The sequence below is a fragment of the Leucobacter viscericola genome (genome assembly GCF_011299575.1).
Classification (GTDB): Bacteria; Actinomycetota; Actinomycetes; order Actinomycetales; family Microbacteriaceae; genus Leucobacter; species Leucobacter viscericola.
The window spans coordinates 2126807-2242149 of record NZ_CP049863.1 but is presented as its reverse complement, the minus strand read 5'-3'; the positions used below and the strand labels follow the sequence as shown (position 1 = coordinate 2242149).

The 115343-nt window shown below is 61.7% G+C and carries 99 protein-coding genes and 2 pseudogenes (2 of these 101 running past the window's edge); 41 read left to right on the top strand and 60 right to left on the bottom strand.

Annotated features, from left to right (window positions below; all coding sequences use genetic code 11):
- The 5 genes from G7068_RS09860 to G7068_RS16495 form a co-directional block, all read right to left on the bottom strand.
- Nucleotides 1-434: the beginning of an AI-2E family transporter gene (locus G7068_RS09860; RefSeq protein ID WP_166291612.1), read on the bottom strand. It extends 778 nt beyond the left edge of the window; only the first 434 of its 1212 coding nucleotides appear in the window; its start codon is at nucleotides 432-434; its stop codon lies off the left edge, out of view.
- Between the two features lie 343 nt (nucleotides 435-777).
- A complete protein-coding gene (locus G7068_RS09855; protein WP_166291610.1) occupies nucleotides 778-1554 on the bottom strand; it encodes a TIM barrel protein in 777 nt (258 codons plus the stop codon).
- Between the two features lies 1 nt (nucleotide 1555).
- Complete coding sequence (gene iolG, locus G7068_RS09850; RefSeq protein ID WP_166291608.1) at nucleotides 1556-2578, bottom strand: inositol 2-dehydrogenase; 1023 nt, start codon at nucleotides 2576-2578, stop codon at nucleotides 1556-1558.
- 205 nt (nucleotides 2579-2783) lie between these two features.
- Nucleotides 2784-3794, bottom strand: a complete 1011-nt coding sequence (locus tag G7068_RS09845) for a LacI family DNA-binding transcriptional regulator (protein ID WP_244304432.1) — start codon at nucleotides 3792-3794, stop codon at nucleotides 2784-2786.
- Nucleotides 3707-3988, bottom strand: a complete 282-nt coding sequence (locus G7068_RS16495; protein ID WP_244304430.1) for a LacI family DNA-binding transcriptional regulator — start codon at nucleotides 3986-3988, stop codon at nucleotides 3707-3709. Before G7068_RS16495 ends, G7068_RS09845 begins: the two co-directional genes overlap by 88 nt.
- A 672-nt stretch (nucleotides 3989-4660) precedes the next feature.
- On the opposite strand from G7068_RS16495, the gene G7068_RS09840 reads away from it, so the two are divergent.
- Together G7068_RS09840 and G7068_RS09835 are read left to right on the top strand one after the other, a co-directional pair.
- A complete protein-coding gene (locus tag G7068_RS09840) occupies nucleotides 4661-5851 on the top strand; it encodes a Gfo/Idh/MocA family protein (RefSeq protein WP_166291606.1) in 1191 nt (396 codons plus the stop codon).
- A gap of 31 nt (nucleotides 5852-5882) precedes the next feature.
- A complete protein-coding gene (locus G7068_RS09835) occupies nucleotides 5883-6878 on the top strand; it encodes a sugar phosphate isomerase/epimerase family protein (protein ID WP_166291604.1) in 996 nt (331 codons plus the stop codon).
- A 100-nt stretch (nucleotides 6879-6978) separates the two neighbouring features.
- On the opposite strand, the gene G7068_RS09830 is transcribed toward G7068_RS09835, so the two are convergent.
- Entirely contained in the window at nucleotides 6979-7380 is a 402-nt protein-coding gene (locus G7068_RS09830) for a nuclear transport factor 2 family protein (RefSeq protein ID WP_166291601.1), read from the bottom strand.
- Nucleotides 7381-7485: 105 nt separating this feature from the next.
- Between G7068_RS09830 and G7068_RS09825 the strand changes: the two genes are divergently transcribed.
- A complete protein-coding gene (locus G7068_RS09825) occupies nucleotides 7486-8085 on the top strand; it encodes a TetR family transcriptional regulator (RefSeq protein ID WP_166291599.1) in 600 nt (199 codons plus the stop codon).
- Nucleotides 8086-8232: 147 nt separating this feature from the next.
- Here the strand turns inward: G7068_RS09825 and G7068_RS09820 are convergent, their stop codons facing one another.
- Nucleotides 8233-9666 carry a sugar porter family MFS transporter gene (locus tag G7068_RS09820; RefSeq protein ID WP_166291596.1) on the bottom strand — a complete coding sequence of 478 codons (1434 nt, stop codon included), beginning with the start codon at nucleotides 9664-9666 and terminating at the stop codon, nucleotides 8233-8235.
- Nucleotides 9667-9888: 222 nt separating this feature from the next.
- Between G7068_RS09820 and G7068_RS09815 the strand changes: the two genes are divergently transcribed.
- Nucleotides 9889-10641, top strand: coding sequence for a sulfite exporter TauE/SafE family protein (locus G7068_RS09815; RefSeq protein WP_244304428.1), 753 nt, complete (start codon nucleotides 9889-9891; stop codon nucleotides 10639-10641).
- A gap of 57 nt (nucleotides 10642-10698) precedes the next feature.
- Here G7068_RS09815 and G7068_RS09810 read toward each other — a convergent pair whose 3' ends face one another.
- The 6 genes from G7068_RS09810 to G7068_RS09785 all read right to left on the bottom strand — a co-directional run bounded on the left by G7068_RS09810 (nucleotide 10699) and on the right by G7068_RS09785 (nucleotide 18233).
- Nucleotides 10699-14385: an ORC-CDC6 family AAA ATPase gene (locus G7068_RS09810; protein WP_166291594.1), complete on the bottom strand. Its 3687-nt coding sequence runs from the start codon at nucleotides 14383-14385 to the stop codon at nucleotides 10699-10701.
- Complete coding sequence (locus G7068_RS09805) at nucleotides 14352-15080, bottom strand: hypothetical protein (protein WP_166291592.1); 729 nt, start codon at nucleotides 15078-15080, stop codon at nucleotides 14352-14354. The genes G7068_RS09810 and G7068_RS09805 overlap by 34 nt, the downstream gene beginning before the upstream one ends.
- A 733-nt stretch (nucleotides 15081-15813) precedes the next feature.
- Entirely contained in the window at nucleotides 15814-16050 is a 237-nt protein-coding gene (locus tag G7068_RS09800; protein ID WP_166291590.1) for a hypothetical protein, read from the bottom strand.
- A 9-nt stretch (nucleotides 16051-16059) separates the two neighbouring features.
- The gene (locus G7068_RS09795) at nucleotides 16060-16236 is read right to left on the bottom strand and encodes a hypothetical protein (protein ID WP_166291588.1); all 177 of its coding nucleotides are present in this window, start codon (nucleotides 16234-16236) and stop codon (nucleotides 16060-16062) included.
- A 33-nt stretch (nucleotides 16237-16269) separates the two neighbouring features.
- Nucleotides 16270-16965: a response regulator transcription factor gene (locus G7068_RS09790; protein WP_166293102.1), complete on the bottom strand. Its 696-nt coding sequence runs from the start codon at nucleotides 16963-16965 to the stop codon at nucleotides 16270-16272.
- A gap of 5 nt (nucleotides 16966-16970) precedes the next feature.
- The gene (locus G7068_RS09785; protein ID WP_166291586.1) at nucleotides 16971-18233 is read right to left on the bottom strand and encodes a sensor histidine kinase; all 1263 of its coding nucleotides are present in this window, start codon (nucleotides 18231-18233) and stop codon (nucleotides 16971-16973) included.
- A gap of 113 nt (nucleotides 18234-18346) precedes the next feature.
- On the opposite strand from G7068_RS09785, the gene G7068_RS09780 reads away from it, so the two are divergent.
- The 7 genes from G7068_RS09780 to G7068_RS09750 all read left to right on the top strand — a co-directional run bounded on the left by G7068_RS09780 (nucleotide 18347) and on the right by G7068_RS09750 (nucleotide 27465).
- Nucleotides 18347-19096, top strand: a complete 750-nt coding sequence (locus G7068_RS09780) for an ABC transporter ATP-binding protein (protein WP_205881269.1) — start codon at nucleotides 18347-18349, stop codon at nucleotides 19094-19096.
- Nucleotides 19093-20487, top strand: a complete 1395-nt coding sequence (locus tag G7068_RS09775) for an ABC transporter permease (RefSeq protein WP_166291584.1) — start codon at nucleotides 19093-19095, stop codon at nucleotides 20485-20487. The genes G7068_RS09780 and G7068_RS09775 overlap by 4 nt, the downstream gene beginning before the upstream one ends.
- Nucleotides 20488-20512: 25 nt before the next feature.
- On the top strand, nucleotides 20513-22273 hold the full coding sequence (locus tag G7068_RS09770) for an ABC transporter ATP-binding protein (protein ID WP_166291581.1): 1761 nt from the start codon (nucleotides 20513-20515) through the stop codon (nucleotides 22271-22273).
- On the top strand, nucleotides 22270-24333 hold the full coding sequence (locus G7068_RS09765; protein WP_166291579.1) for a prolyl oligopeptidase family serine peptidase: 2064 nt from the start codon (nucleotides 22270-22272) through the stop codon (nucleotides 24331-24333). Before G7068_RS09770 ends, G7068_RS09765 begins: the two co-directional genes overlap by 4 nt.
- A complete protein-coding gene (gene lanKC / locus G7068_RS09760; RefSeq protein WP_166291577.1) occupies nucleotides 24326-27004 on the top strand; it encodes a class III lanthionine synthetase LanKC in 2679 nt (892 codons plus the stop codon). The genes G7068_RS09765 and lanKC overlap by 8 nt, the downstream gene beginning before the upstream one ends.
- A gap of 34 nt (nucleotides 27005-27038) precedes the next feature.
- On the top strand, nucleotides 27039-27185 hold the full coding sequence (locus tag G7068_RS09755; protein ID WP_166291575.1) for a SapB/AmfS family lanthipeptide: 147 nt from the start codon (nucleotides 27039-27041) through the stop codon (nucleotides 27183-27185).
- Between the two features lie 133 nt (nucleotides 27186-27318).
- A complete protein-coding gene (locus G7068_RS09750) occupies nucleotides 27319-27465 on the top strand; it encodes a SapB/AmfS family lanthipeptide (RefSeq protein ID WP_166291575.1) in 147 nt (48 codons plus the stop codon).
- Between the two features lie 184 nt (nucleotides 27466-27649).
- Here G7068_RS09750 and G7068_RS09745 read toward each other — a convergent pair whose 3' ends face one another.
- Nucleotides 27650-28018, bottom strand: coding sequence for a VOC family protein (locus G7068_RS09745; protein ID WP_166291573.1), 369 nt, complete (start codon nucleotides 28016-28018; stop codon nucleotides 27650-27652).
- A gap of 64 nt (nucleotides 28019-28082) precedes the next feature.
- On the opposite strand from G7068_RS09745, the gene G7068_RS09740 reads away from it, so the two are divergent.
- The 5 genes from G7068_RS09740 (at nucleotide 28083) to G7068_RS09720 (ending at nucleotide 36566) form a co-directional block, all read left to right on the top strand.
- A complete protein-coding gene (locus tag G7068_RS09740) occupies nucleotides 28083-28520 on the top strand; it encodes a MarR family winged helix-turn-helix transcriptional regulator (protein ID WP_166291571.1) in 438 nt (145 codons plus the stop codon).
- A 444-nt stretch (nucleotides 28521-28964) separates the two neighbouring features.
- Nucleotides 28965-30539: a SpaH/EbpB family LPXTG-anchored major pilin gene (locus tag G7068_RS09735; RefSeq protein WP_166291569.1), complete on the top strand. Its 1575-nt coding sequence runs from the start codon at nucleotides 28965-28967 to the stop codon at nucleotides 30537-30539.
- A 98-nt stretch (nucleotides 30540-30637) separates the two neighbouring features.
- A complete protein-coding gene (locus G7068_RS09730; RefSeq protein WP_166291567.1) occupies nucleotides 30638-31603 on the top strand; it encodes a class C sortase in 966 nt (321 codons plus the stop codon).
- Complete coding sequence (locus G7068_RS09725) at nucleotides 31600-32724, top strand: hypothetical protein (protein WP_166291565.1); 1125 nt, start codon at nucleotides 31600-31602, stop codon at nucleotides 32722-32724. Before G7068_RS09730 ends, G7068_RS09725 begins: the two co-directional genes overlap by 4 nt.
- Before the next feature lie 11 nt (nucleotides 32725-32735).
- On the top strand, nucleotides 32736-36566 hold the full coding sequence (locus tag G7068_RS09720) for a SpaA isopeptide-forming pilin-related protein (protein ID WP_166291563.1): 3831 nt from the start codon (nucleotides 32736-32738) through the stop codon (nucleotides 36564-36566).
- Between the two features lie 38 nt (nucleotides 36567-36604).
- On the opposite strand, the gene G7068_RS09715 is transcribed toward G7068_RS09720, so the two are convergent.
- From G7068_RS09715 to iolC, 11 genes and pseudogenes are all read right to left on the bottom strand, one after another.
- Nucleotides 36605-39127, bottom strand: a complete 2523-nt coding sequence (locus tag G7068_RS09715; RefSeq protein ID WP_166291561.1) for a helix-turn-helix transcriptional regulator — start codon at nucleotides 39125-39127, stop codon at nucleotides 36605-36607.
- Nucleotides 39128-39652: 525 nt separating this feature from the next.
- Nucleotides 39653-39982, bottom strand: coding sequence for a hypothetical protein (locus G7068_RS09710; protein WP_166291559.1), 330 nt, complete (start codon nucleotides 39980-39982; stop codon nucleotides 39653-39655).
- A 92-nt stretch (nucleotides 39983-40074) separates the two neighbouring features.
- Complete coding sequence (locus G7068_RS09705) at nucleotides 40075-40713, bottom strand: maleylpyruvate isomerase family mycothiol-dependent enzyme (RefSeq protein WP_166291557.1); 639 nt, start codon at nucleotides 40711-40713, stop codon at nucleotides 40075-40077.
- Nucleotides 40714-40791: 78 nt separating this feature from the next.
- Nucleotides 40792-41664: a sugar phosphate isomerase/epimerase family protein gene (locus G7068_RS09700; protein WP_166291555.1), complete on the bottom strand. Its 873-nt coding sequence runs from the start codon at nucleotides 41662-41664 to the stop codon at nucleotides 40792-40794.
- 60 nt (nucleotides 41665-41724) lie between these two features.
- On the bottom strand, nucleotides 41725-42741 hold the full coding sequence (locus tag G7068_RS09695) for a Gfo/Idh/MocA family protein (protein WP_166291553.1): 1017 nt from the start codon (nucleotides 42739-42741) through the stop codon (nucleotides 41725-41727).
- Nucleotides 42742-42876: 135 nt separating this feature from the next.
- Nucleotides 42877-43767 carry a sugar phosphate isomerase/epimerase family protein gene (locus G7068_RS09690; protein ID WP_205881387.1) on the bottom strand — a complete coding sequence of 297 codons (891 nt, stop codon included), beginning with the start codon at nucleotides 43765-43767 and terminating at the stop codon, nucleotides 42877-42879.
- Nucleotides 43768-44142: 375 nt separating this feature from the next.
- Nucleotides 44143-46067, bottom strand: a pseudogene (gene iolD, locus G7068_RS09685) (3D-(3,5/4)-trihydroxycyclohexane-1,2-dione acylhydrolase (decyclizing)).
- A 59-nt stretch (nucleotides 46068-46126) separates the two neighbouring features.
- The gene (gene iolB, locus G7068_RS09680; RefSeq protein WP_166291548.1) at nucleotides 46127-47059 is read right to left on the bottom strand and encodes a 5-deoxy-glucuronate isomerase; all 933 of its coding nucleotides are present in this window, start codon (nucleotides 47057-47059) and stop codon (nucleotides 46127-46129) included.
- A gap of 84 nt (nucleotides 47060-47143) precedes the next feature.
- A complete protein-coding gene (locus G7068_RS09675; protein ID WP_166291546.1) occupies nucleotides 47144-48652 on the bottom strand; it encodes a CoA-acylating methylmalonate-semialdehyde dehydrogenase in 1509 nt (502 codons plus the stop codon).
- A gap of 25 nt (nucleotides 48653-48677) precedes the next feature.
- Entirely contained in the window at nucleotides 48678-49586 is a 909-nt protein-coding gene (locus tag G7068_RS09670) for a Cgl0159 family (beta/alpha)8-fold protein (protein WP_166291544.1), read from the bottom strand.
- 1 nt (nucleotide 49587) lies between these two features.
- A complete protein-coding gene (gene iolC / locus G7068_RS09665) occupies nucleotides 49588-50541 on the bottom strand; it encodes a 5-dehydro-2-deoxygluconokinase (protein ID WP_166291542.1) in 954 nt (317 codons plus the stop codon).
- Between the two features lie 160 nt (nucleotides 50542-50701).
- On the opposite strand from iolC, the pseudogene G7068_RS09660 reads away from it, so the two are divergent.
- Nucleotides 50702-51459 (top strand): annotated as a pseudogene (locus G7068_RS09660) (GntR family transcriptional regulator).
- 124 nt (nucleotides 51460-51583) lie between these two features.
- Here the strand turns inward: G7068_RS09660 and G7068_RS09655 are convergent.
- On the bottom strand, nucleotides 51584-52813 hold the full coding sequence (locus G7068_RS09655; RefSeq protein WP_166291540.1) for a glycosyltransferase: 1230 nt from the start codon (nucleotides 52811-52813) through the stop codon (nucleotides 51584-51586).
- 72 nt (nucleotides 52814-52885) lie between these two features.
- Between G7068_RS09655 and G7068_RS09650 the strand changes: the two genes are divergently transcribed.
- Both G7068_RS09650 and G7068_RS09645 read left to right on the top strand, forming a co-directional pair.
- Nucleotides 52886-53197 carry a type II toxin-antitoxin system Phd/YefM family antitoxin gene (locus G7068_RS09650; protein WP_166291537.1) on the top strand — a complete coding sequence of 104 codons (312 nt, stop codon included), beginning with the start codon at nucleotides 52886-52888 and terminating at the stop codon, nucleotides 53195-53197.
- Nucleotides 53197-53592 (top strand): PIN domain-containing protein, encoded by a 396-nt coding sequence (locus G7068_RS09645; protein WP_166291535.1) that lies wholly within the window; start codon nucleotides 53197-53199, stop codon nucleotides 53590-53592. Before G7068_RS09650 ends, G7068_RS09645 begins: the two co-directional genes overlap by 1 nt.
- Before the next feature lie 126 nt (nucleotides 53593-53718).
- On the opposite strand, the gene G7068_RS09640 is transcribed toward G7068_RS09645, so the two are convergent.
- A complete protein-coding gene (locus G7068_RS09640; RefSeq protein ID WP_166291533.1) occupies nucleotides 53719-54348 on the bottom strand; it encodes a DUF3800 domain-containing protein in 630 nt (209 codons plus the stop codon).
- A gap of 153 nt (nucleotides 54349-54501) precedes the next feature.
- Here G7068_RS09640 and G7068_RS09635 point away from each other — a divergent pair, with 153 nt between their 5' ends.
- The 3 genes from G7068_RS09635 to G7068_RS09625 all read left to right on the top strand — a co-directional run bounded on the left by G7068_RS09635 (nucleotide 54502) and on the right by G7068_RS09625 (nucleotide 59033).
- Complete coding sequence (locus tag G7068_RS09635) at nucleotides 54502-55542, top strand: cation diffusion facilitator family transporter (protein ID WP_166291531.1); 1041 nt, start codon at nucleotides 54502-54504, stop codon at nucleotides 55540-55542.
- Nucleotides 55543-55709: 167 nt separating this feature from the next.
- Complete coding sequence (locus G7068_RS09630; RefSeq protein WP_166291529.1) at nucleotides 55710-57086, top strand: RNA polymerase sigma factor; 1377 nt, start codon at nucleotides 55710-55712, stop codon at nucleotides 57084-57086.
- A gap of 156 nt (nucleotides 57087-57242) precedes the next feature.
- Complete coding sequence (locus G7068_RS09625) at nucleotides 57243-59033, top strand: SpaA isopeptide-forming pilin-related protein (protein WP_166291527.1); 1791 nt, start codon at nucleotides 57243-57245, stop codon at nucleotides 59031-59033.
- Between the two features lie 37 nt (nucleotides 59034-59070).
- Here G7068_RS09625 and G7068_RS09620 read toward each other — a convergent pair whose 3' ends face one another.
- Nucleotides 59071-59844: a thioesterase family protein gene (locus G7068_RS09620; RefSeq protein ID WP_166291525.1), complete on the bottom strand. Its 774-nt coding sequence runs from the start codon at nucleotides 59842-59844 to the stop codon at nucleotides 59071-59073.
- Between the two features lie 46 nt (nucleotides 59845-59890).
- Nucleotides 59891-60658 carry an SDR family NAD(P)-dependent oxidoreductase gene (locus G7068_RS09615; RefSeq protein WP_166291523.1) on the bottom strand — a complete coding sequence of 256 codons (768 nt, stop codon included), beginning with the start codon at nucleotides 60656-60658 and terminating at the stop codon, nucleotides 59891-59893.
- 237 nt (nucleotides 60659-60895) lie between these two features.
- Between G7068_RS09615 and G7068_RS09610 the strand changes: the two genes are divergently transcribed.
- The 3 genes from G7068_RS09610 to G7068_RS09600 all read left to right on the top strand — a co-directional run bounded on the left by G7068_RS09610 (nucleotide 60896) and on the right by G7068_RS09600 (nucleotide 64853).
- Entirely contained in the window at nucleotides 60896-61345 is a 450-nt protein-coding gene (locus G7068_RS09610; protein ID WP_244304426.1) for a Fur family transcriptional regulator, read from the top strand.
- Between the two features lie 47 nt (nucleotides 61346-61392).
- Nucleotides 61393-63603 (top strand): catalase/peroxidase HPI, encoded by a 2211-nt coding sequence (gene katG, locus G7068_RS09605; RefSeq protein ID WP_166291521.1) that lies wholly within the window; start codon nucleotides 61393-61395, stop codon nucleotides 63601-63603.
- A gap of 314 nt (nucleotides 63604-63917) precedes the next feature.
- Nucleotides 63918-64853 (top strand): hypothetical protein, encoded by a 936-nt coding sequence (locus G7068_RS09600; protein WP_166291519.1) that lies wholly within the window; start codon nucleotides 63918-63920, stop codon nucleotides 64851-64853.
- A gap of 244 nt (nucleotides 64854-65097) precedes the next feature.
- Here G7068_RS09600 and G7068_RS09595 read toward each other — a convergent pair whose 3' ends face one another.
- From G7068_RS09595 to G7068_RS09580, 4 genes are all read right to left on the bottom strand, one after another.
- Nucleotides 65098-66450, bottom strand: coding sequence for a dihydrolipoamide acetyltransferase family protein (locus G7068_RS09595; RefSeq protein WP_166291517.1), 1353 nt, complete (start codon nucleotides 66448-66450; stop codon nucleotides 65098-65100).
- 32 nt (nucleotides 66451-66482) lie between these two features.
- Nucleotides 66483-67487 (bottom strand): alpha-ketoacid dehydrogenase subunit beta, encoded by a 1005-nt coding sequence (locus G7068_RS09590; RefSeq protein ID WP_205881268.1) that lies wholly within the window; start codon nucleotides 67485-67487, stop codon nucleotides 66483-66485.
- Nucleotides 67484-68686: a thiamine pyrophosphate-dependent enzyme gene (locus G7068_RS09585; protein WP_166291515.1), complete on the bottom strand. Its 1203-nt coding sequence runs from the start codon at nucleotides 68684-68686 to the stop codon at nucleotides 67484-67486. The genes G7068_RS09590 and G7068_RS09585 overlap by 4 nt, the downstream gene beginning before the upstream one ends.
- A 145-nt stretch (nucleotides 68687-68831) precedes the next feature.
- The gene (locus tag G7068_RS09580; RefSeq protein ID WP_166291513.1) at nucleotides 68832-69917 is read right to left on the bottom strand and encodes a histidinol-phosphate transaminase; all 1086 of its coding nucleotides are present in this window, start codon (nucleotides 69915-69917) and stop codon (nucleotides 68832-68834) included.
- Between the two features lie 190 nt (nucleotides 69918-70107).
- On the opposite strand from G7068_RS09580, the gene G7068_RS09575 reads away from it, so the two are divergent.
- The 4 genes from G7068_RS09575 (at nucleotide 70108) to purB (ending at nucleotide 72777) form a co-directional block, all read left to right on the top strand.
- Nucleotides 70108-70521 (top strand): phage holin family protein, encoded by a 414-nt coding sequence (locus G7068_RS09575; protein WP_166291510.1) that lies wholly within the window; start codon nucleotides 70108-70110, stop codon nucleotides 70519-70521.
- 19 nt (nucleotides 70522-70540) lie between these two features.
- On the top strand, nucleotides 70541-71023 hold the full coding sequence (locus tag G7068_RS09570) for a low molecular weight protein-tyrosine-phosphatase (RefSeq protein WP_166291508.1): 483 nt from the start codon (nucleotides 70541-70543) through the stop codon (nucleotides 71021-71023).
- Nucleotides 71023-71187, top strand: a complete 165-nt coding sequence (locus tag G7068_RS09565) for a hypothetical protein (protein WP_166291506.1) — start codon at nucleotides 71023-71025, stop codon at nucleotides 71185-71187. The genes G7068_RS09570 and G7068_RS09565 overlap by 1 nt, the downstream gene beginning before the upstream one ends.
- Before the next feature lie 204 nt (nucleotides 71188-71391).
- Nucleotides 71392-72777 (top strand): adenylosuccinate lyase, encoded by a 1386-nt coding sequence (purB, locus tag G7068_RS09560; protein ID WP_166291504.1) that lies wholly within the window; start codon nucleotides 71392-71394, stop codon nucleotides 72775-72777.
- Nucleotides 72778-72964: 187 nt separating this feature from the next.
- On the opposite strand, the gene G7068_RS09555 is transcribed toward purB, so the two are convergent.
- From G7068_RS09555 to hemE, 8 genes are all read right to left on the bottom strand, one after another.
- Nucleotides 72965-74278 carry a glutamate-1-semialdehyde 2,1-aminomutase gene (locus G7068_RS09555; RefSeq protein WP_166291502.1) on the bottom strand — a complete coding sequence of 438 codons (1314 nt, stop codon included), beginning with the start codon at nucleotides 74276-74278 and terminating at the stop codon, nucleotides 72965-72967.
- A gap of 80 nt (nucleotides 74279-74358) precedes the next feature.
- The gene (gene hemB / locus G7068_RS09550) at nucleotides 74359-75351 is read right to left on the bottom strand and encodes a porphobilinogen synthase (protein WP_166293098.1); all 993 of its coding nucleotides are present in this window, start codon (nucleotides 75349-75351) and stop codon (nucleotides 74359-74361) included.
- An 11-nt stretch (nucleotides 75352-75362) separates the two neighbouring features.
- Nucleotides 75363-76241, bottom strand: a complete 879-nt coding sequence (locus tag G7068_RS09545) for a uroporphyrinogen-III synthase (protein WP_166291500.1) — start codon at nucleotides 76239-76241, stop codon at nucleotides 75363-75365.
- A gap of 9 nt (nucleotides 76242-76250) precedes the next feature.
- Nucleotides 76251-77264 carry a hydroxymethylbilane synthase gene (hemC, locus tag G7068_RS09540; RefSeq protein ID WP_166293097.1) on the bottom strand — a complete coding sequence of 338 codons (1014 nt, stop codon included), beginning with the start codon at nucleotides 77262-77264 and terminating at the stop codon, nucleotides 76251-76253.
- A gap of 47 nt (nucleotides 77265-77311) precedes the next feature.
- Nucleotides 77312-78511, bottom strand: a complete 1200-nt coding sequence (locus tag G7068_RS09535) for a ferrochelatase (protein ID WP_166291498.1) — start codon at nucleotides 78509-78511, stop codon at nucleotides 77312-77314.
- Nucleotides 78508-79227 (bottom strand): hydrogen peroxide-dependent heme synthase, encoded by a 720-nt coding sequence (gene hemQ / locus G7068_RS09530; protein WP_166291496.1) that lies wholly within the window; start codon nucleotides 79225-79227, stop codon nucleotides 78508-78510. Before hemQ ends, G7068_RS09535 begins: the two co-directional genes overlap by 4 nt.
- A 39-nt stretch (nucleotides 79228-79266) precedes the next feature.
- Nucleotides 79267-80925, bottom strand: a complete 1659-nt coding sequence (locus tag G7068_RS09525; protein ID WP_166291494.1) for a protoporphyrinogen/coproporphyrinogen oxidase — start codon at nucleotides 80923-80925, stop codon at nucleotides 79267-79269.
- The gene (hemE, locus tag G7068_RS09520) at nucleotides 80915-82027 is read right to left on the bottom strand and encodes a uroporphyrinogen decarboxylase (RefSeq protein ID WP_166291492.1); all 1113 of its coding nucleotides are present in this window, start codon (nucleotides 82025-82027) and stop codon (nucleotides 80915-80917) included. The genes G7068_RS09525 and hemE overlap by 11 nt, the downstream gene beginning before the upstream one ends.
- A gap of 140 nt (nucleotides 82028-82167) precedes the next feature.
- Here hemE and G7068_RS09515 point away from each other — a divergent pair, with 140 nt between their 5' ends.
- Nucleotides 82168-83595: a glutamyl-tRNA reductase gene (locus G7068_RS09515; RefSeq protein WP_244304815.1), complete on the top strand. Its 1428-nt coding sequence runs from the start codon at nucleotides 82168-82170 to the stop codon at nucleotides 83593-83595.
- Nucleotides 83596-83644: 49 nt separating this feature from the next.
- Here the strand turns inward: G7068_RS09515 and G7068_RS09510 are convergent, their stop codons facing one another.
- From G7068_RS09510 to G7068_RS09475, 8 genes are all read right to left on the bottom strand, one after another.
- Nucleotides 83645-84454: an iron ABC transporter ATP-binding protein gene (locus G7068_RS09510; protein WP_425280478.1), complete on the bottom strand. Its 810-nt coding sequence runs from the start codon at nucleotides 84452-84454 to the stop codon at nucleotides 83645-83647.
- Nucleotides 84451-85479, bottom strand: a complete 1029-nt coding sequence (locus G7068_RS09505) for an iron chelate uptake ABC transporter family permease subunit (protein ID WP_166291488.1) — start codon at nucleotides 85477-85479, stop codon at nucleotides 84451-84453. Before G7068_RS09505 ends, G7068_RS09510 begins: the two co-directional genes overlap by 4 nt.
- Before the next feature lie 24 nt (nucleotides 85480-85503).
- Entirely contained in the window at nucleotides 85504-86478 is a 975-nt protein-coding gene (locus G7068_RS09500; protein ID WP_166291486.1) for an ABC transporter permease, read from the bottom strand.
- Nucleotides 86479-86486: 8 nt separating this feature from the next.
- Entirely contained in the window at nucleotides 86487-87506 is a 1020-nt protein-coding gene (locus G7068_RS09495) for a siderophore ABC transporter substrate-binding protein (RefSeq protein WP_244304422.1), read from the bottom strand.
- Nucleotides 87507-87640: 134 nt separating this feature from the next.
- A complete protein-coding gene (locus tag G7068_RS09490) occupies nucleotides 87641-88063 on the bottom strand; it encodes an ABC transporter permease (RefSeq protein ID WP_166291482.1) in 423 nt (140 codons plus the stop codon).
- Nucleotides 88000-89586, bottom strand: a complete 1587-nt coding sequence (locus G7068_RS09485; protein WP_166291480.1) for an ABC transporter ATP-binding protein — start codon at nucleotides 89584-89586, stop codon at nucleotides 88000-88002. The genes G7068_RS09490 and G7068_RS09485 overlap by 64 nt, the downstream gene beginning before the upstream one ends.
- A 104-nt stretch (nucleotides 89587-89690) precedes the next feature.
- On the bottom strand, nucleotides 89691-90911 hold the full coding sequence (locus G7068_RS09480; RefSeq protein WP_166291478.1) for a hypothetical protein: 1221 nt from the start codon (nucleotides 90909-90911) through the stop codon (nucleotides 89691-89693).
- A 117-nt stretch (nucleotides 90912-91028) separates the two neighbouring features.
- Nucleotides 91029-91931, bottom strand: coding sequence for a hypothetical protein (locus G7068_RS09475; protein ID WP_166291476.1), 903 nt, complete (start codon nucleotides 91929-91931; stop codon nucleotides 91029-91031).
- Nucleotides 91932-92559: 628 nt separating this feature from the next.
- Here G7068_RS09475 and G7068_RS16330 point away from each other — a divergent pair.
- From G7068_RS16330 to G7068_RS09450, 6 genes are all read left to right on the top strand, one after another.
- Nucleotides 92560-92736 carry a hypothetical protein gene (locus G7068_RS16330; protein WP_205881267.1) on the top strand — a complete coding sequence of 59 codons (177 nt, stop codon included), beginning with the start codon at nucleotides 92560-92562 and terminating at the stop codon, nucleotides 92734-92736.
- The gene (locus tag G7068_RS09470) at nucleotides 92733-93272 is read left to right on the top strand and encodes a hypothetical protein (protein ID WP_166291474.1); all 540 of its coding nucleotides are present in this window, start codon (nucleotides 92733-92735) and stop codon (nucleotides 93270-93272) included. Before G7068_RS16330 ends, G7068_RS09470 begins: the two co-directional genes overlap by 4 nt.
- A 122-nt stretch (nucleotides 93273-93394) precedes the next feature.
- Nucleotides 93395-93805 (top strand): hypothetical protein, encoded by a 411-nt coding sequence (locus G7068_RS09465; RefSeq protein ID WP_166291472.1) that lies wholly within the window; start codon nucleotides 93395-93397, stop codon nucleotides 93803-93805.
- A 552-nt stretch (nucleotides 93806-94357) separates the two neighbouring features.
- Complete coding sequence (locus tag G7068_RS09460) at nucleotides 94358-100261, top strand: DUF7927 domain-containing protein (RefSeq protein WP_166291470.1); 5904 nt, start codon at nucleotides 94358-94360, stop codon at nucleotides 100259-100261.
- A gap of 248 nt (nucleotides 100262-100509) precedes the next feature.
- Nucleotides 100510-101355, top strand: coding sequence for an LssY C-terminal domain-containing protein (locus tag G7068_RS09455; protein ID WP_166291468.1), 846 nt, complete (start codon nucleotides 100510-100512; stop codon nucleotides 101353-101355).
- A complete protein-coding gene (locus tag G7068_RS09450) occupies nucleotides 101348-101848 on the top strand; it encodes a hypothetical protein (protein WP_166291466.1) in 501 nt (166 codons plus the stop codon). Before G7068_RS09455 ends, G7068_RS09450 begins: the two co-directional genes overlap by 8 nt.
- Nucleotides 101849-101869: 21 nt before the next feature.
- Here the strand turns inward: G7068_RS09450 and G7068_RS09445 are convergent, their stop codons facing one another.
- The 8 genes from G7068_RS09445 to G7068_RS09410 all read right to left on the bottom strand — a co-directional run bounded on the left by G7068_RS09445 (nucleotide 101870) and on the right by G7068_RS09410 (nucleotide 107574).
- A complete protein-coding gene (locus tag G7068_RS09445; RefSeq protein WP_166291464.1) occupies nucleotides 101870-102160 on the bottom strand; it encodes an ABC transporter ATP-binding protein in 291 nt (96 codons plus the stop codon).
- A gap of 32 nt (nucleotides 102161-102192) precedes the next feature.
- A complete protein-coding gene (locus G7068_RS09440) occupies nucleotides 102193-102777 on the bottom strand; it encodes a hypothetical protein (protein ID WP_166291462.1) in 585 nt (194 codons plus the stop codon).
- Nucleotides 102778-102908: 131 nt separating this feature from the next.
- Nucleotides 102909-104285 carry a replicative DNA helicase gene (gene dnaB / locus G7068_RS09435; RefSeq protein ID WP_166291460.1) on the bottom strand — a complete coding sequence of 459 codons (1377 nt, stop codon included), beginning with the start codon at nucleotides 104283-104285 and terminating at the stop codon, nucleotides 102909-102911.
- A gap of 714 nt (nucleotides 104286-104999) precedes the next feature.
- Nucleotides 105000-105449 (bottom strand): 50S ribosomal protein L9, encoded by a 450-nt coding sequence (gene rplI, locus G7068_RS09430; RefSeq protein ID WP_166291457.1) that lies wholly within the window; start codon nucleotides 105447-105449, stop codon nucleotides 105000-105002.
- Between the two features lie 13 nt (nucleotides 105450-105462).
- Nucleotides 105463-105723, bottom strand: a complete 261-nt coding sequence (gene rpsR / locus G7068_RS09425) for a 30S ribosomal protein S18 (RefSeq protein WP_087015192.1) — start codon at nucleotides 105721-105723, stop codon at nucleotides 105463-105465.
- 53 nt (nucleotides 105724-105776) lie between these two features.
- Nucleotides 105777-106319, bottom strand: coding sequence for a single-stranded DNA-binding protein (gene ssb / locus G7068_RS09420; protein WP_166291455.1), 543 nt, complete (start codon nucleotides 106317-106319; stop codon nucleotides 105777-105779).
- Between the two features lie 3 nt (nucleotides 106320-106322).
- On the bottom strand, nucleotides 106323-106685 hold the full coding sequence (rpsF, locus tag G7068_RS09415) for a 30S ribosomal protein S6 (protein ID WP_166291453.1): 363 nt from the start codon (nucleotides 106683-106685) through the stop codon (nucleotides 106323-106325).
- A gap of 163 nt (nucleotides 106686-106848) precedes the next feature.
- Nucleotides 106849-107574: a DUF981 domain-containing protein gene (locus tag G7068_RS09410; protein WP_244304420.1), complete on the bottom strand. Its 726-nt coding sequence runs from the start codon at nucleotides 107572-107574 to the stop codon at nucleotides 106849-106851.
- A 124-nt stretch (nucleotides 107575-107698) separates the two neighbouring features.
- Between G7068_RS09410 and G7068_RS09405 the strand changes: the two genes are divergently transcribed.
- Nucleotides 107699-108367: a TetR/AcrR family transcriptional regulator gene (locus G7068_RS09405; protein ID WP_166291451.1), complete on the top strand. Its 669-nt coding sequence runs from the start codon at nucleotides 107699-107701 to the stop codon at nucleotides 108365-108367.
- 22 nt (nucleotides 108368-108389) lie between these two features.
- On the opposite strand, the gene G7068_RS09400 is transcribed toward G7068_RS09405, so the two are convergent.
- Together G7068_RS09400 and G7068_RS09395 are read right to left on the bottom strand one after the other, a co-directional pair.
- Nucleotides 108390-109190 carry a PIG-L family deacetylase gene (locus G7068_RS09400; RefSeq protein WP_166291448.1) on the bottom strand — a complete coding sequence of 267 codons (801 nt, stop codon included), beginning with the start codon at nucleotides 109188-109190 and terminating at the stop codon, nucleotides 108390-108392.
- A complete protein-coding gene (locus tag G7068_RS09395) occupies nucleotides 109190-110626 on the bottom strand; it encodes a CCA tRNA nucleotidyltransferase (protein ID WP_166291446.1) in 1437 nt (478 codons plus the stop codon). Before G7068_RS09395 ends, G7068_RS09400 begins: the two co-directional genes overlap by 1 nt.
- Nucleotides 110627-110678: 52 nt before the next feature.
- Here G7068_RS09395 and G7068_RS09390 point away from each other — a divergent pair, with 52 nt between their 5' ends.
- The 4 genes from G7068_RS09390 (at nucleotide 110679) to G7068_RS09375 (ending at nucleotide 114922) form a co-directional block, all read left to right on the top strand.
- Nucleotides 110679-112919, top strand: coding sequence for a DUF6049 family protein (locus tag G7068_RS09390; protein WP_166291443.1), 2241 nt, complete (start codon nucleotides 110679-110681; stop codon nucleotides 112917-112919).
- A gap of 74 nt (nucleotides 112920-112993) precedes the next feature.
- The gene (trxB, locus tag G7068_RS09385; RefSeq protein WP_166291441.1) at nucleotides 112994-113947 is read left to right on the top strand and encodes a thioredoxin-disulfide reductase; all 954 of its coding nucleotides are present in this window, start codon (nucleotides 112994-112996) and stop codon (nucleotides 113945-113947) included.
- A gap of 30 nt (nucleotides 113948-113977) precedes the next feature.
- A complete protein-coding gene (gene trxA / locus G7068_RS09380; RefSeq protein ID WP_166291438.1) occupies nucleotides 113978-114301 on the top strand; it encodes a thioredoxin in 324 nt (107 codons plus the stop codon).
- 285 nt (nucleotides 114302-114586) lie between these two features.
- Nucleotides 114587-114922, top strand: a complete 336-nt coding sequence (locus tag G7068_RS09375) for a GNAT family N-acetyltransferase (RefSeq protein ID WP_280116218.1) — start codon at nucleotides 114587-114589, stop codon at nucleotides 114920-114922.
- A 95-nt stretch (nucleotides 114923-115017) separates the two neighbouring features.
- Here the strand turns inward: G7068_RS09375 and G7068_RS09370 are convergent, their stop codons facing one another.
- Nucleotides 115018-115343: the 3' portion of an SRPBCC family protein gene (locus tag G7068_RS09370; RefSeq protein WP_166291434.1), read on the bottom strand. The gene runs 127 nt beyond the window's last position; the window shows 326 of its 453 coding nt (coding positions 128-453); its start codon lies beyond the right edge, outside the window — the gene reads right to left on this strand; the stop codon is at nucleotides 115018-115020.

Genomic DNA, 115343 nt, shown 5'->3' with positions numbered 1-115343 from the left:
TCAAAGCCGCTGGTGATTGAGCTCACCTGTTCCTGCGTGAGGCCAATCGATTTGAGCCAGTCCCCGATCTGCGTGCCAATGTCGATGATCTGCGGCCCAAACTGCGGCAACAGCGCGGCAAACTGCCCGAACGCGACCACCAGCGCGAACACAAACGCGGCCAGCATCAGGAACACCACGGTAATCACCGAGCCGGTCGCGAAACCGCGCGCAACACCCCAGCGCTCAAGGGCAACCCTGATCGGGTGCGCACAGATCGTCAGCACCAGCGCCAGAAAGAACGGCGCAAAAAACGACTGGATGGCCCACAGGCCCACGGCCGTGAGCGTCGCTCCGCCGAGGCCCGCGAGAATGAGGGCGCTTCGCGGGTAATTTGCGAATTTGGAGCCGTTCTCGGGCTGAGTTTCCGTCGTGCCTTTTGACGAGTCGGCCATGGCGGGACCCTGGGCAGCGGTACCTGCCGGTTGCGCCCCTCTTTGTGCACTTGCCGTCTTGCGCCTGCGAAACCAAGACACGGCTCCTCCTCGAGAACTCAGACGATTCGGGCAGGCTGCCCAGTCGTCTGTCTTCGAGTTCACACCCACGTGCCCTATCGCGCCTCACACAAAGAGGATGAGGTTGCCGCTTTCGAGGCGGGTTTCAGGGCGAGTTCCATGGCACCCCTGCGGTGAACGCAAATGGACCTTTTGGTCATGCATAAGGTCCATTTGCGCTCACCGCAGGGGGTGGCGATGCCGAAGTGAGTGCGAGCAGGATCCTGCGCTCCCGCACGCCAGCTCAGACCGCGAAGGCCGCCTCGAACGCATCGAGCGCGGCTTCAGGATCACCACTCGCCCAGGCTTCCATGCCGATCACGCCGGTGTAGCCGAGATCGCGCAGCGCACGCGCGACCGCCTCATAGCGAATCTCACCCGTGCCGGGTTCACAGCGTCCGGGCACATCGGCGACCTGGATCTCGCCGATCCACGGCAGCGCCTCGCGCACCAGCTCGATGAGGTTCCCCTCGCCGATCTGGGCGTGGTACAGGTCGAGGTTCAGCCGCAGATTCGGGTGGTCGACGCCGCGCACGAGCGCGAGTGTGTCGGCAGCCTTTGCGAAGGGAACGCCCGGGTGATCCACCGCGAGATTCAGGTTCTCAAGCACAAAGATGCGCCCGGCCTCGGCCCCCAACTCTGCGATCTCGCGCAGGGTGTCGGCGGCGTGCAGCCAGTCGGATCCGCTCACCGTTTCACGTGGCACAACCGGCAGTCCACCCTCACCGAGACCGGTGCCGTGCAGGTTCAGTCGAGGCGAATCGAGAACCTCGGCGGCACGCAGCGATTCGCGAGCAGTGGCGAGAAGCTCAGCGCGACCCTCGCTGCTGGTCAGGTCGCCGCGCAGGTAACCGGTCATCGACGAGAACTCGGCTCCCGTTGCGGCGAGTGCTGCGAGGTCCTTTGTGCTCCAGTCCCAGATCTCGACGAGCAAGCCGCGATCCCGAATCCTCTCGACGCGCTCCACAAAGGGCAGGTCGAGGAATATCATCTCGGCGCACGCCGCGAGACGGTAGCCCATGTTAGGCCCCGAGATCCACAGCGACGGCAACACCCTCGGTTGCCGAGCGCTGCGCGGCATCGGCGAGGATCAGTGCGGCCCGGCCGTCTTCGAAGGTGGGGCTGGTCGAAGCCTCGCCGCGCACGAGCTTGATGAACTCACCGAGCTCGGCGGAGTAGGCCTCAGCGTAGCGCTCCAGGAAGAACTCGCCGTAGGCGGGCTTCGCCTCGACGGCCTCAGCGGTCGAGAGGCTCACGAGGCTGGTCGGCGCGTTGGCGACCTGCAACATGCCGCGGCCGCCGAAGGCCTCGATGCGCTGGTCGTAGCCGATTGCGCTGTGGCGCGAGTTGATGATCGTGACTACTGCGCCTGATGACGCGCGCAGCGTGGTCACCGCCGTGTCGAAGTCACCGTGCTCGCGAGCGCCGGGATCGAAGGCGCGGGTGCCGGTCGCGTGCACCTCGACGATGTCGTCTACGAAGAAGCGGGCCATGTCGAAGTCGTGGATGGTCATGTCGCGGAAGATGCCGCCCGAGACCTTGATGTAGTCGGCCGGGGGTGCGGCCGGGTCGCGGCTGATGATGATGAGTTGCTCAGGATCGCCGATCTCACCGGCGGCGACGCGGGCGCGGGCGCTCTTGAAGTCGGGATCGAAGCGGCGGTTGAATCCGAGGGCGACCGGGATCCCCGACTCCGCGATGAGTGGACGCAGCGCGTCGACGCGGGCGATGGCGAGGTCGATCGGCTTCTCGCACAGCACCGGCAGGCCCGCGCGCACCGAGGCCTCGATGAGGTCGACGTGTGTGGGGGTGGGCGACGCGATCAGCACCGCGTCGATCTCGCCTTTCGCTCCAGCCGAGATGAGTTCTTCGGCCGATGCGGTGGCGGTGCCGCCGAACTTTGCGGCGACCGCGTTGGCTCCGTCGATAAAGGGATCCGCGACCCAGGCGAGGGTGGCGTCGGGTGCGGCAGCAATGCTGGCCGCGTGTACCTGGCCGATGCGGCCGGTTCCGATGAGTCCAAAGCGGACAGGTGTTTGCGTCATTGCGGTTCCCTTAGGGTGAGGATCTGGGGGTCTCGGTAGACCCATCGATCTAGTTTGATAGGACAATAGGTCTATTGTACGACGCTTGCCGCGGACTTCGGGGTGTTGCGGCCCTGAACTTCAAGGGCAGCTTCTCTGCAGTGGGCGATTTCGTACGTGGTGGACCCCGTGAGGTACGGCATCGCACATCGAAATGGGGTCTGGGCTATCCGATCCCGGGGACCGCCGCCGTTGAGGCGCGCTCGACCAATCGGGGCGCAAAGCTGCGGGATCGCGGGGGATCCGCGCCTTCGATCATGGCGACCAACGCTCTACCCGCGGCCTCACCCAGTTCACGCGAATCGCCGCTGATTGTGGTCAACGACACGAGTTCGTAGGCGGCCAGGGGCGAGTCGTCGTAGCCCACCACAGAGAGATCCGCCGGGCACACGACCCCGGCCGCACGCGCCGCTCCGATTACGCCGACGGCCATCGGATCATTGACCGCAAACACTGCGCTCGGCGCCGATCCCGAACCAAACAGCCCCGCCACTGCGACCCGGGCGGCCGCTTCGCTCGTTGCCTCGGCACGCAACACTCGTGACTCGAGGCCGAACTCGGACATGGCCTCGCGGTATCCGCGCTCGCGCTCGGCGGCGCTCGCTCCCGGTCCGGTGACGCAGAGAATCTCGCGGTGTCCGAGGCCGACTAGGTGCTGCACGGCCAGGCGGCCTCCCGCGGCTTCGTCGCTCGCAAAGACCGGGGGCAAGTGCGGCGCGGTTCCCTCACCGTGCGAGGATTCAGCCGGGGTGCCTGATTCGGGATCGCGAGCGTGATCCTCATTGGCCAGAGATTTGGTCAAAACTGCGGGTCCGTCGGCCTCAGCGTCCAAGCCATAGGCCTCGACTGGCGAGTTGGACCCGCCATCCCCCGCGCTCAGCGCCACGGGTTTGGGATCGCGCGCGTGATCCTGAGCTCCACCCGAATCCGCGAGCGCCCGCGTGCCGAGCACGACCGTCGGTACCCCGCTGCGGGCTGCGGCCTCGGCCGAGGCTTCACCGGCCAACACAATGCCGTCGACGCGCTGCGAGCGGAAGACCTCAACGGGGTCGAGCCCGAGGTGCGCGTTCAACCGGGTGTCGGCCACGCTCAGCGATGTGCCCGTTGCGGCGAGCGCGGCACGCAGGCCCGCGAGCGCCTCAACGAACCAGAGGTTGTCGAAGTCGTCGATGACCACTCCGACACTGCGGGTGCGGGTTGCCGCGAGGCCCGCGGCGAGGCGGCTCGGGGTGTAGTTGAGTTCGGCGACCGCGGCGAGAACCGCCTCGCGCTTTTCGGGGCTGACCTTGGGGAATCACGCAGCACAAGCGACACGAGCGACTTCGAGACGCCGGCGCGCTCGGCGACGTCGTAGATGGTGGGTCGTTTCATGCTGCGCCTTTCTGCTTGGCGGGTGTCGCGCTCTGTCTCATCGTATTGCGGGTCACTGTCTCTGCGTTGCAACTCACCAGAGCACCCGTTACCAACGAAAGGCCCGCTTAATGACCTGCGATTAAGGTGGCCTTTCGTTGTTAAGGTGGGCGCTCGTCGTTGTTGGTGGTGGCTTTCCGGGGCCAGGGGGCCAGAGGGCCGGGGGTCCGGAGGTCCGAGGGGACGGGACTCCGGGACCTAGCGCCCCAGCACCGAGCCCGAACCCCGCACCACGACTCCGACCCTGCATCCCACAACCTCAAACCCGCATCTCAGCCCCGAACTCGCATCCCAGCCTCGAACCCGCATCCCAGTGCCGAACCTGCATCCCAGTGCCGAACCCGCACTCCAGCCCCGAGCCTGCACCCCAGAACCGCAGGCTCGAGCCTGAAACGCAGGCTCGAGCTTGAAACGCAGGCTCGAGCTTGAAACGCGGGCTCGGCGACTGGGACCAGGCAGGCACACCGCATCCCACGACCTCGCATCGCGATAACCCTCCTCAGTGGCCCCATGCATATTGACAGGACAAAGGTGAAGGGGTTACGGTGATCCTTATTGGAGCGCTCCAATACTGTCACCGTAACACAGCGGCGCCTCGATCCCCACCGCAATGAAGCCCTCGAAAGGAACCCCGTGAACGCATCAATCGGTGTCGCCGTCATCGGCGCAGGCATGGCGGGTAAGGCGCACGCCGCCGCGTACCGCGCCGCCTCAACCGTCTACTCGCCCACGCTCCCCGAGATCCGGCTCGTTGCAATCGGCGATGTCTACGCCCCGCTCGGCGAGGAGACCGCGCGCCGCTTCGGCTTCGAACGTCACGTCAGCGACTGGCGTGAGATCGCGGCCGCCGACGACATCGACGTGGTGAGTGTCGTCGTCGCGAACTCGCTGCACCGCGAGATCGTCGAGGGACTGCTCGCCGCCGGCAAACACGTGCTCTGCGAGAAGCCACTCAGCGACACCATCGAGGATGCCCGCGCGATGGCCACCGCAGCCGAAACCGCCGTCGCAAACGGCATCGTCGCGCGCATCGGATTCAGCTATCTGCGCTCCCCCGGCATCGCGCTCATCCGCCAGCTGATCGACGACGGCCGCCTCGGCGAGGTGCTGCATTTCTCGGGCCGCTACTGGACCGACTACGGCTGCCAGCCCGACGCACCGATCAGCTGGCGCTACCAGGGGCCCGCGGGGTCCGGCGCGCTCGGCGACGTCGGCAGCCACCTCAGCTACATTGCCGAGTACCTGTGCGGGCCGGTGCGCGAAGTGTCTGGCGGGCGGTTCCACACGTCAATCACTGAAAGGCCGAAACCCCTCGGCCAGGTGGTCGGCCACACTCGCGGCAACGTCAGCGACGAGACCGCACCGGTCACCAACGACGACTACGCAACCTTCAACGCGAGCTTCGAGCGCTGCGTCGGCACCCTCGAGGTGTCGCGCGTCGCAGCCGGGCACCCGAACGATCTGTACCTTGAGGTCTTCGGATCCAAGGGCGCCGCGCGCTGGTCGCAGACCAACCCGGCGGTCGTCGAGGTGATGCTGCACGACGAGCAAGCTGACCTCGCCGGATACCGCACCGTGCCACTCGGACCCGCGCACCCGCACTACGCGGGCGGCTGGGCGATGGATGCGCCGGGCATTGGTATTGGCCAGAATGACCTGTTTGTGCACCAGGCCCGCGCTTTTCTCGAGGAGGTTGCCGGGATTCCCGCCGCGGAATCCCTGCCGCGCTGCCGCAGCTTCGCTGACGGCGTGCACAACATGGAGTTTCTCGCGGCGGTGGCCGAGTCCGCGGCCCTCGGCGGCGCGACGGTCGCGGTTCGGTAGCCCCAACTCACTGCTATAAGAAAGCTTCACCATGAAACTTGGCGTCTACAACGCAATCCTGCACGACCGTGACCTGCCCGCAGCAATCCAGGTCGTCAAAAGCCTCGGCCTGACCGGCATCGAGCTCAACTCGGGCGGCTTCCTGCCGTCAACACACATTCCAACGTACGGCGAGATCCTCAGTTCCGACACCGCCCGTGATGAGTTCCTCGGACTTTTCGAGGGCACCGGGGTCGGGATCGCCGGGCTCAACTGCAACGGAAACCCGCTGCACCCGAAGCCACTGATCGGCGACGCACACGCGAGCGATGTGCGGCGGTCGATCCAGCTGGCGCAGCGGCTGGGTCAGGATCGGGTGGTCACCATGTCGGGGTTGCCCGGTGGAGAACCCGGAGCGACCACCGTCAACTGGGTCGTCAACGCCTGGAACTCGGCGGCACTCGATGTGCTCGACTACCAGTGGGATATCGCGGCGAAGTTCTGGCGTGAGATCGACCGCTTCGCCGCCGACCACGGCGTCAAGGTCGCGCTCGAACTCCACCCTCAGAACCTCGTCTTCAACTCGGCCGACGTGCACAAGCTGATCGAACTAACAGGCGCGACCCACGTCGGAGTCGAACTCGACGCTTCGCACCTGTTCTGGCAGCAGATGGATCCGGTGGCGGTCGTACGACACCTCGGCGAACTCGTGTTCCACGCCGCCGCAAAAGACGTGCGTGTCAACACGGAAACCGCGGCGCTCAACGGGGTGCTCGACAACAGCTTCCGCAGGATCCCCGCCGACGAGCCCCGCACCAACCTCGGCGGCGACGAGTGGGCCAACGAGTGGCCAAAGCCGTCGGCCTGGGACTTCGTCGCGCTCGGCAAAGGCCACGACACCGCGTTCTGGACTGAATTCTTGCGGGCCCTGCGTGACGTCGACCCCAACATGTGGGTCAACATTGAACACGAGGACGTCTCGCTCGGCCGCATCGAGGGCCTTGAGGTCGCTTCAAAGGTGCTGCGCGAGGCGAACGCGGCGCTGTAGGTTCGGGCTCGCGGCTGTGTGATTCGGGCTCGCGCGCTGCGGGATTCTGCCGGCCCGGATCCTGAGCCTCGCACCGCGCGGGCCAAGCCCCCCCCCCCAATCAGGCAGCAAATGCCTCGCTGATCGCGTAGCTGTCTTCGTGCATGTAGTACCGGGTCAGCTGCCCGTCGCGCACGGTGAAGTGAATCGCAAACGGGTTCTCGAAGCTCTTGCCGGTGGCAACAACACGGAAGCGCGAGTGCCCTGTCACAACGGCCTGATCACCATCCACGATCGTGGCCTCAACAACGAACTCTTCCGGCTCGGTCAATCCACCCTGCATGAGAAGCGTGAAGAAATCCGCCACCTCGTCACGAGTATTGCGGGCACCGGTCCAAGGCACGTTGGGAGCACCTGCGACCAAAAAGTCGACGTTGTCGGCGAATGCGGCAACGACGCCCTCGAGATTTCCCGAGCCAAAGTGCGCAAAGAAGGTGTCTACCGTTTCGCGGGTATTAGTCATGATGACCTGTCCTATTCGTTTTCATTATCCAACTGAACAGTTGGAGTCTAGGGCGGGATAGAATAATTTGCAACTGCTCAGTTGGAGATTGTGAAAGAGGTCAGCATGGCGTGGGACACGGAACGCACTCGGCAACTCCTACTCGATGCAGCCGTCGAGGAGTACGCGGCACACGGACCCGAGGGAGCACGGATCGATCGTGTCGCGGCAGCGGCCGGAGTGAACAAGGAGCGGATCTACCAGTACTTCGGCAGCAAACAGAAGCTCTTCGTCGCCGTTCTTGAGGCGGAGCTCGCCAAACTCGCCAGCGCCATCCCGCTCACCGCAGAGCAAGCGATGGATCTGGGCGACTACGCCGGTCGAGTGTACGACTACCACCTCGAACACCCCCGCCTGCTCAGGCTCATGTCGTGGGAGGCGCTGCAGAATCTTGACGAGGGGATCGTCGCGGAGAGCGAGCGCGCGGCGCACTACGCGGATAAGGTCGCCGCGGTGTCAGCGGCCCAGAAGAGCGGTGCCGTGGCCGCCGAGCCGTCGGCCCCGTACGTTTTCTCCGCCGTCATGGCGATCACAACCTGGTGGTTCACATCGCCGCAGCTCGTCCGCATGATCATGGCGGGGGCCCCGGGCGGCACCGATAAGGACCGTCGCGCCGCCCTCATCCAGTTGGTTCGCCGGCTGGTCGGTGAGGCTGAGACGGCGTAGGTTCGGGATCGCCCGCGGATCCCGAACCACACTCCAGTACGGCACCGAAAACCGCACGGGCACCTACTTCTTGCGAATGTAGGTGCCCGTGCGGTTTTGGTGTTTTTGCGGCGAGAGGCCGAGCCGAGGAAGGCCCGGATCCCGAACCTACTTCTTCAGGTAGATCGCGCCAGTGGTGACGTCTTCTTCGAGGGCCTCGAGCGTGCGGCCGCGAGTCTCGGGCACGCAGCGCCAGACGAAGAAGAGCGCGAGTGCACCAACAGCAGCGAAGAGGAAGAAGGTTCCGGTGATCCCGACCGCGTCGACCAGCGAGAGGAAGTAGAGCGACAGGAAGCCGTTCGCGATCCAGAGCATGAAGACCGAAACGCCCATGCCGAAGCCGCGCATGTGCAGCGGGAAGATCTCGGAGAGGTACACCCAGACTGCGACGTTGAGGAAGGTCTGCATGGATCCCACGAAGATCACCACGAGCAGCAGGATGATGTATGGGCGAAGCGGGTTGCCGACAGGCAGCAGCATCGACGCGAGACCGATGAGCAGGTGGCTGACCGTGGTGAGCGAGAAGCCCAGGATGAAGGTTTTGCGGCGGTCGAAGCGGTCCATCATCGAGAGGGCGATCAGGGCGCCAACCACGGCGATGATGCCCGGGGCGATGTTCGCGATGAGGGCCGCACTCTCGTCGAAGCCCGACTCGATGAGCACGGTCTGACCGAAGTACATGATCGAGTTGATGCCGGTGAGCTGCTGGGCGATGCCGACCCCAATGCCGATGAGCAGGATCTTGAGCAGGTTTTTGTTCGTGAAGATGGCGCGCCAACTGATGGAGCGGTGCTCCTTCTCGGCGCTCGCGAGAGCCGTCAGGTCGCCTAGTTCCGCAACAGCGCGATCCTCGGAGCGCACCGACTTGAGTACAACGAGCGCTTCTTCGTTGCGACCGTGATCCACAAGCCAACGTGGTGATTCGGGCATGCGCAACATACCGAAGAAGAGGGCAATCGCGGGCAGCGCGCAGATCGCGAACATGATGCGCCAGACACCCTCGATGTGGCCGAAGACGTTGCCGATGAACGCGTTGATGACGAAAGCGGCGAGCTGGCCGACGACGATCATGAGTTCGTTGCGACCGGAGAGGGATCCGCGGATCTCGTAGGGAGCGAGCTCGGCGAGGAAGACCGGGACGACCGTCGAGGCGCCGCCGACCGCGAGGCCGAGCAGGATGCGACCGATGACCAAGATGTCGAGGCCGGGTGCGACAACTACAAAGACCGTGCCGGCGAAAAAGAGGACCGCCAGCAAGATGATGGTTTTGCGGCGGCCCCAGGCGTCAGAGAGTCGGCCGCTGAAGATGGCGCCGATCGCTGCCGCGAAGATGAGAGAGCTCGCTACGACGCCCTCGGTGAAGGGGGTGAGCCCGAGTTCTGCCGCCATGGGGCGGAGTGCGCCATTGATGACGCCGGTGTCGTAACCGAAGAGGAGACCGCCGAACGTGGCGATCAGAGCGACAACGCCGAGTCTGCGGCGGTGCGATCCGTCCGTGAGCGGAGGGAGCTTCGAAACGCCCTGATCTAAATGTACGGCCATGGTTTCCCCTGCCTGACACGGCGAATGCAACTACCGCGTCGTCATTTTACGAGCCCCGAGCGGTGTTGCGCGGAGGCGCTGTTCGCGAGCCTAACAATGTCCTATCAAAAGGACAAATTGACGGGCGGTGGGTGTTTGGTCTCGTATTTTTGGGGTTTGTATTCGGAGTAATTTTTGGTTTGTCTACACAATGCAACATGAATCCGGGCCTATGCTGGGCAGGTGAGTCTCCTTTTGCCCGAACTGCCTGTCTACGCCTGGGTTCTGCTTGGTGTGGCCGCGCTTATTGTGGGCTTCTCGAAGACCGCGCTGCCCGGGGTCAATACGGTTTCTATTGCGATCTTTGCGGCGCTGATGCCCGCGAAGCAGTCGACCGGCGTGCTGCTGGTGCTGCTGATTGTCGGCGACATCTTTGCCGTGTGGACGTATCGTCGGCACGCTAACTGGGCTGCTCTGCTGCGGCTGGCTCCTGCTGTTGTGGGTGGGCTTTTGCTCGGTGTGCTGTTTTTGGCTCTGGCCGATGACTCGTCGGTGCGACGGGTGATCGGGGTAATCCTGCTGCTGGTCGTTGCTGTGACCGTTTGGAGGCGGTGGATCTCGCAGGGCTCTGGATCTGTGGCTGGCAGCCGCTTGGCCAGTGTGGGGTATGGATCGCTGGGCGGATTCACGACGATGGTGGCCAATGCGGGTGGACCCGTCATGTCCATGTACTTTCTGGCCGCGCGCTTTCCCGTCAAGGAGTTTCTGGGCACCGCGGCGTGGTTCTTCGCCATGGTGAACGTGGCTAAGCTGCCTCTTTCGGTGGGGCTCGGGCTGGTGACTTGGGAGAGTTTGGTGCTTGATCTGGTTTTGATTCCCGGGGTGATTGCGGGAGCGTTCTTTGGGCGGTGGGTCGCTTCGCGAGTGCCGCAGCGGGTGTTTGAGGTTGGGGTTTTGGTGGTTACCGTGTTGGGTGCGGGGTGGTTGTTGGTTTAGGAGATGAGACGCCAGCTCCAAAAACAAATCACCAAAGCACAGGACAACCGGCCTGCCTCAACGACTCCGTTTAACCGTCAACTCAAATAGACGGGTCCGCCCGATGCCCTTCGTAAATCGAGTGGTGTCACGATTCGCAGGAGCCGAATAAAGCACACTCGCGATTTTGCCTACTGCCGAAAAAGCGCCGACTCCAACAGTCTGCATTTTCGTCCCAGTCAAAGCAACATCAATTCTATATGCATCATCAAGAACATATTCATCATAGTATTCCATGAGCAAGTCATAGGTAACTTTGGCATCCATCGCACCTGCAGACCTCAAAACACCGTTTTGCCCTGAAACCAGATAGTCACTAATCATGCCGATCGCACGACTTTCTGCTCCTTTCGGCGCTGTCGAGTGAGTCGTCCGCACCCCAATAATTTTATCCGCCGAGATACCTCCAAGGATCGCATCAAGTCGGCGATACTTCAGAGTTACGAATGCAATTAAGAGTGAGCGAAGCGATGCATCAATCCACGGCTCCCCAATTGTCACAGACTGAAACGAAGTGCCCTCCCCAGGCGTAATCGCATCGAGGCCCCTTAATCCCTCTGGGAACTTTCCTGAGTCAAGTAGCTTAAGCATTGGGCTGAGTTCTTCCGGTGCAGGGAAATACATTTTTGCCGCACTGTGCACAATAAAGAGCCGATGCCGGGACCTAAGAACCGTATTCGTGAAGCAATAAATTAGTGGCTTGGTTAACCCGGAGACATCGACAATTACTGGACCTTCCGGAAACGACTCGACAAGTTCTTCCACCATCTTGGAAGGATCCCGAGCGGTATCCACATCAAAGTGCTGGATGCGCGACGAGAGTTTAGAGCAAGCGGTCTCAATATCGACAGCATTTCCAGCCTCTGCATACCTCGCCAGCACCAACGATCCGACACTCGTCACTCCTTGCTTAGCAAGCATCTCAAGCGACTCAGACGCCCTGTCTTCAAATCCAACAGCAGCTACGAGAGTTGCGCTCGCCCAGTTGAGCGTGTCCGGCCCGATGGGCAGTTCATCAATTGCGACATTATTGGCCGTGCGCGGTGCGCCAGACTTAGCCTCGTCTCCTTTATCTTCAGCGAAACTCTTATCATCAAACAAGGTCGGGGCGGGGGCCGCTTCAAGTTCGAAAATTGACTGACCGGGCTGAACGTCTAGTAACTCCTCTTCGTCATCCAGAATCTGCGGCAACCAACCGTAGGCCCCACTGTCACTGGAACCGCCCAAAGACGTCAAGATCTCTGAAGTAGGTTCTTTAAGCCACTTCGGAACGTCTTCCCCGTTGAGCTCGAACCGGTCGCGATTACTGAGCGGCATGCCATGATATAGCCCAAATAGTTTTCGAAATCTCAGGGCAAACTGATAGATGGGGTCACCCTCAATCGTCTTAGAACGCTGCCTAAACCCGATGATTATGTAAACACCCTTGTCCACCAAAGCCATAAGTCTCTGGAAGGCCGATTTATCACTGCTATCAATTTCAATAAAGATGTCAGCATATTGGCGGATTCTTTCCCGCTGCACCAACTCCTGATAACTTGCGCTAGCAAACGCGACACTGTGATTGAAGTACCAGGCATCATCAACTTCAAGCTTCACTAGGGAAAGTAATCGCAGACGACCTTCGTCAACAAATACGCGATGCTGATGCTTCGGGCTAACTTTTTCAGTCGGAGAAACATCTGTGGTCATCTTGTGGAAGATCTGAAGGACATCACCTATGTCGCCCACACAGACTGCAGCCAGAGCCGAAAGCCCATGGTAATAACTCTTTCTACCCGGAGAATCCTCAGGCCCTGAAGTCCGAATTGCCTCAGCAAGAGCACGAAGACTCTGGTCGCCCAACTTGGCTTTTGCGGATATCGAGAGCTCTCCGCCCACCAGCCTTTGACGACGATCTAATATTTCCGCTAAGAATCGGCTGCCTTTTCTTCCAGACAGCGCCTGGAGCACTCTTTCACCAAGATCAAACACCTGATAGTCGCGACCTTCTAGCGCCCGTTCTCCACTTGGTGAATGCAAAACCTGCGTCTGCGTTTCAGTACTGATCTTGAACCCAAAAGTCTCGCTTTTCAAGCAAAATTGCGTAAGCAGGTCTGTAAGATCTTCTTCACTCACAAATCTCTTACTTACATCATCAAGAAGGAAAAGCACGGTTTTACTTTCCCAAATATCAACCAACGAGCGAATGCCCTTCGCAAGTTCAGTGAACGCCTCCAATGGCACGAATGCACGTCGGACGTGATCGGGCACATCTCTTTGTATGGCTTTGCTTAGTTCCAACTCAACTTGATGGAAAGAAGCAGCATCACCCTTAAGCTCGAAAGTCGGGACCGTCGCCTTAATCAACTCACATAATCTGTCCATGGCTTCGGGTTGGATTTCACCTAGATTGTGCACCTCACAGGTAAGTGCCGCCCTGACCGCTTCACGTGCGTATGCAAGGTAAAGCCTCTGCAGCGCACCTCGTCCGACCTGTTCACGTGGAGCACGGAGTAAATAGGCGCAGGAGACGAACAGGCCAAGATAACTCTGCTCTTCAAGTCTTACTCTCGCATCATTCTGGTTCTCACCCCGGTTGAGAACAGCATGTGCAGACCATTCAAGAGAACGAAGCAACATCGTTTTACCACATCCGCGCATTCCTACAACCAGCTGTGGTCCAGCAGAAGTCATTGCCTTCGTCCAAAGCCCGTCAGGGTCATGGATCAACGTTTTGGCATATGCAGGTGGCAGAGTCTGCGCGTTATAGTGGTCCTGGACTGACTGAAACTCAATAGGCCGATACTGTTCGGGGTTTACGGAGAGCGTGTAAGCTCGTCTAACCTCATGGAGCATATCTGAAGCCGTTGAACGGCGTGATTTCCAATCAACCTGGGCATAGGTTTGCGCCACTTTACGCAATTGCGCTGAAAGTCTCACATCGCTGGGGACAATCTCCGATGAGGAAACTGAGTCATCAAACCTATCTAAAAGACGATGAATTTGGCTAGAGATTTGTTCGAGGTCGCTAAATCGTTTGGGGGCAAAGTCGGCCCCATCCGTCTTTGCCGCGCTACCTATATCAAATACCTTCACGGCTATCGACGGGTCAATAGCTCTTCGCCTTTGATTCTCCGGAGCCAATTCGACAATTGCCGCGTTGCCACCGTGCAGATCATTATGATAAATTCCCTTAAGTTCGAGCTTTTCACTAAGAGTTAAAAGATCCTCTGCTACCTGGGCAATCGTTCTTGGCGACAAAATGTCACCTTTAGAGTAGTAATGATCGATGGTCTCACCTCGTACTAGCTCCATCTGGGTCCAGAAGACCTCGAGCGGTACACCACCAAACTCTTCAGTATCTCCACCCCACTCAATAATGTGAGCAATCTCAGAGATCTCTTGTAGAGCGACGTGGGTTTTTGACTCGTTCTCGAAATCGCGACGCTCACCGTAGCCACCTCGCGCTTCGCAATTTGGATCCGGTGGCTCGTAGACACCTTTGGGAGTGACCTTCATCACCGTGGCAACTCCGGTACGTGGGTTTCTGACACGATACGAAACCGCATAGAACCCTCGACCAAGTTCACTTTCTACGATTAGTCCATGAATAGTCTTCGGAGGATTCTGGCTCGGAAAATCAAAACGCCTCCCGCATTCCTTGCAAAGTTCCTCAGGAGAGAAACCCTTCAGGCGCGGGTGGAAGAAACAGATGTATTCCATGCAGCACCTCCTTTCGACTCGATCGATTGTTCTTCAGCCACTAGCCTGTAGCTCTGCGAGATACCTTGACACTCATCTTGGAGAAAACTAGAGTTTCTACTTCTTACAACTGCCAAGGGTTCTCCTTCAGCGACCAGAGTGCCACTCATTGCCAACAGTTCAATCCCACAATCATCCGAAAACCCAACGGAGACAGCACTTCTGTTCTGATAAGAAAGCAGAACTGTTCGGATTGCAATCAAATCCCATCGAACTACCCCGCCTGCAGACGCATGCACCACCGCAAACGAATGTGTGAGTTGCGTGTGCTTGAGATACGTTTCAAGCGTCGACAGGCCTTTCGCCCCTTGCGCCTTAAGATGCAAATCTAAGGTTCCCCTCAAGCTGCCACTTGTCGGTACCCTGTCGAGCCTGCCCCCGCTAGCCACATTTGCTAGTTGAAGACAGTGCGCAACGTGGGGAGCCAACAAAGTCTTTGGCTCGTCGTTCACAAATGCAAGGAGCCCTTGAAGTGCCTCCCGTCGTCCGATGAATGGTTGCGCAGGAAAGTCTTCGCCACTGATCACACACGTTATTTCAATATCCAGGTACTTTGCAGTGTCAATAAGTAGTTGAGAATTTTGCGAGGCCCTCAGCGCATCGGACCCGAAATTTCCACCCGGAAAGGTACGGATGTCAAAGACAACGCGGGTCAAACCAGCCGCTACCTTCTTTGCTAGAAGACTGGCGACAACCAAACCTGGGACAGCCTGAGCTCCCCGAATTTGACGGGCATCAAAAAGCAGGCTGTCCTCTGGGGCAAACTCACCAGTTGATCGCGTGTTTCCAAAGTTCGATTTTTTGACCGCATGTTCGAACTCTCGGCGAGAAAGCTCCGTTCGGTAGCCCGGAAGAACTCCGAGTGTATCTAGAACTCCCGCAGGTCGGCCGGGTACTCCGATTTTGGGAACGGGAATGCCCCATGCAGCAAGAATTAGGGTGGAAGAAATGTCGTTAGACTTGCGGGCCCGCCGGTCGAAGCAACATCGGTAGCACAAACATCTTTCTCTAGAACTACGCCGGAAGTAGCTAATCGCATTGCAAGCGAAGCAATCATTTCAATGGGTGGGGATTGCGAAGCAGAGAGCTTATCGATTGCTTCTATGCACCATTGGGGAATCGACGCCAAATGCGTATTCATGTGCACATCGTATCGGGAAAAATTGGCACCATTACTTCCCTTAGCTTCGAATCAAGCTGGCAGACATCGAAGTGCCAACCAACAGGCATAGGTACTAAGGGCCCATATTTCCCAATTCTGCAAATTGACACAAGGTACTTATCCTTCAATATCTATTGGGTCACGGCAACCAAACAACTGTCGATACGCAGTACCTCTGGAGTGACGCACAGCATAACGCAGCGCATTAGTAAGGAGTTCCTGAGCGATCAGATACACCGCCGTTTGTAGGTTGGGTGCGAGAGCCGAAGTGACACTCTCCCGTACAAGCACCACCGACAAGTGAGCGGCACAAAACCCTCGACGAGATTCTCGAGCAGAGGCACGTTGTAACCGGAGTCGTCGAGCGAACCGTCAAGCTTCTCGTCGCTCGTGCGGAGTACACCGATGATGATCCGCGTCTCAACGAGCGCACCCCTGCCCTTCATGGCGAGGTGTTCGAGCACCTCCGCTGACTACTCAGGGTTTGGGTACACGCTCCGCCAGAGCACCGTCAGCGAGAGCTGTGCGCCTTTCCTGACGTCCGACCAAGAATGATCATAACCTAGCACGATCGGATCAATCATCGGCCGCGCAAAGAGTGCTGCTGCGTCAAAGATGAGCGCTTCGCCCTCAATCGAAGCAGTAGCCATGAACACTCCCTGCAGCCTAATCTCGACAAAGCCTCAAAGGACTTCTGCCGAATTTCGATCCTGATTCCCCTCAAGGTAACGCAGAACCGCCAGCACTCGACGGTTTCCGTCGGCAGGCTGAAGTCCGAGCTTGGTGAAGATGTTTCCAATGTGCTTCACCACGGCCGTCGGAGTGACAAATAGCTCGCTCGCTATCTGTTCGTTCGTTCGTCCCGAAGCAAGTAACTCAATAACGTCACGTTCCCGAGAAGTCAGAGCGGTCAGCTCGCTCGCTCGCTGCTCCTTCAGCATTGCGCGAACAACCTTGGGGTCGATAACGACACCTCCATCCGCGACGACTTGCGCCGACCGCAGGAATTCATCAATACGCCCGATACGGTCTTTCAGCAAGTAGCCAGTTCCTCCCTGCTCCACCTGCTCAGAGTCTGTCAGCAACCGGATAGCGTATGCATCGCCGATGAACTGAGAGAGAACGAGGATCGGGAGTTCCGAGTACGACGCGCGTATTTTAAGAGCTGCGGCCAGTCCGTCATCCGTGTGAGTCGGCGGCATGCGCACGTCAGTAATAACAAGATCGACCTTGCCATCAGAATTCATCCACCTCTCAATCGAGCACTCCAAACTTGGCCGATCAGAGACGGCTTCCAAAACCTCGTGTCCGAACTGGGGCAGCAGCGCACAAAGCCCTTCCCGAAAGAGGACGTCGTCCTCGGCCAGTATGATCCTCATTGATGTCACGGACCCTTCGAGTCATTTGCTGCAGAGCTAGGAACACGTACTGTGAGCCTAGTTGGCCCTCCTGGAGGACTGGAGAGGCTGAAAGAGCCGTCGAGAAGTTGAGCTCGTTCTTGCATTCCGATAATTCCTGTACCCACGAAGGGATTGGCACCGCCTTTACCGTTGTCACTGATCACGAGTTCACTCTGGCTCGCGGTCACTGAAAATTCAATGTCGACCTCGCTAGCGTTGGCATGCTTGGCGATATTATTGAGCGCTTCTTTCGCTATTTGCAGTAGCGAGTACTCGGCTCCGACAGGGAGCCGCAGCCCCTCAGCTCCTTCAACCCGAATGCTCATCGGAAGGGTCCGGGACACTTCGCGAATTGCTGAGACCAACCCACTCTCCTGCAACGTACGTGGGCGGAGGCTTTTCATTGAGTCGCGGAGCGCATCCATCGACATCTCGTTCTCCGAGCGCACGGTTTCAAGGATCGCCAGGCACTCGTCGGCGTCATCCTGCGTTCCCCGCGCACTCTGAAGCCGGTGTTCGAGAAGCCCTAAGTGGAGCGCAGCAGTGGAAAGACGTATCTGTGCACCATCGTGGATCTGCCTTTCAAGATCACGCAGACGAGTATCGAACTCATCTTGAATGAGCGCATTGCTGCGCGCGAGTTGCGCGACTTGACGCTGCAAAGCTTCAGGCCGCGGGGAGAGCATCTTGGCAGCAATGGAGCTAAGCCCCAACGCAATGCCTGACGTGGCATACAGCACCAGTAGCAAACTGAGCAAAGCGAGTGGAATAGCCCAAACCAGACTGCCACTAGTCACCTCACCGAGTGGCGAAGGCGCGTCATTCACAGCATTGACGAACAAAATGACTGGGACCAGACCCCCTGTCGCGAAAAACGTCCATGCAAGACTCAAGAGGCCAAACGCTGCGATTGCAATGACGAGATGGATCAACTCATAACCACTCTCACGCCACGTTATCGGCTCCGCAAGCTGCGCTCGCACTCGATCACCGAAACGCTCAAATGGCGCCCGCACTCTCGCCTCTTGTATGCGCTCACGGCCCAGAAGTGTCACTGTTCGTCGGTCAATATGAGCCAACACCGCACCCCACAGAGGGATCAAAAAGACCGTTGATACGGCAGCAACACTTATCGGGGCGAGGAGGATGCACACACCAACATAAAGGGCGGCACTGTACGGCCATCGAGAAAGAAGGAATCGCCAGGGGGTCAGCCTAATTGCGCTCGCGAGGCTCATTCTGGTCATGCAACCACCTTATGATCCATTTCAGCCCGCCCACCGAAAGGTATGGTTTTCAATACCTTGCCAACTACTTTTCCATAGTGCCAGTTTGTCCCTACGGTGGTTGAATGACAAGCATGAATTCCAAATTTGCAACGGTGCAATCAGAGTCTCTCGTCAAAACGTTCGGGGGGCGTAATGGCATACCTGAGGTGCAGGCGCTACGCGGGATCTCCCTCACCATCGCGTCAGGCCAGATGGCGGCAATCGTCGGTCCAAGTGGGTGCGGAAAATCAACTCTCTTGTACGCCCTCTCCGGGCTTGAACGACCGACTGCAGGGGAAGTGCGTATCGAGGGTGAGGACATCACCTCCATGAACGATGAGCGGAAGGCCACCCTTTACCGCGAAGCAATGGGCTTCGTGTTTCAGTCCTTCAATCTGGTCCCGTCACTCAAAGCTCGCGAGAATATCGTCATCTCTGATCGTCTCGCTGGCCGTCGCGCTGATCTTGCACGAGCCGACTCGATTCTTGTATCTTTAGGCCTCGCTGAAAAGGGCCTGTCCGAAATATCAAGTCTCTCGAACGGACAGCAGCAGCGGGTTGCGTTGGCACGAGTCCTGTATGCACAGCCGCGTATTGTGTTCGCTGACGAACCTACTGGAGCCCTCGACTCGACGAATGCACGAACCGTGCTCGACCAGTTGCGCAGCTATGCAGACCTTGGTCACACCGTTGTCATGGTCACTCACGATCTGGAAGCCGCTTGCAGAGCAGACACCGTTTTCGTCATGCGCGATGGCCTAATCACCCACTCGCTGATGCGCCCTTCAGCAGAGCAACTGCTCGCTTTGGTGAGCGAACCCGAAGCGAGGAATGGCAAATGATTCGTGTAGCCTTCACAACTCTTCGCGCTGACTGGCGACTCTGGATCGGTCCAGTCATTGTCGTTGGTAGCACTGCGCTACTCCTAACACTCGTGGTGACATATTGGTGGTCACTCGGCACTCCTCAAGCGGAATCCACGCTAGCAACCCTCGGTCGCTCCTTAGATGAGGTCCGTGCGTCGTCATACATGCTCTATGTTGTCATTGCGCTCTCAGTTGTCATCGTGCTCGGCTCAAACACCGCCGTCACCATTCGTGCACAGAGATACCAGATCGCCACTCTGCGACTGGCCGGCGCTCGCCCCCGCCAAGTGCGAGCCGCCATCACGCTTCAGGTCCTTGCCGTATCGTTCGTGGGTACTTTCCTTGGGTATTTTCTCGCCCTGCCACTTGTCCAACCGGCCACGGATACTCTCACCAGAATGTCCACCCGTACGGATACTCACATCACTGCCGTTGCGGATGGTGTTGTCTTGTTGTTCACACTCGCTTGCACACTCGTCGTCTGCTGGCTTGCTTCGTTCCGTCCAGCTCGCATCGCAGCCAAGACTCCGGCCGTAGCAGCAGTACGCGACGAACCTCAGGCATCAAAGAAAATGGGCGTGGTTCGGTGGATTGGGTTCGGACTTGCCGTCTCGATGGTTTTCATGATCCTGATCGGTGCAATCGCGTCGGTATTCTACGTTTCATCACCGGGTGAAGCCTTCGCTGCCGGAGCAAGCAACTCAATCACCCTCGGCATCACATTGGCAGCCACGTTCGGGTTCGCAGCACCTCTGATGATCCCCGCGATCATGCGTCTTTGGACGTCCATCGTTCCGCCGACCCGACCAGCATGGTACCTTGCCCGCCAATCGGCGTTCCATCGTTTTGCACTGTCTTCAACCACCATCGTCCCGCTGACCGTCGGGTTCACACTCTTTGGTGTCATTTTTGGATCCATCGCGACATGGCAAACTGCACTAAACATCACCGGCATAAGCGAACCGCTCAACACACTGGACACTTATGTTGTGCTGACCCCTGTGGCCGTAATCACTGGCGTCGGCAGCGTCACAAACCTGTTCATGACCGGACGGGATCGTCAACGGGAACTCGCCCTCACAAGAACAGCTGGAGCCCGACCGGGCACCCTGCGTGCACAAGTCGCGCTTGAGGCTCTTATCTATGTCGTTACTGCTGGAATCGTGGCTCTCATCGCAACCATCGTAACGGTGCTCACCCAGAGCGTCACCTACGTACTCAGCGGCGGACCATTTGCTCCCAGCTTGGACCTCACCCAGTTCGCGTTACTCCTTCCAGTCGCCTATGTAGCCATGCTCCTTGTCGTCGCATTGCCCGCCTATTCAGCCAGCCATAAGGATCTGAGATCCGCTCTCACCCCGGCTTGAGTTCAATCCGAGAAGGAATGAAATGATGACACAAACAGAAGCGTCGCAAACGCGAGTCAAGAGCTGGTCAACACTCTTCAAGTTCATCACGCCACATTGGCGAGCCATCGTTGGTGGCATGATTCTCGCTATATCAGCCGCGGCTGTCTCATTGGCCCAACCACTCATAGTCCAGGAACTCATCAACCAGGCGCAAGCGACAACAAGCATTAGCGTGACTCTGGTGCTGATTGGCGTCGGCCTCGTCTTCGTCGCAGCGGCCCTTCAATATGGGCAGGCGCTGCTGATGGGACGTGTCAGTGAAGATGTCGTTGTCGGAGTTCGAACCTCATTGATCGGCCGTATGCTTCGTCTGCCAATAGCCGAGTACCACCACCGAGCACCCGGCGACCTTGTAATTCGCGCCACCAACGACACAAACAGCATCCGTACTGCAGTCGCAGCGGGTTTTGTTGACGCGGTCGGTGCGGTCCTGACGGTTGGCGGTGCAGTTGTGGCGATGTTAATCATCGACCCGCTACTAACAGCAATCGCGCTCACGGTTCTGCTGGCCACCGCGTGGGCCGTTCAGCACGTGGGTTCGCGTCTCCAGGCCGCAGCCCACGCCTATCAGTCGGCGGTGGGTCGCATTGGCAGCCTTATCGACCGCGCTTTGAAAGGCGTCACCACGATCCGCGCCTTCAACGCCACGGACCGCGAGGAGGCATCTATTGTTGCTGCCGTTGACTCCACACGAGGTGCGGGCATCAAGCTTGCCCGCGCGGCCGCCCCGTTCGCACCTATGAACTACCTCAGCACTCAGCTACTTCTGATGGTTGTCTTCGCGATAGGAGGAATTCGTGTCGCTTCGGGAGAGCTATCAATCGCAACGTTAATCAGCTTTGTGCTCTTCCTTATGATCATGGCCGGGCCACTTGGACAGGTGATCAGCGCCGTCGCAGCAATGCGAATGGCAGCAGGAGGGACACAACGCATTCAAGAGATCCTCGATTGCCCAACTGAAGGCCAAAGCGACAGCAACATGAATATGTCTCCCCGACTGTGTACGCCGCGACAGCGTCCCCCGAGAATACAGTTTAATAACGTCAGTTTGTCAGTCGCTGACCGTCAAATACTGACGGACGTATCAATCGAAGCCGAGGCGGGCTCGATTACCGGAATCGTCGGTGCCTCCGGTGCAGGTAAGTCAACGCTCTTCTCGCTCCTTGAAAGGTTCGACGAACCATCTAGCGGATCGATTTATTTTGATGGTGTCGATATTTCAACTTGCTCCCGTGAGAGCCTTCGGAGTCAGCTGGCATACGTGGAGCAAGGAGCTCCGATCTTGACTGGATCCGTTCGCGACAATCTCACCCTGGGCGCGGGCCCGGTGGGCGACGAAGCTTGCTGGGCGGTGCTGGACATGGTGCGTCTGGGCTCGATGCTTCGCACGCGACAGGGCGGACTCGATACCCGAGTCGGAAATTCCGGAGTAACTCTCTCAGGTGGCGAGCGGCAGCGACTTGCGATCGCGCGTTCTTTACTCGCGCAACGGAGTCTTCTGCTTCTCGATGAACCGACCTCGGGGCTTGATTCCCTCAACGAAAGAATACTCAACGATGTGCTGAGAGACCTCCGCCGCACCATGACAATCATTTTTACTAGCCATCGAGCTGCCGCAGTCGGCATCGCTGACAGCGTCCATGTTCTGGAACAAGGACGAGTGACTGCAACCGGCCAGCCAGAAAAACTGAAATCCGAGAATGCCTACTACCGTGAACTGCTCGGAATGGGGACATCCGCATGAACAACAAGACTCTCCCCATTGACCTTCGGCGTTCGGCGTGGGTGGCCGACACACAAGCCTCGTTTGTCGATGAGTTTCTCGAAGACAACAATCGTCGTGTCGACGAAATCATGGCCCTATCTCGCGAAGAAAGAGAAGGCATCAATCCGCTCTTCCTTGACCCCACCGCACCTATCGCTGCTCCGCTCTCACGCATCGGCGAATGGTTCTACACTCTCGCACAGCTACCTAACCGTGAGAACGTTACCTATCTTAGAAAATGTGCTGCAGAAGGCACGGATGTGCTGCCAACCTCACCATCAGATCTTGCGGCTTTCACCGAGGTCTTCGACGTTGCATCCGAAGTCTCTGCCGCACGGGCCGCTGGGGTAGGAAACGTCGATGTAAATCTTTCCGGGACGCACTTGCTCTATCAGCTGGGTTACGACAACGCTGACCGCCAAGATCTGTTCATCCGGGAAGTGGCGACTGGCGCATCAAAACTCTTAGCTCGGGGTATCGTTCCAGGAGCTCTCATCGGGGATGAGGAAGAGACAGCTTTTTATCTAACCAGTGACAATGGCGGTCGTCCAGATCGATTGTGGCATTCTCGCTGCCTGGATGGGGAGTGGCTACATAGAGAGATCCTCCATGAGCCCGACTTAACTCGTCGGCTCGCGATCACGAGGACTCGAAGCCGCAGATTCATCGTCATTCATTCCTTTGACAAGGAAAGCGGTCAAGTCTTTATATTCGACACCCTGCAATCGGAAGAGGGTGACCCCAGGCCAATACGGACGGCCCGAAAAGGTGTTCGGGTCACGTTAGAGCACTCTTTCTGGGCCAACTCCGATCAACTCATCTTTCTCGAATCTTCCCAACAGATCGATCGCATCACGGCATCTGAGCTCAATTGTCCCGAGATCTCCCAAGAACTCTGGCGAGGTGCAGCTGGATCAATCGACGCAATAGACGCATTCGCTTCGTCTCTCGTACTAACCCATCACACGAAGACCAGTCGGGTCATTAGCGCAGCTGCCATCGATGCCATGGGGCCACAGCCTTTTGCGCCCATCGCTAAAGGGCCGCTTCTCAGTGTGTTAGGTCTCGTTCAGAACAGCGACTGGCATGCCAGACAAATCTTGTATGGCCTCGAATCCCCCACAGAACCTGGTGAGCTACATCACTTTGATACTTCGACAGGAACATGTCAGGTCATTCACTCACCAAGCCTCGAGTCTCAGCGATCTCTGAGCGTGCGTCACCAAACCTTACAAGCCATTGCAAATGACGGGGTGCCCATCCCCATCACGCTCTTAACTCCTAGCGACCACAAGGGCCCTACACCACTGGTTCTCCGCGTCTATGGAGCATATGGAGCAACCGCTCGAAGCCGCTACTCCCCCTCCACTCAATGGCTGCTTGATAACGGAATCTCAGTCGGCATTGCCCATGTCAGGGGTGGAGGTGAGCAGGGTCCTTCCTGGCATCAAGCTGCGACAAGGGAGCACAAGATACGAAGCGCTACTGACTATGTCGCTTGTGCTCACAAGCTCATCGCCGCTAAACACACAGAACAAGGATGGATAGCCGGCGAAGCCGATAGCGCAGGCGGGCTCACGCTTGGAGCGGCACTGAATAACGCTCCAGAGATCTTCGGCTGCGTGTTACTCCGTTCACCCTTCCTAGATCCGGTTGGAACAATGAGCGATCCTCTTGCGCCACTAACTACGACGGAATGGGCCGAGTGGGGTAACCCCAGTACCGAACCTCACATTCTTCGAGCGATGAAGCTGTACTCGCCTTTGGAAAACATCCGAGATGACGTCACATACCCTCCATGTTTCGTGACAACCAGCAAAAATGACTCGCGCGTAGCGTTTCATGAATCCGCACGATGGGCTGCCCGACTGCAATTCGCTGGAAACTCGGTGCTCCTAAGGACTTTTGGGTATGGAAGCGGACACCTAGGTCCGATTGCGCCGGCTGCCCGCCTCAATCATTCTGTATTCGAATACCAGTGGATTCGGGATCAACTCCGAGAAGCACAATCCTTAACGAACAGGAGTAATCATGGATGAGCTCGTTCCATATATGAGAGCGCACCCGCTCTATTTCGTCGACGAGTCCTATGAACGCGACACGACTCGAAGGTTCATCGCCGAGCTACCGGGTTCTTGGCAATTGCACTCTGGATTTCACTGGACATCTTGCTTCGCTCCAAATCAGACGTTACTGCGGCAGGGATGGAAAATCCACGTCAGTGCCGTCATGAAAAACGCTCAAGAAATTCTCGAGATCGTCACTTCCGAGTGCATTCCTCTCAGCGTAAGCTTCAAATTTCTGCCTTCGGAGAAACGGCTCCATGCCCGAAATAGCATCAGTTGCCCTCGAGAACACGCTGGAAAATTCATTACATGCTACCCGTCGGAGTCTCAGCTTGGCACCCTGCTTGAGCGCCTTGAGAAGCGTCTCTCCAAGTTCGATGGTCCGTACATCCTCAGTGATCGTCGGTGGGACAAAGCGCCAATTTACCTGCGCTATGGTTCCTTCAGACCGGATGATGGTCAGGACATCGACACCGCAATCTACTTGCATACGCCGAGCGGAGAACGCGAGACAGACACGCGTTCCGTAGGGTTTGAGGTTCCATCTTGGGCAGCAATACCAGGAGTGCTGGCGCCTTGGTTGGAGAGAGAAGAAGATTCAGAATCGGACGTCGATACGTTGCCGTTCGACATCACTTCGGCTATACAGTTCTCAAACTCCGGCGGTACATATAGAGGCACAGCTCAAGGTAGAGCTGCGATTATCAAAGAAGGCAGGCCCCATGCAGGGTGGGATGAGCGAAATCGCGACGCCGTTGCCAGACTGATCGACCACGCTGCTGTACTAGAAGAACTTTCCGGCAAGGTTCCTGTGCCTGCCATCTTCTGGTCGGGTCTGTTATGGGAACACTATTTCGTTGCCATCGAATCGATGCCCGGCAAACCCTTGAATCAGTGGGTAACCGATAACTATCCAGGTTACGTAGCTGACGGGGAAACCCTTCCCCGGTACTTCAGAGATGCAACAACCGTGCTGAACAATCTTGTACAAGCGGTTACCAATATGCACGGGGAGGGGTGGGCGCATCTCGACCTCCATCCACGCAATGTCCTTGTAGCAGATGATCTTACGGTCGGGTTGATCGACCTTGAGTGCGCGCGGAGAGTTACGGACGAACTATTCATACACGATATTGCTGCACCAGGATTCCGTGCTCCCGGAAAGTGCACTCCTGAGGAGATCGACCGCTACTGCCTCGCCCAGTTCACAGCGTACTTGTTATCACCGGCCGTCGAACTCAGTGATCTCGTCCCCGACTATCGCGAACAAGTCTTGGACTTCGCTCCCGGACAACTCCTCCAAGACCGAGCTCAAGCTTCTAGCTCAAAAGAGATGGAGTCCGTAGGACAATTCGTCGAGCATGCCCGCACTGCCATCACGTCCCTCGCGCCTATTCCTTCCCATGGAGTAGAAGCGCGACAAGGTCTCCGCCGACGATTTCTTATTGCAAACGAGATGCCTTTGGCTGATCTACCGTCTCAGCTCGCAAAAGGCACCCAATCCATGCGAGACATGGTTCCTAAACGGTCCTATCCAGTCCACCCGTATGGCCTGCAACAGCCCAACAGGGGTCTTGCCTACGGTGATTTCACGATCGATGTGCTCACTCGATCACGTTCTGAATCCAACCAACCCGAAGTTCCTACTCCAGAGTTTAATCTTCCTGGCGCACCAGTGGGCCTGTTCACCGGAGAGATCGGAGATCTCATCATGAACGACATACTTCGCGGCCCTGCCGCAACGGATGAACATCTGCAGCACAATGCCGGTCGTTGGCTATCTGCCCCCGGGAAACGAGTCTACGACGGACGGCCCGGTGTGTTACTAGGCCTCGCTCATCTACTCGCAAATCGTCCTGAACTTGACACCTCTGCTCGACGCAACAGGATACTCGGTGAATCGCTCCGTATCGCGGCAGAATACCGTAGCGATCCCGCACGATTTGCTCCGCTCGGTGCAGACAGGCCGATGCTCGGCAATCATCCGGATAACCAGAACTCTGGCCTTTTTTATGGGCACCTCGGAATTGCATGGCTAGCCACCGCACTCCAACGGCTGGCACCTGATGAAGCGTGGGTTGAACTAGTCCAACATTCGCTTAAGAACGAACTTGGTGGATATGTTTTCGATGACCGCTATGAGACTCTGCAGCTACGTCAAGGTCACCGCCAGCTCCCCTACCTTTCCATGGGCAGCGCAGGTTTCGGGGTTGTGATCAATGAATGGGACAGGACCGACCTTCCCGAAGAAATCATCAGCAAGGCCCCTGCGCTCTACCAAGCAACGGCTGGAACTATGTCCATGTTTCCTGGTCTATTTAACGGATATTCAGGCCTTCTCGTCGGTCGCGCTGGACTAGCGAGGTTCATTGATGCGTCTCCCGTCACTACCGAACATCTCGAGAATGCGCTGAACCTCTACCTACTCGCTAGCGATTCAGGACTTCATGTCGCCGGCGATGCGGGGGTCAGGCTCACTACGGATGTCGCCTCTGGTAGCGCAGGGCTGATCCTGGCCCATGACTCACTATCACGAAGCGACTGCCAAATTCTTCCCCGCCCGGCTAGAGAGTCCACAACTCCCATTTCCGCAATCAAAAGCCTGGTGTCCAGCTCGACTGGACACCGCCCAAACTTCGGGTAACCGCTCGAAGAAATAACAACCGAAAGGACACACCATGTCAAAGCAGATCCTGGCCCTCCAGACAATGAAAACCGAAACCCCTCAGAACTCCGGCAATGACGCCCTCAAGGGCAGCTTCGTCAGCGTCGGCGGCTGCAACGGGTGGGGCAGCAGCCTCCTCAGTATCGGCGGCTGCTACTAAGCGTCCTCCTCAAGGGAATCTGGGCATCGGTCAACGTTGACCTAGCTTCTACCCTTCTCCCGAGTCGCCTTTGGCGCATCTCCAACATTTTCGGGCAATTCGCCCAAAGCAGTACATATTGAAAGGACACACCATGTCAAAGCAGATCCTGGCCCTCCAGACAATGAAAACCGAAACCCCTCAGAACTCCGGCAATGACGCCCTCAAAGGCAGCTTCGTCAGCGTCGGCGGCTGCAACGGGTGGGGCAGCAGCCTCCTCAGTATCGGCGGCTGCTACTAAGTAGCGACTTCGAGGCGGGGTAGGCCAGCCGGCCTACCCCGCCTTGAACTTCCAGATAATAGTTCCGCCAGCACCATCCCTGCAAAACCACCTCAATAGACACCTGAAGGCATCAGATAATGGCCACGGAAGTGACCACACCGTTGAGATATGGATAGTTTCCTAGCCATTAGCGGGAAACCCACTACGCGTTCTCATGCAAAGTAACCAAATACCCATCCAAATCAGCAAACGTAAACATCGCCCCAAACGGCCCCGGCTCAACCCCACGCACAATCTCAGTACCGGCAGCCGCAAGTGCGTCGTGCAGGTCCTGCACCGCATCGCAGTGCAGCCAGAGCGCCACTCCAAGACCCGGTCGCGAAACCTGATCAAGATCAACGCCAGGCAGCGGCTCGCGCACTGCGAACGGAATCGGAGTAGTCGCAAACACCACAGCTCCGGGAGGCGAAGCAGGCACCCGACGCAGCCCGAGCTTGGTCTCGTAGAACGCTGCGGCACGCTCGAGGTCGCGCACCTGAAGGGCAATAAAGTCTGGTCCGGTGACGGTCATGATAATCCTTTCAAAACGCGAATGTCAGCATGCTGACATGACAACTATATGTCAGAATGCTTACATGGAGCAAGTCAGCGCACCCCTGGGATCGATGATCGGCTATCGACTCAAAGAAGCGCAGTCGGTACTGCGATCCCGCATGGACGAGGTGCTGCGCGAGCGCGGCCTCACCACACCCCAATACATCTGCCTCGAAGTGCTCAGCCGCATGCCGGGCGCCTCCAACTCAGACCTTGCGCGCGGCGCCTTCGTCACACGGCAGACCATGAACACCCTGCTGCGCGGCCTTCAGGATCGCGGGCTCGTTGAGCGAGCAACAGAAGCTCAGGCCGGGAGAGCACTCCCAACAACACTCACGCCAGAAGGCAAGCAGCTCCTCACCAGCGCGGCAGAAGCGGTAGACGGCGTCGAGCAACAGCTCGTGAGCAGGCTCAACCCGCAGCAGCGCGAAGATCTGCAGCACTACTTGACGGAGTGCATCGAAGCACTCCGCGACTGAACCACAGACCCAAACACGACGATTCAGCACAACGCCCCAAGAGCACCCCAAACCACACACGCACACCAGATCGCCCTTTACGGAGAAGCTTTTCCCCTTCACGCACGCACCCCCAGCGGCACACTGATTAATGAATTTGGCTTACGGGGATCCGTATCGAGTCATTGTCCACTAAAGGGCCGACGTCTTACGGTAAGTGATATCTGAGGGCATAACCACGGGTTCATGACGGTCACACATTAAGACCGCGGAGCCGAAGTTCTTCAGATGCACTCGAACACCGCGGTCGAGCCTGGGCCTCCCGCGACCAATGTGAGAGCGCCCAGCCTTCTCAATCTGTCTACCTGACGACACAGAGTAACACTGCTCTGCGCGACCGTTCTGAGTGCTGCATAGATGTGAGTTCGCAAGCGCTGCGTTCTCGACTTAGAAAGGGATAACCAGGTGACTAACAACCTTAAAAACAAGCGCTGGCGCGGCGCAGTTGCGTTGCTCGCAGCTTGCGCAGTCGGCGTTGTCGCGTTCGCGGCTCCCGCGGCAGCAGCACCGCCCGCACAGATGATCGACACCTCCAAGAAGGGCTCGATCACCGTCACGAAGTTCTCGACGCCCGACGACGAGCGCCCCACCACCGAGGGCAACGGCAAGCCCGGCTTCGTACCCTCCGCTAACTCAACGCTGCTCGACGGCGCAACGTTCGAGGTGTTCAAGGTTGGCAACGCCGCCCTTGACCTCACCAAGAACTCCGGCTGGCAGTACCTTGAGGGCCTGATCTCGAACGTCGGCGCAAACCCGACCGCAGCGGCCATCACGGGTGCGGGCGCTACGCTCACCACCCAGGGATCCAAGGTGACCGGCGCAGACGGCACCGGTGTTGCCAAGTGGAGCAACCTCGACATCGGCGCTTACTACGTTCTCGAGACCAACGTGCCCGCTGGCCACAAGGCTTCGGCACCGTTCTTCGTGACGATCCCGATGACCGATCCCGACAACCTCAACACGTGGATGTACGACGTTCACGTCTTCCCGAAGAACATTCAGGACGACACCGCAAAGGTGCCGCTCGACACCGACAAGTACACCGTCGGCCAAGAGCTCACCTGGGAGATTCGCACGACGATCCCCGGCGACGGCACAAACGACGTCAAGATCATGACCGTCACCGATACGCCGAGCGCAATGCTCGACTACAAGAGTGTGACCATGCAGATCGGTAACACCTGGCAGAACCCGATCGGCACCAACGTCGCGCTGAGCACTCCGGCCGACTTCACCGTTGCTGTTGATGGCCCCACCCGCAAGATCTCTGCAACGCTTACCCCCACTGGCCTCGCAAAGGCCAACGGAAACAAGGGCGCCACGCTGCTCACTCGCGTGCTCACCGAGGTCAACGCAAGCTACCCGGGTCAGGGTGTACTCGAGAACACCGGTGGTGTCATCACCAACAAGCCCGGCTCCGACACTGAGACCGAAGAGTCAGCAACTCCCCCGTCTATCACGAAGTACGCTGACGTGAAGGTCGAGAAGATCAACGACGCGAAGGAACTGCTGAACGGCGCCGAGTTCGACGTGTACTACTCGCACTCAGCAACCCCCGACTTCTCACTCGTCGGCAACGCCACAACCGGCTTCGTGAAGATGGACGGCGTCACCTGCATCATGGGTGCTGGCAGCAGCTGCGAGTTCAACGTGCGCTTCTCGGACTTCGCCGAGAACACTCAGCTCGGAACAACCGACGCTCGCTACAACTACTACTGGCTCGTCGAGACCAAGGCTCCTAAGGGTTACGAACTGCTCGCAGAGCCCTGGGGCTTCACCGTCACCAAGGACAACGTCAACCCGAGCTTCCAGCTCACCAACCCGGTTCAGGTTGTCAACGTTATTCGCGGCGCAGGCCTCGAACTGCCCTTCACCGGTGGCGCCGGAACGGTCGCCTTCCTGGTGGTCGGTATCGCACTGCTCGCCGGCGCAACGTCGATGATCGTTATCCGGTCACGTCAGCGCAAGGCTCAGGCGTAACAACCGGTACCCGACCCTAGCGGCCGGGCACCAACCTGGCCGGTGTGGAGCAATCCGCACCGGCCAGCACACATAGGTGGTTGGAGAGGGGGAGAATCATGAACGCCACGGCACCGACGATGGAGCGCACGGCAGCACCGCGTGGAGCGGCCACGCCTACGAAACAGCAGCCCACTGGGCGGCTTCACCGCGTGATGGTCTCTGCCATCGCCCTCGTGGGAGTTCTCGTTCTCCTCTTCCCCACCATCTCCAACTGGTTCTCTTCGCTCGACTTCAAAGACCAGCGAATCAACTACGAAAAAGCGGTCGACGAGATCGATCCTGAAACCCGCGCACAACTCTTCTCTGCCGCGCGCGACTACAACGCGCACCTTCCTGGCGGACCGCTGCGCGATCCCTACATGCTTGATGGCTCGGGCAAGACCATCGACCTCCGCGACGACAACGAGAACTACTTCAACCAGCTGAGCATCGGTGACGGCGGGTCCATGGGCTGGATCGAAATCCCGCGGATCAACGTTTCTCTGCCCATCAACCACGGCACCGACGCGAAGACTCTGGATAAGGGCGCGGGGCACCTGCATGGTTCCGCTCTTCCCGTGGGCGGATCGTCAACACACTCAGTTGTGACCGCGCACTCGGGCCGTGCGACTTCAAAACTCTTCACGGATCTCGACAAACTGAAGAAGGGCGACGTGTTCTTCTCAGAGGTATTGGGAGAACGTTTTTACTACCGGGTCGACAACATCGACGTTGTCGAACCCGTGTACTCGGGCGACAAGCTGCGGCAGGTCGTCGGCAAGGACTACATGACGCTGCTGACGTGCACACCCACGGGTGTGAACTCGCACCGCTTGCTCGTGCGCGGAGAGCGCATCGACGGTCCCGAGGCCGAGTCAGCGCTGAAGGAGATTCGAGCGGCTGACTACATCGCAGATTTTCCATGGTGGATTCCCGTGGTGGTGGGTGTTCCCATCGCCGTGTGGTTGTTACTTGCCGCGGCCGACAAGCGCTCGCGGCGCCAGAAGACTTCTCAACACGAACGAAGAGGAATTGCGGAATGAACGGGATCAGTTCAAAAGCATGGCGCAAGCGCGTGCTCGCGACGATAGTGAGCGCGACCCTTGCGGTCGGAATTGTGGGGGCAGACGTCTCTGCAGCGATCGCACAGGTCCCCGAGCCATCACCCAACCCGCAGACGGCGGTCGTTGACGAGGGCCCAAATGCGGCCGAGAACGGTGAGGGTGCAAAAGACGAGGCTCCCGCGACAGAGGGTGGCAACGCTGGCGAGGCCAGCAAGTCTGGCGAACCCGGCGGTGACACGGCACTAGCCAAGGAGACAACCCCTGAAGGTGCCGAGGCAGCCGTCGAAAACGATGATGCAGCCGCAGAGGATCAAGCCACTGCAGACGACCCCGACCTGCTCACGCTCGAGCCCTACACACCCGACGAGCTCAAGACCGACCCGTCAAAGCCGAGCGTCGTCAACCGCGCGACGGGCACCTGCCCGGTCGTAACCCAGGAGTTCGGTTTCGGTAAGGGCTCCAGCTACTCAACCAGCGACCGCCCAGAAGGGACCGTGCTCGGTTACAACGGCGTACCCACCGATCTCGGCACCGCCAACCAGCACTTCGTGTACTACCCGCTGCCCGACACAAGCACAGAGGTTGAGTACCCGACCGGATTCCAAGAGACAGTCTCTCTGTCGAAGTACACAAACGGCGACGCGGGCGATTTTGGTCTCGCAATCGACGCGAACGGCGCCGTGTGGGCTTGGGGTGGCAACCGCTACGGCCAGCTGGGCAACGGCACTAGTGGCAACACCAACTCTTATTCGGCATCTCCGGCGAGAGTGTCGACACTACCCGCGGGCGTGCAGTTTGTGCAGGTGAGCGCGGGCTCGGGGCACGCGCTAGCGCTGACAAAAGACGGCGATATTTACGCCTGGGGCAGCATCAATAACTACGGCCAGCTCGGGCAGGGTAATACGACCACGATCTCAGGCGGTCAGTCGCGTGCGCTCAAGATCAACGTGCCGGGGGTCAAATTCAAGCAAATCAGCGGCGGCTGGGACTACAGCCTCGCGGTGGACACTCTCGGCAACGCCTGGGCATGGGGAAAGAACAACAACGGTGCCACGGCCGGCGTCGGCACCGGGGCACTCCGACCAAGATTCCGGGTCTGAGCGGCGTCAACATGGTGAGTGCTGGCTATCAGCACTCCGGCGCAGTGACGTCTTCCGGCGATCTCTACATGTGGGGGTACCAGTTCAACGGACGCCTCGGCAACGGCCAGACGAGCGGCATCGGCGGTGTGCAGAAAATAGGCACGATGAAGTGGAAGCAGGTGAGCGCGGCGAACGCGAGCACCTATGCGGTTACTCAAGCCGGTGAGCTGTATGCCTGGGGCTACAACGCGGGCTACCGTCTGGGTCTGGGCGACACGACTGATCGTTCGACCCCCACTTACACCCTGATGAGCGGCGTGAAGCAGGTTTCGGGTAGCCAGTACGTTGCCGCGTTTGTCACAACCGGCGGAGCTGTATACACCGCCGGTACCAACACCAACGCCCAGCTCGGCTCAAGCGGCGGAACCGACGCAACGGTCGCGCAACGCTGGACCGGCCCCCGTCTGCAGGGTGCGAGTGAGGTAACCGTGGGCGATATGGCGGCTGGCGCAAAAGCCGGCAACACCGCAACCTGGGGCAAGGGCATGCAGGTCGGCTACGGCGACCTTGGCGTCATTCAGGCACCCCGCACCATCAGCGGCGTTGCTGGCACGCCTGCAAAACCCTGGGTCACCATCACCACATCAACCTCAATGACCGACACCCAAGCGCGTGGCAGCAAAATCGTGTTCGGTGATCCTGCAGCGAGTGATTCACCCGCCGGGTGGCAGCTCGCGAAAAACATCGACGTCGTGACAGTGAGCGGCAAGAAGTATCTGCGCGGTGATGTGCCCGCACACAACTCAGGGCCAACTCCGGTCAACCTGTGGTGGAACGATGGGAAAAACCAGTGGTCACTCACCGGTTGCTACACCTATAACTTCGCACTGAAAATCGACTCGGCACCGAACCCCGCGCCGAGTTCCGAAAAGGCGACGGTGAGCACCTGGTTCTACGACTTAAAAGAGGCTCCGTACGCTGGTGCGGCAACGGCCGACCTGACTGTTCAGCAGCTTGGCGGATCAAACCCCCACCTCACAGAGGTCGGCGGATTCGGGGTGTCCGGACTGTCGCTCGCGAGTGGCCGGGCCTCCGCAGACGTAAAACTCGTCACGCCAAACCCGCCCGCAAACAACGGCGCTGGCAAGTGGAAGTACGATACTCGCGCCACTGCAAACGTGGCCTCCCCGAGCGGCCCGGTCTCCGTCACGCGTAACACTCCTACCGGAGACGTGCAGTTCTACGATGACGGTGGCGGCATCACTCCCCCACCCCCGGGGCCCGGCTACACCTGCGACGTCGCGCCAAAATGGCTGAACTCTGACAAAACCGAGGGCACCGTTCTCGGTTACGGAACAGGCCGTACGGACGAGTTCATCAAGGTGCCCGCGCCCGATCCTGGCCTCGACATCGTGCAGGTTTCGATGGGTGCCGGCGACAACACCACTCCCGCACCCGACCTGTACGGTAATCGCCCCTTCACCGGGCACTCGCAGCTGTACACCGTGACGTCTCTCGGCGCGCACACGCTCTACCTCGATCGCGAGGGCAACGTGTGGGGCCTTGGTTTGAACAACTACGGGCAGGTTGGCAACGGCACGACGTCCAACCTCACGACCCCTGTGAAGGTACTCGGCCCCTCAAACGACGCAGTCGTGCGAACGAGCGACAAAGTAACCCGCATCTCAGCTGGTGGCAGTCACTCGGCCGCGGTGACTGAAAACGGCACCCTGTACCAGTGGGGCAACAGCGTGCAGCTGGGGATCGCGGGCGCCGAAACCGCCGTTACCAGGCCAACGAACAACACCCCCTCCGGCGCAACGTTTAAGGACGTATCGGCGGGTGCGGCATTCACTCTCGCGTTATCGAAAAGCGGACTGGTCTATGCCTGGGGCACGAATGGCCAGGCTCAGCTCGGGCGAGGGGTAGCCGACAGCAACCGGTACCCAACCCCACTGGCGGTACCCACTCTCTTGGGAGTAACCGTTACGGACATCTCAGCCGGTGCGATCCACGCGCTCGCCTCGACGGGTAACCGAGTGTACGGCTGGGGCGAAGGCGTCCGATCTGGCAATGGCGTAACCAACAACGGCTTTGCGCCGCCGCCGCAGACAACTCCCTACAGCATCCCCTCGCTCAACGGAAAGATTATCCGTCAGATTGAGGCGACCCCCGACAACTCCTACGTGCTGACGAGTGACACACTCTACGCTTGGGGTTCGCGCGAGTGGGGCCTCGCCATGATGCCTGCCCAGTGGGCGGGTGTGTGGTCAGGTGTGCAGTACACCCCGCAGATTGGATCCCTGCCTGCGGGCCTCACCGGCAGGGACATCACGGGTGTCTTTGGTGGCAAGGGCTACACCTACCTGACGACCGCTAACGACGAGGTCTACGCGTTCGGCAATAACCGCCGCACTGACACCACCTCTCCCATCGGTGACTTGGGTACGGAGCAGAGCTACTGGGACTTCCCGTACCTCGAGGTTCCGGCGAAGGTTCCCGGCCTCAGTGGCAAGGGCATCACACAGATCGCGGGCGGCGGGCGCGGCAGCACACTCGCCTACCCTGTGCTGTCAACATCGCGGATCGCCTACACCGCCGACGGCAAGTCCTACGGCTGGGGTGGCAACCAGGTTGGCCAGCTCGGTGTGGCACAGCCCAAGGACGTTGAGACCTACGTTCCCTACCAGCTGACGATTGGCACCTCAGCGCCCATCGAATCAGGAACCGTGTACTTCGGCGATCCGAAAAAGGGCATGGGCCTTGATCGTTCAGAAAAGGTCGCCGTCACAAAAGACGACATCATCACCGAGGGCGGCAAGAAGTACTTCCTCGTAAAGATTCCAAAGCACGTGGTTGGTGGTGTTGAGGTCTACACCGACTGGGGTGGCGCAACCAGCACGCAAGAGCTCATCGGTTGTTACGACTACCGACTGTCGCTCTACATCACCCCTGATCCTGACCCGCAGACAGCGGGCGGCGAGGTCCTCGTAACGGCCTACGTTGGCGCCGGCGAGGAAACCCTCACCGGAAACGCCGTGGTCGATATCTCGATCCCCGCGGTCGGCAACGAACTGCAGCTGGTGCCTGGGCAGTCGCTGACGCGCCTCGCCCTCAATGCAGGCAAGGCCACGACCAAGGTGAAACTGCGTGAACCGTGGCCCGCGCCCACAGAGGCGAACGGCGACTGGAAGTATCCCGACTCCGCGCTGGCGTGGATCCCCTCGAGCGCAGCCAGCACCTCGCTGGTCACAGACACAACCGCTCAGGTTGTCAGCAACCAGGCACTCACCCCGAAACCCTGGGTGCGGTTTACGCCCCCAACTGGCTTTGAAGTGCACCTCTGGAAGACCGGCGAGTCAGTGAAAAATGCGGTGGTTGGCATGTCGGGATCGGAGTGGCTGATCCACCCTGATTCGACAACAACACCAAACACGCCTGACTACAACCAGACCGTCGCGGGCTTCGATACCGAGGTGACCAACCCGAACACCTCAGCACCCGAGCGCCAAAAGGGCTGGTTCACGGCGGAGCTGAAGGAAGGCGTCTACTGGCTCGTTGAGACGAAGGCCCCGAAGGGGTTCCAGCTGATGGCTGAACCCGTGCAGTTCCGCGTGCGGTCAAACGGCGAGGTGCAGGCCCTCTCGGGTCGGTCTGGCTACTTTGCGGCGACCAACGACTGGAACACCAGTTCATGGGACGAGCGGACCCTCGTCGTGCGCGACCCGGGCGCGACGCCCCTACCGAAGTCGGGGTCAGAACCGTGGCAATGGGTGCTGCTGTTCGGTGTGCTGCTGCTCGCGGTGAGCGGTGTGTACGTGGTGCGCCGGTTCTCACTGACCGGAAAGCACGCGGGCTAGACGATCCTCGTGGGCCGGAAACCGCGTCTAGGCCTCGCCTAGGCGCGGTTTCCGATTGCCAAGAGGTAGTCACGAATATCTTGACGCCTCTTGGCCCCAATCTTCTTCATGAGCTTGTTGATGTGTGACTCGACGGTTCGGGTCGACACCACAAGGGCTTCCGCAATCATTGGGTTCGACATTCCCGAGGCCACAAGCTCTGCGACCTCACGCTCGCGCGGCGTAAGTTCAGCACCCGACATGGTGCCTGCGCCGATCGGTCCGCCCGCGTCAATGACCGCCTGCAAACCCGACAGCGCAGCATCGTCGCTCGACTCTTCGGCGCGAAGCTGGGTCATCGCCCTTCTCGCGAGGTGAACCGACTCCGCTGCACGACCGATATTGATGCCTGTCTGTAAGACGTCGACCATCGCTTGGCCATCTCGTCGCACGAATGCTTCGCTGAACTCAGCGATATGAACGATCGATGGGCTCGTGATAGTGGCGATCCGATCCTTAACCTGATCCCACGCATCCTGCGTCGGCTCAAGAAGAATTCCGTCGAGGTATTCGTAGCCCGCCGCCAGCTCGCAGCGGCGACCCCAAAGCTCGTCGCCGCTTTCGCGCCGAATGCGTGCAGCCGCCGTAATGTCTCCCTCGAGCAGCGCCAACCGCGAATACACAAACGCTCGGTGAAGCCCGGGAAGGGCACCGTCTCTCAAACCGCTCGAGTCGAGTTCAGCCAGATACTGCGTCGCGAGTCCCCTCTGGCCTCTACGGACAGCGAAGTACGCGCTCAAAACGGTGATGCCGATGTAACTGCTCGGCGCCCCGCCCACTGGAAGGCCAAGGGCGGACGCATCTGCGACAAGAATCTCGGACTCGTCGTAGCGCCTGGCGAACAGCGCAGAGACCGCCGCCAAAAATGCGTAGACGCGAATGCGCGAGGCGTCCAAATCTGCACGTGCATCGCGAAGTCGGTCAATCGCAATGCGGTACCCGAAGTTGTAGCTTCCCAGCGCGATCTGAGTGTAAATGATCAACGCACCCACTTGAGGATCAGAGGCGTCCCAGTCGTCGTACGTCTCCAACAATCCCGCAGCTTTGTCTGGTGCTCCCCGCTGCAAGTACCAGTGAGCGTGGGCGTAGAGAACAGTCTGCCTGCTCTTAAGGGAAAGCACGGAAATATCCACGTCATCAAGAGGCCACTTCTCTGGCGCAGCAAAAAAGGTCATCTCGATAATGAGTGACCGCGCGATCAAGGCCTCTCTCTCAGAGGGCAGGGCCTCCGCGGCCGCGTGCAGCAGGCGCACCGCCTCATCGGCCTGGCCGTGATGACTCGCAATGTGCATGGCGTGAACGACTTCCCACTCCGCGCGGTCACTCTCGGTTCCCGTAAGTCCGCGCACGTCGTTAAATAACGCGTTGACCTCGTCAATTGAATGGGCGTTGTCCGCCTCCAGCGCGGCCAAAAACTGCGTTGCCGTTCGCAGCGATGGTCTCTGCCGCCAGCCCTCACGCGCCTTTAGCGTGCGCAACCTTGCTCGCTCATGCAGCAGGCGGATGAGCGCAGCGGTCTCGCGCATACCCACCTCTTCTGGCGCCGAGACTGTCTCAACCACCTGGGAGTGATCGATCTCGTCAAGCAGGATGGTTCTCTGCGCGGGCAGCCCGTCGTGCCGAAAGTGCTCAATCAGCAGTGGCGGGTTGACGGTGACCAGTCTTGCGGGACCGGCGTTTACGAGAGTCAAAAAAGACCGCTCCTCAAGACTGAGAATGCGCTCTACCGGAACCACCTTCATCGCAGTGGCCAGGTCGGCAGGCCCGAGCAAGGCCAGGGTCTTCAGTGCAACGACATCGTCGGCGTGAAGGGGCTGCAGAATCGTGTCGGCGACGGCACGCAGCGCGGGCAACCACAGGCTGGTGCCCACCGCACGCGCGACTCCGTCTTCGGCCTCAACAACTATGCGGCCACCGCGCAGCGCCGTGCTGTAAATCGTTTCTGCGAGGCCGATCGTGCCACCCGACTTCGCGAAGATGCGGCTCATTGTGCCGGGTTCAATTTTCGTCTGCACGAGCTCTTCAAGGCTCTTCTCGAGCTCCGCGTACCCCATAGGCTGCAGCTCAAGAGTGAACATCGACGAGAAGCCACTCGTCGGGTGGGTGGTCTGGTGCGGGGGGCGATGCTTGAGTCGAGAAACGACCATCGGAACGTGCGCTCGCGAGCTCAGCGACGTAAGTATGCCCCAAGAGGCCTCGTCCAAAGAATCACTGTCGTCAACGATAAAGATCGTGCGACCCTGGTGAACCTGGTCAAGCAGCGCCCGATAGGCGCCAACGTGCGAGGAGGAGCGGGCATCAAGGGTTCCAGCGACCCCCGCGATGGAGAGCGCAACGAGCGGAGAGTTGCGAAAGGTCTCAATACCCGTGACCTCAATGACCTGCCACCCCATCATGATGAAGTGCTCACGAACGCGTTCCAAGAGATGCGTTCGCCCGCTCCCAAACTCACCAACGAGTTCGACGTTCCGACCGCTCTGAAGCACGTCGACCACCACCAGAAACTGCTCGGATCTGGTCATCTCCCGCCTCCTCTCATCTTGAGAGTCGGTTTCGAAATCTAGCGCAACATGTGCTGCGAGACTCCTTCGCTGGCCCCACGTTCCAGCAGACAACCCGTTCCCCCCGGATGCCGCCGACTGTAGCTTGAATAGGTCGCTCATCGCCACCCCCTTTATTTGAAAGCTGTATTCCTGTACTCAGCTCTCGCCTTTGCGCGTGTAAATGGGCAGCGCTGCAGACCTCAAAGGCCTGAATGAGCGGGAGGCCTCTACCCCTAAACGGCGTCCCACCAAGATCCGAACCTGTGCACTTTCGACGTTAGAGTGCTCCTGCCCGCCGTACTGAGCAGGAAGGCATTTGCCCGTGTGCTCGCGCGGTGATTCCGTAGAAATACGGGTCACTCCCGTGTTGATTGCGGCAACCTCAGTGCTCGGTTTAACGCAGCGCACGGAGCCGGGACTGGCACTCAGGCAGGGGCGTCACCCGGCTCAGTTCAGAGCACCCGGCTCTGGTGCTTTCGGTGGGCGGAGGTGTTTACAGCCCGATCAGCCGGGAAAGACCTTTCGCGAAATCGCCCGCACATCTTTTTCGAGTCCATCGAACTGCTTTTCGAGCCGATCGATACGGTGGTCAACCTGCTCGAAGCGCAGCACCATCTCGTTTTTGAGCCCGTCAATACGCTCGTTCACCACATCGAATTTAGAGTCGATTGCGTCGAACTTGGAGTCGATAGCGTCGAACCTTGAATCGATGCCATCAAACTTCGACGACAGCGTTCTCGTGAATGACTGCGTGGTAATCGTGACCATGCCGATCATCGTTGCAGCAAACACCCCAATCAGGGTCCAGACCTGCGGCTCGTTCATCGTGATCATGCCTCCTATTCTGATCGGTTTCAGATCAGAATGCCAGAGCTAAAAGGCAGATCAAGGGCAAAAAACGCAATCTGTGGATAACCCTCCCACATTCACCCAAAACGTCGATCTGTTAGCGAAGCACCTGGGCCATCCAGCAGCTCTGGTGCAATCTTGCGACCCGAAGCTGCGAGGAGCAGGTCGACAGCCTTGCCCCGGACTTCGAGCCCGTCACCCCAGCTCTTTCCGGTGTCAGAGTCAACGAGCCGACGCCCCGCGGCCCGCTCGCGACCTCCACCAAACGAATCAGGGGTGCGAAGTTGATAGGCGAGTGCTTCGTGTACCGCGGCGGTGGGATAGTCGCCCACGATTGCCAACGGCCTACGAATATCCTCTCCGTGAACGATCGCCTCAACGAGGCGAGTCGCCAGATTTGCAGGCGGGGTCCTTCTCAGTCCACTCGCCCGTCGAAAATCTGCCAGAGTTTGCTCGGGATCGCCGCGCTTGCAGCGCCGCACACCCTGCTCGTTGGCGCGATCGAAGTTTCCCCCTGCGCGCACCATGCTCCAGACGAAGGCGAGTCTGCCCATCTTTGCGGTATCGATCAGGTGCGCCAGAACATCGTGGACCGTCCAATTGGGGCACAGGGACGGAGTTTCCCAGCGTGCCGCAGGGAGCGCGTCAAGGTCGCTGAGCAGGCGCTGCCGTTCCGCGTGCACGAGCCCCCACACCTCGGATTTGGAAAGCGCCATCGTGTGTCCCCGTTTCGCCAAAACTCATCAGGTCCACCATATGCGTCTTTTGCGCACCGTTCTTGTGGAGCGGTCTCCCTAGGTCCCAGCAACCAACTCCCGCACCCGCGCCAGCTGCGTTCGCGATACCTCGTCGGCGCGCTCATCCTCCGCGAACACGTTCGACACAATCAGCGCGTCCGGCCGATCCAGATAGCCTGTCGCGCGCAGCGTGCCGAACAGCTCCGTCCAATCAACGTCACCATCACCGATCGCGAGGTGCTGATGCACCCGCACCGCATTGCCGGGAGGATTCGTAATGTATCGCAGCCCGTTCGAGCGGCGGTGGTCGAAGGTGTCGGCGACGTACACGGCACCGAGTCGATCGCCGATCTCGGGCAGCAGCGTCGCGGCGCGATCCCCGTAGTGGAACGTGTGCGAGGCAACGTACACAAATCCGACGCTCGAAGTGTTGAGCCCGCGAATGATCCGCCAGGCTTCGAGCCCGTCCTCAACAAAGTCGTCAGGGTGCGGATCAAAGTTCAGCGTCACACCCTCGCGCTCAAGCACCGGAATCAGCTGTTCCATCGAGCGATAGAACGCGTACTCCGACTCCTCCTCGCGCTCCGGCCGCCCCGAAAACTCGGTGTTCACAACGGGCGCCTCGAGCTCGGCGGCAATCTGAATGTAGCGGGACGTGTTGAACACCGCGGCTTCAACCTGCTGCGCGTCGGGACCCCCAAATCGCTGCACCGGCAGCACCGACGTGATCGTCACGCCCGCGTCGCGCGCCCGCTTTTTCAGCTGCGCGATCATACCGCTGTCGACCTTCGGGTAGTGGAAGTGCCGCCCGAAGTCGGGGCTCGGCGTGAGCTGCAGGTACTCGTACCCCAGCCGCGCCACGAGATCAGGGAAGTCGAGCAGGTGCACCGAGCCGTTGTACGGCGTCGGATCGAGGGCAATGCGTACCATGGGGTTCCTTCGCGGTTTGGGTCGGGGCGGTCAGGGTCGGTCAGGTTGGTTCGGGATCGCCTACGCGTAGAACGCGGGGCGCTCCGGTGCCTCCACCGGCACGATACCCCCGTCGTGCAGCGCGCGCACGCCCGCCTCGCACGACAGCGCAACGAGGTAGCCGTCCCAGGCGTTCGGTCCGTCGATCAGGTCGCCGCGGCGCACCGCATCGACCCAGCGCTGAATCTGCGTGTCGTACGCCGCCGCGAAGCGGGTCACAAAGCTTTCGTGATCCTTCACGCGGAAGAACCCTGCATCCCAGCGCTGCATGCCCGACGGCTGCCCAATGCGCGCGATGCCGCGCTCAAACACAGCTTCGGTCGCAACCTGGTAGCCAAACTGCACGCTCACGTTCATCTCAACGTCGACAAGCACGCCGTTTTCAAGCTCCATAATCACCAGGATCGGCTCGCGCAGGCGCTCGGGTGCGAGCGAGTTGCGGCGCGGATGCTTCACCTCAACACTCACGACCCGCGATCCTGCCAGCCACGGCACCACATCGAACTCGTGCACGACAGAGTCGGTGATCAGCATGTCTTCGGTGTAGCTCTCGGGCACCGAGGGGTTGCGGTGCAGCGCGCGCACCATGAGCAGCTCGCCACTCTCTCCCGACTCGACCAGCTCGCGCAGGGCCTGGTACTCGGTGTCGAAGCGGCGCATGAATCCGAGCTGGATGTGCGGGCGGTCAAGCTGCTGCTCAAGCTCAAGGATCTCGAGCGACGAGGTCGAGTCTTGGGTGAGGGGCTTTTCGCACAGGATCGGCAGCCGCGCATCAAGCGCTGGCTTCAACACGGGTGCATGGAACTGACCCGGTGTCGCGATGAGCACCGCGTCCATGGCGTCGGCCGCGATCGCGTCTTCAATGCTGGTGAAGGCGGCGGATCCCGGAGCGTTCGCCGCTGCGGCCTCTGCACGGCCAGCGTCGGGCTCAACGATGGCGGAGACGCGGGCGCCCGCGATCCTGTTGGTGATGCGCTTGACGTGGTCGGCACCCATCATGCCGGCGCCGACGACCGCGATGCGGAGTTCTGTGGTCATTGTGTTGTCCTTGTTACTCTCGTCATTCTGCGCGAGCTTGCGAGTCGCAGAATCGTGTCGGCAGAACTTTGACTTCTTGTCAGAGCCTAGACGCGGTTGATCCTGCGACTCGTTCCTCGCGCAGGATGACAGGGGCTAAGAGATCCGCGCCAAATGCGTGCACCCAAAGATGTGCTCGCGCGTGCGCTTGGCGATCGGGAACGGCCGGTCAACATCGCAGCCGTACATGTCTTGCTCGACGATCGCGAAGATCTCGGGATCGATCCTGGCGACCGCCTCGATGACGGGCGCGAGATCGGGAATCCCGTTCGGCGGCTCGATCATGATGCCGTCGGCGACGGCCTCCGCGAACGGCTGATCGTTCTTGAGCACGTCGAACAGCATCGTCGGGTCAACCTGCTTCAGGTGCAGGTAGCCGATGCGGTCAGGGCGATCCTCGATCAGCTTGACGTTGTCACCGCCGTAGTAGGCGAAATGGCCGGTGTCGAGGCAGAGATTCGTGAAGCGCGGGTCGGTCTCGTCGAGAAAACGCAGCACCTCGCGGGTCGTGCCGATGTGGCTGTCGGCGTGCGAGTGGAACTGTTGCTTCATGCCGAACTCCTCGAGCAGCGCCTTGCCGAGGCGGTCGTGGCCTGCGCCCAGTTTCTTCCACTGCTCATCGGTGAGCGTACGCGGCTCGAGTTGCTCACTCGTCGCGTCGCTGCGCCACAGGTCCGGGATCACAACGAGGTGTTCTGCACCGAGCTTCGAGGCGAGGCCTGCAACTTCGAGCGCCTGATCCCAGGCACGCTGCCACTGATCCTCACCCTTGTGAAAGCCCGTGAACACGGTGCCCGCCGAGAGCTTGAGTCCGCGCTTGCCGAGTTCGTCTTCGAGCTGGTGCGGGTCGGTCGGCAGGTAGCCGTAGGGTCCGAGCTCGATCCACTCGTAGCCCGCCGTGACGACCTCGTCGAGGAAGCGCTGCCACGGCACCTGCTTGGGGTCATCGGGAAACCAGACGCCCCACGAGTCGGGGGCGGTGCCGATGCGGAGACCGGGGTTTGGTGCACCGTTTGCTGGCTCGCTTGCCGGGGCGTTTGCTGCGGGGGAATCGTTCACGATCGAACTCCATCGTCTGCGGGGTGTTGTGCGGTGGCATATCGACGGACTCGCGCTGAGAAATCCCGCTGCGCGTGTCCGTCAGATCCCCGCCACACAACCTTTGATATGACAATAGGCCATACTCCCAAACTTTGCCAGTTGGATAGTGATTCGCCCTCGTTGCAGCGGCCGTCGCCACGACCAAAGGCCACCTTAATGACGAGAGGCAAGGAAAACCTCGCGTCATTAAGGTGGCCTCTCGTTGCTTACCTGGCCTCTGGTCGCCGAAATGGGCGCCGTGTCGCAACGGGCACAGCAGTTCTACCCCAGCAGCGGCTTCTGATCCTGAGCCTGCACCTCGTATTCGGCGCGCGCACGGCGGGTCGAGTCGAGGGTCGAGGTCTCGGCCACCGGCACATCCCACCAACCAGCGCCATTGGGCGCATAGATCAGCGGGTCACTGTTGATGTGAATGAACGTCGCACGATCCGAGGCCTTCGCCGTGGCGATCGCGGCCTCAAGGTCAGCGATGGCCGAAGCGCCAGGCTCAACCTCAATCACGTCCATGCCGTAGCTGCGGGCGTTCATTGCGAGATCAACCGGCAGCACCTGCTCACCCTGGAAATTCATCGCCGAAGCATCGTACGACCGATACCACGTGCCAAAGCGCTCGGATCCGACCGTCTCAGACAGGTGCCCAATCGAGGCGTATCCGTGATTCTGGATCAGGATCACAATCAGCTTGATCCCCTCGGCCACGGCCGTCACGAGCTCGGTGTTAAGCATCAGGTAGGAGCCGTCGCCGACCATCACGATCACGTCGCGGTCATCGCCCGCAGCCACCAGCCCCCGCTTCGCGCCAAGGCCACCCGCAATCTCGTAGCCCATGCACGAGTACGCGTACTCGACGTGGTATCCCAGCGGATCGCGCACGCGCCACAGCTTGTGCAGATCTCCGGGCAGTGATCCTGCCGCCTGCACAATCACGTCTTCGGGGCTGAGGATCGCTGCACCGCACCGATAATCTCCGGCTGACCGGGCAGCGCAAGGCCCGACGGCGCGAACGCCTCGTCAACCGACGCATCCCACGACGCCTTCTCCGAGGCAATCTGCGAGGCATACGACTCAGAGACCCGCAGCGAGTGAGAGACCTCAAGCAGCGCAACCAGCGTCTCGCGCGCATCCGCCACGACGGGCAACTGCGTGCCGTGCTTGTACGCGTCAAACGACGCCACGTTGATGTTCACAAACCGCACGCCCTCAGCCTGGAACGCGGTGCGCGAGGCAGTGGTGAAGTCGCTGTAGCGTGTGCCGATCCCGATCACGACGTCAGCCTCAGCAGCGAGTCGGTTAGCAGCGAGCGTACCCGTCGCACCGATACCACCGAGGTACTGCGGGTGATCCCAGTCGAGCACACCACCACCGGCCTGCGAGGACCCGACGGGGATCCCGGTCGCCTCCACAAACGCGCGCAGCTGCGTCTCGGCCTCCGAGTACAGCACGCCACCACCGGCAACAATCAGGGGTCGCTTCGCCGAACGAATCGCCTCAACCGCCGCAGCGAACGCGTCGCGCTCAGGCAGGGGCCTGCGGATGCGCCACTCGCGCGGCTGCAAAAACTCAACGGGAACGTCAATCGCCTCGGCCTGCACGTCCTCCGGCAGCGCGATCGTCACGGCACCGGTCTCGGCAGGGTCGGTCAGCACCCGCATGGCAGCGAGCGCGATCGAGTAGAGCTGCTCGGGGCGCTGCACTCGATCGAAGAACTTGGATACTGGACGGAACGCATCGTTCACTGTCAGGCCGATGTCGTGCGGCTGCTCAAGCTGCTGCAGCACGGGATCGGCCACGCGCGTTGCGAAGGTATCGCTCGCCAGCAGTAGCGCGGGCAGGCGGTTGGTCGTTGCGAGCGCGGCGCCGGTCAGCATGTTCGTGGCACCGGGGCCAACGGACGCGGCCGAGGCGTAGGTACCGCGGCGGCGATGCATGCGCGCGTATCCGACCGACTGGTGCACCATGGCCTGCTCGTTGCGGGCCTGGTAGTAGGGCATCAGGGCAGGATCATCGACGTTCGCCTGCTTCAGCGCCTGCCCGATCCCCGCCACATTGCCGTGGCCAAAGATACCGAAGACACCCGGAATGGTGCGCTCGCGAATCTCGCGGCCCTCGCCGTCGCGATCCACTGTCCACTGGTTCGCCAGAAACTCAATGAGCGCCTGGCTGACCGTCATCCGTCGCGTGGTCATGCTGCATCCTTCGTGTCAGTGTCAATGTCGGAGGTGGCGAATAGTCTCACGGTGTCAGCTCAACTGCCGTCGTTAGCCGTGAAAGGAAGCCGTGAATCAAGTTCTTGTCCATCCCAGGTGTCGCGCACCCACCCGTGAGCGGGGTCGTCGCTGATTAACCAGCTGCGCTCGGGATCGGGCCCTGCCATCACGTTGAGGTAGTACATGTCGTAGCCCGGGGCTGCGACGGCGGGACCGTGGTAACCGAAGGGCACCAGGGCGACGTCGCCGGTGAACACGCGGGCGTCGATGTCAATGTCGCCCGCGGGCGAGGAGTAGGTGCTGAACATGCCGAAGGCGTGCTCTTCGCTGACGCCCTCTGGGGCGTCGCGCGTGGGGGCAACCTCGAAGTAGTAGATCTCTTCAAGCTCGGACTCGTGGCCCGGCGTGTGCACGTCGTGCTTGTGAGGAGGGTACGACGACCAGTTCTCGGCCGGAGTGATCACCTCGACCACGATAAAGCGTGCTGCATCGAGCGATTCCTTGCGCCCGAAGTTGTGCACCTGGCGGCTTGAGGCGCCTGCGCCGCGCAGCTCGACCGGCACATCTTCGACGGGCATGTAGCAGCTGGGCCGCACGATGTCGGTGGGTGAGGTCGCTACGAGGAATCGGCTCTCGCCGGAACCATTGGAGTCGCCGGTCGCGGTGACCGTGCCGGTGGCGGCGGCCGAGAGGTACATCACGTCTGTCGGGCCGTCGAAGACCGAGGCGCGACCATTCAGCACGGTGCGGTTCTCGACGCCACCCTCGACGCGAGACACCGTGAACGATCCTGAAAGGGGAACAATCAGCCGCTCAACACCCGTACCGTCGAGTGTGAGCGAGGCTCCGGCTTCGAGTCTGCCCACTCGAATGCCGGTGTGCTCCCAGCCGGGAGTGCGCTCGTCGACGACGGTCTCCCAACCGGCCTCGGCAAGTTCGCCGCGGCGGTGGAACCAGCGCTGCTCAGTCATGTGTTCCCCTTTCGGGATGTCGGCAGCGGGGTGGGGCCGGGATCCCTCTCGAGGGCTCACAACCCCACCCCGCCGACAGTCTTACTAGTCGTTCTGCGGGAAGCCGAGGTTGATGCCGCCGTGCAGCGCGGGATCAAGCCAGCGGCTCGTGATCGCCTTCTCGCGAGTGAAGAACTCGAAGCCGTGCACGCCGTACGCCTTCGCGTCGCCGAACAGCGAGGCCTTCCAGCCGCCGAATGAGTGGTACGCGACGGGCACGGGGATCGGCACGTTGATGCCGATCATGCCGACCTGAATCTCGTGCTGGAAGCGACGCGCTGCGCCACCGTCATTCGTGAAGATCGCGGTGCCGTTGCCGAACGCACCCGAGTTGATCAGCTCGACGCCCTCTTCGAAGGTCTTCACTCGCACAACCTCGAGCACGGGTCCGAAGATCTCCTCGGTGTAGGCGCGTGAGGTGGTCGGGATGTTGTCGATCAGCGTCGGCCCAACAAAGAAGCCCTCTTCGTGACCTTCAACCTTCAGCCCACGGCCGTCGACCACGATGGTCGCGCCGTCCTTCTCAGCAATGTCGATGTAGCCGGTGACCTTGTCGCGGTGCACATCGGTGATGAGCGGGCCCATGTCGGGCTCGGGCGTCGAAGCGCCGTTGCCGATCCGCAGCCCAGCGATGCGCTCCTTGATCTTTTCGATCAGCTCGTCAGCGACCGGCTCAACGGCCAGCACAACCGAGATCGCCATGCAGCGCTCGCCCGCGGCACCGTAGCCCGCATTGATCGCCTGGTCTGCGACGAGGTCGAGGTCAGCGTCGGGCAGCACGAGCATGTGGTTCTTCGCGCCGCCGAGTGCCTGCACGCGCTTGCCGTGCTTCGAGGCGGTCTCGTAGATGTACTGCGCGATCGGCGTCGAGCCGACGAACGAGATCGAGGCGATGTCGGGCGAGGTCAGCAGGCCATCAACCGCGAGCTTGTCGCCGTTGAGCACGGTGAAGACGCCATCGGGCAGACCGGCTTCCTTCCAAATCTCGGCCATCCACAGCGAAGCGGAGGGATCCTTCTCGCTCGGCTTCACGATAACCGCGTTGCCTGCAGCGATGGCGACGGGGAAGAACCACATCGGCACCATGGCAGGGAAGTTGAAGGGCGAGATGATGGCGGCAACACCGATGGGCTGCTTGATCGAGTAGACGTCGATGCCGGTCGAGGCGTTCTCAGAGAACGCACCCTTGATGAGGTGCGGGAAGCCGGTTGCGAGCTCCACGACCTCCTGGCCGCGCAGAATTTCGCCCATTGCGTCAGAGAGCACTTTGCCGTGCTCAGCCGTGATGATCTCGGCGAGCTCACTCTTACGGGCGTTCAGCAGCTCGCGGAACTTAAAGATGATGGTCTGGCGCTTTGCAATGGAGAACTCGCTCCACAGTTCGAAGCCCTTCTTGGCAGAAGCAATCGCCTCGGCGATCTCAGCCTCGTCGGCGAGCGCAACCTGCGCGCGCACCTCGCCGGTCGCGGGGTTGTGCACGGGAGCGGTGCGTCCGCTCGTCGAGACGCGGCGAGCGCCTTCGATCCAGTGGGGGATGACGGGAGTGGTGGTCATGTTTTGTCCTTTGTGATTGAGAAACTTAAGACCCAAGTCCAGGGTGAACGAGTCGGGCGGCAGTGTCAACGGCAGCCGCGACGTCGCCGTCGGCCGGGTAGAGCAGCGTACGGCCAACGGTGAGGCCGCGCACACCGGGTAAGGCGAGCGCGTTCTGCCACGAGCTGAAGATGTCGTCGGGATCGCCGCCGTTGTCGCCGCCGAGCAGCAGCGTCGGCATGGTTGTCGCTTCCATCACGCGCTCCATGTCGGGCACGACCGGCAGCTTCATCCAGGTGTAAGCGCTGGAGTTGCCGAGGCCCGAGGCGATCGCGGTCGACAGGATCACGGCCTCGGCCGAAAGATCGTTCACGACGCGACCGCCCACACGGCTGCTCATAAACGGCTCCAGCATGATCGGCAGTTTCGCCGCAGCGGCAGCGTCTACCGCGCGCGCAGTTGCCTCAAGCGTCGGGGCAGTGCCAGCGTCGTCGAGATCCACCCGGATCAGCGTCTTGGCAAAGTCGAGCCCGTCGCGCACCATCGAGTCGACGTTGTACGCGGTGTAACGATCGTCGAGTTCAAACGAGGCGCCCCGCAGGCCGCCGCGGTTCATGGAGCCCACAACGATCTTGTCGTCGAGCAGACCCAGCGCCGCGAGGTCGTCGATGATGTCGGGGGTGCCGAGCACACCGTCAACACCCGGCCGCGAGATGGCCAGCGCCATGCGCTCAAGCAGCTCGTAGCGGTTGGCCATGGCGGTCGGGTTCGATCCCACCGCGATCGCGCCGCGGGCCGGGTGATCCGCCGCCACAATGAACAGGCGGCCGTCACCCTCAACCACTTTGCGGCGGCGACGCCCGGCGAACGCCTGGGCGATAGCCTCGGGGTTTTCGGCGCGGGTGCGACGCAGCTGCGCGAAGTCCTCGGCCGTTGGAACGTGTGCGGAAGTCATATCACGCACCCTTCTGTAGGATCGCTTCGACCTCTGAAGCATCGGGCATGGCGGTCGAGCACTCGCGGCGGGTGGCGACAATCGCGCCGGCGACGTTGGCGAAGCGCAGGATCCGCTCCAGGTTCCAGCCCTCAAGCAGGCCGTGGCAGAGCGCGCCACCAAAGGCGTCGCCCGATCCAAGTCCGTTAATCACGTCGACGAAGTGCGGGGGCACCTCGATGGCCTCGTCGCGGGTCTTCGCGAGCACTCCCTTCGGGCCCTGCTTCACGATCGCGAGTTCAATGCCACGCTCAAGCAGCGCATCGGCGGCGCGCATCGGCTCGGTTTCGCCGACGGCGACCTCACACTCTTCCTTGTTGCCAACCGCGACGGTGACGTGCTCGATGGCTCGCGCTACCTGGGCGGTGGCCTCGGCCGGATCGGCCCAGAACATCGGGCGGTAGTCGAGGTCGAAGATGGTGTGCTGCTTGCCAGCGCGGGCCTCGAGCGCCGTGTGGTGTGCAGCGCGGCTGGGCTCCTCGCTCAGGCCGGTCAGCGTGAACCAGAAGATCTTTGCGTCGCGCACAGCCTGCAGGTCGACCTCGGTCGATGCGACCTGTAGATCCGGAGCCTTGGGCTTGCGGTAGAAGTAGAGCGGGAAGTCGTCTGGCGGGAAGATCTCGCAGAACGTCACGGGCGTCGGGTACTCGGGATCCGTGCCGACGTATCGTGGATCCACCCCGAGCCTGTCGAGTTCGCGCAGCAGGTAGCGTCCAAAAGGATCGTTGCCCACACGCGAGATCAGTGCGCTCGAGTGGTTGTACCTCGCAGCCGCCACGGTCACATTCGCCGCGCTACCGCCCAGATACTTGCCAAACGTTTCAACGTCTTCAAGCCCGACCCCGTCTTGCAGGGGGTACACATCCACACCGAGTCGGCCAAACGCCAGAACGTCGAAACCCAAACCGTCAGTCATAGTGCAATCTTCGCCTCTCAAAGCCCTGGCACCACCACCGGCGCACCTTCAAGCCAATATGTCCTAACAATATCACAATCCTGTGATTGGGAGCACACCCACTAGACGTATTATTGTCGGTACATAGCCGCATCGACGAGGCGTGCAGGAAGAGGACCCCGTGAGTGTGACCCCAGTCTGGCCGGACGAGCTCTTCACTGATCTCGATCGCACAGGCCCCGTGCCGCTGTACTACCAGGTATCCAGCCGGCTTGAGCAGGCGATCCGCAGTGGCAAGATCCCAACCGGGTCGCGTCTCGAGAATGAAATTTCTATTGGAGAGCGACTCGGTCTTTCGCGACCCACCGTGCGGCGCGCGATCCAGGAACTGGTCGATAAGGGCCTCCTCGTGCGGCGACGCGGCATCGGCACCCAGGTCGTACAGGGCCAGGTGAGCCGGCCGGTTGAGCTCACGAGTCTCTACGAGGATCTGCAGCACGGTCACCACGAGCCCAGCACCGAGGTGCTCAGCTACGAGGTCATTCCGGCCCCGAAGAGGTTGCCGAGAAGCTGAGCATTGCGGTTGGGTCAGATGTACTGAGGATCCGCCGACTGCGCGGCACCGACGGAGCACCCGTGGCGATCCTCGAGAACTATCTGCCGCAGGAGTTCACCGACATCACTGAAGAGGACCTGAGGTCGAAGGGCCTCTACCAGCTGCTGCGTGCCCGGGGCGTGACGATCCGCATCGCGAACCAGTCCATCAGTGCCCGCCGGGCGACCGCCGACGAGGCCGACCTGCTGGGCGAGTCACGTGGCGGCCCCCTGCTGACCATGGAGCGCATCGCGTTCGACGACTCAGGCAAGGCGATCGAGTACGGTCACCACTGCTACCGCCCCGAGCTCTACCGCTTCGAAACGACGCTCGTCGCGAAGTAACGCGCTAGCACCCCCTCAACACCTCTCATCGAGAAGCCATGGCTTCGTCGAGGGGCCATTGGATTTCATGGCTTCTCGACGAAACCATGGCCTGTCAGTGGGGTGGGTGGCCGGGGTGGGTGCGCTAGCGAGACGCGAGCAGGGCGCGGTAGGCCTCAAGCAGGTGCTCAGCCGAGGACTCCCAACTGGTCGAGAGCGCGTGCTCGCGGGCTTTGGCGCCCATGCTTGCGAGCAGTTCGGGATCTGCAAGTAGTTTCTCGATGGCGCCAGCCCAGTCGGCGGGGTCATCGCCCGAGACCAGCACACCGGTTTCGCCGTTGAGCACGGCTTCGCGCAGGCCGCCCGTGTCACGCGCGATCACCGGAATCCCCGAGGCCGACGCCTCAAGCGCCACCAGCCCAAAGGTCTCCGTGTGCGACGGAATGAGCAGGATCGTCGCGCGCCTGATCCTCTCGGCCAATTCACCGCGGCGCAGGGCGCCGTCGAACGCGGTCGTCGCGATCATGCCGTGTCTGGCTACGGCTTCGTGCAGCTCGCGCGCGTGGTCATCACCGTCGGGTGGCGGAGCACCCACGATGCGCAACACCGGGCGTGAGTCTTCGGGAATGGCCGCGACCGCCTCAATGGCGAGGTCAAATCCCTTCAGGGGATGCAGCCGACCGACAACCAGCACCTCTGGGCGACCACCGTGCTCCAGCCAGTCGCGCTGCTCGTCGCTCTCGCCACCCAGCACCGGGTGGAACAGCTCGGTGTCGACACCAAGCGGCACGACTCGCACGCGGGCGGGATCCGCGCCGAAACGATCCAACACCGTGTGCCGCTCGGCCTCGCTCACCGCGATCACCAGATCAACCTCGTGTGCGAGCAGGCGCTCACCAGCCAGACGACCGGGTGACTCTGGGCGCTCCCCCTCGGTGAGTGGCGTTTCGGGCGCCGCCGCGATCGAGTGGTAACTCTGCACGAGCGGGATCCCCGCTGCGCGCGCCGGTTCAAGCGCGGCGATTCCAGAGAACCAGTGCTCGGCGTGCAGAATCTGTGTCGGTTCGCTCGCGAGCTCCGCGGCGAGCGCGCGCTCAAACTCCGCGATTACACCCTCGTGCTCACCTTTCGCCAGCAGCCGCGCCGGCCCAGCGTCAAGGTGCACAACGGTGACGCCCGATGGCAGTTCGACGCGTTCCGGCGAAGACTCATCTGAGCGGCGCGTGTAGATGTGCACCCTGTGGCCCGCGCGCGCCAGGGCATCCGCCTGCGCGCTGACAACAACGTTCATACCCCCCGCGTCTTTGGTACCCGGTACGTCGAGCGGCGACGTGTGCACCATGACAAAGCCGACTGACAGCGGAGGGGAATCCATAGAACGAGGGTATCGCGTTGCGGGTACCGTCGGCCCTATTCAAGGAATCGCCAATGATCTACAATGTAGAACATGAGCACTGTAGGAATTCGAGCACTCAAGCAAAACGCCTCTGAGGTGGTCGCGCGTGCAGCAAAGGGAGAGACGATCGAGATTACCGATCGCGGTCGCCCCGTTGCCAAGATCGTGCCGCTGCGCACCAGCAAGTATCAAGAGATGGTCGAGTCTGGGCAGATTACGCCGCCCAGCTTGCCTTTCCAAACGTTTGTCGAAGAACGAGACCGGTTATTCAGCGAGCTTGCCGCACAGGGCATTCCTACTGGCAACACCAGCGGGCTCAGCATGGAGCAGATTCTGGAAGAACTCAAAGAGGAGCGTCTGTAGTGCTCGTATACGCCGACACCTCGGCCCTCGTAAAGCTCGTCATAGCCGAGGCGGAATCAGCGGAGCTTGAAGAGTGGATCCGCAGCGCTCAGGTCCGGTTCATGACGTCTTCGCTCACTCTGACTGAGTTGCCTCGCGCAGTCATGCGAACAAATCCCAATGTTCTCGGCACTGCGTACGAGCAACTCCGCATGTGCGGGATCGTCAATCTCGACCCCTCCCTCTACGCAGAGGCGGGCCGCCTCGAACCGCACGAGCTTCGCTCACTCGATGCGATCCACCTCGCGGCGGCACTCGCCCTCGGCAGCCAGCTCGACGGCATCCTCACCTACGACACTCGCCTCGCAGAAGCCGCCAGAAACGTCGGCATCAGGCCGATTACAATCGACAAGTAAGGCCTTTAGCCACCCAGCTTCATCCCTGTTGCCACTTCAAATTCCACCCCGTAGACTTGAGGTGAAGGTCGGCGACAAAAACCCCAGGGGGGTTTTTCTGAGGAAACTCCGGATAGCCGGCCTTCCTCATGCCTTCGCTCCCCACGGATAGAGCAGGCTTCTCATCGTCGGAGCAACAGCTTTCTCGTATTGCCACGACTCGCCTCGAATAACATGCCTCTGGATTGCCCACAGCCCATAATCTGCAATTTGCAGACCCGCCGAGGTTGACGAACGCCAGATATGGGGCCGAATATCAGCACCTTTCTCGAGCTGCTGGCATACATCTTCAACCGCCAGACGCACCGCGGAGCGCTTGGCCTGCATTCCAATCTCTGCGGCGACAACATGAATCGTGTCGTACCGCCCTCGAAGTTCGAGCAAGATTGAAGCGAGGTGACGATAGAGCGTGTACTTGTACATCCAGATCTTTTCTCGCTGCCTGACGTGATCATGCGCATTTGCTTTCAGCATGAACGTCGCACCAAATCGAGCGGGGTGTTGGGCGATAAGTTCGAACATCTCTGCCCGCGTTGTCAATGAATCATCGACCGCATGAAACCCGTTGAGTAGCGCTGACCGAGTCCCGGTTCTGAGGTCATGAAAAGCCTGCAGAGGAATGGGGCGATCCGTCGAGTAGGTCGCAGATCCGAACGCGAAATAAGTGCTGCCCGCCGCGGGGTCAAAGTCAGGCGTGCCTGACTCGTCAAGAAACACCCAAGCCGTGCGCCTAACCGCCCCCACGAGGCTCCCTTCTTCCTGAAGAACAAGCATATACTCAGCAAAACCATAGATAAAACCTAAGTCGCGATCTCGCCAGTTCCGGGTCACCCTTTACGGCAGATACCCCGAGGGGGTATAGTTACCAACATGGCAGAGGATCATAATCACGCCGAGCAGCCTGAAAACTGCGAGGCTGAGTTCAGCGAATCCGGGTTCAGCAAGGGTCACCCGGGATCGCCGATCGCGCTTGAAAACTCCGCCAAAAAGGAGCACAGCCACGACCACGGTCTCAGCGGGGCAGGCACAGCAACCGGCAAACACCGCAAGAAGCTGATCCTCGTTCTCTCGATCACCCTCAGCGTCTTTGTGATCCAGGTCATTGGCGCGTTGATCTCAAACTCGCTCTCCCTGCTCGCCGACGCGGGGCACATGCTCACCGACGCGACCGGCGTTGCGATCGCGCTGATCGCGAGCCTCATCGCGGCGCTGCCCGCGACGTCGAAGCGCACCTTCGGCTACCTGCGCGTTGAGGTGCTCGCCGCCCTCGTCAACGGCATCGTGCTGGGCGTGATCGCCGTCGTAATCTTTGCGCAGGCCATTGCCCGCTTCGGCACCGAGGTCGACATCGAGTCCGGCCCGATGCTCATTGCAGCCATTATCGGCGCCGTCGCGAACCTCATTTCACTGCTGATCCTGCAATCGGGCCAGAAGGAGAGCCTCAACATTCGCGGTGCCTACCTCGAAGTGCTGGGCGATCTGCTCGGCTCCGTCGCGGTGATTATCGCCGGTCTCATCATCATGTTTACCGGCTGGAATATGGTCGACCAGATCGCCTCACTGCTCATCGCGGTACTCATTTTCCCTCGAGCCATCAGCCTGCTGCGCGACGTTGTCAACGTGTTGCTCGAAGCGACACCAAAGAACATCGACATCGATGTAGCCCGAACTCACATGCTCGCGGTTCCGGGTGTCGCGGAGGTGCACGACGTGCACGCATGGACCATCACCTCGGGCGTTCCCGCGTTTTCGGCGCACGTCACGATCAGCGACAAGGCCTGGAACGAGCTCGGCTACCACGCCATCCTCGACGAGCTGCGCGCCTGCCTCCGCCTGCACTTCACGACCGACCACGTCACGCTGCAGCTCGAACCCGAGAGTCACGCTGGCGAGAGTCGGGCGCACCGGTAACTGAGTGCAGGGTGATACTGAGGATCGCCACAACGCTCTATGATTGCTAGCCGGGGAATCTTGCGGTGTTGAACTGCTGACTGCTTTTGCTACGCAGAAGCGCGGCTATGGCAACCGGCGCTTTAGATTTCTCGTCGATTAACAAATCGAACTTAAGGGAGATAGCGATGCCTGGAGCAGACGACTCTGGTTCCGCACACGACGCTGAGCGCTTCTCTCGCGACCCCCAAAATCTTGATCTCCTCGCCGCTGTTCAGGGTGACCGCAAGGCGGCAGGGCGATACTTTGAGGAGCACCTCTCCCTCCTCATGGGCATCTCGCGCAAGGTCGCGGGATCAACGTACGACCCCGACGATCTACTGAGTGAAGCGATCCTCAACCTGCTTGACCAGTGGGAGAGGGGAAGAGGCCCCTCGGAGCAGATCATCGCCTACCTTGCCCAAAGCATGCGGAATCGGGTCAGAGATTTTGCACGATCGCCACGCTCAAAGGTCGTAGAGGCGGTTGAGGATTTCGACTTTGTCGCGCCAGCTGATCCTCGCATACGAGAGCTCGAGATCAGTTCGGATCTCGACATCGTTCGACGCGCCCTCGCGAAGATGCCGGAGGACCAACGCAAGCTGCTTATCGCCACTGTGGTGGAAGAGAGAAAACCGGGCGAGCTCGAAGAGCTACTTGGACGGCCCGCCCCCGCGATCTACAGCCTCAACAGCCGGGCCAAGTTGAAGCTGCGGAAGCTCATTCTGGAAACGATTCTTCTGGAGGATGCTCCCGAGGAATGCAGGAAGGCCGCGCGACGCCTTCCCAAGCAGGTGCCACTGCACCTAGCCGAGCTCCCGGTCGAGAAACGGACCGCACACTTTCGCGAGTGTGCAAGGTGCAAAGCGGGGTGGGGTCGTTTTGGATACCTCTCGGCGCTGGGGCTCTCGACCTTTCTGGTGCTTGCGGATCTGTCAGCGGGACCATCTTCGGGTGCACAGGCGTCCACTCCCCAAACTGGAACTGCGCCGCACTCAGGCGGTTCAGCAGGATCCAACAATGGGCTCCTGAGCGGCCCGAAGAGAATGTCGAATTGGGCGCGTTCAACAATGGGCAGCAGATCGTATGTGATCCTGTTTTCCGCGGTCCTCGTTTTGGGGCTAGCCGCCCTCGCCGTTGTTGTGTCGGCCTATGCCACAAACACGCTGTGGTTTGCGGCACCACCAAAAGCGTCCTTCGAAACGGCTCTCGACAGTGTGGACGGCGAGACGAATTTCAATGTGCAGTTTGATGTGCCCGGCGAGGAGTGGACCGTCGACAGGTTCACCCTCCAGTTCTCGTCGCCAATCGCCTCGCTCACCCCACCAGATCACTGGGACTGCGAGTTTGAGGGCGCCCTCGGCGTGTGCACGACCTCGCTCCCCAGCGCAGAGGGCGGCCACTTCGGGGTTGCACTCACAGCCCCTCGGGAGCCGTTTACCTACCAACTCTCATTTACAGCCCGCACACTGTCAGGGTTCGACGTCTCTGGAACGGCGAGCGGTCGGCAGCAAGTCTTCGAATAAATCGTTTCTGCAAGTTTGCTGAAACTGAGACCGATTCTTCTGGCGAACTCGTTCTCAACACGTGACATTCCCCTATGTCTACCTGCGACCGCGCTCTTGCCAAAGAGCAAGAACGCGCTGCGCAAGCACAACATCGGCTAAATAGGACCATTCAGTATGCAGAAGAAAATAACCCACTTGGGTGCCACGATGGGCGTCATCGGACTCGCCCTTCTCGGCACCTTTGCCGTGCCCACAATTGCGGTCGCGGCGGAAGTTGAATCCATCACCAGCGTTGCCGCCAATCCGAGTGACGTTCGCATCGGAGAGCAATTTTCGGTCGACGTCACCTTTTCAGCCCCGGGCGGAACCCGTGCTGGCGATACGTTCACGCTCAATGTTCCGATCAGCTACGTCAGTGCGCGCCTTGACAGTGCGCAGGTGAAAGATAACGACGACAATGTGATTGCCAACTGCGCCTCAACATCAACCGCAATCACCTGCACGTATACGGACTACGTAGAAACCCACGCAAACGTTACCGGTACGGTTCGGTTTATTACGACCGCTAATCGATCCAACGGCTCCAGTGGCCTCGACTGGACAACGGGAACAGGCACCGTTTTTCACACAGCGAACACGATTGCTGCTTCTCCCGGCGGATTTCCATGGCGTCTCGCAAAGAACGGTGAAACCCTGGCCGACGGAACCATCAGGTACTACTCCGGCTTCCCCGGCACGGTGCTGAGTCCGAACTACTCCGAGTGGACCGACACCTACGATTCTCGACTCATTCTGAATAAATCGACCGTTGCCGTGCAGACTCGAACCCCAGCGTTCAATAACTGGGTCAGCATCGACCCTTCCGAATACACCGTCACCTTTGACGACGCGAATCACACCTTCTCCGTTAAATTCCTTGATCCCGTTCGTGACAGCTCACTCGCTTATCGCATGGTCTACATCATGCAGCCGAGTTCCGGGGCAACCGGGGGCTCTCCACTCAACAACACGGTAGCTGCGGGCGAACAAACCTTTTCGTACGACTACACGTACTTCAGCGGTGGCGGCGGAGGTGGCGGCGACCAGGGCACGCTTTCCTGGACGAAGGCAGACGAAAAGGGTCAGCTTCTCCCCGGTGCGGCATTCCACGTCGTCGGCCCTTACGGTTTCGACAAAACCATCGTCGACAACGACAGCTCAGACACCAACTCGGCAGCTGGCAAGTTCGGTCTCGACCACCTTCCGATTGGTGTTTACACCCTGACCGAGGTCACGGCACCGGTCGGCTACAGACTTGAGCAGCAAAACTGGCAGGCAACGGTTTCCAGCACTCAGCTGGCAGGATCATTCGGAACCATCGTCAACACTCCTTTGCCTGGCACCGTGACCTGGAGGCTTGTTGACGCCGACGGCAATCCTCTTCCTAGCGGCACCTTCACACTCGAGGGCCCCAACGGATACCAAAGGGTCATTTCCGACAACGGTGACCTCGATACCAACTCGGCAGACGGTGAGATCACCATCGAGGGGCTGCCCTGGGGCAATTACACGCTCACCCAAACCACGGGTCCCGCCGGCTACAAGATCGACACCGTCGTACTAACCGGCACTCTCGACGCTACCCATCTCGTCGGTGACCTCGGGCGCCTCGTCGACACCAAACTGAGCCCTGTTGTACCGGTTGTTCCTGTTGTTCCGGACCCGCCGCATAACGAAGACCCCACAACACCCCCGAGCAGCACTCCGGAGGCGTCTACTGGCAGCACACCCGCCACTGCTCCTTACGTGCAGGCACAGAAACCCACCCCCGAGAACGCCCCCGAGGCGAAACTCTCGAACACCCACACAACCACACTCGAGGTTACGGGTGGCGAGAGCCCCCTCTGGCTGATGATCGGTGGCCTCAGCCTCGTCGCCGTTGGTGCAGCCGCGATGGTGGCTCGCAAGAAACTACGACTGAAGTAAACGGTGAGGGGGCGGCCCCGGGTCACCCCCTCACCCCCTAGCGATACCGCAGGGTCAGCGTCTGCGACACCGTGCCCACCGGCCCGAGCTCGTCGTGCAGCGTGCTCTGTGTCTGCCCCACGCCGCTCGGTCCAAACGAGACCGAGGTGTCAAAGCCGAGCCAATCCCCCTGCGGGGTGCGAAAGAATGATCCGTCGAGATCGAGATTCGGAAAGAGCAGCTCAGTGGCGTCAACCCGCGGCGTGATGCCGTTCGCCAGATCGAGTTGCGCGATCATACGCGCCATCGGGCTCACCTGTTCTGAATCAAGCAGCGGATACTTGGGGCGCATCCAGGCTTGCGCGCGCCCCGTGCCGAGACGCTGCCTGCGCATCTCGAAGCTGCGCACGAACTCTCCCGGCCAGCCGTCATCCATCAGGGCCGGTTCCATCTCGTCGCGGCTCGGGATCGCGGGCAGTGCCGATCCCTCGATCTGTTCTGTGCCGGTGCGCTGCATGAGCCACGCGCGAAGCGTCAGCACCACGCGCCCCTCAGAGGCGAGGGTTGCCTCGACGAGTTCGATCGTGCGACCCGGCCGCAGCACACGCACGGCCGTCTCGACCTCGCCCACCAGAAACGGCCCCAGAATATCGAAGGACACCCGGGCAAGCTGCAGATCATCTCCGCGACGCGCATCGCGATCCTGCTCGACCAGGTGCGCGAGCAACCCGAGCGACGGAGCAATGTGCTGCTCGCGCGGATCCCAGGCACCACCGACCTTTTCCGTCGCGAGAAAGCGGTTCTCGGCGAGGCGGCGAAACAAGACGTCCATGTGTGTTCCTTTGGGGGTTTGGTGTGGCAACGCGGTTCGGGATCAACTACTGCGGCGGCATGCGCAGCGCACCGTCCATGCGAATCGTTTCGCCGTTGAGATAGTCGTGCTCGGCGATCATGGTGACGAGCTGCGCAAACTCGTCGGGCCGCGCGAGCCGGTGCGGAAACGGCACGGATGCGGCGAGCGCGTCGCTCACCTCTGCACCGAGCCCCGCAAGCATTGGGGTCTCCACGACACCCGGCGCGATGGTGTTCACGCGAATGCCGCTGCGCGCAAGATCCCGAGCCGCGGCGATGCCCATCGCAACAACCCCTCCCTTCGAAGCGGCGTAGGCAACTTGCCCGATCTGCCCCTCGTAGGCGGCGACCGAGGCGGTGTTCACGATGACTCCGCGCTGCCCCGACTCGTCGAGGGGGTCCTGCGCGGCCATGCGCTCGGCCGCAAGCCGTAGCACGTTGAAGGTGCCCACCAGGTTGATGTTGATGGTGCGCTGGAAGGTCTCGAGGTCGTGTACGCCGCGCGAGGAAAGGAGCCGTCTTGCGGGCGCGATGCCAGCGCAGTTCACGGCGAGGCGCAGGGGTGGGATCGTGTGGCTCTCTAGTGCCGTGAGCGCCTCGGCCACCTGCTGCTCGTCGGTCACGTCTGCGGATCGGTACTGCACCCGCTCTGGTGGCGTTCCGGCTGCTTCGATGCTCGCGGCAAGATCGATCCCGAGCACATGCACTCCCTGCGCGGCGAGGCGTGCCGCCGTTGCGGCACCGAGCCCCGAGGCGGCGCCGGTAACGACGGCGCTCATGTTCTGCAGTTTCATGGAGTCTCCTTTGCGCTCTGGCCGGGCGGGTGTTGCGTTTGGCCCTGCCACCTCCCATCTTTGCAGACGGCGGCTCGCCGCCCTTATCCCGACCAGAGGCATGCTTCCCAACGAGAGGCATGCTTAAACACCGCAATTTAGATGGCCTCTCGCTACTAAGCATGCCTTTGGTCGACGAAAGCGCCACACAGCGCGTCGCTTAATTTTGAATGACTCAAAATAAGATAGAGTGGGAACGTGCTCCCGCTTACCGCTTTCGACTCCGCCGCGTGGAGCGAGCGCCTGCGCGAAAACGGGCTCAAGAGCACATCGGGCAGGATCGCGGCACTTGAACACCTCACCGCGCATCCGCATACTACCGCCAATGAACTGCACACCGCACTCACCAACGAGCTGCCCGCACTCACGCTGCAGTCGGTGCACAACATTGTGCAAGATCTCACGGCGCACGGCATTATTCGGCGCATCGATCCTCTCGGCCCAGGCGGCGCGCGCTACGAGACTCGCACCGACGACAACCACCACCACTTACAGTGCGTGCGTTGCGGTCGCATCGAAGATGTCGACTGCGCGGTTGGCGCGGCACCTTGTCTCACGCCGAGCGACGCACACGGCATGCGGATCCTGCAGGCCGACGTGACGTTCCGCGGAGTGTGCGCGGAGTGCGACAAAACTCCTCAACCCTAAATGTCTGTGGCCCATGCCACACTCACAGCAGTACCCCGAAGAAAGGAATGACAGTGTCAGCAGAGAATGGATGCCCCGTCGATCACGGCGGCGCAGGATCCGCCTCCCCCATGGCAGCGACGAGCAACACCGACTGGTGGCCCGAGCGCCTCAACCTGAAAATCCTCGCGAAGAATCCCGCTGTTGCGAACCCCCAGGGTGCAGATTTCGACTACAAGGCCGCGTTTGAGGGCCTCGATCTGGCCGCGGTCAAACAGGACATCGCGGGCGTGCTCACCGAGTCGCAGCCCTGGTGGCCCGCCGACTTCGGCAACTACGGCCCCCTCATGATTCGTATGGCCTGGCACAGCGCCGGTACCTACCGCGTCTTCGACGGTCGCGGTGGCGGTGGCACCGGGCAGCAGCGCTTCGCTCCCCTGAACAGCTGGCCAGACAACGTCGGCCTCGACAAGGCTCGCCGCCTGCTGTGGCCCGTCAAGAAGAAGTACGGCAAGTCACTCTCGTGGGGTGACCTGATGATCCTCGCTGGCAACGTCGCTCACGAGCAGATGGGCATGCCCACGTTCGGCTTTGCTGGCGGACGACCCGACGTGTGGGAGCCAGACGACGACGTGTACTGGGGCTCAGAGAAGTCCTGGCTCGGTGATGACGCCCGCTTCGATGGCGACAAGGAGCTGCTGAAGCCGCTCGGCGCGACCATGATGGGCCTCATCTACGTCAACCCCGAGGGCCCCGGCGCAAACCCGGATCCGATCCTCGCTGCTGACCAGATTCGCGAGACCTTCAAGCGCATGGCCATGGACGACGAAGAAACCGTCGCCCTCATCGCGGGTGGTCACACCTTCGGCAAGACCCACGGTGCTGCTCCCGACAGTGAGCACGTCGGGCCAGACCCCGAAGACGCTCCGATGGAGCAGATGGGTCTCGGCTGGAAAGGCAACTTCGGCACCGGTGTTGGCAACGACACCATCGGATCGGGCCTCGAGGTCACCTGGACCTACCACCCCACGCGCTGGGACAACGAGTTCTTCCACATTCTCTTCGCCTACGAGTGGGAGTGTGTGACCGGCGAGGGTGGCCACTACCACTGGCGTCCGAAGGACGGCGGCGGATCCGACATGGTTCCGATGGCGCAGGGTGACGGGCGCCGCGAGCCCCGCATGCTGACCACCGACATCTCACTGCGTGAAGATCCCGCCTACCGCGAGATCTCGCTCCGCTTCAAGGAAGACCACGAGGCCTTCACCGAGGCCTACCGTCGTGCATGGTTCAAGCTGACCCACCGCGATCTCGGCCCGAAGTCGCGCTACCTCGGCCCTGAGGTTCCCGCAGAAGAGCTGATCTGGCAGGATCCGATTCCCGCTCGCGACTACGAGCTCATTGACGCGGCAGACGTCGCGTCGCTCGAGGCCTCGATCGCAGACGCAGGCTTCTCGGTTGGCGAGCTCGTCTCGACCGGCTGGGCTGCAGCGGGTTCGTTCCGCGGCAGCGACAAGCGAGGTGGCGCCAATGGTGGCCGTCTGCGGCTTGAGCCGCAGCGTTCGTGGGAGGTCAACCGCCCCGAGCAGCTGGCTCGCGTTGTTGCCGGGCTCGAGAAGATTCAGGCCGAGTTCAATGCCTCGGCTGCGGGTGGCAAGCAGGTCTCGTTCGCAGACCTGACGGTCATCGCCGGCAACGTTGGCGTGAAGCAGGCGGCTGCGGCTGCCGGTCACAGCGTCACGATCCCGTTCACCCCGGGTCGCACCGATGCCACACCAGAGCAGACCGATGTCGAGTCGTACGACTACTTGAACCCGGCAGCAGACGGCTTCCGCAACTACGAGAGCGCTCGTGCACTCGGCATGCCCGCCGAGCACCTGCTGGTCGATCGCGCGAACCTGCTGAACCTGTCGGCTCCCGAAATGACGGTGCTGCTGGGTGGCATGCGCGTGCTCGACACGAACTGGGACGGCTCGAAGCACGGTGTTCTCACCGAGCGCCCGGGTGTGCTCACGAACGACTTCTTCGTGAACCTGCTCGACCTCAACACGCAGTGGCGTTCGGCTGACGCGGACTCGCGCACCTTCATCGGAACCGATGAGGCCACCGGTGCCGAGCGCTGGACCGGCACCCGTGCCGACCTCGTGTTCGGCTCGAACAGCGAGCTGCGCGCGGTCGCCGAGGTCTACGCGAGCGATGACGCGGCAGACAAGTTTGTCGCCGACTTCGTCGCGGCGTGGGCCAAGGTTGCAGACCTGGATCGCTTCGATCTGCGCTAGTCACACACGCTGAGCGCGGGATTCCGCGCAGCGTTGAGGGGCCGTTCCATCTGGAGCGGCCCCTCTTCTATTTCTACAGCGAGCCGATTCGGCTCTTCGTGCTGAACCTTCCGGGTCACTTAGGTACAGTTTCAGCGCAGAATACTGTGCCCAAGCGACCCGCGGGGGAGCCCGGGGCCGCTGGTGAGCGGCATCAGTGCATCGGCATCGCGCAAACTATCCGCCAAAACTAGGTACTCTGAGTGTCGGGGAAGTCCACAGATCGCCAATAGCACGTTCAGAAAACGGCCGTACAGAATGACCATGGAGAAGCAGTGACAGACCAACAGGGCCAGGATCCTTCGCAAATACCAAACCCGAATGGCGTTCCACCCCAAGCTCCGGCCGCACAACCACCGGCCAACCCGCAGCCGTCAACCCTCGATCCGAATCAGGCGCAACTTTTGGCTCCCCCTCTAGGGTCACCCTACGCGCCTCATCAGCCGCCGCAGGCCCAGCCACCGCAGATCCAGCCACCGATGCACCCGCAGCCGCAGCTGCCGCCCGAGCAGCAGTCACCGTACGCTGTACCGCTTGCCCCGGGCATTCCAACGCCACAGTACGCTCCGCCCCAAATGCAGCCGCCGACCTTCGGCGCAGCGGGAGGTCCCGGCCAGAATCCTCAGAAGAAGAAAACCGGGATCCTGATTGGCTCCATTCTTGGCGGTGTGCTCCTGGTCACCGCGGCGACCGTGACGGTTGTGGTTCTCCTCTCTGGCCAGAGCTCTGCAGATACCACCGCCGCACCCTCGTCAACCACAACAGACAAGGCGACACCCGCACCCACAAAGACGCCCGAGTCAGAGCCAGAACCGCAGGACTCCAACGACGGGGAGAGGGTGTTCGGCCCGAACGACCCCGAGATTGAGGGCACGGGTCCTATCGGCGAGCGGATCGAGGCATTCCAAGCGCAACTCAAGCAGTCTTACGACGACGGCACCCTCTGGCAAAAGATCCCCGAGACAAAGGAAAACACCGGCGCCTATCTCGCCATGCAATTCATCCTCACCGACATGAAATCAGCCACGCGGTTTGGCCCGGTCAGCGACGCGGACGCCACGCAATGGGCCAAACAGGCGAAGTACATGGAAAATCAGCTCCTCGCCCAGAGGCCCCTCGGCTCCAGTGTCAAATACACCATGCAAGACGGCAAGGTCTTCGAATATAACGGCGACACGGGCGAGGTCAGTCTCTCTGATCCGAAAGGCTAGTGGCGCGCTCGCACGAAACTGCTCGCAAGGAAGCGCGGACAGCCGGAGCGGCGGTCAGAGGAAAACCCACTCATGAGAGGCAAGGAAACTAACTGGTGGCAAGGATCCCAACCAGTTCGTTTCCTTGCCCATGGTTAGTTTCCTTGCCGCCAGTGCGAGGCTTTTGAGCCAATGCAAAGCACGACTGAGCGCAGGCCGTGCTGGCCCGCAGTACTCTGTCGAGCAGCTCTCAGTCGAACACCAATCAGTCGAGCAGCAGCGCGGGTTCCTCAAGCACCGAGGCGACGTCGGCCACGAAGCGCGACACCACATCACCGTCAACGACGCGGTGATCGAACGATCCACCAACCGTCGTCACCATGCGCGGGCGCACCTCGCCGTCAACAACCCACGGCTTCTGCTTGATCGTGCCCATCGCGAGGATCGCGACCTCACCCGGGTTCAAGATCGGCAGCCCGAAGTCCATGCCGAACACACCGATGTTGGTGAGTGTGATTGTGCCGTTCGCCATCTCGGCGGGCTGCGTGCGTCCGTCGCGCGCGGTGATGGTGAGCTGTTCAATAGCGCGCGCGAGTTCGAGCAGGCTCAGATCCTGAGCGTCCTTGATGTTCGGCACGAGCAGGCCGCGTGGCGTTGCGGCCGCGATGCCGAGGTTCACGAAATTGTGGCGGATGATTTCTTCGTCGGTCCACTTCGAGTTGACCTGCGGATTGCGGCGCACCGCCCACAGCATCGCCTTTGCGAAGATGAGCAGCGGCGAAACCTTCACGCCAGCAAAATCGGTTGAGGCTTTGAGGCGCTTCACGAACTCCATCGTGCGGGTCGCATCGACCTCGGTGAACACACTGACGTGGGGAGCCGTGAACTTCGAGGCCACCATCGCCTGAGCAACCTGCTTGCGCACGCCCTTAACCGGGATGCGCTCTTCGCGCTCCGACGGCACCTCGGGGGTGACGATATTGCGGAACACACTGGCCTGCGAGGCCTGCCGCACAACGTCGTCGCGCAAAATCTCGCCCGCGATCCCGGTGCCCGAAATGTGGGAGAGCTCTACGCCCAGGTCTTTCGCCAGCTTGCGGATCGGCGGTTTTGCGATGACCGGAAGTGCGTGAGCCACGGGGATCGACGGGTTCGCCGATCCTGCGCCACCCAGCAGCGGCTCGCCACCACTGCGACGGCGCGACTGCACTGCGCCCGCGGTGCCATAGCCGACGAGAACGGCGCCGCCCTCGTCGTCTTTTTGGATCGAGTTGGCGACATCGGCACTCGTGTGCGCAAAGTCTTCCCTGACGGCCGCGGGTGCGGCCGGTATGGCGGGGGCAGCGGGCGACGCGGCTTCAGGAGCCTCGACCCCATCGTTCACGGCCACCTTCAAGATTGGATCACCAACGGGAACCGTCTGGCCCACCTCGGCGAGCAGCTCGGTCACCTCACCGGTGAACGGCGACGGCAGCTCGACCAGCGACTTCGCGGTTTCGATCTCGCAGATCACCTGGTTCAGTTCGACGGTGTCGCCCGCCGCCACGTGCCACGTGACGATCTCGGCCTCGGTCAATCCCTCGCCCACATCGGGAAGGGGGAACGTCATTTCGCTCATGGCAGCTCCTTGGTTCTTCTGTGATGCAGGGTCTAGTAGTGCATTGTACGGTCGACGGCCTCAAGCACACGATCGGCGTCGGGCAGGTAGAGGCCTTCGAGCCGCGCGGGCGGGAAGGGAACGTCGTAACCGGCGACCCGCAGCACCGGGGCCTGCAGCGAGTAGAAGGCGTGCTCCGCAACGTGGGCGGCAATCTCGCTGCCGAGACTCACGCCACCCTGCGCTTCTTGAGCGACAACGAGACGCCCCGTCTTGCGCACGGAGGCGAGCAGCGGTTCGTAGTCGATCGGCGAGATGCTGCGCAGATCAACCACCTCAAGACTCGTGCCTTCTTGCGAGGCGACCTCTGCGGCCTGCAGCAGGGTGGCGACCATTGCACCGTGGCCAACCACGGTGACGTCGCTGCCGATACGGGCAACCCTCGTTTGGTGCAGCTCGCCCGCCGGGGCAGCCGGATCCACCTCGCCCTTGTGCCAGTACTTCGCCTTGGGCTCAAAGAACAGCACGGGGTCGTTTGACTGGATGGCCTGCTGAATCATCCAGTAGGCATCGTGCGGCGTCGACGGTGCGACAACCCGCAGACCGGGCGTGTGAGCGAAGTAGGCCTCGGGGCTCTCTTGGTGGTGCTCAACCGCGCCGATGTGGCCGCCGTAAGGCACGCGGATCACCACGGGCATCGACACCGTACCGTCGTGGCGGTTCGTGATCTTTGCGAGCTGCGTGACGATCTGGTTGAACCCGGGAAAGATGAACCCATCGAACTGGATCTCAATAACCGGGCGGTAGCCGCGCATTGCGAGGCCAATGGCGCTGCCAATGATGCCCGACTCAGCGAGTGGAGTGTCGAGCACCCGCGCGGATCCGAACTCCGCCTGCAGCTTGTCGGTCACGCGGAAGACGCCGCCCAGAGGGCCGATGTCTTCGCCCATGAGGATCACACGGTCGTCGGCCAGCATCGCGGCGCGAAGGCCCTCGTTGATCGCCTTTGCAAGGGGAAGGTTCGCGCGCTCACTTAGAGCCTGAATGTCGGCGCTCACTTGGCGACCCCTCCCTGTACATCTGCTTCTTCGAACGAGGCCTCGTAGCGCTCCAACCAGGCGCGCTGCTCTTCGATGCGCGGGTGGGGCTCGGAGTACACGTTCGCGAACATCGAGTCGGCTGTCGGGGACGGCAGCGTCAGGATCACATCACGCACGCGCTTCGCCTCAACGTCGGCGGCGACACGCACCTCTTCAAAGAAGTCGTCGGTCACGCCGAGCGAGCGCAGGTAGGCTTCGAGGCGCTCGATGGGGTCGCGCTGCTGCCAGCTCTCAAGCTCGCCGTCTTCGCGGTAGCGGGTGGGATCGTCGCTCGTCGTGTGTGCGCCGATGCGGTAGGTGAGGGCCTCAATGTAACCCGGGCCCTGGCCGGTGCGCGCGAGTCCGAGGAAGCGACGCCCGACGGCGTAGGCCGCGAGTGGATCGTTGCCGTCGATTTGCACGGCCCGGATCCCGAACCCGAGTGCACGGCGGTAGAGCGGTGTGCGTGACTGGCGTGCGACGGGAACGGAGATGGCCCAGCGGTTGTTCTGCACGACAAAGACCTCGGGGGTCTGGTAGCTCGCGGCGAATACCATCGATTCGTTGGCGTCACCCTGACTTGAGGTGCCATCACCGTAGAACACCATCGTGGCGTTGCCGGTTGCGGTGCCTGCCTCGCCCGGGTCGAGGGAGGTGTCGCCCGCCTCGCGCTTTGCATCGAGCAACTGCCCGAGCGCGTAGCCGGTGGCGTGCTGCGCCTGCGCACCGAGCACCAGCGTGTAGAGATGGAAATTGCCGTTGGCGGGATCCGTGACGTCCCAGCCGCCGTGCGTCAAACCGCGGAACAGCTTGGCGACGTTCACGAAGTCAACACCGCGGATCCCAGCGACTGCGTGCTCGCGGTACGCGGGGAAGATGTGATCCTGTGGCTCGCTCGCGCGACCCAGCCCGACCTGGCAGCCCTCTTGCCCAACGCTGGGCACCCAGAGGGCGAGCTGGCCCTGGCGCTGTAGGTGCGTGCACTCGGTATCGAATGCGCGAGTGGTAACCATGTCGCGGTACCACAGCTTGAACTCTTCAACCCCGACACCTTCAAGCTCGTCGGCAAATGCGGCCGCCGAATCGGACGGAGCGTAGTTGCCAGCCTCGTCGAGAAAGCGGATCGGCTCGGGATCTGCACCCCCGTGAAGTGGGGCATCAATCGTGTGCGTATTCATCCCGACCAAGTGTAACGAGCACCACCGACATCGGGCGGATATAAAGCGTTTCGTTAGGGAATGTGGGCGGGTGGGTGCTGGCTGGCACCGCGCGGTGAACGCTTCTCAACCTTATGACGAAGCATAAAGTTGAGAAGCGTTCACTCTAAGAGGCCAGGTACCCGCGCACCACCTCAAGCACCACGGGCACACTCTCCGCCTCGCCGACCGAGATGCGCACTCCCGCCCCGGGGAATGGCCGCACGAGGGTGCCCTCCTCGGCGAACACCGCTGCCAGCGACGCCGCGTCGACACGAGCGCTCTGCGGAATCCACACGAAGTTGCCCTGCGGCACTGGAATGTCGAGACCCAGCTCACGCAGCCCTGCGGCGAGCGCGTCTCGGCGCTCGGTCAGCACGGCAATGCGGGCGCGCTGCTCCTTTTGGGATTCCGACGTAAGTGCGGCCAAAGCAGCGGACTCGGCGAGCCCGGTCACCGAAAGCGGCACGGCAACACTCGCGGCGGCGGCGAGGATCGCGGGAGCCCCGACGGCGTAGCCGAGTCGCAGCCCGGCAAGCCCGTACGCCTTCGAGAAAGTGCGCAGCACAACGAGGTTGGGGTGCAGCCCAAGCACGTGCTCACCGAACACGGCCTCGGGGTCAGTGACGAACTCGCGGTAGGCCTCGTCGAGGATCACGAGCGTGTCGGCAGGCACCAGCTGCATAAAGCGGTCGAACGCATCGCGGCGAATGCTTGGGCCCGTTGGGTTGTTGGGGCTACAGAGCAGGATCACGCGGGTGCGCTCGGTTACCGCAGCGGCCATAGCGTCGAGGTCGTGCTCGGCACGATCGTTCAGCGGAACAGGAATGTTCTCGGCACCCGAGGCCAACCCAAGAGACGGGTACGCTTCGAAACTCGGCCACGCGAACAGCACCCCGTCGCCCGGCCCGGCGGCCGCCTGCACGAGCTGGTACAGCAGCGCCGCCGATCCTGCACCGATATGAACGTGGTCGCTGCCGACACTGAACTGTGCGGCGATCGCAGCACGCAGGTCGGGCATCGCAGCTGCGGCGTAGCGGTTGATGTCACCGCGATCCCGAATCGCCTCGAGCACTCCGGGCAGGGGTGGAAACGGGTTCTCGTTGCTCGACAGTTTGTACCCCGGCTTTGTTGGGGTTGCGCCCTGTCGGTACGCGGGAACAGCGAGTACATCTGCGCGCAGGCGCACGGCGGGTGCGGGGGTGTCGGTCATGGGATTCAGTGTAGTGAGCGGCGACTCGGCACGCTGCCAGTCCCAATCCCCACGCCACCCCACGACGAGTGCACAGGAATCCGACGAGAGGCACGGTTTCCAACCCGTGATTAAGTAGGCCTCTCGTCGTTAAGGCAGGACCTCGTGCAAGAACCGCGCGGGCAGACTCCACCAGTGGCACAATAGACCCATGCGCACACTCGCCCGCATTCTCGTCAGTTCCTTTGCCCTGTGGCTCACCACGCTCATCGTCGGTGGCAGCGGTAACCACGGCGTGTGGGTCGAGCCGTTCGGGGAAGGCAATGACGGGTACCTCATCACGCTGGTGCTCGTGGCTCTCGTGTTTGGCCTCGTCAATGGCACGCTCGGCAAACTGGTGAGGTTCGTGTCGATCCCGCTCTACATTCTGACGCTCGGGCTCTTCGGCCTGATCATCAACGGCATTATGTTTGCGATCGTCGCTTGGCTGTCGGACCTCGCTGGCTTCGGACTTCGCATCGATAACTTCTGGTGGGGCGTGCTCGCGGCGCTGGTGCTGTCGATTCTGTCCGGAATTCTCAACGGCCTGCTCGGCACAAACCGCAAGCACGACCGGGATCACTAATCTCAGGCAGACTGGAGAGATGACCACTCCATCGCCACTCCACCTCAGCTTCGTCTGCACCGGCAATATCTGCCGCTCCCCTATGGGAGAGGTCGTGTTTCGGCGCATGGTTGAAGAGGCGGGGATCGGCGATCGCTTCGTTATTACCTCGCGCGGCATGGGCGACTGGCATGTTGGCAACCAGGCCGATCCGCGAACCTTGACCGCACTCGCGAGGCGCGGTTACGACGGTGAACAACACCGGGCCGCGCAGCTCAGCGACGCGGACATCGCCGGCAATGAGCTGCTCGTTGCGCTCGATCGCGGGCACAAAGAGCTCATGCTGGAGCGCGGCGCGGATCCCGATCGTGTTGTGTTGCTGACCGAGTTCGATCCCGAACAACCCGACGATCCCGACGTATTCGACCCGTACTGGTCTGACGACGACGCGTTCGACCGGGTGCTTGAGCAGGTTGAGCGCAGCTGCCGAGTGCTGCTTGAGCGTCTGAGAGGTGAGAACTGATGGAAGATACGCAAGAGCTCGAACCCGTCTCAGCGTTTGTGTGGGCCGGACTGATCCTCGCGGTACTCAGCGCACTGTTCATTTTTCTGAGCTTCGTCGACGCGAAGGGCATCTTTGGGCCGATGGGCTCCGTGGGAATGCTCGTTGCTGCGGCCATTCACTAGGCCGCCGCACGTCAACCGGTAGTGGCATGTCAGCCGGACAGGATCGCGGGTTCTGCACCGGCTGACATGTGAACACCGGCTGACATGTGGCTGCACAAGGCCTCACGCGAGAGGGATGGGAGAGGCATCCGAGAGGCATGGGAGAATAGACCCGGCCTATGCACAAAGCTCGCACGCCGAGCCCCCTACCAGCACGGAGACCCAATGACGCCCATGCCCCCGCAGCCCATCAGCCCGCTCGACGGACGCTACCGCGCGGCGGTCGCTGACCTCGGCAACACGCTCTCTGAGGCGGGGCTCAACAAGGCACGCGTGCACGTCGAGGTCGAGTGGCTGATTTACCTCACCTCGCACTCACTGCTGGGTGGATCGCCCCTCAGCACCGAGCAGGTCGCGACACTGCGTGAGTGGGCCGCGAACTTCGGCCAGGCCGAGATCGACAAGCTCGCCGAGATCGAGGCGACCACACAGCACGACGTGAAGGCCGTCGAGTACTTGGTTCGGGATCAGCTGAGCGCGCAGGGGCTCGACACGATCGCCGAGCTGACTCACGTTTGCTGCACGAGCGAAGACATCAACAACCTGTCGTACGCGCTCACCGTGAAGCAGGCCGTCGCCGACGTGTGGCGCCCGCGCTTCGAGAAGGTCATCGCGGAGATCGCGCGCCAGGCCGAGCAGTACCGCGAGTTGCCGATGATGAGCCGCACACACGGCCAGCCCGCAACCCCGACAACCCTCGGCAAAGAGCTCGCGGTCTTTGTGTACCGCCTCGAGCGCCAGCTCAACCAGATCGACGACGTCGAGTACCTCGGCAAGTTCTCGGGCGCGACCGGCACGTTTGCGGCGCACCTCGCGGCCGACCCCAACACCGACTGGATGCAGGTCTCGCAGGAGTTCGTCGAGGGCCTCGGCCTCGACTGGAACCCGCTGACCACGCAGATCGAGTCTCACGACTGGCAGGCAGAGCTGTACACGAGGATCGCGCACGCGAACCGGATCCTGCACAACCTCGCGACCGACATCTGGAGCTACATCTCGATCGGGTACTTCCGCCAGATCCCGGTTGCGGGGGCTACCGGATCCTCAACGATGCCGCACAAGGTCAACCCGATCCGCTTCGAAAACGCCGAGGCAAACCTCGAGCTGTCGAACGCGCTGCTCGACTCGCTCGCGGCGACACTCGTGACGAGCCGCTGGCAGCGCGACCTCACCGACTCCTCAGCGCAGCGCAACATCGGCGTCGCCTTTGGCCACTCGGTGCTCGCGCTCGACAACATCTTGAAGGGGCTCGGCCAGATCGACGCGGCCCCCGAGGCACTTGCTGCCGATCTCGACGCGAACTGGGAAGTGCTGGGCGAGGCGATCCAGACCGTCATCCGCGCCGAGGTGGCCTCGGGCCGCTCGACCATCAGCGATCCCTACGCGGCACTCAAGGAGCTGACCCGCGGTCGCCGCATCGGTCAGCAGGACCTGATCGAGTTTGTGCAGGCTCTCGAAATCGGCGATGAGGCGAAGCAGCGTCTGCTCGAGCTCACGCCCGCGACCTACATCGGCGACGCGGTGCGCCTGCTCGACTACCTGAAGCGGTAGCGAACGCCCTCGCGTGAACGCATCTCAACATTATGGAATCTCATAATGTTGAGATGCGTTCACCGCACGGGGTCAGGGGTCAGGGGCCAGCGCAGGATCGCGGGCGGTGCCTGGGTCAGGGCTCTGCGGTCAGGATCACCGAGCGCACGGGATCACCGGGCGCACAGGATCACCGGGCGCGCGACTCTCAGACCGTCGCAGCGCGGCGCGCGGCCTCAGGGAGCGCCTGCACCACCCGATCGAGCGCGGCTGCATCGTGCGCGGCCGACACAAACCACGTCTCGTAGGCACTCGGCGGCAGTGACACCCCAGCATCGAGCATCGCGTGGAAAAACGCGCCGTACTGCGCAGTGTTCTGGCGCTGTACTTCGACATAGCCGCGTGGCGCCTCGGGAAAGTCACCAAACAGCACACTGAAGAGTGTGCCCGCGCGCTGCACCCGGTGCGCAACACCAACAGCAGAGAGCGCCGCCGACACCTCTGCGGCGAGCGCATCGGAGGCCGCGCCCAGGCGTGAATACGCCGCGTCATCGGCCGCGCGCAACGTCGCCAACCCGGCAGTAGCCGCGACCGGGTTACCGGAGAGTGTGCCGCCCTGATACACGGGGCCGGTGGGAGCGAGCAGGTCCATCAGCTCAGCCCGACCGGCGACCGCCGCGAGCGGCAACCCGCCACCAACAACCTTGCCGAAAGTGAAGAGATCGGGCCGCTGCTCGGCGGGCACCTGATCCCGCTCCAATCCCCAGTACCCGGTCGGCCCGGCACGGAACCCGGTGAGCACCTCGTCAGTGATCACGAGCGCGCCGTGGCGGTGCGCAATCTCGAGCATGCTCGCGGTGAATCCGGGCAGCGGCGCGACAACACCCATGTTCGCCGCCGCCGCCTCCGTGATCACCGCGGCGATCTGCGAACCGTGTTCGGCGAAGGCCTGCTCAAGCGCGAGCACGTCGTTGTATGGCAGCACGATGGTCTGGGCCGCCGTCTCGGCGGTCACCCCGGCTGATCCGGGTAGGGCAAGCGTCGCGAGCCCCGATCCCGCAGCCGCCAACAGGCCGTCCGAGTGACCGTGGTAGTGACCGGCAAACTTGATGATGAGCGGCCTGTCGGTCGCACCGCGAGCGATCCGAATGGCCGTCATCGTGGCTTCGGTTCCGGTCGAAACAAGGCGCACCTTGTCGACATCGGGCAGCTTCGCCACGAGCAACTCGGCCAGTTCGACCTCTGCCGGAGCCGACGCGCCGAAGCCGAGCCCACGGCCAACAGCCTCCTGCACCGCAGACACCACCTCGGGCAAGGCGTGCCCCAGCAGGGCGGGCCCCCAGGCCCCAACGAGGTCGACATACTCGCGGCCCTCGACGTCGGTGACGTAGGGTCCGCGGCCTGAAGCGAAGTAGCGCGGCGTGCCACCGACAGAGGCGAAGGCGCGCACCGGGGAGTTGACTCCGCCAGGGATGACGCGGCCTGCGCGGGTCTCAAGTTCTGCGTTGGTGAGGTGTGTCATGGGTGTGACTCCAAGTGGTTGGGGGTTGAAGTGGTTCAGATCGAGGTGTGAGGGTCAGTCGCGGCGAGCGATCCCATCAGTCACCGCCACCAAGCCGCAGCCTCAAGCGCGAAGTAGCTCAGAACCGTGTCGGCCCCGGCGCGGGCAATGCTCACGAGCGACTCCCGGATCGCACCCTCGCGGTCGATCCAGCCGTTCTGCGCGGCCGCCTCGATCATCGCGGCCTCACCCGACACCTGATACGCCCAGACGGGAACCGTGCTCACCCGAGCGACGTCAGAGAGCACGTCGAGGTAGCTCATCGCGGGCTTCACCATGACGATGTCTGCGCCCTCGTCGAGGTCCAACAGCGCCTCGCGCAGGCCCTCGCGACGGTTGGCGGGATCCTGCTGGTAGCTGCGTCGGTCGCCCTGCAGCTGCGAGTCGACCGCCTCACGAAACGGCCCGTAGAACGCTGACGCGTACTTTGCCGCGTACGCCAAGATCGCGGTGTCGATGTGCCCCGCCGCGTCGAGCGCCTCGCGCACGACTGCAACCTGGCCGTCCATCATGCCCGAGAGGCCGAGCAGTTCTGCCCCTGCTTCCGCCTGCGCAACCGCCATGCGCGCGTAGCTCTCCAGCGTCGCGTCGTTGTCGACTCGGCCCGCATCGTCGAGCAGACCGCAGTGTCCGTGCGAGGTGAACTCGTCAAGGCACAGGTCACTCTGCACCACAAGTTCGCCGCCGACCTCGTCGGCAACCGCGCGAATAGCGAGGTTCAGAATGCCATTGGGATCGGCCGCGGCACTCCCCAGTGGATCGCGCTCGGCCGGCACCCCAAACAGCATGATGCCTCCCAGCCCGGCCTCGGCGGCCTCGGCGGCGAGCGGTCTCACGGACTCGAGCGTGTGCTGCATCACCCCGGGCATGGAGGTGATCGGACGTGGTTCGTCGATACCCTCACGGACAAACACCGGCAGCACAAGATTTGCCGGGTGCAGTCTGGTCTCGGCCACCAGACGGCGCATGGCAGGCGAACTGCGAAGGCGCCGGGGTCGGTGCGAACGAGAGTTAGAGGGAGCGGGAGTGTGCATCACTGTCATTTCTATTGGTGGTTCGGTTCGTTCACTTGAGCGACAATCGCGTCGAGCAGCCCGTCGATCGTTTGGGTGCCCGCGACAATCTGCGGCGCGAGCCCGACGTCACGAAGAGCGGTTGCGGTCGGTTCGCCAATGGCCGCGATGGTGGGTGGCACAGCAGCGTCAACCGCGCTGAGATTTGCGGCGAGCGCGCGGGCGGCCGACCCACTGGTCACGAGTATGAGGTCGCTGTCTGCGAGAGCGGTGGCGCATGCGGCTCGGGATCGCACATCCTGTTCAATCTGGACGGTCTCGTAAGCGGTGACACGGTCAACGAGGTGCCCGGCGGTGGCGAGCCAAGTCTGCAGGCGGTCATCGCTCAGGTTCGATAGCGGCAGGAGGATTCGCTGCTGTTCAAAGCTAGGCCCGCTGCTCAGTTCGGCGTCGAGCGCCGCAATCAGGCCGTCGGTCGAGAAGTCGTGCTCGGGCATGAGGTCAACACCAAGCCCGGCAGCCCGTGCTGCGGTGGCTGTACCCGGCCCGACCGCGGCGATGCGGGATCGCGATCCCGCTCCCGAGCCCGATCCTGAGCCAGGCGTAGCGGCACCTCCAGCATCAGCAATCGATTCGAACGCGCCATCAGCTACAGCCAGTGCCGCGTTGACCGCATTCGCGCTGGTCAGCACAACCCAGTCATAGGCGCCTCGCCTCCAGCGCTCGACCGCCGCGCGCAACTCGGGAGTATCGACGGGCTCAATCTCAATCAGCGGGTAGACAATTGGCTCACCGCCGCGATCACGCACCTGGGCCGCGACGCGATCACCCCAGGGTCCACCGCGCAGGATCAACACCCGTGCGCCACGAAGCGATGCGTCCGCGAGCAACCGCTCTGCCGTCTCAGTCATCAATCGGCGCTACCTGTTGCCCTGACGCGCGAGCACCGCCCCGAGATCGGTCAGCTCGGCCGCGCCCCGACTCAGCAGTTCACCGGCGACATCACGACCCAGCTGCAGCGCAAGCGCCTCCCCTGCCGTGCCGTTCCCGAGGGCCGTCGACTGCACGACCTCCAAGTGCTCGGTGCCGTCAGTGCGGTACACGATCGCACGAAGCTGCAGCGTGCCACCCGCGATGTGCGCCGTTGCGCCGATCGGCGCCGCGCACCCCGCCTCGAGTGTTGTGAGCACTGACCGTTCGGCCAGCGCCGTGAGGCGCGACGCCGGATGCTCGAGGGCGCGTAGTGCCGCCGCAACGAGCGGCTCGGTGAGGTCTGAGATCCCGGGCCTCGCACCCACGCCTCGCACCTCAACCGCGAGTGCACCCTGCGCGGGGGCGGTTGGTACCCGCGCCAGGTCGAAGCGCTCGGTGATCACGTCTGAGCTGTCAGCACGATCAAGCCCGGCCGCCGCGAGCACAACCGCGTCGAGCGAGTCACCAACAAAGCTGAGCCGCGTGTCGATGTTGCCGCGAATGTCTTCGACCTGCAGGTCGGGACGCACCGCCAGCACCTGCGCCGCCCGCCTGGGCGAGCCGGTGCCAACACGAGCCCCCGCGGGCAGCTCACGCAGGCTTAGCCCGTCGCGCGCGCAGAGTGCATCGCGCGGATCGGCGCGCTCGGGCACCGCGCCAACCACGATGCCCTCGCAGGGCCCGGTCGGCAGATCCTTAAACGAGTGCACTGCGAGGTCACATCGGTTGTCGAGCAGCGCGTCACGCAACGCGCTCACAAACACACCCGTACCGCCGAGCTGCGCGAGCGGGGCCCGCGACACATCACCCTTTGTGGTCACCGTTACGAGGGCCACATCGGCGCCCGTTTCACGTGCAACCTTTTTCGCGACCTGCGTCGTCTGGGCGATCGCGAGGCGACTGCGGCGGGTACCAATACGAATCAAACCGCGCTGCGGAGACAGGTAAGTGTCTCCGCGCACACCAAGCCTGGAGTCGGGATGCTCCCCCGGCGCGAACACACGCCCGGTCACGGCGCGATCCCCGCAGCCGCCGGCTTGAACCCGGCCCGCACGTTCTCGCAGCACCCGGGTCGGCACACATCGAACCACGGCCCGAGCTTCGTCATGGCTGGCCGCTCACTCGCGGGAGTGCCGTCACGGCGCTCAAGCACCAGGTCAACAAGACCACGCACGTAGGCTTGGTGCTTGCCCGGGGTCGGCACGCGCACGGCGGCGAGCCCGTGCTCGCGGCAGGTCTCGAGGGCCTCGGTGTCGAGATCCCACAGCACCTCCATGTGGTCGCTCACAAATCCGATCGGCACGATCACCACCGCCCGCACACCCTCGGCTGGCAGCAGCGCGATGGCGTCGTTGATGTCGGGATCGAGCCACGGCTGCGACGGCGGGCCACTGCGCGATTGGTACACCAGATCCCACGCGGCTCCCTCGCCCGCCGCGTGCGCGACGACCTCACTGACCGCGAGGTGCTGAGCGGCGTACGCGCCACCGGGGCCGTAATCACGGTCGCGGGCGCCCGAGCGCTCAGCATCCGCTGTCGGGATGGAGTGGGTGGCGAAGAGGATCCGCACCTCGCGCGCAACATCAAGGTCGGGCAGTTGCTCGCGCAGCTGCTGGATCCCCGCCCGAACACCCTCGATAAACGGCTCAACGAACCCGGGGTGATCGAAAAACGGGCGCACCTTATCGATCGTCATACTGCCGACAAGGTCGGCATTCTCAAGCGACTCGGCAAAGTTTTCGCGGTACTGCCTGCACGACGAGAACGACGAGTAGGCGCTCGTCGCGATCGCGATGACGCGCTTGTGGCCTTGCTCGTGGGCATCCTTCAGCACGTCGGTGATGTACGGGTCCCAGTTCCTGTTGCCCCAGAGCACCGGCAGATCGATGCCGCGCGAGGCGAGTTCAACCTCGAGGGCAGCCTTCAGCTCGCGGTTCTGATCATTGATGGGGCTCACGCCGCCGAAGTGACGATAGTGGTGCGCGACCTCTTCAAGGCGCTCATCGGGGATGCCGCGGCCGCGCGTCACGTTTCGCAGAAACGGGATCACGTCGTCTTGGCCCTCGGGCCCGCCGAAGCCAGCAAGCAAAATCGCGTCGTAGGCTGTGGGGGTCTCAACGTGTTCGGGTCCGGATCGCGCAGCCTCACTCGCGTGGGGAACGGTTACCTGGGCGGTGGCAACCCCGTAGTCTGCCTCGCGTGTGCTCATCGTACGACCTCCAGAATCTCTGCCGCCTCAATACGGCGGCCCGTGTAGAACGGCGTCTCCTCGCGCATGTGTCGACGCGCTTCGGTCGCGCGCAGATCCCGCATCATGTCGACCAGCTCGGTGAGCTCGTCGGACTCCATCGGCAGCAGCCACTCGTAGTCGCCGAGAGCGAACGCCGACACGGTGTTCGCAACCACGCCGCGGTGCGCCGCACCAACCCGGCCGTGGTGGGCGAGCATCGCGCTGCGCTCCTCGGTCGGCAGCAGGTACCACTCGGTGCTGCGCACGAAGGGGTAGAGGCACAGCCACTCGCGGGCGCGCTCTCCACGCAAGAATCCAGGCACGTGCGCGCGGTTGAACTCCGCGTCGCGGTGTACACCGAGCGCCTGCCAGGTGGGAAGCAGTCGCTCGAGCGCCGCGGTTCGGCGCAGGCGGCGCAGTTCGGCCTGCAGGCCCTCGGCGGTTGGTCCGTGCAGCCACACCATCAGGTCGGCGTCGGCGCGCAACCCCGACACGTCGTACCAGCCGCGCACCGTGACGCCGTTCGCCTCAACCTCGGCCTGGGCCCGCTGAAGTTCGGCGGTCTCGGCTGCGGGATCAAATCCTGCATTGGCGTTCGCAGTGCGGTGCGGATCCCGCCGGTAAATCGCCCAGAGCGCATACCCCTGCGGGGTGGCTGTCTCAGTGCTCGGCTCACTCGTGTGACCGGTGCTCATGTGTGACTCCTTCGTGTGGCTGGCGTGTGGACGTGTGGTTCAGGGGTGGCTCGGTTGCGCTGGTGCCACCGTCGCGAGCAGCGCCCGTGCTGAGGCGCGAGCGGAGGGAATGACCGCAGCAAAGCCGGTGCCGGCAACCCACTCACCCGTTGCGAAGATGCCCCGAGGCAGGGACGGACCAAGACCTTGCTCGGCTGCACCGATCGGCTCGTCGGCGGCCCGCTGCGGAGTCGCGGACGGACGCGAACCAGCACGAGGGATCTCGTGGGTCTGCCTCGCCATGCCCTTGAGCGCCGCTTCGGGTAGGTCGATGCCCAGGATCGCGCCCGCATCGGCGAGGGCCAAGCGCTCGACTGCCGGGTCGGGCATCTGCAGGGTCACCGCATCGGCACCGTGTTCGCCGTACGAGAGCCGCAGCAGGTGGGTGTTCATTGGCAACTGCTCGGCCAGCCAGGCCCACTTGATATTGGCGTGGGTGAGCGCCTTCGCCGCGATAGGAGGGGTCGCGTGCCGCGCGTCTTCCGCCACGAGCGCGCCCGTGCCGCGGGGTGCCGCGTTAAGGCGCTCATCTTCAACGAGGATCGCAATGACCTCGACCCAGGTGGACGAGTCAGCGGGCCCAGCAGTGGTCCCGCCCACGCGCTCGCCCTTGCGCGCTTCCGCGTTCGAGACTTCATCAGACATGACGAATTCATCAGATGAACTTGCCGCCCGCTTCGAAGGTTCCGCAGCGTGACCGCGGTCCGAGGTAATCACCGGCAGGATCCCCGGCACCGTCACCAGCACCGCGTCAACCGCGTGCACCCGCCCGCCGTCGACCACCACCTCAAACCCTCGGGTGAACTGGTGCGGCGCGGCATCCACCGAATCGCCATCGGGTTCGAACAAAGCCCCCTTGGGCGCCCGCACAGCCGCGACCTCGGTCTCCCGGTAGATCCGCGCACCAAGGCGCTCAAGCTCCTGCTCCAGGTAGGCAACGACACTGTGCACACCACCACGCACCCCAGCCACAGCGGCCCCCGAGGCTCGCGCACTGCCGCGCTGCTTTTGGGCCGCCGCGCGCAAGGAGCCGCGTTCGACGTAGGTCTGAGCCAATCCGGGCACGGCAGAGATCGGTAGCGCACTGGGATTCGCGGAGTAAATGCCCCGCACCACCGGCGCGACTAGACGATCAAGCGTTCGGCGCCCAAGCCGCGCGCGCACGACACCGCCGAGTGACGACTCGCGCTTGCCGATACTCCGCGGCAACCACGGCTCGATCGTGCAGCGCAGGGCTCCCTGCACACCAATGACACGTCGGGCCTCAGCGCCCCACGGCCTTGCTGGAATTCCAATCGCTCCCGCCGGTGGGAGCGGCGCCGCGCGGCCTTTACTCACCACCCAGCTTCGACCCCCGGAGGTGGCGGTGATCCTGCCCGCGAGCCCCAGGTCAGCCAACAGCCGCTCAACCTCGCCGCCGCGCGTCGCGTACGATTCGGGGCCAAGGTCGAAGTGAACCCCACCGAGTTGCCCAGCACACACGCGACCCCCCAAGCGGTCAGCCCGCTCAAAAAGTTGCACCTCGGCGCCGCTGCGGGCGAGTTCCCAGGCGGCAACGAGCCCGGCGATACCTCCGCCAATCACCGCTACCCGCGGGAATCCTCCCCGTGAGCGAGCAGCCTCCGCCGCGGCAACAGACTGGACCACGTCACTCGCCATGGGCCAGTCGTACGATGCGGGTCAGCACCTCTGGATCCGTTTCTGGAGGCACCCCGTGGCCGAGGTTAAGCACGTGAGCCGGTGCGCTTCGCCCCTGCTCGATCACCTCGTTGAGGTGGGCCTCGATCGCGGCCGGCGGCGCGAACAGCAGCGCGGGATCGAGGTTGCCCTGGAGTGGCACTCGATGGCCGAGCCTTGCGCTCGCGTGATCCAGGGGAATACGCCAGTCGATGCCGAGCGCACTCGTGTGAAGTGTGGCGAACTCTTCGAGCAGGTGATCCGCCCCCACCGCAAAGTGAATCGTGGGGATCTGGTGCTGCGTCGCGTCACCCGACGCGGGATCAACCCAGCGCAACTGCTGCACCCGCGCGAGTGTGTGCGCCGAAGACGGTGCGACGTGCTGGGCGTAGTCGTGCGTGCCGAGCGAGCCCGCCCAGGAGTCAAAGAGCTGTGCGGCACTCGCCCCCGCCAGCACCTGCTCCTCAAGAAACACACCGCTGAGCTCGGCGGTCCAGGTGAGCAGGGCGTTCCAGGCAGCGGGATCGGCGCGCATGAGCGTGCGTGCGCGAAGGTGGTCGCGAGAGGGTCCGCCCTCAACAAGATAGGCGGCGAGGGTGAAGGGGGCGCCCGCAAATCCGATAAGCGGGGTGCCGCCGAGCTCTGCCGTTACCAGCTGCACCGCCTCGCGGATGGGCGACATCGCCTCGCGCAGGCGCTCGACGGGGTGCTCGGCCCGCAGCCGCTCAACGTCGGCTGCAGTGCGCACGGGCCGCGCAAACACGGGGCCGCGTCCCGCCACAATGTCGACCTCAACACCCGCCATTTTGAGCGGAATGACGATGTCGCTGAAGAAGATCGCGGCGTCAACTCCGTGGCGACGCACCGGCTGCAGGGTGATCTCGGCGGCCTGTGCGGGATCGAGGCAGGCATCGAGCATCGAGGTTTGCGCACGCAACTCGCGATACTCGGGCAGCGACCTGCCGGCCTGGCGCATGAACCACACGGGAAGCCGACTCGGGCGGGTGCCGCGGAGTGCTTGAACCAGCGGGGCCGCCGCCGTGAGACCGCCGCTGAGGGGGTGCGTGATGGGTAACGTATTCATCAGATGTTGATGCTAGCATGTTCATCTGATGAAGTAGTTCGCAGGAACCGGGTGTATCTTGCCCGCTGCGAACGGCAGAATTGGGCCGTTTTCTCGACCCTCCGCACCCGTTACGATTCGACGAAAGCTGGCCGCGCGACGTGTTAGTTTGCCTCTCTCTTGAGCACCGCAACGTCGACCTCGACTTTTTAGGGACCATCGAACGCCACACCGCGCCCGTGGTTGAGGCCCTCACAGATCCAACGCTCACAGACGGCTCCGTTGTGCTCGCAACCTGCAACCGTTTTGAAGCGTATCTCGACGTCGACTCGCCCGACGCGGTCAATCGGAGCATCAGTCGCATATCGGGAGTTACCGGCATCGAGGAGCGGCGCCTGCGAGATCGCCTGGTGCTCCGCTCGGACCTCGACGCGGTTGAGCACCTGTTCTCGGTTGCCGGTGGCCTCGAATCGGTGGTTGTTGGTGAGGGCGAGATTGCCGGTCAGGTGCGTCGTGCCCTCGAGCAGGCTCGGGATCAGGGCAGCACATCGAGCGAGCTCGAGCGACTGTTTCAGTTTGCGGCACGAACCTCTCGTCAGATCAAGCACCGTACCGGGGTGCAGACTGCCGGGCGTTCGCTGGTTCGGCTCGCGCTCGCCATGGCGCAGAGTCGCATCGGTGACTGGGCCACCACGCGGGTCGTACTGGTTGGCACGGGCATGTACGCCGGTGCAAGCCTTGCTGCGCTTCGCGCACGCGGTGCCACCCGGGTGTCGGTCTACTCCCCCTCGGGGCGAGCCGAGGGCTTCGCGGCGTCGCACGGCATCTCGGCCATCGCGGCGCACGAGCTCGAGGAGGCTCTCGCCGAGGCCGACCTGATCGTCACAACGAGCCTCGCCCAAGAGCCGATCTTGCAGGCGGAACTGCTCTCGCGCACGCAGCGCCCCGCGCGGCGGCCCTTCTGCGAGACCGTGGCGGGGCTGGTGCCTGGCCCGAATTCCGCTGGCCCGAGTTCCACTGGCCCGAAGCGCGGCCGCACGACGACTGCAAAACCGGGGCGCACCGTTCTGCTCAGTGCTGCCCGGCCACGCCTCATCATCGACCTCGGCGTGCCCCGCAATGTTGAGCAAGCAGCCGAGCTGGTGTCTGGCATCGAGCTGCTCGACCTCGACCTGATCGCAAAACACGCCCCTCTCGCCGAGCTGAGCGCCGAGTCCGAGGCACGCGGAATTGTGCGCGACGCGGTCGAGGAGTTCTCTGCAATGCGCGCCGAGAACGACGCGATGCCGGCGCTCGTCGCGCTGCGCAGCCACGTGTACGAGCTGCTCGACGACGAGCTGCAGCGTCTCGCACCCGGTGGGGGTGGCTCAGCAGAGGCGCCCGGTGATCCTGACGGCACCACAGCCGCCGCAAGCAACGAACACGTCGGTGAAGCCGCCAAGGAGCGTGCCGCCATCGAGGCCGCGCTGCGCCACTTCGCTGGCCGCCTGCTACACCGCCCCTCGGTGCGCATCCGCGAGGCAGGCCGCGCAGGCAACGCGCCCGCGGCCCACGCCGCGGTCGACCTGCTCTTCGACGTGCGCGGCTAGCTCGCAGGCCCGGTGTGCTGAGGGGCTGCATGCGTCGAGGGACTGTCCCTCAAGGCCGGTAGTACACCGCGACCGGGTGATCGCCGTGGCGGATCACGTCAACCGGCGTCTCGAAGATTCGCTCGAGCACCTCCGGCACCACAATCTCGTCAGGCGTGCCCGAGGCCACAACACGCCCGTCGGCGAGCGCCACGATCCGATCCGCATACGCAGCCGCAAAGTTCACGTCGTGCACCACCAGCACAATCGTCTTGCCGAGTGCGTCGGCCGCTGCTCGCACCTGCGCCATCATGCCGACCGCGTGCCGCATGTCGAGCCCGGTGAGCGGCTCGTCGAGCAGCACATACTCGGTGTCTTGCGCCAGCACCATCGCCACAAACGCGCGCTGCCGCTGCCCACCCGAGAGCTCGTCGATAAAACGATCCTCCATGCCGGCCAGATCGAGAAAGGCGATGGCCGCGTGGATCGCGCGCCGGTCAGCCTCCGTGATCCGCCCGGCAGAGTGCGGAAACCGACCAAACGTGACCAGCTGCTGCACTGTCAGTCGCGCGGTGAAGTGGTTCTCTTGCTTCAGGATCGACACCACCGTTGCGAGTTCCCGCGACTTGGTCACGCGCACATCGAGACCACCGACGGTGATCCTGCCGCTATCCGGCTCCAGCAGCCGCCCGATGATCGTGAGCAGAGTCGACTTGCCTGCCCCGTTGGGCCCGATCAGGGCGGTCACCCCGCCGCGCTCAAGACTCAAGTCAATCGGCCCGAGAACCTGGCGCCCGGCGTAGTGCTTCGCAACACCGGCGACCTCAATACCCCCGCCAGCAACGGCAGCAACGGCAGCATCAACGACAGCCAAACTCACCTCATCCCCTTTCGCAGCAACACAACAAGAAACAAAACCCCGCCTGCAAACTCAATAATCACCGTGACAAGTCCCGCCGCTGCAAACACGTGCTTCAGCACAAACGTCGCACCCAACAGCGTCGCGAGTCCGATCGTGATGGCGAGCGGGATCGTCTCAGCGTGCGAGTCACCCCGCGCAAACTGGTAGGTGAGCGTCGCCACCAGAAACCCAAAGAAGGTCATCGGCCCCACCATCGTCACCGCGACCGAAACCAGCACGGCAACGAGGATCAGGATCGTGCGCACCTCGCGCTGGTAATTCACGCCGAGCCCAATCGCGACATCTCGGCCGAGCGCAACAACGTCGTAGGTGCGCCGCCGCAGCCACACAAACAGCAGGATCGCGCCAACAATTCCGGCCGCAAACGGCAGGTACTCGGGGTTGCCCTTCCCGATGCTGCCGAACAGCCGCGCGCTCAGCACGTCGAACTCACTCGGGGTGAGCAGCCGCTGCATGAGTGTCGAGACGGACCCAAACCCGATTCCGAGCACCACCCCCACCAGCAAGAGCAGGTGCAGGTTCTGCCGCTTGCCCGAAAACAACCAGCCGTACAGCGCCGTCGCAAAGAGCACCATGAGTGCACTCTGCGCGAGAATCTTCGGTATTCCCTCGAGGCTCGATGCCGCCGTGCCAAACACAAACACGAGCGCGGTTTGGGTCAGCACGTACAGCGCATCAAAACCGAGAATCGAGGGCGTCAGAATCCGGTTATTCGTCGCCGTGTGAAACAGCACGGTGGCGAGCGCCTGGCTCGCCGCAACAAACACGATCGTGGCGAGGGCGGTCAGTCGCGATTGCACGATGATCCAGTAACCAGCGCTGCCAAGCGGCGCGGGATTGTCGTAACTCAGGATCGCGATCGCAAACACGACGGCAAGCGTCAGCGCCGCGAGGATCGGCCACAGCCGGTGCCAACGAGAATGCCCCGGGGCACCTTCAACACCCGTCGCAGCGACATCCGGAGCCGCAAGCGTGCTGGTCATATCTCCCACTCTCTTCTCACCGAGTTAGGCCCGCTGCTGCCGAAACAGCAGAGCAATAAACACGACTGCGCCGACAAGTCCAAGCACCATCGACACCGGCACCTCAAACGGCCGAATGATCAGGCGCCCGATGATGTCGCACAGTGTGACCAGCGCAATGCCACCGAGCGCCACCCACGGCAGGTTGGCGCGCACATTGTCACCACGAACCATCGACACGATATTCGGCACGACCAGCCCGAGCAGCGGCAAGAACCCGACCACCACAACCGTGACGCCCGCGGCAACCGCCACGAGCGCCGTGCCACTCACGAGGATCGTTTGGTAGTTCACACCGATACTCGTCGCCACGTCTTTACCGAGGCCCGCCACGGTAATGCGATCCGCCAGCACAAACACCAGGATCGTCACGACCGCGACCACCCACAGCACCTCATAGCGGCCGCGAACCACCTGCGTGAAGCTGCCCATAAACCAGGTGCCGAGCATCTGCAGCAGGCTGAACTGCGCGGCAAGAAACGTGGTCGCGGCGCTCACGACCGCCCCCAGCATGATCCCGATGAGCGGCACCACCAGCGTCGAGCGAATCACCACGCGGCTCAGGATCAGCATGAACAGCATCGCCCCGGCGAAGGCAAAGCAACTCGCGACCACCATCTTGCCCACGAGCCCAAGATCCGGCAGCAACAGGGCACTCAGCAGCAACCCAAGCGCCGCCCACTCTGTCGTACCCGAGGTCGTTGCGTCGACAAAGCGGTTCTGCGTGAGCATCTGCATGACGAGCCCGCTCGTGGCGATCGCGGCACCCGCGAGCACGAGCGCGAGCGTTCGCGGCACCCGCGTGATCCACACCAGTTCGGCGCCGAAGTCGTCGGCCGTGATGTCATACACACCGATGGCGAGCGAGGCAACGAGCAATCCGCAGACAACAAGGATCGCGGTCGCGAGCGCCCGCCAGCGGCGCTTCTGACGTGGGGGTTCGATGGTGGTCTGGAGCATCGGGTGAACTAGGCGGCGAACGCCTTCTCTAGCTGGTTGAAGAGATCGGTGTACGACTGGATCCCCTCTTCCAGGTAGAAGTTCGGATCAAGCACCACGATGTGTCCCTCACGCACCGCGGGCACATTCTTCAGCGCTTCCGACTTCGTGATGAGCTCGGTCGCGGGAGCCGATCCTGCCTCCCGGTCAGCCGCGGCAAAGGCCGCGTCACGATCAAGCGCAACGATCCAATCCGGGTTGGAGTCAGCGATCGCCTCTACCGTAATGTCGTCGCCCTGGTGGTTGTCGGTTGCGCCGTCGACCTCAAGGGCGGGCTTCCAGCCCAGCGCGGGGAAGACCGGTCCGAGAGACCGGCCAACCTCGGGCGCAATGTAGCCGATTTTGCCGGCTGAGGTGTTGACAGTCATGACCGAGTCCGTGCCGTTGTAGGCGGCCTTTGCGCCCGCAATGGCCGAGTCGAGTTTGTCATTCAGCGCCTTCGCCTCGTCTTCACGGTCGAAGATCTGGCCGAGGATCTCGGTCTGCCGTTCGAGCTCGGTGAAGGCATCCTTATCTGGACGCGGTGCGATCTCGATGACGGCGGCCTGCGGGTTCTGCTTTTTGATTTCGTCGTAGTAATCGCCAAAGCGGTACCCACCAATGATGAGGTCGGGCTGCGCCGCAACGATCGTCTCGAGATTGGGTTCGCGGTGGTTGCCAACGTCGGCGACCTTCGTGTCGTCGGTGTAACCGGGCCACGCTGAACCCATCACACCCTTGGGGGCCGCGGCCAGCTTGATGTCCCACTCGCTGAGGGTTTCAAAGACGGTGTTGTCGAGAGCGACAACGGTCTTCGGGTTCACCGGCACCTCGACCTCGCCGTGATTGTCGGTGATGGTCACCGTGGCTGTGGATCCCGAGCCATCACTGGATTCTGCCTCGGCTGGGGAATCACCGCTGCACGCTGAGAGCAACAGGGCAGCTCCCAGCGCCAGCACAATCGAGGCCTTGCGGGTAACTGCGGTTTTTGGGCTCGTTGGCCAGCTCACATTAACTCCTTCTTGAATCATCCGATCAAAGTAAGCATATACTTACATTCATCCGATGATTCAAGAAAGTGAGTGTTTCCGTTGAACTACTCTCCCCCGCGGCGGCCTCCCGGCGGCGACTAGATCGGTGGGCACTACCCCCGAATCGCCTCCGCTGGCGACGCATTTGCGGCCACTAGGGCCGGATAAATCGATGAGACGACACCCGACAATGCCCCGGCGGCCAAACCCACCCCCAGAATTCCTGCCTCCAACACGGGGGTCCAGCCGTGCAGCGCACACACGAGTAAGACGCCCGCCACACCTACGGCACAGCCGGCTATTCCCCCGGCAACACCGATGGTCAAGCCCTCAAACGTGAACATTCGCCAGGTGACCATGCGACTCGCCCCGATCGCTCTTCGAAGTGCGATCTCCGCAGCACGCGACTGCACTGAAAGGTACATCGCGGTTGCTGAACTCAACGACGCGAGAACAAGCAACACCAACGACATCACCGATACGAGGGCTCCGAGGTCCGTGGATACTCCGATGCTGAGATTTCGCAGGTCTGCCACGGTAGAAATCTTGGTCGTTGCGGGCCTAGCCGGATCAATCGCAAGCGGCGCTGCCTCCGCGATGGGGCGGGAAAACCTGCCTCTGTTCGCACCACCAGTGAGCGCTCACTCGTCTCAAGGCCTTCTCCCGCGGTGCGTGACAACACAACGGCATTCGAAAGTCGCGAGTCTCTTCCGGGGTTCTGGATAACACCCACAACATCGATTTCGCGATTATTTACCCAGAGTGACTCGATGGCTTCGCTCACATTAGATGTGCCATTTGGATCAGCTGGAGTGCGCATCCCCAAAGACTCGGCGGCTTCCGCGCCCACCACGGCAACCGCACCCTCCCACGTATTGCTGAGGAGCCCCTCTGCCCCATCGGGCGCGACGGCGCAGTTCAGCAGGCGCAGCAGGCTGGCATCCGCAACAACAACGCTGCCCTCGAACGATACTTCCTTGGGAATGGTGCCCGGCTGAAGAGTGGACACCCGCGCTGCCCCTTTGACAACTGGCGCGCGCAAGCCAACCTCTTGTACACCCTCGAGCGCCTTCAATAGAGCTGCGACCCCGGAAGGATCTGTTTCGTCGTATTCCGAGCTACTCAGCGGAATGAGGCGGTCCGGGTGCACCACGACCTCGTCAAGGCTTGCTTTCGTAAGACGATCAGCAACCTGATGCGCAGCACTCTGGCTTATCCCAAGCGCCGCAACGAGACCACCGGAACCAAGAAGAAATGCGAAGAGTAACAGCAGGCTTCTCGCTGGCCGACCCACGTGCCCAGAGATAGCCTCCCCCATCTCATCGAGCAGCTTCCTTCGAAACACCGCGTCCACCTGCAAACCTCGGATCCAACTCGCGAGACTCCGAACCCGCTGCATCGCAGACCGAGAACTTTTCGCGGGCCCTGCGACGAATTCCGCGCCGGGTTCGGCGGGAGTTCCGCTTCCGTCGTCAAGAACCCCGTCAACCAGATGAATCTGGTGTCCGGCCGCCTCTGCCACCAGGGGGTCGTGTGTGATAACGACGACCGTCATACCCGCACGGTTCAGTTCCTGCAGATACGCAATGATGTTCTTTGAGTTCTCGGTATCAAGCGCTCCCGTCGGTTCGTCAGCAAGCAGCAAGCGCGGCTCCGTTGCGATCGCCCGCGAGATCGCAACCCGCTGTCGTTCACCTCCCGATAGGTTTTTTGCCAGTTCGTTGCGACGCTCAAGCATGTTCACGCGCTCGAGTGCACTCTGCACCCGTGTCACACGATCCGAAATCGTGGCGCCCTGAATCGCCAAGCCAAGTGCCGCATTTTCCGCCGTGGTGCTGTGCAGCAGCATATGCGAAGCCTGGAACACGAAGCCGATATCTCGCGACCTGGCTTCGTTGCGTTCCCGCTCGGTCATCTCATCAACGTTGCGCCCGTTCAACACATAGGATCCTGAAGTTGCTAGATCGAGCAGACCGAGAATGTTGAGAAGCGTCGACTTACCCGCACCCGACGGGCCAACAATTGCAACGAACTCCCCCTCGCGAACCGTGAGGGTCACTGCGCGAAGCGCATGAGTTAGCGAAGCCCCTGTACCAAAGCGGCGTGCGACATGATCCAGGCGAAGAACAATATCACCGGGCGGTGTACTCCGTTCTGCATGACTCATTGAGAAGCCAACTTGGAGACCAGCACCTCTGCACCAACCTCAAGTTCGTCTGTCTTGAGGCTCACCCAGCCCGCAGCCTGTTTTGTCGGCGTCACAGAGATTCGTAGAAACCCTCGCTCGCTCTCAGCAGTGACCTGCTCGGAGCCACCAGCTGCTGAGCGTTTGTCCGCCTTCTCCGCGCTAGCCGCCTTGTTCTCAGACGTCGGCACCAGAACGTAGGTTTTACCCCGGTCTTGTCGAAGCGCCGTGAGCGGCACTGCGAGGCTCTCGGCCGCGGTGTCGAGGCTCACAAGCAGCGCCGTGGCCCCCTTAAGGCTGTCGGACGTCACTCCCTCGGGTAACGGCAGAACGACTTCTCGAGTCACCTTTCCGGATTCCTTGTTCGTCACGGCGTCTCCGCGGGAGTGCACTGCGGCCCGTAGCGGCTGAGCCGAGTCGATCTGCACACCAACCGCGACACCGGGGGCAAGCGCCTCGGCCTCGGGCACGGTTAACTCCGTTTTTAACACGGCTGGTTTGTCTTCAAAGGCCATGAAAGGTGTGTCGCCGTTCAGTTTTTCACCGACCTGCGCGACGGAGACAACGGTCATTGTCGGCTTCGGTAGACGAAGCAGCTCTCGCCAATTCACTCCGCGCACCCCATCGCCAACAAAGGGGAGTTGATAACCCTGTTCCTGGTACAAACGCGCCATGGCGTTGAGTGTGCCTGATCCCATCTCGCCCGAGTCGTCAACACCGTAGTACCCGAGCCCGATCAGCATTCGCTGCAGCCCAGCAACATCCTCTCCGCGGGTGCCCACAACCAGATTGCGAAAGAGCGGCACCTCACCGGGAATCGCAATAACGGGTCGGTTCGACACTTCGCCAATAACCTGCCCAGTGCTCACCACACTGCCCGGGCTCCGCAGAACCGCGCTCACAACGGCGGCGTCAATATCGGGAACATACGGTTTTGGCAGAGAGGGCCTATCTTGCCCGGCCTCCGCCTCGGCCGCGGCCCCAGTGTTGTCGACCGACGCATTCGCCGCAGCGGGCGCCGCCGCAGCGACGCTTTCCGCCTGTTTTGACGCCTCAAGCACAAACGCTTTATAGGTCGTTCCGGCGACAAATGTGAGCGGTGCACGCAGTTGCTCAGCAACGACTCTCTTCTCGATTTTCGCAAACACCGGCACGCTACGTTCTGCCGTTTCGAGCGCGTCTCGCTGCGGTGAATGCACAAGAGTGCCACCCCAGAATGCGGCGGCAATGCAAACCCCAACTACCGCGAGAAACGATACGAGCCGAGCCGGCTGGCGAATCCGTCGGAGCTTTACTCCTCCATCGACCATAACCTGCTAGCTTCCGCCCTCAATCATCCGATCCAGCTCGGCCTCATGAGTTTGCTTCTGCTTCAGCAGTTCTCCGAGCTGCGCCTCTTGCTTATCGATATACGCAGCCTGGTAACGCGCATACAGGTCGAAGAGTTTCTGCACTGCACCACTGCTCACCTGGCACTCAGCAAACACCGTCGCAGCCTTGATCTGCGCTGCTGGATCCTGCTCGTAATAGCTCTCCGCGAGATAGCCATCGTCTTCGAGAACGATCCCCTTCTTCTTCACGCATTCCGATCGCTTGTTGATAGCGGCTTTTGCCTCGGGGTGCGCAAGGGTCAAGTCGTAAGACATGACTTCGATGTCGCTGTCGACATGGGGACTCTCGAGAAATTCAGCCGTGTTCTGCGCGCGAGCTTTCGCCTCATCCATGCACGCAGAAGCCGCTTCTTCAATTGCGGGCTCAGCCTGGCTTGGCATTACTTTCGGGATGCCACTGTTGGAGGGTGCCTCCAAGCCATACTGCTGGGCTAGCGGCACACTCCATTCGCCAAAGAGTTGATTCTCGGGCTTCTCGACAGCGCTCCAGTCAATGTTTGAGAGGTAGGTGAATCCATGTTTGGCAACGCAGCGCTCGACATATGCAAAGTCTGCATGGGTGGCCTTTGCGAAGAATTCGTCGTCGCCATTGACTAGATAGGGATCGAGTGGAAGGGACGCCGTCCCGCGCTCGAAGTCGAGCTCTGCGGTGACATTGGAGTACGCCTCAATCGAAACGCTGTCTTCCACCCGAGGGCCATCCCCAGGCGAGGTGTCTTCGACGCTTGTACTGCAGCCATTGAGCAATACAACGAATCCAATTGCAGTGCCAATCGCTGCCGGCACCTTCGCTTTCGCGGTCTTACTTGTCTTTTGTTTCAAGTTCATGTTTGAGTGATGTTCCTCAAATCGTGCGCCCCGACTCGTTCGGTGGTCGCGGTGAGAGCGGAAAGGACCGCTCCGGTATCAAAGCGCCTGATTGCACACTCGATTAGAGTTCAACCCGTAGCCATAGATGCCGGAGCGGATCCCAAGAAGAGCAAGAACTACTTCATGCTGCTGATCTCTTTGTCCCAGTTCCTGGTTTTTGTCATCCACCAACCACGGAGGTCGGGTGATCCGACCCTAAACCTCAGTTTCGGGCCCTTATGATTCCGGTCTCGGTACACGTCGGTGTACACCGCTGGGGCGCTCACCTTCAATGAACTCGTGACGTCTTCCCACCCCGCTGGCTTCAGATTCTTAGACCCGTTGTCCGAGAAGGCTTTACAACCTGAGTAGTTATACCCCGCACACAGCGTAATTGCTGCTTGTGCCGGACTCGCCACGCAGACGGCTCCCCCAATAACGAGGGCGACGGCAAGTGCGGTACTCGTGAGCGTTTTCTTCAATAGATATCGTTCCTAGCGATTTCGAAAAGCGATTTTGAAGTAAGATCGCGAATTTAATGTACACGTTTTTTGGACTCAGTACAAATAACGAAATTGCGGACCGCAAATCCGTTGAGGCGCGGCGAGTGAGTGCAGAAAACGCCAAGGATTTTTCCCGCTTGGAATGTCGGTGTCGTTTTTTGGGAGTCGGTTGGGTGGTGGAGTGGCGCGAGAGTAGCGTCGCGCTTGAAGCCCCCACCTTCACCCCCGGCACTCTTGGCGCTAAGGGTTGGTTTGAACTTATTTCGAAGGAGAAAAAGTGAAAGCTGGAATGAATGTGACGGATATACCCGTCACCAAGCAGTACTTCCTTGAAATCGCAGATCAAATGCGTGCACAGCCTATTGTCTCCTATTCATTGAGCGGGTTGGGTCCGGGGGTGTACGTAGAGTTTCCTCTCAATGGAGAGCAGCACCATGCTTGGGTTGGGTATTGGAGCTCAAGCAAGAGCCCGCTTTTGGGCTCTGCTGATGTCATCGTGGCTACTGCCCCTGCAGAAGAAATAGATAACCTGCTTTGGCGACTTCATCTTGGTGACCGTGATTCCTGGATGCCGGTTCAGGGGGCGATCGTTTTAGAAGGCTCTCAGGGTGATTCAGACATGAGGCTCTGGGCTGTGGACTCAGACACGGTTGCAGCGACAGCGCTGGATGATGAAACCGTGATCGTGGTGGTTTCTCGGGGTGGAGAAACTTTGTTGCAGGAACGTCGGGTGACATCAATCAACGACCCAGAGCCATTCATCGCGCAATGGGCTTCGAGGGCCATACAAGGATTGGAACAACAACCAAGAAAATGAGTGAAAAGATTAAGGAATTGTGGCGTTAACGTTCGTTTCCTAAGTCATGGTGGAAATCCAGTGCCACACCCCTGTCGCTCAAGTAACGGACGACCCCCAGCCGTGCGCGAGATACTCGAGGCATGGAACCCAGGTGGATTCGCGGCCGCTACGATGCAGCGGCAGCTGCAGTCGCGTTGCGATCCGCGCCGGTCAACGTCAGCCCCGATGGAGAATGCTGGATAGAAATCCAGGTTGGCGAGCTGGATATCGAAGTCTGGTTTCCCCACGAACCCGGCAGTTCTGAAGCTCCGTCACTTGACACCGCAGCTTCGGTGATTGCACAGCTGACCGCATTTGATGACGTTATTCAGGCCGAACTAGAAGAAGCATCGAGGGTAAGCGTTCACGAGGCCAAGAACTTCATGTTCGACCTCTCAACAATCGTTATGAATAACGACCGAGAGATCACGCTCAGCTACATAGGCTCTGAGGTCAATTCGGAGTTCGACGTGCGATTTGAACACCGTGACGGAGCCTGGCACCGCGTCTGAGCTCGCCAGCCAATCCATCGCATGGGGTTGAGAGTGCCGTGGGCCGCACTTTTCGACTACGAGTGTGGATAAACATTGGCAAACCTTTAGGAATCACCTCCGCAGCCCGTAGACGAGCGTAGAAAATCCAATAGTTAGATTACTTTTTGGTAAATATTTCATGGGGTAACCCCCTTGAAATTATGCAAAACCTTTCAAAACGCAAGATAAGTGCCACGATCGTCGCGTAAAAACGCCATATTTCGACTTATTGCATATACACCAAGAGAGTTGACTTATTCAAGGGGTTTTAGGGCCTTACGCAAAATCACCTCCAGGATTTACGCTTACCCCACGGCACCACTTGCGTGGTGCCATTGGGGGATGTAAATAGGGGAGGGGCGCAACATGCGTTTTTCAGAGGACACAAATCCGCGGTGGCAACGCCGAACATCATCGTCTGGCAGACGCAAGAGCCCCCCGGGGGGTGAATCAAGGAGACTCTGTAGTCCTAAAACTATTGCGGCTCTTATTCTTACTCCGGCACTTGCATTTGGGCTGACGTTCACCGATATGGGTGGAGTGCTCGCCGCGCAGGCCGTCGACGAGAGCATGACAACAGTCCCTGTTGACAGCAACACCGCGGCAGCGAAGACCGCGCAAGATCAGACCACACCTCCTGAGGCAACGACGCCCGCGGAGACGACACCCGCAGCAGACCCTGCAGATACTCCAAAGGTGGAGACGCCCGCACCTACAGATCCCGTGACTCCCACCGACCCGGGCACGGATCCAAACGCTGAACCAACTCCAGACCCAACGCCTGAGCCAACTCCAGAGCCGGAGCCAGAGCCAAAGGATCAGCCGAAGACCAGCAAACTTACCGCGAAGGCGACGAACGACGCAGTCATTACGCCACTCTCGGTTCCAGCTGCAACTCCAAACACCTCGGTCATCACCGTGAAGGTGGGCGGCGACCGCAGCACACTCACCAGCATTGCACCACTCGCTGGTGTGACGCTTCGTCTGTATAACGGTGGCTCAGGCGGACCCGATGCCACTCCGCGCACCGATTCCTGGGCAACCTGTGTTTCTGATGCCGACGGTGACTGCAGCTTCACCGTCCCGAACACCCAGAATCCCGCACCCGGCGTTCCTGCCGGCGCAAACCGCGACCTGCGGTTCTGGATCAAGCAGTCGGGCGCGCCCAGCGGCTACTTCATGAACAGCACGCTCGCTACGGGATCAAGCCCCACTAGCTCGGCCTACCAGTTCCGCACTGGTGACCAGCTTCGTGGTGGCACCACCTACACCTCGACCGTTGACTTCATGATCGCTTCGGGATCAACGAACAACTCGGCATCGGGTGGTATCTGGCAGAACTCGCGCAACAACCCAGCGTTCCCGCAGCAGTGTGGTTTGAGCGTTGCGCTGATCATGGACCTCTCGGGTTCGGTTTCGCCGTACGTATCTCAGCTGCGCACCGCAGCAAAGGGGTTCGTCGACGCTCTCACCGGCACACCGAGTGAGGTCGCGCTGTACACCTTCGCAAACGTCGCACCTGCTCCGACGGGCGCTAACCTCACCACAACGGCGGTTTCAACCTCGGCGGGTGCCACGACGGTGAAGAACCGTATCGACACTTACACGGCCGGCGGCACCACCAACTGGGACCGCGGCATCTTCCAGGCCGTGGGTAGCCCGACCATGTACGACGTTGCGATCGTCATCACCGACGGTAACCCGACGGTGTACGCGGGCGCAGAGGGTCCCGGTGACCGCACTCGTTTCCGCGAAGTGGAGAACGGTATCTTCTCGGCTAACGCCCTGAAGGCGCAGGGAACCAAGGTCATCGCCTTCGGCGTCGGCGACGGTGTCGGCGGCTCGCCCGACAACCTACGTGCCATCTCGGGTCCCACTGTAAACAGTGACTACTACCAAACTGATGACTACGCGACAGCCGGAGCCACGCTCCGACAGCTCGCCCTCGGCAACTGTGCGGGATCCGTCTCGGTCGTCAAGCAGGTCGTACCATCGGGCAACACCGGTGAGAACATCACCGGCGCAACACCGGAGGCCGGCTGGAACTTCACCGCAACCACCACAACACCGGGTGTCACTCCGGTATCGCAGAGCGGCGCAACCGACGGCACCGGCGCGGTCAACTTCCCGCTGAGCTACTCGGGTGGTACCACCACTGGCACAGTGAAACTTGCTGAGTCGCAGCAGCCCGGCTACACCCTCGTTACACAGAGCGGTAAACGGGCGGTGTGTACCAACATCGCGACCGGGGCAGGAGTGACCGTCACAAACGATGGGGTCGATCCGAACGCCTTTAGCGTTGACGCTCCCGCGACGGCCGCCATCAGCTGTCGTGTGTACAACCGGGCGCCGCAGCCTCTCGCGAGCCTCGTGGTCGACAAGACCTGGGTCGTCAACGGCGTCACCTACGCCGATGGCAACCAGCCGATCGGCATCGATGCTCAGCTGAAGCTGGCTGGCACAAACCAGGCGTGGGGATCCCCGCGTACCGGTCTTGTCGTCGGAAGTAACGTGGCGATCTCAGAGACCACGACGTTCACCGGTCGCGATCTGTGTACGCTGACAGACTCGAAGGTCACAAAACAGAACGGCACAACGGTCTCGCTGGCACTGCCCTACAACGCGACGATCGCGGCAACAAACGAGTACATGATCACGAATACGGTGACCTGTAATTCAGAGTTGACGCTGGTCAAGCAGGTGCAGGGTGGCAACGCCGATCCCACAAGCTGGACGCTCGATGCGGTCGCACCAGGTGGGGCGCTGCCAGGACCAAATGGTGCTTCGGGATCACCGGGCGCAACCGCTCTGGTCACACCCAACACCTCCTACCCGCTCGCTGAGTCGGGTGGCAGCCCGCTCTACACCCAGAGCATCATCACGGGCGGTAATCCACAGCCGCCGTCTACCGGCAGCTGGAGCTGTGTGCAGATCAACTCGCAGGGCCAGGTTGTTCCCGGCTTCGCGGACGGCATCAACGGCGCGGTTATTGTTCCGCTTGGTTTCAAGGTGCGCTGCACCGCGGTGAACCGCACAGCATCGCTCCACCTGATCAAGCAGGTTGTGAATGATGACGGTGGCAAGAGGGTGCCGGCTGACTGGGATCTGACCGCAACCCCGACCGGAACATTCCCGGCCGGACTCGTGGCTCAGACGGTTGAGGGCAATGTTGACGGCGAAACCATCTCGGTTCGCCCAGGCACCACCTACAACCTCAGCGAGTCAAACCTCGCGGGATACTCGCTCAGCTCGCTCAAGTGCGACACCGGCCCAGGCGGCACCTACGTGGACACCACCTCGGTCGCAGTGAACGCACTCGACACCGTGACGTGTGTGTTCGTCAACGACGACCAGAAAGCCACACTCAGCCTGGTCAAGGTTGTCGACAACGGAACGACCGGCGCAACGACCGAGCCCGCAGCTTGGACGCTGACCGCGGACGGCCCCGACACGGTGACCGGCGCTGGCAACAGCCCAGCTGTTACCAACCAGCAGGTCACCTCGGGTGTCTACGATCTCAGCGAGGCAGACGGCCCGGCCGGCTACACCGCTTCAGACTGGAGCTGCACGGGCGCCGAAACCTCGGATGAGAGTTCGGTGACGCTGACGCCAGGTCAGAACGCGACCTGCACCATCACCAACACGGCCGAAAAGCCGCTGGTGACCCTGCAGAAGCAGGTTGTCAATTCACACGGCGGCAAGCGAGTTGCGGGAGACTTCCACCTCTCAGCGGTACGCGGAGCCACCACAGTGCTCGGCGGGTTCCAAGGAACCCCTGACGTTTCCGAGGTGCCAGTACCGGTCGGCACGTACGACCTGAGTGAGATCAACATCGATCCGCTCGGCTACAAGCTGACCGACCTGTCCTGCGAGAACCGCGGCACTAGCACCGGTACCAGCGTTGACGATCCCAAGGTCACACTCGGGCTCGGCGACAACGTTGTGTGTACATTTGTCAACGCCGATTCACCCGCCACCCTCACGCTGATCAAGGACGTTGATGACAATGACTCCGGCAGCACGAAGGCTCCGGCTGACTGGACACTGACGGCAACGCCAAACAGCATTGCCGGTCAGGATCCCGTAACCGGAAACGGCACGGGCGTGACGGCCGACGGCGGCGTAAAGTCGGTCAGCGTCTTCGCTGGTGACTACACGCTCTCTGAGAGTGGTCCCGCGGGCTTCGACGCCGGCGACTGGGTCTGTGACGGCGGCGCCGTGAATAATGGCGTGGTCACGGTTCTCAACGGTGGCAACGTGGTCTGCACGATCACCAACACCGCGGTCTCACCCAAGCTGACGCTCATCAAGAACGTCGACAACGGCGACACTGACGGCGACGCGGTTCCGAGGGACTGGACGCTCACCGCTCAGGGACCGACACCGACAAGCGGCAAGACTGGTGATCCGAGTATCACTAACGTGCCCCTTCAGGTTGGCGCCTACACCCTCTCAGAAGCAGGGGCCCCAACGGGTTACACCGCGGGATCCTGGACCTGTGACGGCGGTCAGCTGACAGGAAGCACCATCACCCTCGCCGAGGGTGACAACGTGACCTGCCAGATCACCAACACCGCGACCGACTCGGCCTGGACGGTTGAAAAGTCGAGCAGCCCGGCAAGCGGATCCACGGTACTTCCCGGCGGAACGATCACCTACACGGTGACCGCGAAGCACACAGCGGGAGTGGATCCTGACGACATCACCATCACCGACGACCTGTCGGACGTGCTGGATGACGCCACGCTCCAGGGCACGCCGAGTGCCTCGGTCGGCACCGCAACACTCAACGGCACCAACCTCGAGTGGAAGATGGACACGCTCACCAACACGGCCACCGTCACCTACACGGTGAAGGTGAACGACGACGCGTGGGGCGCGACCCTGCACAACGTGGTCACTCCCCCGGAGGGATCAACGTGCGTCGGCGATTGTGAGACCACGCACTACACGCCAAAGTGGCAGCTCTTCAAGACGAGCGACCCGGCTGACGGCAGTGTTGTGGATCCGGGAAGCACCATCACCTACACACTGCACGCGCGCAATACCGGCCAAGCGGTTGTGGCGGGTGGCATCGCGCTCGACGCCCTGGGTGACGTGCTCGACGAGGCCACGCTGGTCGAACCGCTGGATCCGGCGCTCACCTACGACGCAGTCGCAAAGACCCTCAGGTGGAACCTTCCCACCATGCAGGTCGGCGATCCAGAGGTCACCGTGAGCTACAAAGTCACAGTGAAGGCAGATGCCTTCGGGCAGTCGATCCTGAACGTCGTGACTCCCGGCCCCGGTGGTGAGTGCCCGATCCCGGAGATCATCCAACCGGACAGTGTCAGAATCCTCGCCGAGGGTGATGATTGCGACACGACCGAGCGGGTTCGCGACGTGAACCTCATGATCGAGAAGTCACACGATCCGATCCCAGAGGTTGCAGTCGACTCCGGCAAGGGCGACAAGATCGATTACAACCTCGTGGTCACCAACAAGGGTAAGGATGCGGCGAGCGCGGTTGTCGTGACAGACACACTGCCAACTGGCCTCACCTACGTTGACGGCACGCTGGAGGCTCCGGACGGCTGGACCGCAGAGATTGTCGACGGTGTCTTCACCGCGACGTTCGAGGGTCCGTTCGATCCAGAAGCAACCGCTGAGTTCGCCTTCGAAGTGAGTGTTGGCAATCTGCCTCGTGCAAACGAGTCGGACCCGTACGCACCGATCGTCAACACCGCGTGTGTTTCCGAGGGTGAAACGGACTCCGACATGGCCGACAACTGCGCATCGGACACCACACCGGTGAAGACGATCGCCGTGGACGCGTCGGCCGTCTGTGTGAAGGACACACCGATCGCGTCGTACTCGGTCACTCCAACCAATCTGCAGACCGTGCCAACGATCTCGCTGATCTGGTGGACAAAGGACGCGTACGACAAGCGCGATCCCTCGATTGACGCAAGCGATACCGCCGCGCTGCTTGCAGACGGTGCCTCGCAGGTCGACCCGATCGAGGCGCCGGTAGGTTGGACAAACGGAACGCCGATCACGGGCCAGATCCTCTGGCCGGGAGCCAAGGTTGACGCCGCTGGCAACCCGATCGCGTGGCCGGGCTGGACGGAGCTGCCTGACGGCACCTGGATCCTCGATCCGAATGCCCCGTTCTACAACCTGCGCGGCGAGGCCGTGATGGAGATCAGGATCAACCCATCCTCGGCAGCAGTGCTCGTCTACCCGCCGGCAACACCGAACTGCGCGGCTCAGCCTCCGCAGAACGATCCGCCGACGCCACCTCCGGGAACGAACCCACCGGGAGGCAACCTGCCTCGCACCGGCGCTGAGGCCAACATGGCCTTCGCCGGAGGGGTCGCGGTTCTCACCCTGCTCGGTTCGCTGGTGGTGCTGACGTACCGCCGCCGCCGGATGCAGCGGGGCGAGATAGGCTAGTTCACTAGCGGGCAAACAAAAGGGGGCGGGCACGCAGGTGCTCGCCCCCTCTTGTGTGTCCACACTTCCACGCTCTGCCAGCCCTGCCCCTCCCTCCTGGCCCCGCTGCCCCCTGCTTGCCCGCCCCCCCTTCCGGTGTAGCCATATTGCTAGTTGGGCGGTGCTGAACTAGCAATATGGCTACACCGGATGGGGGCTGAGCCTCCTCGATCACCCACGCGGCCCCCGCTTTGATTTACGATGTGAACATGGGGAGCAACGTTGACGACCAGTCGCCACCGCGCAGGCGCCTTTCGGTGACCGCGGTCTTCGACCAGTTCTTCTTTGTGTTCGCGGGTGTCGCGGCCGTGTGGCTCGCCTGGCTCATCTTCACCGAGAGTTTCCAGTTCGGCTGGTTCGGGATCCTGTTCTTCATCGCCTTCTGGGTGATGCTCGCGTACCTGGTACTCCCCCGGTTGCACCGGATCCTCACCGCCATCTACGTGCCCGAGTACTTCATCGGGCGTGCCCGCACGAGTGACGGCCTGCTCGGCGACCCGATCAACCTCGCAGTGCTGGGCGACGACGCGCAGCTGCACGCGGCCATGGAGCGAGCGGGGTGGATCCGCGCGGATCCCATCACCCTGCAATCTTCGTGGCGGATCATCACGGCGACCCTCAACAGGCGCAGCTACGATGAGGCACCCGTCAGTCCGCTGTTTTTGTTCGGGCGCGTTCACGATTTTGCGTACCAGCAGGAGGTGGCGGGCAACCCGGCGAAGCGCCACCACGTGCGGTTCTGGCGCACACCCGAGGGATGGCTGCTGCCCGGCGGCACGCGGGTTGACTGGCTTGCCGCAGGCACCTTCGACCGCGCCGTTGGGCTGTCGCTCTTTACGCTGCAGGTGACCCACAAGATTGACGCGAACACCGATGTTGAGCGAGATCACGTCGTGGCGACCGTACTCGCGGGTAATACCGACGTGACCGTGCAGACCCTCGAGAACTTTTCCACCGGCTACCACTCACGCAACGGGGGCGGCGACTCCATCCGCACCGACGGCAACCTGCCCGTTCTCGACGTCAATCGAGTGACGGAGGTGAGCCATGACTGATCGGCACGCAAAACGGTCGGCCATCGAGCCAGCGGCAGAACTGTTTCGGCAGGAGGCCCGACTGCCCAACGACGCGCCTAGGCCCGGACCCATTGTTGGTGGCACCGTCATCGTGTTGCTGCGCGCCGTGGCAGCCGTGCTGTGGTGGATCGGGTTTGTGCGCGAGTGGCCCGGGGTCATCTCCGACACGGAACTCGCTCAAGAGCCAGCTACGGCTCGAATTCTGCTCATCATCTTGCTTGGATTTGGTGCAGTCTGGACCATCTTCTTGGTGCTACTTGCGCGCTGGGTGTGGCGCGGCAGTAACACGGCACGTGTGCTCGTGATGGTGTGGACCACACTGAGCATCACGGTCTCGGCGATCGATTACTTTGTGAACGGCGAAGAGATCACCGTTCGCACAACACTGCTGACCTTGGCGCTCGACATTCTGGTGCTGCTCGCACTCTCAAGTCGCGATGCCAGGGCCTGGGCGAGGCGACTCCCCCGCTAGTGCTGGCTGAGGGCTCCCCCGCTAGTGCCAGTTTTTGTCATCTTCGGGGTGCTGCAGATCCCCGCGTGCCACAATGTCTTCCTGGCTTGGCTTCTTGCCGAGGCCGACCAGTGCAACCATGATGACGGATGCGATAAACGCAATACCGAGGCTAATAGCGGCGAGCAAAATGTCGCGCGTAGCCATGAGCACGATGAGACCGGCGAACACGGCAAGCACGCCAGCGAAGCCGACGAGTTCAAGCGGTCGCAGGCGATCCCGGCGTGACGGGGTCACAGGGTTCTGGGATGCGGGCTCGGGCGTCTGGGTCATCGTGTGCTTTCTACGTACTGCAGTGGGTGGGGTTAGGCCTGGGTGGCCGAAGCTGAGTTGTGAGTGCGCTTTGCGGCCGCGCGGCCGTTGTCAAAGGCTGAAATGCCGAGGAAGACCGCGGCGACAATTGCGTAGGTGCCGAGGAAGCCGAGGATCGCGACCTGGTCTTCTCGAACAAACAGAACAAGCATGGCGAGCAGCACACCGAGTGCGCCGAGCAGCGTCGCGTCTTGGCGAGTGCCGGGGCGAGTTGCCGCCCCGATGAACTCGAGCAGCGCACTCGCGAGGGCCCAAGCGGCAATGACGATGGCGAAGCCGATCGTGGTCGAAACGAACGCAAGCCCAATGGCAGCAGCGAGGCCAATGACGCCAAGCAGCAGAGGAACCGTGTTGCCTGCGGTGGCGCGAATCGAAACCCACTCGATGACGTGCGCGATACCAACGGCGCCCACTGCGACAGCAGCAACCAGCACGTCAAAGCCGAGTTGCTCGTGCAGTGTCGCGGAGAACGCGATGACAATGCCAACGACCGCCAGAACGCCCACCCGCACGAGGCGAACGGAGCGCGGGGGAAGTGGGGTCTGCGAAGGAGTGACAGTTGATGTCTCTGCTGCCATGGCTTCCCTTCCCTCAGACTGCAACTACTCTACCTTGCCGCGCTGTGGCTTAGCCCGTGAGGGCGCCATGCCCTGTGCCGGCTCCCGAACTTGGGGCCAGCACATCTCGGCTTGCGGGATGCGCCACAAGCTCAAACCCCTTGTGGCATATCGCGGAAGCGCGAGTAATGACCCTGGAAGGCCACGGTAACCGTGCCGGTTGGTCCGTTACGCTGCTTGGCCAGAATGAAGTCGGCTTCACCCGCGCGCGGGCTATCCCGATCCCCCACAGCCTCACGATGCAGCAGAATCACCATATCGGCGTCCTGCTCCAGCGAGCCCGATTCACGAAGGTCGCTGATCGCTGGCATCTTGTCGGCGCGCTGCTCTGAGGCACGGTTCAGCTGCGAGAGCGCGATCACCGGCACATCGAGCTCTTTCGAGAGCAGCTTCAGCGCACGCGAGAACTCGGAGACCTCTTGCTGACGACTCTCTGACTTCTTACCGCTGGAAAGCAGCTGCAGGTAGTCAATGACGACCATTCTGAGGCCGTGCTGCTGCTTGAGGCGTCGGCACTTGGCGCGGATCTCAACGAGTGTGAGGTTCGGGCTGTCATCAATGAAGAGCGGCGCCTCTGCGACACGGGCCTGTGTTGCAGCAAGCTTCTGAAAGTCACGGTTGTCGAGCGAGCCCTTACGCAGGGTCTGCATCGGGATGCTCGCCTCAGCCGCGAGCAAGCGCATCGCGATCTCGGCGCGCCCCATTTCGAGCGAGAAGAAGACGGTCGGCGCGTTGGCGTGCACCGAGGCGTTGCGGGCAACGTCCATCGCGAGCGTCGACTTACCCATTGCGGGTCGGGCCGCGATGATGATCATCTGGCCACCCGCAAAACCGTTGGTCATGGCGTCAAGCTCGCTGAAGCCGGTTGGCACGCCGAGCATGCCGCCCTCGGAGCTGTTCGCCTTGTTGATCTCTTCGAGCGCCGCATCGACGGCAAGGTGAAGGGGAACGTAGTCTTCGCCCTGCGCCTCACCGGTAACACCGTAGATCTCTGACTGTGCCACGTTGACAAGGTCGATCGCCTCGCCCTCGCCCGCGTAGCCCATCTGCACGATGCGGGTGCCCGCCTCGACGAGACGGCGAAGCAGCGCTTTCTCCGCAACGATCTCGGCGTAGAAGCTGGCGTTTGCGGCCGTTGGCACGATGCTGGTGACCGAGTGCAGGTACTCGGCTCCCCCGGCACGCTGCAATTCGCCGGTTTTGGTGAGCTCGTCGGTGACCGTAATGACGTCGGTCGGCTCGCCGCGGGAGTACAGCGCGAGAACGGCCTCGTAGATGACCTCGTGCTTTGGCACGTAGAAGTCAACGCCCTTCACCAGACCGGTGACGTCGGCGACCGCGTCCTTGGAAAGCAGCATGCCACCGAGCGCGCTCTGCTCAGCAAGCAGGTCGTAAGGGGGCATCCGCTCATGCCCTCGGTGTTGATCTTCAACGAAGGGATCCGGGATTCCCAAGTGTGCAATTGACACGCGGTCACTCCTCTTCAATGGACGCTGGATCTAAGGTCACGTCCAGTAGATACCAGACCCCAGACATTCACGGTATGGGCACCGTGGGGCAATGCAAAACGATGACTTTTTAGCTTGTGGATAACTATGTGTGTAACTCACTGCTTTGAGCCGGATGTTCTGCACAGGCCTGGGGACAACCTGTGGAGAACGGTAAACTTATGGCTATTTATTAATCGCTGATCAGGGTTTTAGAGTTTCCACAAAATGAAAGTTATTCAAGTCTCAGGTTGACCTTGAGGCTTCAGCGACACGCCAACATGTGGAGAACTTCTCGCTTTTTATTGTCTATGAGTGGGGCTTAGTCGCCCTCTCATTTACCTCGTGTTCACACTACTTTTGATCGACCACGAGGGTCGTTTTGGTCGAGAATTTGGATTCGTGCCGACGGCATTTCCGCCCAACCTGCATCTCAGCGCCGAGCCTGCGGTTAGCAACAGCCGGCTCGGCGGCGAACCGCAGGCTCGGCCGCGAAGTGCAGGCTCGGCCGCGAAGTGCAGGCTCGGCCGCGAAGTGCAGGCTCGGCCGCGAACCGCAAGCTCGGCACTGAAACGTAATCGGTAGCCGGGCGCCACCGAAACCAGCCGACCCGCCACCCAAACACCAACAGACAGCAAAACGGGGGCGCGATCCTCAATGGAATCGTCGCCCCCGTTTGGGCAGATTAAGCCGCGACTAGCGCTGCGAAATAACCTGAAGCGTTACAACCGCGTCAACACCGTCGTGCAGGTGCAGGGTTGCCTTGTACTCGCCGGTCGTCTTGATCGTCGGGAGGGTGACCTTGCGCTTGTCGATCTCACCGAGACCGGCAGCGGAAACAGCCGCAGCAACAGCAGCGGGCTTCACCGAACCGAAGAGACGTCCACCAGTGCCGGTCTTCACCTGCATGCGGATCTTGTTCTCCTGCAGCTTTGCCTTGAGCGCCTGAGCGTCCTCGACCGAAGCGAGCGCGCGAGCATCGCGTGCAGCACGGAGCTGTGCTACCTGAGCCTCGCCACCGCGGGTCCAGTGAATACCGAAGCCCTGGGGCACGAGGTAGTTGCGTGCGTAACCGGTCTTGACGTCAACAACGTCGCCGGCGGATCCGAGGCCCTGGACCTCGTGAGTAAGAATTACCTTAGCCATGTTTCTCTACTCCTCAGCGGCCAGAGCCGGCGTAGGGGAGGAGTGCCATCTCGCGGGCGTTCTTAACGGCCTTCGCGATCAGACGCTGCTCCTGGACGGACACACCGGTGATACGGCGGGCGCGGATCTTTCCACGCTCAGAGATGAACTTGCGCAGAGTTGCGACATCTTTGTAATCGATGACGCCGACGGTCTGCTTCTTAGCGGGTGCGACAACCTTTGCGTTCTTGCCGCGGCCCGGCTTGCGGGCTGCGCCGCTGGACTTGCCTGCCATTTTCTGGACTCTTTTCGTAATGCGTCCCGGCGGTGCCGGGAACATGAAGTTATTTAGAAGGGTTGCTCGTCGTCGAAGCCGCCACCGAAGTTGCCGCCGGCATCGCCCTGGCCTGAGTTGGCCCACGGGCTATCCTGCGGAGCTGCGGCGGGAGCTGCGGGCTGACCCCAGCTGCTCTGACCGGCAGGCTGTGCGCCACCGGCCCCACCGAAGCCACCAACCTGACCACGCGACTGGCCACGAGTGACCTGTGTTGTGGCGAAGCGGAGCGACGGCCCAATCTCTTCGACCTCAAGGTCGAGAGAGGTGCGCTGCTGCCCCTGGTTATCGGTGTAGCTGCGCTGGGTGAGACGACCCTGCACGATGACGCGAGTGCCCTTGGTGAGCGACGCGGCAATGTTGTCGGCATACTCACCGTATGCGCGGCAACCCAGCCACAACGCCTCGCCATCCGACCAGTCACCGGACTGGCGATCACGCACGCGCGGAGTCGAGGCGATACGGAACGTCACCCACGACTTACCGGCCTGCGACACGCGAGGCTCGGGGTCGGCAACAAGGTTACCGACAACAGTGATCAGCGGCTCGCCGGCCATGAGCTAAGCGCTCTGCTTCGCAGCAGCGCGAGCTGCCTTGGCCTGGTCACGCTTGGACTGAGCTGCACGCTGTGCGATCAGCTCGTCAGCGCGGAGCACCTTGGTGCGCAGCACTGCTTCAGACAGGCCCAGCTGACGATCGAGCTCAACCGTTGCTTCGTGCGAAGCGTCGAAGTTCACTACAACGTAGATGCCTTCGGTCTGCTTGTTGATCTCGTAAGCAAGACGGCGCTTGCCCCAGATATCGGTGCTCTTGATTTCGCCACCAGCTTTGGTGATAACACCGAGAAACTTCTCGATGCTGGGAGCGACGGTGCGCTCGTCGATACCGGGATCGAGGATCACCATGAGTTCATACGGATGCATTACTGACCCACCTCCTTCGGACTTCACGGCCACAGGATTTCTGTGGCAGGAGGGTGTTTTTGCATCGTGCCCACACGCTACGCAGATCGCGCGCTATGCAGACAACCTGTCCATACTAGCATCTCGTCGCTGAGGCTGCTCCTTGTGTTCCGTAACGAGCGCCCTAGCCCATCGTGTTGACGATGAGTCCGATGTGGGTGAAGAAGTTCAGTGCACCGAAGAGGAAGAACCCGAGGCCGGAAAGTCCCCACACGATCGCCATCACCCACTGCGTCTTTGTGAACGCTGCCCCGGTCTTAAATCCCCGACTGGCAAACGGAAATAGCAGCGCGCCCACGCCTACAAGCGCAAACAGCCCCGACATGAATGTGGCCTCAATCATTGGGTACTCAGCGAAGGCGCCGGAAATCGGCTCCTCGGGCGGCGCGGCGAAGAGCTGGAAAATAATGCCCGCAAACGCGATGGCAATGAGGCACAGACCCAGGCCGAACACGAGCAGCGAGAGGGGGCGGCTGACCTTGGCGAGATAGGCGGCAGGATCTCCGCTCTCCGTGATCGTGCGACTCCGCTTCCAGAGATAGAAGGCCGCAATGAGAAGGATCACACCAAACCCGAAACTGGGCTCGCCAAAAATGATGTTGTCGAACGGAAAGTACTTTGCGAATGGCCACGTGAGTGTCATGTGCATGCCAGTAATGAACAGGATGAGACCGGGGGCGGCAAAGGCCAGCGACCACGACTCAAGGTGAATGTCTTTTTGGGTGGCGAGCGCACGCCCAAAGTAGACCAGCGTAATGAGGCCGGCACCCGCGGCCAGCGCCATGATGGTGTTGTAAGTCGTCATTTGGGTCCAGTCGATGACCAGACCGCCCGCTTCAAGATGCAACATGGTGTGTTCCTTTCAGCTGCCGCGCCGGCGTTGGCAGGGCAGATCGCACATGTGTATACGCTCGTATACCCAACCTCGACTATACGCTTGTATACATTGAAGTTTCGCTACCTAGACTGGTGCCATGGAAAAAACGTTCGATGAGTTGCGGGGGAGTGCCTCGGTCGGCCGCGAAAAAATGGTTGCCGCTGCCGCCAGCCTGCTCATTGAGCAGGGCCCCGATTCAATTACCCATCGCAAGGTAGCCGAGGCCGCACACGTGCCCCTTGGTTCGGCCAACTACTTTTTTCCAACCAAAAAGCAGCTCTACGCATTTGCGGTGGAGGCTGCAGAGGCGATGCGACTCCAGTCAGCCCAGCAAATGGCCGACTCCCTCGCACCAGCGCCGAGAACCCCGGCCGAAACAGCCAAACTCCTCATTCAGACCTGGTACGCCCCACACGTCGGGCCCGACGTCGTTCGCGCTCGCCTGTACCCCATGATTGACGCCCTCCACGACCCCGAACTCGGCGCCGTCATGGGCAAGTCACGCCCCAAGCTGCTCGCCGTGCTCACCGAGGTACTCGAAAAGTGCGGCTTCGCAAATGCGAAAGACGCCGATCTCGTCGCGCTCGTGTTAGACGGTTCACTGCTCTACGACCGGCACTCCAGCGAGCCCGACACCCTCAAGATCGCTGAACGACAGGTCGCGCGACAGCTCGTTCTGATCACGGCCTCCGCCGTCACTCTGTCCGGCGTGTCAGCCGGTACCGGCACAAAGGCCGGTCAGGATCGCCCGTTTCCATCCGGCTGACGCGCCAGCACCGGCTGACAAGCTAGGTGGTGGGTATTACGGGCTGCAACAGCTGGAACGACTCCACGCGGTCGATGGGCTGGCGCTGGCCACCGACGTGCACGATGTCTTCGCCATCAACAGTGAGCTGAGTGCCGTGCGAGCGCAGCGCAGCGACCTTGCGATCAAACCACGGGGAAATGTCGTGGCGCTCGCGATCCTCGTCGCCAGCATCTGTTGGTTCAGGATCGGCCGCAGCCTCTTCAGAAACAATTGCCCAGAAGGGGATCCCGAGCCCCTGCGCGACAGCACGCCCCAGGCGGTGCGCGAGAACGTGGTCTGGGTGGCCATAGCCCCCGTCGTCGGCGTAGCTGACGATCGCGCCTGCTCCTGCGGTGTACGCGGCAGCTAAGAGGTCGTTCAACGCCTCAATCGCTGGCACCTGAGTCAGCGCATCGGGGCGCGCACTGGGGGAGGCGGTTGCGCGGCCGTCCGCGCCCCACTCCATGCCCGAGTCCTCGTAGATCGTTGGTGGGAGCTCATCGGCGCGCGCCGGGGGCACCCCCAAAAACACGTGGCGCTCCACACCGAGCATGGCGAGCGCCGCGGCGAGCTCAGCCTGGCGGTGCGGCGCAAGACCGTCAGTGCCCTGTAGCTGCGCGAATGGCCCAGGGGTCACCTCACCCTGCTCACCACGCGTGAGCGTGACCAGCAGCGGCTCCTGGCCCGCCTCAGTGAGGCCCGCGAGCGTGCCTCCGGTTGTAATCGTCTCGTCGTCGGGGTGCGCGTGCACAAACATCACGCGCGGCACACCGTGAAACCAGGCTCGAGGATCCTGCGCCATTAGTTGTCTCCCTGCTCTGCAAACCAGGCACGCAGCCGCTCTTCGGCGGCCTCCTCGCCAATCGGACCCTCATCAAGACGCACCTCAAGCAGGTACTTGTAGGCGCGGCCGACCAGTGGCCCCGGCGGAATCTGCAGCAGTTCCATAATCTGTGCACCGTCGAGCTCTGGCCGCACTGCCGCGAGTTCTTCGGCTTCAGAAAGCTCCGCGATCCTCTGCTCGATGTCGTCGTAGGCATGCTCAAGGCGCTCAGCCTTGCGCTTGTTGCGCGTGGTCACGTCAGCGCGCGTCAAGATGTGCAGCTGCTCGAGCTCGCCACCCGCGTCGCGCACGTAGCGGCGCACGGCCGAGTCGCTCCACTGCTGGTCGCTGTATCCGAAAAACCGCAGGTGCAACTCAATGAGCCGCGCGACCCGCTTGACCGCGTCGTTGTCGAAGCGCAGTTCGCGCAGCCGTTTCTTCGCGAGCTTGGCTCCCACGACGTCGTGGTGGTGGAAGGTCACGCCGCCGGCCTCGAAGCGCCTGGTCGCGGGTTTGCCAATGTCGTGCAGCAGCGCGGCAAGCCGCAGCACGATGTCGGCCTCCGTCGTTTCGGGATCGCGGCGCACAAGCTCCATCTCGATCGCCTGGCGCAGCACGGTCAGGCTGTGCTCGTACACGTCTTTGTGGCGACCGTGGTCGTCTTGTGTGGTGAGCAGTTCGGTGAGCTCGGGCAAAAAGCGGTCGGCGAGCCCGGTGTCAACGAGCAACCGGATGCCGGGCACGGGGTCGTCGGTACTGAGCAGCTTCACGAACTCGTCGCGGATCCGCTCGGCCGAAATGATGTCGAGCCGCTCGGCAAACTCGACCATGGCGCCCTGCGTGTCGGGTGCCACCTCAAAACCAAGCTGCACGGCAAAGCGCGCCGCGCGCATCATGCGCAGCGGGTCATCGGTGAACGAGGTGGCGGGGGATCCGGGCGTGCGGATCGTCCCGGCCAGCAGATCCTCAACTCCACCTGACACATCAACAAGTTTGAGCTCGGGGAGCATGAGCGCGAGCGCGTTGATCGTGAAATCACGACGCACCAGATCACCCTCAATTGTGTCGCCGTAACTGACCTCGGGTTTCCGCGAGTCGTCGCGATAGATTTCTGCGCGATAGGTGGTGATCTCGACAGTTTCGCCGTGAACCTTCGCTGCAATCGTGCCGAAGTCGCGGCCGACGTCCCACACATTTTTGGTGATTCCCTTGAGGATCGCCGCCGTTTCGTCGGGTCGCGCCGAGGTCGTGAAGTCGAGGTCCGTGACCGCCCTGCCGAGCAGCGCGTCTCGAACAGGCCCGCCGACGAGCGCAAACTCGTGCCCCTGCTCGCTAAACGCCGCAGCGAGCGTAGCGACAGCCTTGGAACTGGCAATGGTGCGGAGTGCGTCCATCGATTCGGCGAGAGAAAGCATCTCTCAAGCGTACTCAAACCTTCATGTCAGAGGCACTCCATAGACTGTCGCCATGCCTCTTTTGACCCGCCCCCGAGTTTCGCGTGGGCCGATCCGCACTCGCGATGCCTGGCGTGCTGTCGCAGCGGCGTCTCTTTCCGTGTTGCTTGTTGCGAGTGGCGTGTCTGCAGCGGAGGCGAACGGACCCGTTGTGTCAGAAACCACGTCGACTGAAACAAAAGGGGCGAAAACGCTGCCCGAACTGGTTGTGTCACCACCCGCACCCCTGCTCGACGAGCTAGCGACGAACTACGACTTCAGTGTGCTCGTTCGCAACCCGGGTGAGGATGCCCTTCCAGCCGGAACCCTGACACTCTCACTCGATACCGAACGAGTCGAGTCGACAAAAGAGCTCAGCGACACCTTTCGTGAGCCCGGGGTTGTGCTCAAGACCAGCAAGCTGAACCAGATCGATGGCAAGAGCGAACGCGCGGTGACGGTTTCGGTGCCTCGGGCAGATCTGCTCCTCGGTGCGAGCTCGGCGCCGGGTGTCTATCGGGTTCGCGCTGTCTTTACGCCCGAAACTGACCCCAATGCTCCGAAACCAACAACCGTGGCTCCGACGGTTCCGAGTCCAACGACACCGGACGCGGCAGACGAGACCGCGGCCGATATCTCGGGTGACACTCCTGTCGTTTGGCGGGGGAGCGGCGGATCCTCCGTGAAGCTCAGCTTTATCGTGCCTCTGGTGCTGCCCTCAAACATTCACACCATGCCGAACCCAGATCAGCTCGGTGAGGTCGTGCCGAAGCTCGACGAGCTGCTCACGGTAGCAATATCCGAGCAGGCGACACTGGCCATTGATCCTCGCATTATCGCCGGAATTCGTGCCTACGGTGACGAGAGCCCCAAAGCGGCGCGCGACTTTCTCAAGCGCCTCGAATCCACGTCGCTCACCACGTTCCTCCTGCAGTTCGCTGACGCCGACCCGGCTGCGCAATCGGCCGTTGGCCTGAAGGAACTCCTCGAACCGACAAGCCTCGACTTTGTCACTCGATTTGGCACCTTTTCAGGTTCGGCTGACCCGGAGGTCCCGGTCGACCAGAGGGAAAAAGCGCCCACAACTGATGCCACACCAAGTCCAACCGACGGCGCCAACAACAACGGCGAGGCAACAGATGGAAATGCGACGGGCGGTTCAGGATCGGCACCAACGCTCAAGCAACTGATGGCGTGGCCAGAGGGCACATCAATGGCCTGGCCCGCCGAGGGTGAAGCAGACTCGAGCACCCTTGCTCTACTGGAAGCAAGTGATATCTCGACCGTCGTGCTCGACTCGGGTAACGTCACGCTGAAGGGCGGCCCCCAGGCTAGCCTCGGCAACACCTCCGCTCTCGTCACAGATGCGGGCTTGGCGACGGCCGCTCGCGACGCGCTCACGGCGCGCACCGAAACCGAGCGCTCGGCCGGCGTGGCAAGCGCGGCAGCCCAACTCGCTCTCGCTGCGCAGACCGACTCTCAGGGCCTCGTGCTCGGCCTCGATCGCGGGGCAGTGGCAGAGGCAGACGATCCCACCTCACTGATCAAAGAGTTGGCAGCCCTCGCCTGGGTCACCGCAACACCACAAACAGCACAGGCAAAGGGGACGGCGTCTCTCAAGGCAGCCGGCACCCCCGAGGATCGCCAAGAGCTACTGCGAGCCGCCGTGAACAGAGAGCCGTCAGTTGACGAGTTCTCGGCGATCCTCGTTAACCCTGAGTACCTCACCGGCTACCAGCGAACTCGTCTGCTCGATCTCTTCGCCACTCGTTACGCCGACAAAGACGCCGACTTTGAGAAGGTCGCTCGGAACTATCGAAAGCGCGACGCCGAGCTGATGCAGGGTGTGCGCACGATCAACACACAAAATACCCAGCTCGTCGGCACCTCGACCCGGGTCCCAGTGCAGCTGAGAAACTCATTGCCCTTTGACGCGACAGTATCGGTCGACGTGGTTCCCGCCTCAGCGGCACTTTCCGTGACGGAATCGCACTTTTCAGAGGTGGCCGTGGCCGCCGAGGGAACGAGCCGCGTCTTGGTGCCCGTCCGCAGTCGCGTGTCTTCGGGAGAGTCCGGGCTGGTTGTGAATGTCACCGATAACTCCGGTGATCTGACGGTCCACACCACCACACTCTCCATTTCGATCAGCAGCGTGGTCGAAACGATCGCACTCTGGACGCTCGGTGTACTCGCGGCACTGCTCCTCGGCTTTGGCATCTGGCGCAGTGTTCGCAGACGCCAAGCAACGACCAAAGTCACAGCGCCGCGGGAATAGCGCGCACCTAGGATGGGTTGTACACCACTGAGCGGTTACGCACCGCAATCACACCGCCCCGCGCAAGGAGTCTTATGAACCAGATCATCATTATTGGATCCGGCCCGGCAGGGTTTACCGCTGCTATCTATGCGGCTCGCGCCGGTCTTAAGCCTCTGATGTTCGCAAGCGCCATCGGTATCGGCGGCGAACTGATGAACACGACCGACGTCGAAAACTTCCCTGGCTTCCCCGAGGGTATCCAGGGGCCCGATCTCATGCAGAAGATGCAGGAGCAGGCAGAGCGATTTGGCACCGAGGTCGTTTACGACGACGTCACTGAGCTGGATGTTTCCGGCGAGGTGAAGCGCGTCACCGCCAGTGACGGCACGGTCCATGAGGCCCACGCCATCATCTACGCAACGGGATCCGCCTACCGCAAGCTTGGCCTCGAAGATGAAGAGCGCCTCTCCGGCCACGGCGTCTCATGGTGCGCGACCTGCGACGGGTTCTTCTTCCGCGAGAAGACCATCGCCGTTGTCGGCGGCGGAGACTCAGCGATGGAAGAGGCAACGTTCCTGACCCGCTTCGCTGACAAGGTGTACGTCATCCACCGCCGCGACGAGCTGAAGGCCTCGAAGATCATGCAGCAGCGTGCCTTCGACAACCCGAAGATCGAGTTCATCTGGAACTCGGGTGTCAGCGCGATTCACGGTGAAACCGAGGTGACCGGGCTCACTCTGCAGAGCACCGTTGACGGCTCGGAGCGTGAACTTGCGATCGAGGGCCTCTTCATCGCGATCGGCAACGATCCTCGCACTCACCTGGTGCATGGCAAGCTCGACCTGACCGACGAGGGAACAATCGCCGTTGACGGTCGCAGCTCACGCACGTCGGTCGCCGGAGTCTTTGCGGCGGGCGACGTGATCGACCCTCACTACCGGCAGGCCATCACCGCGGCCGGCTCAGGAACCGCAGCCGCACTCGACGCCGAACACTACATCGCGGCGCTTGAGCAGAAGCAAAACGCTGTTCCCGCCACGGTTTAGTCCAGAACATTTTTGAGCAAAGGAATCATCATGAGTGAAGCCATCATCGTCGACGAGAACTCATTCGACGCCGCAGTTTTGAAGAGCGAAGTTCCCGTGCTGGTCGATTTCTGGGCTGAATGGTGTGGCCCGTGCCGCGCCGTCGCTCCGATTCTCGATCAGATCGCGGCCGAAAACGAGGGCAAGATCATCATCGCGAAGTTGAACGTTGATGAGAACCCGAATCTCGCGGCCCAGTACCGCATCACCTCCATCCCCGCGATGAAGGTGTTCAAGAACGGCGAGGAGATCCGCGAGATCATCGGCGCAATGCCGAAGCCCATGATTGTGGAGCACCTCAACGGGATTATCTAGTCTGAGTCGCACTGCGGCGGGCGGTCACTTCGGTGGCCGCCCGCCGTTTTTTGTTGGCGATTTTTCAGCGATTCTCCTTCGAAGTTGCCACGCGGTGGCTTGCACCCGGACGCGGGCTTAGCAGGGAACCCCGGCTCGTCGCCGCTTCGCGACGCCGCGCCAACCCTGATGCGCCCGCTTCCCCAGGTGCAAGCCACCGCTTTCGTTCTATGAAAGATCGGTAGAACTAACTCGTAAAAAGGTGCGATGCTTCACGAATGATCTGGGCCATAACTTGACCGTCACCTGGGCGGCTGCAGCCCCGCTTCATTAGACTGCAACGTAATGCTCGGCTTCTGGCTTGCCCGTACAGCTCGCAAGCAGGGATTGCTCACCGAGGCTGCGAGAGCCGTGATCGACTGGAGCTTTTCACCAGCGGGGGCCGCGCTTGGGCGGATCGAGTGGCGCGCTGTAGTTGGAAATGTTGCTTCGGCTCGGGCAGCACAAGCCCTCGGATTTCATTACGAGGGCATCCTTCGGCTAGGAATCGCCCACCCGGACACGCGCCAAGACTGCTGGATAGCGGGGATCCTCGCCTCTGATGACCGAGCCGCTCGCTCTTGGCCCGCGTTCGACAACTAACCTCGCCGAGGCTGCATTTCACTGCTGAACCTGTGGTTCAGAACTGCAGGCTCGACGGTGAGACGCAGGCTCGGCGGTGGTGCGCAAGCTCGGCGCTAAGCAGCAGTCTCGGCGAGCGCCGCGAGGCGATCGATCGACGCCCGCAACGAATCTGCCGTTGTCGCTCGCGCACGTACCATGCGCTTTTCGTCAGTGAGTGCGGTCCAGTCGTAGGTGTGACGCACGATTGTGCTGCCATCACCCCTCGGTTCAAGCTCCCAGCGCCACAGGTGGCCGGGTGGTGTCTCCCCAACGGGGGAGGGCAACCAGGCGATGCGACGACCTTCATCAAATTCGACGACGTGGTTCTCTCGCAATTGATCCTTGGTGATCCGCATCACAAACACGTCGCCAGTTTTGTGCACCCGCTGCCCGGGCGCCG

Bases quoted from the DNA above. Each gene is read 5' to 3' on its own strand.
- G7068_RS09855 (WP_166291610.1), bottom strand. From the start codon at position 1,554: ATGGGCTACCGTCTCGCGGCGTGCGCCGAGATGATATTCCTCGACCTG.
- iolG (WP_166291608.1), bottom strand. From the start codon at position 2,578: ATGACGCAAACACCTGTCCGCTTTGGACTCATCGGAACCGGCCGCATC.
- G7068_RS16495 (WP_244304430.1), bottom strand. From the start codon at position 3,988: ATGAAACGACCCACCATCTACGACGTCGCCGAGCGCGCCGGCGTCTCG.
- G7068_RS09835 (WP_166291604.1), top strand. From the start codon at position 5,883: ATGAAACTTGGCGTCTACAACGCAATCCTGCACGACCGTGACCTGCCC.
- G7068_RS09830 (WP_166291601.1), bottom strand. From the start codon at position 7,380: ATGACTAATACCCGCGAAACGGTAGACACCTTCTTTGCGCACTTTGGC.
- G7068_RS09825 (WP_166291599.1), top strand. From the start codon at position 7,486: ATGGCGTGGGACACGGAACGCACTCGGCAACTCCTACTCGATGCAGCC.
- G7068_RS09820 (WP_166291596.1), bottom strand. From the start codon at position 9,666: ATGGCCGTACATTTAGATCAGGGCGTTTCGAAGCTCCCTCCGCTCACG.
- G7068_RS09810 (WP_166291594.1), bottom strand. From the start codon at position 14,385: ATGGAATACATCTGTTTCTTCCACCCGCGCCTGAAGGGTTTCTCTCCT.
- G7068_RS09795 (WP_166291588.1), bottom strand. From the start codon at position 16,236: ATGGCTACTGCTTCGATTGAGGGCGAAGCGCTCATCTTTGACGCAGCA.
- G7068_RS09790 (WP_166293102.1), bottom strand. From the start codon at position 16,965: ATGAGGATCATACTGGCCGAGGACGACGTCCTCTTTCGGGAAGGGCTT.
- G7068_RS09785 (WP_166291586.1), bottom strand. From the start codon at position 18,233: ATGACCAGAATGAGCCTCGCGAGCGCAATTAGGCTGACCCCCTGGCGA.
- G7068_RS09780 (WP_205881269.1), top strand. From the start codon at position 18,347: ATGAATTCCAAATTTGCAACGGTGCAATCAGAGTCTCTCGTCAAAACG.
- G7068_RS09775 (WP_166291584.1), top strand. From the start codon at position 19,093: ATGATTCGTGTAGCCTTCACAACTCTTCGCGCTGACTGGCGACTCTGG.
- G7068_RS09770 (WP_166291581.1), top strand. From the start codon at position 20,513: ATGACACAAACAGAAGCGTCGCAAACGCGAGTCAAGAGCTGGTCAACA.
- G7068_RS09765 (WP_166291579.1), top strand. From the start codon at position 22,270: ATGAACAACAAGACTCTCCCCATTGACCTTCGGCGTTCGGCGTGGGTG.
- lanKC (WP_166291577.1), top strand. From the start codon at position 24,326: ATGGATGAGCTCGTTCCATATATGAGAGCGCACCCGCTCTATTTCGTC.
- G7068_RS09755 (WP_166291575.1), top strand. From the start codon at position 27,039: ATGTCAAAGCAGATCCTGGCCCTCCAGACAATGAAAACCGAAACCCCT.
- G7068_RS09750 (WP_166291575.1), top strand. From the start codon at position 27,319: ATGTCAAAGCAGATCCTGGCCCTCCAGACAATGAAAACCGAAACCCCT.
- G7068_RS09745 (WP_166291573.1), bottom strand. From the start codon at position 28,018: ATGACCGTCACCGGACCAGACTTTATTGCCCTTCAGGTGCGCGACCTC.
- G7068_RS09740 (WP_166291571.1), top strand. From the start codon at position 28,083: ATGGAGCAAGTCAGCGCACCCCTGGGATCGATGATCGGCTATCGACTC.
- G7068_RS09730 (WP_166291567.1), top strand. From the start codon at position 30,638: ATGAACGCCACGGCACCGACGATGGAGCGCACGGCAGCACCGCGTGGA.
- G7068_RS09725 (WP_166291565.1), top strand. From the start codon at position 31,600: ATGAACGGGATCAGTTCAAAAGCATGGCGCAAGCGCGTGCTCGCGACG.
- G7068_RS09720 (WP_166291563.1), top strand. From the start codon at position 32,736: ATGGTGAGTGCTGGCTATCAGCACTCCGGCGCAGTGACGTCTTCCGGC.
- G7068_RS09715 (WP_166291561.1), bottom strand. From the start codon at position 39,127: ATGACCAGATCCGAGCAGTTTCTGGTGGTGGTCGACGTGCTTCAGAGC.
- G7068_RS09710 (WP_166291559.1), bottom strand. From the start codon at position 39,982: ATGATCACGATGAACGAGCCGCAGGTCTGGACCCTGATTGGGGTGTTT.
- G7068_RS09705 (WP_166291557.1), bottom strand. From the start codon at position 40,713: ATGGCGCTTTCCAAATCCGAGGTGTGGGGGCTCGTGCACGCGGAACGG.
- G7068_RS09700 (WP_166291555.1), bottom strand. From the start codon at position 41,664: ATGGTACGCATTGCCCTCGATCCGACGCCGTACAACGGCTCGGTGCAC.
- G7068_RS09695 (WP_166291553.1), bottom strand. From the start codon at position 42,741: ATGACCACAGAACTCCGCATCGCGGTCGTCGGCGCCGGCATGATGGGT.
- iolB (WP_166291548.1), bottom strand. From the start codon at position 47,059: ATGACTGAGCAGCGCTGGTTCCACCGCCGCGGCGAACTTGCCGAGGCC.
- G7068_RS09675 (WP_166291546.1), bottom strand. From the start codon at position 48,652: ATGACCACCACTCCCGTCATCCCCCACTGGATCGAAGGCGCTCGCCGC.
- G7068_RS09670 (WP_166291544.1), bottom strand. From the start codon at position 49,586: ATGACTTCCGCACACGTTCCAACGGCCGAGGACTTCGCGCAGCTGCGT.
- iolC (WP_166291542.1), bottom strand. From the start codon at position 50,541: ATGACTGACGGTTTGGGTTTCGACGTTCTGGCGTTTGGCCGACTCGGT.
- G7068_RS09655 (WP_166291540.1), bottom strand. From the start codon at position 52,813: ATGGATTCCCCTCCGCTGTCAGTCGGCTTTGTCATGGTGCACACGTCG.
- G7068_RS09650 (WP_166291537.1), top strand. From the start codon at position 52,886: ATGAGCACTGTAGGAATTCGAGCACTCAAGCAAAACGCCTCTGAGGTG.
- G7068_RS09635 (WP_166291531.1), top strand. From the start codon at position 54,502: ATGGCAGAGGATCATAATCACGCCGAGCAGCCTGAAAACTGCGAGGCT.
- G7068_RS09630 (WP_166291529.1), top strand. From the start codon at position 55,710: ATGCCTGGAGCAGACGACTCTGGTTCCGCACACGACGCTGAGCGCTTC.
- G7068_RS09625 (WP_166291527.1), top strand. From the start codon at position 57,243: ATGCAGAAGAAAATAACCCACTTGGGTGCCACGATGGGCGTCATCGGA.
- G7068_RS09620 (WP_166291525.1), bottom strand. From the start codon at position 59,844: ATGGACGTCTTGTTTCGCCGCCTCGCCGAGAACCGCTTTCTCGCGACG.
- G7068_RS09615 (WP_166291523.1), bottom strand. From the start codon at position 60,658: ATGAAACTGCAGAACATGAGCGCCGTCGTTACCGGCGCCGCCTCGGGG.
- katG (WP_166291521.1), top strand. From the start codon at position 61,393: ATGACAGTGTCAGCAGAGAATGGATGCCCCGTCGATCACGGCGGCGCA.
- G7068_RS09595 (WP_166291517.1), bottom strand. From the start codon at position 66,450: ATGAGCGAAATGACGTTCCCCCTTCCCGATGTGGGCGAGGGATTGACC.
- G7068_RS09585 (WP_166291515.1), bottom strand. From the start codon at position 68,686: ATGAATACGCACACGATTGATGCCCCACTTCACGGGGGTGCAGATCCC.
- G7068_RS09580 (WP_166291513.1), bottom strand. From the start codon at position 69,917: ATGACCGACACCCCCGCACCCGCCGTGCGCCTGCGCGCAGATGTACTC.
- G7068_RS09575 (WP_166291510.1), top strand. From the start codon at position 70,108: ATGCGCACACTCGCCCGCATTCTCGTCAGTTCCTTTGCCCTGTGGCTC.
- G7068_RS09570 (WP_166291508.1), top strand. From the start codon at position 70,541: ATGACCACTCCATCGCCACTCCACCTCAGCTTCGTCTGCACCGGCAAT.
- G7068_RS09565 (WP_166291506.1), top strand. From the start codon at position 71,023: ATGGAAGATACGCAAGAGCTCGAACCCGTCTCAGCGTTTGTGTGGGCC.
- purB (WP_166291504.1), top strand. From the start codon at position 71,392: ATGACGCCCATGCCCCCGCAGCCCATCAGCCCGCTCGACGGACGCTAC.
- G7068_RS09555 (WP_166291502.1), bottom strand. From the start codon at position 74,278: ATGACACACCTCACCAACGCAGAACTTGAGACCCGCGCAGGCCGCGTC.
- hemB (WP_166293098.1), bottom strand. From the start codon at position 75,351: ATGCACACTCCCGCTCCCTCTAACTCTCGTTCGCACCGACCCCGGCGC.
- G7068_RS09545 (WP_166291500.1), bottom strand. From the start codon at position 76,241: ATGACTGAGACGGCAGAGCGGTTGCTCGCGGACGCATCGCTTCGTGGC.
- G7068_RS09535 (WP_166291498.1), bottom strand. From the start codon at position 78,511: ATGAGCACACGCGAGGCAGACTACGGGGTTGCCACCGCCCAGGTAACC.
- hemQ (WP_166291496.1), bottom strand. From the start codon at position 79,227: ATGAGCACCGGTCACACGAGTGAGCCGAGCACTGAGACAGCCACCCCG.
- G7068_RS09525 (WP_166291494.1), bottom strand. From the start codon at position 80,925: ATGGCGAGTGACGTGGTCCAGTCTGTTGCCGCGGCGGAGGCTGCTCGC.
- hemE (WP_166291492.1), bottom strand. From the start codon at position 82,027: ATGAATACGTTACCCATCACGCACCCCCTCAGCGGCGGTCTCACGGCG.
- G7068_RS09505 (WP_166291488.1), bottom strand. From the start codon at position 85,479: ATGACCAGCACGCTTGCGGCTCCGGATGTCGCTGCGACGGGTGTTGAA.
- G7068_RS09500 (WP_166291486.1), bottom strand. From the start codon at position 86,478: ATGCTCCAGACCACCATCGAACCCCCACGTCAGAAGCGCCGCTGGCGG.
- G7068_RS09475 (WP_166291476.1), bottom strand. From the start codon at position 91,931: ATGAACTTGAAACAAAAGACAAGTAAGACCGCGAAAGCGAAGGTGCCG.
- G7068_RS09465 (WP_166291472.1), top strand. From the start codon at position 93,395: ATGGAACCCAGGTGGATTCGCGGCCGCTACGATGCAGCGGCAGCTGCA.
- G7068_RS09460 (WP_166291470.1), top strand. From the start codon at position 94,358: ATGGGTGGAGTGCTCGCCGCGCAGGCCGTCGACGAGAGCATGACAACA.
- G7068_RS09455 (WP_166291468.1), top strand. From the start codon at position 100,510: ATGGGGAGCAACGTTGACGACCAGTCGCCACCGCGCAGGCGCCTTTCG.
- G7068_RS09450 (WP_166291466.1), top strand. From the start codon at position 101,348: ATGACTGATCGGCACGCAAAACGGTCGGCCATCGAGCCAGCGGCAGAA.
- G7068_RS09445 (WP_166291464.1), bottom strand. From the start codon at position 102,160: ATGACCCAGACGCCCGAGCCCGCATCCCAGAACCCTGTGACCCCGTCA.
- G7068_RS09440 (WP_166291462.1), bottom strand. From the start codon at position 102,777: ATGGCAGCAGAGACATCAACTGTCACTCCTTCGCAGACCCCACTTCCC.
- rplI (WP_166291457.1), bottom strand. From the start codon at position 105,449: ATGGCTAAGGTAATTCTTACTCACGAGGTCCAGGGCCTCGGATCCGCC.
- rpsR (WP_087015192.1), bottom strand. From the start codon at position 105,723: ATGGCAGGCAAGTCCAGCGGCGCAGCCCGCAAGCCGGGCCGCGGCAAG.
- ssb (WP_166291455.1), bottom strand. From the start codon at position 106,319: ATGGCCGGCGAGCCGCTGATCACTGTTGTCGGTAACCTTGTTGCCGAC.
- rpsF (WP_166291453.1), bottom strand. From the start codon at position 106,685: ATGCATCCGTATGAACTCATGGTGATCCTCGATCCCGGTATCGACGAG.
- G7068_RS09410 (WP_244304420.1), bottom strand. From the start codon at position 107,574: ATGTTGCATCTTGAAGCGGGCGGTCTGGTCATCGACTGGACCCAAATG.
- G7068_RS09405 (WP_166291451.1), top strand. From the start codon at position 107,699: ATGGAAAAAACGTTCGATGAGTTGCGGGGGAGTGCCTCGGTCGGCCGC.
- G7068_RS09400 (WP_166291448.1), bottom strand. From the start codon at position 109,190: ATGGCGCAGGATCCTCGAGCCTGGTTTCACGGTGTGCCGCGCGTGATG.
- G7068_RS09395 (WP_166291446.1), bottom strand. From the start codon at position 110,626: ATGCTTTCTCTCGCCGAATCGATGGACGCACTCCGCACCATTGCCAGT.
- G7068_RS09390 (WP_166291443.1), top strand. From the start codon at position 110,679: ATGCCTCTTTTGACCCGCCCCCGAGTTTCGCGTGGGCCGATCCGCACT.
- trxB (WP_166291441.1), top strand. From the start codon at position 112,994: ATGAACCAGATCATCATTATTGGATCCGGCCCGGCAGGGTTTACCGCT.
- trxA (WP_166291438.1), top strand. From the start codon at position 113,978: ATGAGTGAAGCCATCATCGTCGACGAGAACTCATTCGACGCCGCAGTT.